Annotated in this window: 113 protein-coding genes, 1 tRNA gene, 1 pseudogene, 2 riboswitches and 2 other annotated features (1 of these 119 cut by a window edge); of the genes and pseudogenes, 25 read left to right on the top strand and 90 right to left on the bottom strand. The window is 36.1% G+C overall.

The features are described from left to right. Positions 1–163 precede the first annotated feature (163 nt). Positions 164–379 carry a DUF3912 family protein gene (locus tag BAU28_RS11505; RefSeq protein WP_071718625.1) on the bottom strand — a complete coding sequence of 72 codons (216 nt, stop codon included), beginning with the start codon at positions 377–379 and terminating at the stop codon, positions 164–166. Between the two features lie 252 nt (positions 380–631). On the opposite strand from BAU28_RS11505, the gene BAU28_RS11500 reads away from it, so the two are divergent. Then, positions 632–943 carry a hypothetical protein gene (locus BAU28_RS11500; protein WP_071718624.1) on the top strand — a complete coding sequence of 104 codons (312 nt, stop codon included), beginning with the start codon at positions 632–634 and terminating at the stop codon, positions 941–943. A gap of 35 nt (positions 944–978) precedes the next feature. Here BAU28_RS11500 and BAU28_RS11495 read toward each other — a convergent pair whose 3' ends face one another. The 6 genes from BAU28_RS11495 to BAU28_RS11470 form a co-directional block, all read right to left on the bottom strand. Further along, positions 979–1467: a hypothetical protein gene (locus BAU28_RS11495; RefSeq protein ID WP_071718623.1), complete on the bottom strand. Its 489-nt coding sequence runs from the start codon at positions 1465–1467 to the stop codon at positions 979–981. 79 nt (positions 1468–1546) lie between these two features. Then, positions 1547–1921: a nucleoside 2-deoxyribosyltransferase gene (locus tag BAU28_RS11490; protein ID WP_071718622.1), complete on the bottom strand. Its 375-nt coding sequence runs from the start codon at positions 1919–1921 to the stop codon at positions 1547–1549. A gap of 80 nt (positions 1922–2001) precedes the next feature. Continuing rightward, positions 2002–2262 (bottom strand): DUF3966 domain-containing protein, encoded by a 261-nt coding sequence (locus tag BAU28_RS11485; protein ID WP_025147442.1) that lies wholly within the window; start codon positions 2260–2262, stop codon positions 2002–2004. A gap of 95 nt (positions 2263–2357) precedes the next feature. Next, positions 2358–3416 (bottom strand): undecaprenyldiphospho-muramoylpentapeptide beta-N-acetylglucosaminyltransferase, encoded by a 1059-nt coding sequence (locus BAU28_RS11480; protein WP_071718621.1) that lies wholly within the window; start codon positions 3414–3416, stop codon positions 2358–2360. An 18-nt stretch (positions 3417–3434) separates the two neighbouring features. Continuing rightward, the gene (gene metH / locus BAU28_RS11475) at positions 3435–6833 is read right to left on the bottom strand and encodes a methionine synthase (protein WP_071718620.1); all 3399 of its coding nucleotides are present in this window, start codon (positions 6831–6833) and stop codon (positions 3435–3437) included. Next, the gene (locus BAU28_RS11470) at positions 6833–8683 is read right to left on the bottom strand and encodes a bifunctional homocysteine S-methyltransferase/methylenetetrahydrofolate reductase (protein WP_071718619.1); all 1851 of its coding nucleotides are present in this window, start codon (positions 8681–8683) and stop codon (positions 6833–6835) included. The genes metH and BAU28_RS11470 overlap by 1 nt, the downstream gene beginning before the upstream one ends. Positions 8684–8753: 70 nt before the next feature. Next, positions 8754–8863: riboswitch (SAM riboswitch) on the bottom strand. A gap of 204 nt (positions 8864–9067) precedes the next feature. Then, positions 9068–9181: riboswitch (SAM riboswitch) on the top strand. Positions 9182–9275: 94 nt separating this feature from the next. Between BAU28_RS11470 and metI the strand changes: the two genes are divergently transcribed. The 4 genes from metI (at position 9276) to BAU28_RS11450 (ending at position 13122) form a co-directional block, all read left to right on the top strand. Beyond that, complete coding sequence (gene metI, locus BAU28_RS11465; protein ID WP_071718618.1) at positions 9276–10388, top strand: cystathionine gamma-synthase/O-acetylhomoserine thiolyase; 1113 nt, start codon at positions 9276–9278, stop codon at positions 10386–10388. Continuing rightward, a complete protein-coding gene (gene metC / locus BAU28_RS11460) occupies positions 10385–11548 on the top strand; it encodes a cystathionine beta-lyase (RefSeq protein WP_002173464.1) in 1164 nt (387 codons plus the stop codon). Before metI ends, metC begins: the two co-directional genes overlap by 4 nt. Positions 11549–11885: 337 nt before the next feature. After that, positions 11886–12398, top strand: coding sequence for a cysteine hydrolase family protein (locus BAU28_RS11455; RefSeq protein WP_071718617.1), 513 nt, complete (start codon positions 11886–11888; stop codon positions 12396–12398). Positions 12399–12831: 433 nt separating this feature from the next. Then, on the top strand, positions 12832–13122 hold the full coding sequence (locus tag BAU28_RS11450; protein ID WP_000894375.1) for an ArsR/SmtB family transcription factor: 291 nt from the start codon (positions 12832–12834) through the stop codon (positions 13120–13122). 145 nt (positions 13123–13267) lie between these two features. On the opposite strand, the gene BAU28_RS11445 is transcribed toward BAU28_RS11450, so the two are convergent. After that, positions 13268–14380, bottom strand: a complete 1113-nt coding sequence (locus tag BAU28_RS11445) for a class I SAM-dependent methyltransferase (RefSeq protein WP_071718616.1) — start codon at positions 14378–14380, stop codon at positions 13268–13270. 9 nt (positions 14381–14389) lie between these two features. Continuing rightward, positions 14390–15019: an MBL fold metallo-hydrolase gene (locus tag BAU28_RS11440; protein WP_071718615.1), complete on the bottom strand. Its 630-nt coding sequence runs from the start codon at positions 15017–15019 to the stop codon at positions 14390–14392. Between the two features lie 169 nt (positions 15020–15188). Between BAU28_RS11440 and BAU28_RS11435 the strand changes: the two genes are divergently transcribed. Beyond that, positions 15189–15362: a DUF2759 domain-containing protein gene (locus BAU28_RS11435; RefSeq protein WP_025147434.1), complete on the top strand. Its 174-nt coding sequence runs from the start codon at positions 15189–15191 to the stop codon at positions 15360–15362. A gap of 81 nt (positions 15363–15443) precedes the next feature. On the opposite strand, the gene glcK is transcribed toward BAU28_RS11435, so the two are convergent. The 14 genes from glcK to BAU28_RS11365 form a co-directional block, all read right to left on the bottom strand. Next, positions 15444–16427, bottom strand: coding sequence for a glucokinase (gene glcK, locus BAU28_RS11430; RefSeq protein ID WP_002173469.1), 984 nt, complete (start codon positions 16425–16427; stop codon positions 15444–15446). A gap of 30 nt (positions 16428–16457) precedes the next feature. Next, positions 16458–16658: a YqgQ family protein gene (locus BAU28_RS11425; RefSeq protein WP_002173470.1), complete on the bottom strand. Its 201-nt coding sequence runs from the start codon at positions 16656–16658 to the stop codon at positions 16458–16460. 103 nt (positions 16659–16761) lie between these two features. After that, positions 16762–17340 carry a 5-formyltetrahydrofolate cyclo-ligase gene (locus BAU28_RS11420; protein ID WP_071718614.1) on the bottom strand — a complete coding sequence of 193 codons (579 nt, stop codon included), beginning with the start codon at positions 17338–17340 and terminating at the stop codon, positions 16762–16764. Positions 17341–17447: 107 nt separating this feature from the next. Beyond that, a complete protein-coding gene (rpmG, locus tag BAU28_RS11415) occupies positions 17448–17597 on the bottom strand; it encodes a 50S ribosomal protein L33 (RefSeq protein WP_001265616.1) in 150 nt (49 codons plus the stop codon). A gap of 70 nt (positions 17598–17667) precedes the next feature. Continuing rightward, positions 17668–20022: a sugar phosphate nucleotidyltransferase gene (locus tag BAU28_RS11410; RefSeq protein ID WP_071718613.1), complete on the bottom strand. Its 2355-nt coding sequence runs from the start codon at positions 20020–20022 to the stop codon at positions 17668–17670. 363 nt (positions 20023–20385) lie between these two features. Then, entirely contained in the window at positions 20386–21042 is a 657-nt protein-coding gene (gene phoU, locus BAU28_RS11405; protein ID WP_071718627.1) for a phosphate signaling complex protein PhoU, read from the bottom strand. Between the two features lie 170 nt (positions 21043–21212). Next, positions 21213–22028, bottom strand: a complete 816-nt coding sequence (gene pstB, locus BAU28_RS11400) for a phosphate ABC transporter ATP-binding protein (RefSeq protein WP_025147430.1) — start codon at positions 22026–22028, stop codon at positions 21213–21215. A 28-nt stretch (positions 22029–22056) separates the two neighbouring features. Then, positions 22057–22923, bottom strand: a complete 867-nt coding sequence (gene pstA / locus BAU28_RS11395; protein WP_048374197.1) for a phosphate ABC transporter permease PstA — start codon at positions 22921–22923, stop codon at positions 22057–22059. Between the two features lies 1 nt (position 22924). Next, complete coding sequence (pstC, locus tag BAU28_RS11390) at positions 22925–23872, bottom strand: phosphate ABC transporter permease subunit PstC (RefSeq protein ID WP_071718612.1); 948 nt, start codon at positions 23870–23872, stop codon at positions 22925–22927. 27 nt (positions 23873–23899) lie between these two features. Beyond that, positions 23900–24817 carry a PstS family phosphate ABC transporter substrate-binding protein gene (locus BAU28_RS11385; RefSeq protein ID WP_071718611.1) on the bottom strand — a complete coding sequence of 306 codons (918 nt, stop codon included), beginning with the start codon at positions 24815–24817 and terminating at the stop codon, positions 23900–23902. Positions 24818–25256: 439 nt separating this feature from the next. Further along, positions 25257–27377, bottom strand: a complete 2121-nt coding sequence (locus BAU28_RS11380) for a peptidoglycan D,D-transpeptidase FtsI family protein (RefSeq protein ID WP_071718610.1) — start codon at positions 27375–27377, stop codon at positions 25257–25259. Positions 27378–27486: 109 nt separating this feature from the next. Beyond that, complete coding sequence (locus BAU28_RS11375) at positions 27487–28764, bottom strand: MFS transporter (RefSeq protein ID WP_071718609.1); 1278 nt, start codon at positions 28762–28764, stop codon at positions 27487–27489. Positions 28765–28885: 121 nt separating this feature from the next. Continuing rightward, complete coding sequence (gene sodA / locus BAU28_RS11370) at positions 28886–29497, bottom strand: superoxide dismutase [Mn] (RefSeq protein WP_002173480.1); 612 nt, start codon at positions 29495–29497, stop codon at positions 28886–28888. Between the two features lie 224 nt (positions 29498–29721). Next, a tRNA-Ile gene (locus BAU28_RS11365) sits at positions 29722–29795 on the bottom strand. A gap of 240 nt (positions 29796–30035) precedes the next feature. Between BAU28_RS11365 and yqgB the strand changes: the two genes are divergently transcribed. From yqgB to ispG, 3 genes are all read left to right on the top strand, one after another. Further along, positions 30036–30803, top strand: coding sequence for a protein YqgB (gene yqgB / locus BAU28_RS11360; protein WP_002173481.1), 768 nt, complete (start codon positions 30036–30038; stop codon positions 30801–30803). 65 nt (positions 30804–30868) lie between these two features. Continuing rightward, positions 30869–31234 (top strand): hypothetical protein, encoded by a 366-nt coding sequence (locus BAU28_RS11355; RefSeq protein WP_002173482.1) that lies wholly within the window; start codon positions 30869–30871, stop codon positions 31232–31234. Positions 31235–31399: 165 nt separating this feature from the next. Beyond that, complete coding sequence (gene ispG, locus BAU28_RS11350) at positions 31400–32503, top strand: flavodoxin-dependent (E)-4-hydroxy-3-methylbut-2-enyl-diphosphate synthase (protein WP_162861751.1); 1104 nt, start codon at positions 31400–31402, stop codon at positions 32501–32503. An 86-nt stretch (positions 32504–32589) separates the two neighbouring features. Here the strand turns inward: ispG and BAU28_RS11345 are convergent, their stop codons facing one another. From BAU28_RS11345 to BAU28_RS11330, 4 genes are all read right to left on the bottom strand, one after another. Next, complete coding sequence (locus BAU28_RS11345) at positions 32590–33003, bottom strand: Fur family transcriptional regulator (protein ID WP_025147421.1); 414 nt, start codon at positions 33001–33003, stop codon at positions 32590–32592. A gap of 13 nt (positions 33004–33016) precedes the next feature. Continuing rightward, complete coding sequence (locus BAU28_RS11340) at positions 33017–33850, bottom strand: metal ABC transporter permease (RefSeq protein WP_071718608.1); 834 nt, start codon at positions 33848–33850, stop codon at positions 33017–33019. Then, positions 33850–34620, bottom strand: coding sequence for a metal ABC transporter ATP-binding protein (locus BAU28_RS11335; protein ID WP_002173486.1), 771 nt, complete (start codon positions 34618–34620; stop codon positions 33850–33852). Before BAU28_RS11335 ends, BAU28_RS11340 begins: the two co-directional genes overlap by 1 nt. A gap of 180 nt (positions 34621–34800) precedes the next feature. Further along, positions 34801–35679 carry a YitT family protein gene (locus BAU28_RS11330; protein WP_002173487.1) on the bottom strand — a complete coding sequence of 293 codons (879 nt, stop codon included), beginning with the start codon at positions 35677–35679 and terminating at the stop codon, positions 34801–34803. Positions 35680–35829: 150 nt separating this feature from the next. On the opposite strand from BAU28_RS11330, the gene BAU28_RS11325 reads away from it, so the two are divergent. Further along, positions 35830–36084 carry a DUF2624 domain-containing protein gene (locus tag BAU28_RS11325; protein ID WP_002173488.1) on the top strand — a complete coding sequence of 85 codons (255 nt, stop codon included), beginning with the start codon at positions 35830–35832 and terminating at the stop codon, positions 36082–36084. 19 nt (positions 36085–36103) lie between these two features. Here the strand turns inward: BAU28_RS11325 and BAU28_RS11320 are convergent, their stop codons facing one another. Beyond that, positions 36104–37000, bottom strand: coding sequence for a deoxyribonuclease IV (locus BAU28_RS11320; protein WP_025147420.1), 897 nt, complete (start codon positions 36998–37000; stop codon positions 36104–36106). 256 nt (positions 37001–37256) lie between these two features. After that, positions 37257–38567 (bottom strand): DEAD/DEAH box helicase, encoded by a 1311-nt coding sequence (locus BAU28_RS11315; RefSeq protein WP_071718607.1) that lies wholly within the window; start codon positions 38565–38567, stop codon positions 37257–37259. 186 nt (positions 38568–38753) lie between these two features. On the opposite strand from BAU28_RS11315, the gene vrrA reads away from it, so the two are divergent. Both vrrA and BAU28_RS11305 read left to right on the top strand, forming a co-directional pair. Continuing rightward, positions 38754–39446: a VrrA/YqfQ family protein gene (gene vrrA / locus BAU28_RS11310; RefSeq protein WP_071718606.1), complete on the top strand. Its 693-nt coding sequence runs from the start codon at positions 38754–38756 to the stop codon at positions 39444–39446. Positions 39447–39535: 89 nt separating this feature from the next. Then, positions 39536–40486, top strand: a complete 951-nt coding sequence (locus tag BAU28_RS11305; RefSeq protein WP_025147417.1) for a 4-hydroxy-3-methylbut-2-enyl diphosphate reductase — start codon at positions 39536–39538, stop codon at positions 40484–40486. Positions 40487–40526: 40 nt separating this feature from the next. Here BAU28_RS11305 and BAU28_RS11300 read toward each other — a convergent pair whose 3' ends face one another. From BAU28_RS11300 to gpr, 33 genes are all read right to left on the bottom strand, one after another. Then, on the bottom strand, positions 40527–41648 hold the full coding sequence (locus BAU28_RS11300) for a Nif3-like dinuclear metal center hexameric protein (RefSeq protein ID WP_071718605.1): 1122 nt from the start codon (positions 41646–41648) through the stop codon (positions 40527–40529). Beyond that, on the bottom strand, positions 41645–42352 hold the full coding sequence (locus BAU28_RS11295; RefSeq protein ID WP_071718604.1) for a tRNA (adenine(22)-N(1))-methyltransferase: 708 nt from the start codon (positions 42350–42352) through the stop codon (positions 41645–41647). The genes BAU28_RS11300 and BAU28_RS11295 overlap by 4 nt, the downstream gene beginning before the upstream one ends. A gap of 167 nt (positions 42353–42519) precedes the next feature. Continuing rightward, positions 42520–42876 (bottom strand): cytochrome c550, encoded by a 357-nt coding sequence (gene cccA, locus BAU28_RS11290; protein ID WP_002173495.1) that lies wholly within the window; start codon positions 42874–42876, stop codon positions 42520–42522. A gap of 385 nt (positions 42877–43261) precedes the next feature. Further along, a complete protein-coding gene (rpoD, locus tag BAU28_RS11285; RefSeq protein ID WP_000764062.1) occupies positions 43262–44389 on the bottom strand; it encodes an RNA polymerase sigma factor RpoD in 1128 nt (375 codons plus the stop codon). A 59-nt stretch (positions 44390–44448) separates the two neighbouring features. After that, positions 44449–46245, bottom strand: coding sequence for a DNA primase (gene dnaG, locus BAU28_RS11280; protein WP_071718603.1), 1797 nt, complete (start codon positions 46243–46245; stop codon positions 44449–44451). 140 nt (positions 46246–46385) lie between these two features. Then, positions 46386–46559, bottom strand: coding sequence for a DUF188 domain-containing protein (locus tag BAU28_RS30910; protein ID WP_244158098.1), 174 nt, complete (start codon positions 46557–46559; stop codon positions 46386–46388). 29 nt (positions 46560–46588) lie between these two features. Continuing rightward, complete coding sequence (locus tag BAU28_RS30905; RefSeq protein ID WP_165615161.1) at positions 46589–46741, bottom strand: hypothetical protein; 153 nt, start codon at positions 46739–46741, stop codon at positions 46589–46591. A gap of 392 nt (positions 46742–47133) precedes the next feature. Beyond that, the gene (locus BAU28_RS11270) at positions 47134–47946 is read right to left on the bottom strand and encodes a pyruvate, water dikinase regulatory protein (protein WP_071718602.1); all 813 of its coding nucleotides are present in this window, start codon (positions 47944–47946) and stop codon (positions 47134–47136) included. A 29-nt stretch (positions 47947–47975) separates the two neighbouring features. Beyond that, positions 47976–48608, bottom strand: a complete 633-nt coding sequence (gene ccpN / locus BAU28_RS11265) for a transcriptional regulator CcpN (RefSeq protein ID WP_083594685.1) — start codon at positions 48606–48608, stop codon at positions 47976–47978. A 106-nt stretch (positions 48609–48714) separates the two neighbouring features. Beyond that, complete coding sequence (gene recO / locus BAU28_RS11260; RefSeq protein ID WP_002173498.1) at positions 48715–49461, bottom strand: DNA repair protein RecO; 747 nt, start codon at positions 49459–49461, stop codon at positions 48715–48717. A 33-nt stretch (positions 49462–49494) separates the two neighbouring features. Further along, on the bottom strand, positions 49495–49638 hold the full coding sequence (locus BAU28_RS11255; RefSeq protein ID WP_000883924.1) for a YqzL family protein: 144 nt from the start codon (positions 49636–49638) through the stop codon (positions 49495–49497). Positions 49639–49814: 176 nt separating this feature from the next. Next, complete coding sequence (era, locus tag BAU28_RS11250; protein ID WP_001080234.1) at positions 49815–50720, bottom strand: GTPase Era; 906 nt, start codon at positions 50718–50720, stop codon at positions 49815–49817. Next, a complete protein-coding gene (locus tag BAU28_RS11245; protein ID WP_071718600.1) occupies positions 50713–51111 on the bottom strand; it encodes a cytidine deaminase in 399 nt (132 codons plus the stop codon). The genes era and BAU28_RS11245 overlap by 8 nt, the downstream gene beginning before the upstream one ends. A 100-nt stretch (positions 51112–51211) precedes the next feature. Further along, entirely contained in the window at positions 51212–51565 is a 354-nt protein-coding gene (locus BAU28_RS11240) for a diacylglycerol kinase family protein (RefSeq protein ID WP_071718599.1), read from the bottom strand. After that, on the bottom strand, positions 51562–52032 hold the full coding sequence (ybeY, locus tag BAU28_RS11235) for an rRNA maturation RNase YbeY (protein WP_071718598.1): 471 nt from the start codon (positions 52030–52032) through the stop codon (positions 51562–51564). Before ybeY ends, BAU28_RS11240 begins: the two co-directional genes overlap by 4 nt. Further along, a complete protein-coding gene (locus BAU28_RS11230) occupies positions 52029–54173 on the bottom strand; it encodes an HD family phosphohydrolase (protein WP_002173501.1) in 2145 nt (714 codons plus the stop codon). The genes ybeY and BAU28_RS11230 overlap by 4 nt, the downstream gene beginning before the upstream one ends. Positions 54174–54370: 197 nt before the next feature. Next, a complete protein-coding gene (locus tag BAU28_RS11225; protein ID WP_071718597.1) occupies positions 54371–55330 on the bottom strand; it encodes a PhoH family protein in 960 nt (319 codons plus the stop codon). Between the two features lie 3 nt (positions 55331–55333). Beyond that, a complete protein-coding gene (gene yqfD / locus BAU28_RS11220; RefSeq protein ID WP_071718596.1) occupies positions 55334–56533 on the bottom strand; it encodes a sporulation protein YqfD in 1200 nt (399 codons plus the stop codon). 231 nt (positions 56534–56764) lie between these two features. Continuing rightward, positions 56765–57058: a sporulation protein YqfC gene (gene yqfC, locus BAU28_RS11215; RefSeq protein ID WP_002088680.1), complete on the bottom strand. Its 294-nt coding sequence runs from the start codon at positions 57056–57058 to the stop codon at positions 56765–56767. A 109-nt stretch (positions 57059–57167) separates the two neighbouring features. Further along, positions 57168–57611: a GatB/YqeY domain-containing protein gene (locus BAU28_RS11210; protein WP_002173504.1), complete on the bottom strand. Its 444-nt coding sequence runs from the start codon at positions 57609–57611 to the stop codon at positions 57168–57170. Between the two features lie 15 nt (positions 57612–57626). Beyond that, the gene (gene rpsU, locus BAU28_RS11205; RefSeq protein WP_000048061.1) at positions 57627–57800 is read right to left on the bottom strand and encodes a 30S ribosomal protein S21; all 174 of its coding nucleotides are present in this window, start codon (positions 57798–57800) and stop codon (positions 57627–57629) included. A gap of 346 nt (positions 57801–58146) precedes the next feature. Continuing rightward, entirely contained in the window at positions 58147–59499 is a 1353-nt protein-coding gene (gene mtaB, locus BAU28_RS11200) for a tRNA (N(6)-L-threonylcarbamoyladenosine(37)-C(2))-methylthiotransferase MtaB (RefSeq protein WP_071718595.1), read from the bottom strand. 6 nt (positions 59500–59505) lie between these two features. After that, entirely contained in the window at positions 59506–60255 is a 750-nt protein-coding gene (locus BAU28_RS11195) for a 16S rRNA (uracil(1498)-N(3))-methyltransferase (RefSeq protein ID WP_071718594.1), read from the bottom strand. A gap of 145 nt (positions 60256–60400) precedes the next feature. Next, the gene (gene prmA / locus BAU28_RS11190) at positions 60401–61339 is read right to left on the bottom strand and encodes a 50S ribosomal protein L11 methyltransferase (RefSeq protein ID WP_071718593.1); all 939 of its coding nucleotides are present in this window, start codon (positions 61337–61339) and stop codon (positions 60401–60403) included. Positions 61340–61367: 28 nt separating this feature from the next. Next, positions 61368–62468 carry a chaperone protein DnaJ gene (dnaJ, locus tag BAU28_RS11185; RefSeq protein WP_002173508.1) on the bottom strand — a complete coding sequence of 367 codons (1101 nt, stop codon included), beginning with the start codon at positions 62466–62468 and terminating at the stop codon, positions 61368–61370. 216 nt (positions 62469–62684) lie between these two features. After that, the gene (gene dnaK / locus BAU28_RS11180) at positions 62685–64520 is read right to left on the bottom strand and encodes a chaperone protein DnaK (protein WP_002173509.1); all 1836 of its coding nucleotides are present in this window, start codon (positions 64518–64520) and stop codon (positions 62685–62687) included. A gap of 26 nt (positions 64521–64546) precedes the next feature. Then, the gene (gene grpE / locus BAU28_RS11175; protein WP_071718592.1) at positions 64547–65113 is read right to left on the bottom strand and encodes a nucleotide exchange factor GrpE; all 567 of its coding nucleotides are present in this window, start codon (positions 65111–65113) and stop codon (positions 64547–64549) included. A gap of 114 nt (positions 65114–65227) precedes the next feature. After that, positions 65228–66244, bottom strand: coding sequence for a heat-inducible transcriptional repressor HrcA (hrcA, locus tag BAU28_RS11170; RefSeq protein ID WP_002173511.1), 1017 nt, complete (start codon positions 66242–66244; stop codon positions 65228–65230). A 129-nt stretch (positions 66245–66373) separates the two neighbouring features. Continuing rightward, positions 66374–67513, bottom strand: a complete 1140-nt coding sequence (gene hemW / locus BAU28_RS11165) for a radical SAM family heme chaperone HemW (protein WP_071718591.1) — start codon at positions 67511–67513, stop codon at positions 66374–66376. Positions 67514–67564: 51 nt separating this feature from the next. After that, positions 67565–67939 (bottom strand): winged helix-turn-helix transcriptional regulator, encoded by a 375-nt coding sequence (locus BAU28_RS11160; protein WP_025147403.1) that lies wholly within the window; start codon positions 67937–67939, stop codon positions 67565–67567. 189 nt (positions 67940–68128) lie between these two features. After that, positions 68129–69952 carry an elongation factor 4 gene (lepA, locus tag BAU28_RS11155; RefSeq protein WP_071718590.1) on the bottom strand — a complete coding sequence of 608 codons (1824 nt, stop codon included), beginning with the start codon at positions 69950–69952 and terminating at the stop codon, positions 68129–68131. 203 nt (positions 69953–70155) lie between these two features. Further along, positions 70156–70524, bottom strand: a complete 369-nt coding sequence (locus tag BAU28_RS11150) for a DUF3679 domain-containing protein (protein ID WP_071718589.1) — start codon at positions 70522–70524, stop codon at positions 70156–70158. Next, the gene (gene gpr / locus BAU28_RS11145) at positions 70524–71627 is read right to left on the bottom strand and encodes a GPR endopeptidase (RefSeq protein WP_071718588.1); all 1104 of its coding nucleotides are present in this window, start codon (positions 71625–71627) and stop codon (positions 70524–70526) included. Before gpr ends, BAU28_RS11150 begins: the two co-directional genes overlap by 1 nt. A 180-nt stretch (positions 71628–71807) precedes the next feature. Here gpr and rpsT point away from each other — a divergent pair, with 180 nt between their 5' ends. Beyond that, positions 71808–72065 carry a 30S ribosomal protein S20 gene (gene rpsT, locus BAU28_RS11140; protein ID WP_001274011.1) on the top strand — a complete coding sequence of 86 codons (258 nt, stop codon included), beginning with the start codon at positions 71808–71810 and terminating at the stop codon, positions 72063–72065. Between the two features lie 81 nt (positions 72066–72146). Here the strand turns inward: rpsT and holA are convergent, their stop codons facing one another. After that, a complete protein-coding gene (gene holA, locus BAU28_RS11135) occupies positions 72147–73157 on the bottom strand; it encodes a DNA polymerase III subunit delta (RefSeq protein ID WP_048372250.1) in 1011 nt (336 codons plus the stop codon). A 350-nt stretch (positions 73158–73507) separates the two neighbouring features. Here holA and BAU28_RS11130 point away from each other — a divergent pair, with 350 nt between their 5' ends. Beyond that, positions 73508–73642, top strand: coding sequence for a YqzM family protein (locus BAU28_RS11130; RefSeq protein WP_000997609.1), 135 nt, complete (start codon positions 73508–73510; stop codon positions 73640–73642). Between the two features lie 31 nt (positions 73643–73673). Here BAU28_RS11130 and BAU28_RS11125 read toward each other — a convergent pair whose 3' ends face one another. From BAU28_RS11125 to BAU28_RS11115, 3 genes are all read right to left on the bottom strand, one after another. Beyond that, positions 73674–75995, bottom strand: a complete 2322-nt coding sequence (locus BAU28_RS11125; protein ID WP_071718587.1) for a DNA internalization-related competence protein ComEC/Rec2 — start codon at positions 75993–75995, stop codon at positions 73674–73676. A 14-nt stretch (positions 75996–76009) separates the two neighbouring features. Next, positions 76010–76567 carry a ComE operon protein 2 gene (locus tag BAU28_RS11120; RefSeq protein WP_002173519.1) on the bottom strand — a complete coding sequence of 186 codons (558 nt, stop codon included), beginning with the start codon at positions 76565–76567 and terminating at the stop codon, positions 76010–76012. 63 nt (positions 76568–76630) lie between these two features. Then, positions 76631–77230: a helix-hairpin-helix domain-containing protein gene (locus BAU28_RS11115; protein WP_071718586.1), complete on the bottom strand. Its 600-nt coding sequence runs from the start codon at positions 77228–77230 to the stop codon at positions 76631–76633. Positions 77231–77307: 77 nt separating this feature from the next. Here BAU28_RS11115 and comER point away from each other — a divergent pair, with 77 nt between their 5' ends. Then, positions 77308–78135 (top strand): late competence protein ComER, encoded by an 828-nt coding sequence (gene comER / locus BAU28_RS11110; protein WP_002173521.1) that lies wholly within the window; start codon positions 77308–77310, stop codon positions 78133–78135. A 172-nt stretch (positions 78136–78307) separates the two neighbouring features. Here comER and BAU28_RS11105 read toward each other — a convergent pair whose 3' ends face one another. From BAU28_RS11105 to BAU28_RS11070, 8 genes are all read right to left on the bottom strand, one after another. After that, on the bottom strand, positions 78308–79057 hold the full coding sequence (locus BAU28_RS11105; RefSeq protein WP_025147395.1) for a class I SAM-dependent DNA methyltransferase: 750 nt from the start codon (positions 79055–79057) through the stop codon (positions 78308–78310). Beyond that, positions 79054–79410 carry a ribosome silencing factor gene (gene rsfS / locus BAU28_RS11100; RefSeq protein ID WP_025147394.1) on the bottom strand — a complete coding sequence of 119 codons (357 nt, stop codon included), beginning with the start codon at positions 79408–79410 and terminating at the stop codon, positions 79054–79056. The genes BAU28_RS11105 and rsfS overlap by 4 nt, the downstream gene beginning before the upstream one ends. After that, entirely contained in the window at positions 79407–79976 is a 570-nt protein-coding gene (gene yqeK, locus BAU28_RS11095; protein ID WP_071718585.1) for a bis(5'-nucleosyl)-tetraphosphatase (symmetrical) YqeK, read from the bottom strand. Before yqeK ends, rsfS begins: the two co-directional genes overlap by 4 nt. After that, on the bottom strand, positions 79966–80535 hold the full coding sequence (locus tag BAU28_RS11090; protein WP_071718584.1) for a nicotinate-nucleotide adenylyltransferase: 570 nt from the start codon (positions 80533–80535) through the stop codon (positions 79966–79968). Before BAU28_RS11090 ends, yqeK begins: the two co-directional genes overlap by 11 nt. A gap of 135 nt (positions 80536–80670) precedes the next feature. After that, positions 80671–80964, bottom strand: a complete 294-nt coding sequence (yhbY, locus tag BAU28_RS11085; protein ID WP_048372262.1) for a ribosome assembly RNA-binding protein YhbY — start codon at positions 80962–80964, stop codon at positions 80671–80673. A 4-nt stretch (positions 80965–80968) separates the two neighbouring features. Further along, positions 80969–81802, bottom strand: a complete 834-nt coding sequence (gene aroE / locus BAU28_RS11080; RefSeq protein ID WP_048372264.1) for a shikimate dehydrogenase — start codon at positions 81800–81802, stop codon at positions 80969–80971. 15 nt (positions 81803–81817) lie between these two features. Continuing rightward, positions 81818–82924, bottom strand: coding sequence for a ribosome biogenesis GTPase YqeH (gene yqeH / locus BAU28_RS11075; RefSeq protein WP_002173528.1), 1107 nt, complete (start codon positions 82922–82924; stop codon positions 81818–81820). Positions 82925–82927: 3 nt separating this feature from the next. Further along, positions 82928–83440 carry a YqeG family HAD IIIA-type phosphatase gene (locus tag BAU28_RS11070; protein WP_071718583.1) on the bottom strand — a complete coding sequence of 171 codons (513 nt, stop codon included), beginning with the start codon at positions 83438–83440 and terminating at the stop codon, positions 82928–82930. 246 nt (positions 83441–83686) lie between these two features. Between BAU28_RS11070 and sda the strand changes: the two genes are divergently transcribed. Then, entirely contained in the window at positions 83687–83842 is a 156-nt protein-coding gene (sda, locus tag BAU28_RS11065) for a sporulation histidine kinase inhibitor Sda (protein WP_000850094.1), read from the top strand. A gap of 153 nt (positions 83843–83995) precedes the next feature. On the opposite strand, the gene BAU28_RS11060 is transcribed toward sda, so the two are convergent. After that, entirely contained in the window at positions 83996–84784 is a 789-nt protein-coding gene (locus BAU28_RS11060; protein WP_071718582.1) for a phosphatidylserine decarboxylase, read from the bottom strand. A 291-nt stretch (positions 84785–85075) separates the two neighbouring features. Continuing rightward, the gene (gene sigK / locus BAU28_RS11055) at positions 85076–85789 is read right to left on the bottom strand and encodes an RNA polymerase sporulation sigma factor SigK (protein WP_000051382.1); all 714 of its coding nucleotides are present in this window, start codon (positions 85787–85789) and stop codon (positions 85076–85078) included. A 259-nt stretch (positions 85790–86048) separates the two neighbouring features. On the opposite strand from sigK, the gene BAU28_RS11050 reads away from it, so the two are divergent. Next, the gene (locus tag BAU28_RS11050; protein WP_071718581.1) at positions 86049–86279 is read left to right on the top strand and encodes a hypothetical protein; all 231 of its coding nucleotides are present in this window, start codon (positions 86049–86051) and stop codon (positions 86277–86279) included. Positions 86280–86333: 54 nt separating this feature from the next. Here the strand turns inward: BAU28_RS11050 and BAU28_RS11045 are convergent, their stop codons facing one another. After that, the gene (locus BAU28_RS11045; RefSeq protein ID WP_071718580.1) at positions 86334–87827 is read right to left on the bottom strand and encodes a YcdB/YcdC domain-containing protein; all 1494 of its coding nucleotides are present in this window, start codon (positions 87825–87827) and stop codon (positions 86334–86336) included. 491 nt (positions 87828–88318) lie between these two features. Here BAU28_RS11045 and BAU28_RS11040 point away from each other — a divergent pair, with 491 nt between their 5' ends. Continuing rightward, positions 88319–88969 (top strand): GTP pyrophosphokinase, encoded by a 651-nt coding sequence (locus BAU28_RS11040; RefSeq protein ID WP_071718579.1) that lies wholly within the window; start codon positions 88319–88321, stop codon positions 88967–88969. Positions 88970–88995: 26 nt separating this feature from the next. Here the strand turns inward: BAU28_RS11040 and BAU28_RS11035 are convergent, their stop codons facing one another. Together BAU28_RS11035 and BAU28_RS11030 are read right to left on the bottom strand one after the other, a co-directional pair. Further along, on the bottom strand, positions 88996–89463 hold the full coding sequence (locus BAU28_RS11035) for a hypothetical protein (protein WP_071718578.1): 468 nt from the start codon (positions 89461–89463) through the stop codon (positions 88996–88998). A 58-nt stretch (positions 89464–89521) separates the two neighbouring features. Next, positions 89522–90907 carry an alkaline phosphatase gene (locus BAU28_RS11030; protein ID WP_071718577.1) on the bottom strand — a complete coding sequence of 462 codons (1386 nt, stop codon included), beginning with the start codon at positions 90905–90907 and terminating at the stop codon, positions 89522–89524. 271 nt (positions 90908–91178) lie between these two features. Here BAU28_RS11030 and BAU28_RS11025 point away from each other — a divergent pair, with 271 nt between their 5' ends. Both BAU28_RS11025 and BAU28_RS11020 read left to right on the top strand, forming a co-directional pair. Beyond that, positions 91179–92018 carry a GNAT family N-acetyltransferase gene (locus BAU28_RS11025; protein WP_071718576.1) on the top strand — a complete coding sequence of 280 codons (840 nt, stop codon included), beginning with the start codon at positions 91179–91181 and terminating at the stop codon, positions 92016–92018. 36 nt (positions 92019–92054) lie between these two features. Next, on the top strand, positions 92055–92918 hold the full coding sequence (locus BAU28_RS11020; RefSeq protein WP_376769445.1) for an alpha/beta fold hydrolase: 864 nt from the start codon (positions 92055–92057) through the stop codon (positions 92916–92918). Positions 92919–92955: 37 nt separating this feature from the next. On the opposite strand, the gene BAU28_RS11015 is transcribed toward BAU28_RS11020, so the two are convergent. The 3 genes from BAU28_RS11015 to BAU28_RS11005 form a co-directional block, all read right to left on the bottom strand. After that, entirely contained in the window at positions 92956–93456 is a 501-nt protein-coding gene (locus BAU28_RS11015) for a DoxX family protein (protein WP_002173538.1), read from the bottom strand. A gap of 263 nt (positions 93457–93719) precedes the next feature. Next, positions 93720–94253, bottom strand: coding sequence for a delta-aminolevulinic acid dehydratase (locus BAU28_RS11010; RefSeq protein ID WP_071718575.1), 534 nt, complete (start codon positions 94251–94253; stop codon positions 93720–93722). Positions 94254–94267: 14 nt separating this feature from the next. Further along, a complete protein-coding gene (locus BAU28_RS11005; protein ID WP_071718574.1) occupies positions 94268–94843 on the bottom strand; it encodes a phosphoglycerate mutase family protein in 576 nt (191 codons plus the stop codon). A 148-nt stretch (positions 94844–94991) separates the two neighbouring features. On the opposite strand from BAU28_RS11005, the pseudogene BAU28_RS11000 reads away from it, so the two are divergent. Both BAU28_RS11000 and BAU28_RS10995 read left to right on the top strand, forming a co-directional pair. Next, positions 94992–95285, top strand: a pseudogene (locus tag BAU28_RS11000) (phosphoglycerate mutase). Between the two features lie 72 nt (positions 95286–95357). Then, a complete protein-coding gene (locus BAU28_RS10995) occupies positions 95358–95480 on the top strand; it encodes a DUF4023 domain-containing protein (protein WP_002173541.1) in 123 nt (40 codons plus the stop codon). 43 nt (positions 95481–95523) lie between these two features. Here the strand turns inward: BAU28_RS10995 and BAU28_RS10990 are convergent, their stop codons facing one another. Beyond that, positions 95524–96762, bottom strand: coding sequence for a TolB family protein (locus tag BAU28_RS10990; protein ID WP_071718573.1), 1239 nt, complete (start codon positions 96760–96762; stop codon positions 95524–95526). A 358-nt stretch (positions 96763–97120) separates the two neighbouring features. After that, positions 97121–97349 (top strand) — a binding site (T-box leader). Positions 97350–97400: 51 nt separating this feature from the next. Further along, positions 97401–97628 (top strand) — a binding site (T-box leader). Between the two features lie 161 nt (positions 97629–97789). Here BAU28_RS10990 and BAU28_RS10985 point away from each other — a divergent pair. Next, the gene (locus BAU28_RS10985) at positions 97790–99544 is read left to right on the top strand and encodes an aromatic amino acid hydroxylase (protein ID WP_071718572.1); all 1755 of its coding nucleotides are present in this window, start codon (positions 97790–97792) and stop codon (positions 99542–99544) included. Further along, positions 99525–99839, top strand: coding sequence for a 4a-hydroxytetrahydrobiopterin dehydratase (locus BAU28_RS10980; protein ID WP_025147376.1), 315 nt, complete (start codon positions 99525–99527; stop codon positions 99837–99839). The genes BAU28_RS10985 and BAU28_RS10980 overlap by 20 nt, the downstream gene beginning before the upstream one ends. A 16-nt stretch (positions 99840–99855) precedes the next feature. On the opposite strand, the gene BAU28_RS10975 is transcribed toward BAU28_RS10980, so the two are convergent. Both BAU28_RS10975 and BAU28_RS10970 read right to left on the bottom strand, forming a co-directional pair. Beyond that, complete coding sequence (locus BAU28_RS10975; RefSeq protein WP_071718571.1) at positions 99856–100713, bottom strand: VOC family protein; 858 nt, start codon at positions 100711–100713, stop codon at positions 99856–99858. A 21-nt stretch (positions 100714–100734) separates the two neighbouring features. Further along, positions 100735–101139 carry a DoxX family protein gene (locus BAU28_RS10970; RefSeq protein WP_025147374.1) on the bottom strand — a complete coding sequence of 135 codons (405 nt, stop codon included), beginning with the start codon at positions 101137–101139 and terminating at the stop codon, positions 100735–100737. Between the two features lie 157 nt (positions 101140–101296). Here BAU28_RS10970 and BAU28_RS10965 point away from each other — a divergent pair, with 157 nt between their 5' ends. Beyond that, entirely contained in the window at positions 101297–101842 is a 546-nt protein-coding gene (locus BAU28_RS10965) for a helix-turn-helix domain-containing protein (RefSeq protein ID WP_025147373.1), read from the top strand. Positions 101843–101880: 38 nt separating this feature from the next. On the opposite strand, the gene BAU28_RS10960 is transcribed toward BAU28_RS10965, so the two are convergent. The 5 genes from BAU28_RS10960 to adhE all read right to left on the bottom strand — a co-directional run. After that, positions 101881–102258, bottom strand: coding sequence for a hotdog family protein (locus BAU28_RS10960; protein ID WP_002173548.1), 378 nt, complete (start codon positions 102256–102258; stop codon positions 101881–101883). Between the two features lie 123 nt (positions 102259–102381). After that, positions 102382–102840 (bottom strand): GNAT family N-acetyltransferase, encoded by a 459-nt coding sequence (locus BAU28_RS10955; RefSeq protein ID WP_002173549.1) that lies wholly within the window; start codon positions 102838–102840, stop codon positions 102382–102384. A gap of 71 nt (positions 102841–102911) precedes the next feature. Continuing rightward, complete coding sequence (locus BAU28_RS10950) at positions 102912–103439, bottom strand: GNAT family N-acetyltransferase (protein ID WP_048372291.1); 528 nt, start codon at positions 103437–103439, stop codon at positions 102912–102914. 548 nt (positions 103440–103987) lie between these two features. After that, on the bottom strand, positions 103988–104224 hold the full coding sequence (locus tag BAU28_RS10940; RefSeq protein ID WP_071718570.1) for a YrhC family protein: 237 nt from the start codon (positions 104222–104224) through the stop codon (positions 103988–103990). 124 nt (positions 104225–104348) lie between these two features. Beyond that, positions 104349–104844 carry the 3' portion of a bifunctional acetaldehyde-CoA/alcohol dehydrogenase gene (adhE, locus tag BAU28_RS10935; protein WP_071718569.1) on the bottom strand. It continues 2108 nt past the right edge of the window, so only the last 496 of its 2604 coding nucleotides appear in the window; its start codon lies off the right edge, out of view; the stop codon is at positions 104349–104351.

Genomic DNA, 104844 nt, shown 5'->3' with positions numbered 1-104844 from the left:
CGTAAACGCCCGATTGGTTCAACTAATAATCAGTGGGGGATGAACAAAACCCCCACTGATTAAAGTTTCACTTTATCTTTCAAACATAAGGCATAACATATCGTCTCAAATACTATCAATAAAGCTCTACCAACATCTTTTATTTTCTCACAGCCCGTCCCTTTTACAAATAACCATTTTGCTCGCACCATTCATGAAATTGCCGCACATCTACTCCAACTAAAACAATATCCTTTAGCTCTACATCAATACTTTGATCACCAATTACAATTACAAAATATGTCTCTAATTGTTTTTCCTTTTTCTTTACAATTCCAATTCGGTTCCGATGCGGGCCATCTTTTATATATGCTTTTTGTCCTACAATATCAAAGTTCAAGATTCTCACCTCTTTTATTGCGCTCAAATTGGAAATACGAACTCAAATTCAGAAAATTTCCTTTCATTGCACTATTTCTCTATATATATGACGAAACAATAAAAGAGTCCTTCCTTCTTTACAATTATTTTTTCTTTGTTTCATTTTTATGATTGAAACGTAAAGTTTATAATAAAACACACTTGGAAGCGCTTTCTATGTAATTTTTTATGTTATAATATATAAGTAGAACTTCGTAAAGAGGGTTAAAAAATGAATACAAACATGATTAAAAAAGTAATTGAAGCATTAAAAGTATATGGCTTTCAGGATGTATCATTCTGTGAAGAAACAAAGAAATTTTTATTTCATAACGAAACCGATATTATGAGCGGCTATGCAGAAATAACATATAGTAGTCAATTTGAAAAATTCAACGTACAAATTCACCCAATTGAGACACATCACCAAGCAGAGTTACAAGAGGTCGAAAGACATATACAAACTTGCATACGAAAAGTAGAGTATTTAAATGCTCTTCTTACTGGACAAACAAAGCTAGATGATAAAATTATTATTATGTAAAAAAAAGAACGTGATATCCTCACGTTCTTTTTTCATTATATGTTCATCTTTTCTTTTAGTTGTAATCCTGTAACGGATTGTAATACATCCATTGCTTCTCCAAACGTCATATCAAAAATCGTTTTATCTTCTATGTATGGGAACTGTCTAAAACGTTTTTCTAACATTTTCACAGCATCCGACGTAAAGTTTGCACTATCAATGCCAAATTCTGTTTCAAGAAGAACGATCCAATCTAACACATGAAAACCTAATCCATTGACGAATGAAATAAGTTTTTCTTCTGGCTTTGAAGATAAGAATACGTGTCGTTCCATCTCACTGAAAAGTTCTTCTCCTAAAATTTCAGCTAACTCATCATCATGTTCGCGTTCAATAATCTCTTCGTAGCCGTAATCGTCAACAAGCTCTTCTACTTCTTCGCTATCCTCACTAAGCAATTGACTAAGAAGTGCATCTTTCTTGAATTCACTTTTTTGTACAACTTCTAAAAAACTCGTTTCCCATCCATTTTCTAATTTCATATTTATAACTCCTTTATATACTTTACTTATCATCACTGTACCCAAAAGATTACCTTTATAATCTTTTAGGTAGTTACTATTATTTCACTTTATTTATAACATGAGATGCAAACAATTCTGCATCACCTTCAAAAATACTTACCTCTGGCAAATGGTAAAACGTTGTTTGCAGCGGGTTTCCTTCATGATAAATATATACCTTTTTCTCTAGCGCAATCGCCATTCCAAACTCTGTATGACTTCCATTTCCGCCATCTAATATAAGTAAAAAGACATCGGCTTCTTTTATAGCATTCTTCTCTGCCTGACCAATTTCTCTTAATTGTTCTTGATTAACTGCTCTTTCATTTTGGGTCCAATCATATGTATGGTGCCATCCTGAATTTTTCAGTTCATTCGCTATAGAGCGTACAAGATGTTTATTTTGAAATCCTGAGGCGATATAAAAATTCATTTATATACACTCCTTAATTATGTATGGGGAAACTCCTTCTTTAGCGTTAATGGGATTTTTTTCAAAAGAAAGCCCCATCTTTAGAACTTATTTGTGTTTAAATGATGGGGTGCCTCATGGTCTTCTTTTATTTTTTGTTTTTTATAACTTTCATCAGCTAACATTTCTAGTTCAGCTGTTATTTCTGATTTCTCAAGCTCTCGTTCTTGTGAAAATTTCCGTGAAATATAAACAATAACACTACCAACGTACAACACAAAGCATATAATAAGTGCAGTATTTTCATAGAGACTTAGCTCCAACACAGTCACTCCTAATCCATTCGTATTTTCACGCTTAATCAATTGGAATTTCCCTATTAACCATCTGTTATTGTAACATAAATATATCAATTCTTCGAACCTTTCATTCTATTGAAAAAGGCATGATTTAAAAATCATGCCTCCGAGATATGTTTAATAATGGTCTTTATCGCTTCTTTTCCATTATATTTTTTTAACGCTTCTTTATACGTTTCATTATTATGATATAACTCTTCTACATGCTTTATAAGCGAGTCCACCGTTACATCCTCTTCATATAATACCGATGCATACCCTTGTCTTTCAAAGGATTCTGCATTTAAAATTTGATCTCCGCGACTTGAAGATTTCGATAACGGAATTAAAAGCATCGGCTTTTGCAATGTTAAAAATTCAAAAATCGCATTGGATCCTGCACGTGAAATAACAAAATCTGTTGCTGCTAATATGTCTGGTAACTCTCCATGTACATATTCAAATTGTCTATATCCTTCTTTATTTTGTAATGATTCATCAAGATTTCCTTTTCCGCAAAGATGAACAATTTGATAATTTTTCAGAAGATCTGGAAGTGCCAATCGAACAGTTTCATTAATTTTCTTTGCTCCTAAACTTCCTCCCATAACAGTAATAACTGATTTCTTACGGGAAAACCCTAGAGACTCTAAACCTTTTTCACGATTTCCTCTTAGTACTTCTTCACGCACGGGCGATCCTGTATATATTACTTTCTCTTTCGGTAAGTGCTTCGCAGCTTCTTCAAATGTAACAAATATTTTTGAGGCAAAACGGAGCGCAATTTTATTTGCTAGTCCAGGTGTCATATCAGACTCATGTAACAAAACTGGCACCCTATTTAACCATCCGCCAATTACGACTGGTACAGATACGAAACCACCTTTTGAAAAAATAACATCCGGTTTTAGTTTACGAATCCTTATATACGCATCCATAACACCCTTCATCACAAGGAAAGGATCTTTTATGTTTTTCAAATCAAAATAACGACGTAGCTTCCCACTTGCAATACTATAGTACGGAATTCCTTCCTTTTCTATAATCGTTTTTTCAATTCCTTGATGAGAACCGATGTAAGAAATGTCCCAGTTTTTTTCCTGTAAATGTGGAATAATTGCTAAATTAGGTGTTACATGTCCTGCCGAACCGCCACCTGTAAAGACTATTTTTTTCATACGTCTCCCCCTTCTACACTATAGTACACTAAAATACCTTGCCTCAGGGTGAGAAAATACCATGGCCGTTACAGACGCTTCCGGCTCCATCATAAATCCTTCTGTTAATGAAATCCCTATTTCCTCTGGGTGAATTAAGCGAAATAATTTTTCTTGGTCAGCAAGTTCTGGGCATGCTGGATAACCAAATGAAACACGAATACCTCTATATTTTGTACGGAATCGTTCCTCCATCGTCAGTTCTGGTGAATCTGGAATTCCCCAGCGATCTCGAATTAACATATGTGTTTTCTCTGCGAGCCCCTCTGCTAATTCGAGTGCTAACGATTGAATCGCATGACTGCGTAGATAATCTCCCTTCGCCTTCCATTCCTCTGCAACATCGCGGACACCTTCTCCAACAGTGACAGATAAGAAAGCAACATAATCCATCTCATCTCCAATCGGGCGTAAGTAATCACCTAAAGTACGGTATGGAGCTTTTCCTTGTCTCGGAAATTCGAATCGCTCAATAATACGTGTATGATCTTCTGGATCGTATATAACGATATTTTGTCCATCACTTTGCGCCGGGAAAAATTGATATACCGCTTTCGGACGTAACCAAGATTGTCCTTCTTGTAATAATTCATCAATTAAGTCATTTAGCTCATGCGCTCTTTTATCTCCTTCTTGCAGGAGTTTTTTTACGTTTCCTTTTAATCCAAGGTGGTGCCCGAGTAACATTTGTCTATTTAAAAATGGGGAAAGATGTGAAACCGGAATATCGCGTAATACAATTCGTTTTGTTGAATCGGGCACTATAACCGTCGCTTTTGGTAAAGGTTCAATAACTGCCGGAATTTCTACTTTCTTCTCCTCTTGTTTCACAATATGAAGATGGCGTTCCTTTTTATCTTGCTTCATCTTCTCACGCTCTTCTTCTTTTTGTAACCGATTAATAATATCAAGGCCAGTCATCGCATCACTCGCATAACATACGAGCCCTTTATATGATGGAGAAATACGATTATCTGTAAACTTTCTCGTTAGCGCTGCACCACCGACAACAATTGGAATATCAATATTCGCTGCTGTTAAATCTTCGGCAGTCGTTACCATTTGTTGAGCTGATTTTACTAATAAACCGGAAAGACCAATGATATCAGGTTTCTTTTCTTGTACTTCTTGAACAATTCTATCCGAACGAACATTAATTCCTAAATTAATAATTTCATATCCATTATTTGATAAAATAATTTCAACAAGGTTTTTCCCAATATCATGTACGTCCCCTTTAACGGTCGCTAATAATACTTTCCCTTTTTTCGCACTATCGCTAGATTCCATATGTGGCTCTAAATAGCTTACGGCAGCTTTCATACTTTCAGCACTTTGCAATACTTCAGCAACTATAAGCTCATTATTATTAAATAATCGCCCCACCTCATCCATTCCTGTCATAAGTGGACCATTAATAATATCCAGCGGTTTTCGTCCTTCTGTAAGCGCGAGACTTAAATCTTCTTGTAGTCCTTGCTTCGTACCTTCTACAATATAGTTTGCTAATCGTTCATCAAGCGTTAGCGTTTCTTGTACAACGACATCTTTCGTTTTGGCAACACGATAAAAGTTTGTAAACTCTTCTAACGTCTCTTTCGTCGTTTCAAATAATAATGCATCTGCAAGACGTTTTTCTTCCTCCGGAATTGACGCATAGCGCTCTAATTTTTCCGTATTGACAATCGCATAATCTAATCCTGCTTTCGTTGCATGATATAGAAAGACCGAATTTAACACTTCTCGGCCGGCCGGCGGTAGACCAAATGATATGTTACTCACCCCTAAAATAGTCAAACATTCTGGTAACGCTTCTTTAATAAGACGAATCCCTTCTATAGTCGCTGCCGCTGAACCTATATATTCTTCATCACCTGTTCCTACAGGAAACACAAGCGCATCAAAAATAATATCAGATGGGCGTATACCATACTTCTTCGTTAGTAACTCATAACTTCTTTTAGCAATCTCTATCTTTCGCTCTGCACTAACCGCCATACCATCTTCATCAATTGTCCCTACAACTATAGCAGCACCGTATTTCCGAAGAAGAGGTGTCACTTTTTTAAAACGTTCTTCTCCATCTTCTAAATTAATAGAGTTAATAACGCCTTTTCCTTGAATATAAGTAAGAGCTTTCGCCATAACATTTTCATCTGTCGAATCAATCATAATCGGGACTTTTAGCACTTTCGTAACTTCTGCCAAAAATCTTTCCATATCTTCTATTTCGTCACGATCAGGGTCCGCCATACAAATATCAATAATATGAGCATTTTTCTTCACTTGTGCTCTTGCCACTTCAGCAGCCTCTTCAAATTTCCCTTCTGCTACTAATCTTTTAAACTTACGCGATCCAATTACGTTCGTCCTTTCTCCAACAAATAGTGGCCTCATAGAATCATCGTATTGTAGCGCTTCTAGCCCACTAACTCCATGTCCAACTCGTTCATGATGCTCACGAGGATTAATCGAGGCAAGCGCCGATTTCATTGCACTTATATGTGCGGGTGTTGTGCCACAACAACCACCAATAATATTAATCCAGCCTTCCTCAGCAAAACGTTTTACTTTTTCAGCAAGTGAAGCTGGCGATTCATGATAATGCCCATCTTCATCTGGAAGACCGGCATTTGGATAACAAGAAATATAACACTCCGATAAATCAGATAGCGAACGAATATGTTCCCTCATAAATTCCGGACCAGTCGCACAGTTTAATCCAACAGATAACGGCTTCATATGCTCTATTGATAAATAAAAAGCTTCGATTGTTTGCCCTGCTAAAGTCGTTCCCATCGGCTCAATTGTTCCCGAAATCATAATAGGTACTATTTTGTTTAGTTCTTCAAACGCCGATTGAATTCCAATATACGCAGCCTTTACATTACGCATATCTTGACTCGTCTCAACGAGCAATACATCAACTTCTCCTCTTAATAATCCTCTCGCTTGCCTTGTATATGCTTCGATTAACTCTTCAAAAGTCACACCGCCTGTAACACTAATCGCTTTCGTCGTTGGTCCCATCGCTCCCGCAACATATACTTCTTTCCCGCTTTCTTTAACCGCTTGCTTCGCCAAAAGCGCTGCCCTTTCGTTTAACTCTTCATCTAAATAAGACAATGCATAATCACTTAGTACAATATTAGTTGCACCAAACGTATTTGTTTCAATAATATCTGCACCAGCTTCAATATAGGCTTTATGAATCTTTAAAATAACATCGGGTCTTGTTTTTACTAAATATTCATTACAACCTTCGTATTCTTCTCCTCCAAAATCTTCCGCTGTTAAGTCTTCTTGTTGGATCATCGTTCCCATTGCACCATCTAATATTAAAATTTCATGTTGTAATCTCTCTTCTATTCGTTTCATCAATTAATACCTTCTTTCACTTCTTTCACTTCTTTCACTTCTTGCTTTTCTCTCACATATTTCACGAGATGTTCTGTAATTTCATATTTTAAAAACGGCGTAATAAGATAAATACCGTTAAAATATTTCATCGCCGCATCAATTAATTGTTGTGAAATACGAATTCCTTCTTCGATAGCTGTCTCTTTCGTTTCATGTCCATCCATTCTTTGCCTTATCTCTTCTGGAAGAGTAATACCCGGCACTTCAAAATGAAGAAAATCGGCATTCCGCTTACTTACTAACGGCATAATTCCAATAAAAATAGGTTGTTCCAAATGCTTTGTCGCTTCATATACTTCTTTAATTAAAGCTACATCATAAATCGGCTGAGTTAAGAAGTACTCTGCTCCAGCATCTATTTTTCTTTCCATTCGTTTTACCGCTGCTTTTAAATGTCTTACATGTGGATTGAATGCACCTCCGACAGAAAATCTTGTTGCCGGGCCGATTGATTTCCCTAAAATAGAACGACCATCGTTCATCTCTTTAATCATTTTAATTAGCTCGATAGATGACAAATCATATACAGAAGTTGCACCTGGGAAATCACCAACACGCGCTGGATCACCAGTTAAAGCTAACACTTCCTCCATACCTAATGCTGATAATCCAAGCAAATGAGACTGCAATCCAATGACGTTATGATCTCTACACGTTAAATGCGTCAATACTGGAATATCATGCTTCGTTAATAATGCACCCATAGCCATATTAGAAACGCGAGGAGATGCTAATGAATTATCTGCTAGAGTAATAGCATCCGCTCCAGCCCTTTTCAGTGCTCTTGCCCCTTCAAAGAATCGCTGCGTATCTAACGTTTTCGGTGGATCTAATTCCACTACAACTGTCGTTTGTTTCTTTGCCTTCTCCGCGAGAGTAACATGAGCTCTCGAACGCTTCTCGTGTGTATGGACCACTTTAGGCCTTGGAATCGTCTCCTTTGCTATTACGGGGGCAATATTTGCAATAGCACGTTTCATTCCTGCAATATGTTCCGGGGTAGTACCACAACAACCGCCTAATAAACGAATACCTTGTTCAATAAATTCTGGTGTCATCTCTTCAAAATATGCTGGACTCCCCTCATACACGTAACGCCCCTCCACATAATTTGGGAGACCTGCATTCGGATATGCTGATAAATAGCCATCTTGAGGGATCGATATCATTTTGAAAGCTTCCGTCATATGAAGTGGTCCTAGTTGACAGTTCAATCCAACGACATTTGCACCGTAATCTAAAAGCTGTTTTAATATTTCATTTACATCATTCCCATTTTGAGTCGTACCTGCCTCATGTAACGCTAACTGAGCTACAATCGGAATATTCGTTTGTTTACGCAATACTTTAACGGCATGCAATAATTCAAATTCATCATAAAAAGTTTCTAATAGTAATCCATCAACCTGTTCTTCTAGTAAAGCACCTGCCTGCTCAAGTAGCATAAATTCTCGCTCTATATCAGTCGTTGTAACAGCTCCAATATGTTTCATACCGCCAATTGTCCCTAAAATTGCATTCCGCTCTGTTACTGATGCTTTCGCAAGCTTCACCGCCGCTTTATTAATTTGGACAACTTGATTTTCCAAGCCATACATACGTAATTTCGCTTCATTTGCCCCATACGTATTCGTTTGAATAATATCCGCTCCAGCAGCTACATATTGTTTATGGATTGATATAATTAAGTCCGGATCAGACAAATTCAATTCTTCAAAACTACTTTGTAAACCATGCGAATGTAATAACGTTCCAACCGCACCGTCACCTATTACAATTCCTTTTGATAATAAATCTAGTAATTTCACGTATCTCCCTCATTTCTATCAATATAAAAACCCCCTCTTCACTTTGAAGAGGGGGACATAATCGTTCCTCCTCTTATTATGCAAAACATTCGTTTTGCAGGTATTAGCACCGTTTCAAACTTTTCGTTTGAAGGTTGCCGGGTTTCACAGGGCCTTTCCCTCCACCGCTCTCAATAAGAGTTTGTCTTTATTATTTTATTTATGTAGCTAAAAGGAAATGCGCTCCCCTTTTAACAATGTTTGTTAATTTTTTAATAAATTTAGCATGCACAAAAATAAAAGTCAATGATACTTGCGGGAAAATAAAAATTATTTAAAATAAAGTTTCAATTCAATCATCTTTTGTTGTAAAGTAAAAAACATAATAAAAATTTCATATGAACATTCTTATCTAGAGAGGTAGAGGGACTGGCCCTATGACGCCTCAGCAACCATTAACGTTCATTCGTTAATAAGGTGCTAATTCCAGCAAATTGTGAAAGATTTGACAGATGAGAAGAAGACTCTATTCAAACCGAAAGCCTTCTTCTTAGAAGGCTTTTTTTATTTTACATTCACATAGTCGTTCACTTTACAAAGGGGGAATTTTCACATGTCAACAATCGAAACAAAACTAGCACAAATCGGGAATCGTAGCGAAACTACAACAGGAACTGTTAATCCACCAGTTTATTTCTCAACTGCTTATCGGCATGAAGGGATTGGTAGATCCACAGGATTTGACTATTCAAGGACTGGAAATCCAACTCGAGGTCTTTTAGAACAAGCAATCGCAGACCTAGAAAATGGCGATCAAGGTTATGCCTGTAGCTCAGGAATGGCAGCTGTTCTCCTTGTCCTTTCGTTATTCCGTTCTGGAAACGAACTTATTGTATCTGAAGATTTATATGGGGGAACGTATCGATTATTTTCTGAGCATGAAAAAAAGTGGAATGTTCGATGTAGATACGTAAATACACAATCTATTAAACAAATTGAGCAAGCTATCACAACTGAAACAAAAGCTATTTTTATAGAAACCCCGACTAATCCACTAATGCAAGTTACTGATATCGCAGCTGTCGCAAGTGTAGCAAAAAGGCATGGACTACTTCTTATTGTAGACAATACATTCTATACACCTTATATACAGCAACCATTAACAGAAGGTGCCGATATCGTACTTCATAGTGCAACGAAATATTTAGGTGGGCATAACGATGTACTAAGCGGACTTGTCATTGCAAAAGGCAAGGAACTTTGTGAAGAAATCGCTCATTATCATAATGCCTCTGGTGCTGTCCTAAGTCCATTTGACTCATGGCTATTAATTCGTGGTATGAAAACTTTAGCGCTTCGCATGAGACAACATGAAGACAATGCGAAAGCAGTTGTTGCTTATTTAAACAATGAAGACGGTGTGACGGATGTATTTTATCCAGGAAGAGGCGGTATGATTTCATTTCGTCTTCAAGATGAAACATGGATTAATCCATTCTTACAATCTTTATCCTTAATTACATTCGCTGAAAGTCTTGGCGGTGTGGAAAGTTTAATGACTTATCCAGCTACACAAACGCATGCTGATATTCCTGAAGAAATCAGAACGGCAAACGGTGTATGCAATCGTCTTCTTCGATTCTCCGTTGGCATTGAAAATAGTAACGATTTAATTCAAGACTTAAAACAAGCCATTAAACTTGTAAAAGAAGGTGTAAGAATATGAGTTATTCCGTAGATACGCTTTTACTGCATAATCAATATAAGCATGACTCACAAACAGGAGCTGTTAACGTTCCCATCTATAACACATCAACATTTCACCAGTTTGATGTAGATACTTTCGGAAAGTATGACTATAGTCGATCTGGTAATCCAACACGTGAAGCTCTTGAAGATATCATTGCTTTATTAGAAGGTGGAACAAAAGGATTCGCCTTTGCATCAGGCATTGCAGCAATTTCTACTGCATTTCTCCTTCTTTCGCAAGGTGACCATGTTCTTATTTCAGAAGATGTATATGGCGGCACTTATCGAATTGTTACTGAAGTTCTCTCCCGTTATGGTGTTTCACACACATTTGTTGATATGACCAATTTAGAAGAAGTGAGACAAAATATTAAATCGAATACAAAACTCTTTTACATCGAAACGCCTTCTAATCCACTATTAAAAGTAACGAATATTCGTGCCGTTTGTGAATTAGCGAAATCAATCAATGCTCTTACATTTGTAGATAATACATTTTTGACACCACTATTTCAAAAGCCGCTTGATCTTGGGGCCGATGTCGTACTTCATAGTGCAACAAAATTTATTGCTGGTCATAGCGATGTCACCGCCGGATTAGCTGTCGTAAAAGATGAAGAGCTCGCTCAAAAGCTCGGCTTTCTACAAAATGCTTTTGGTGCTATTTTAGGACCTCAAGATTGTTCTCTCGTGCTTCGCGGTCTGAAAACATTGCATGTACGTCTCGAACATTCAGCTACCAATGCCAATAAAATTGCACATTTTTTACAAGAGCACTCTAAAGTTCAAAATGTCTATTATCCTGGATTACAATCACATCTTGGCTATAGTATTCAACAATCTCAAGCAACATCGGCTGGGGCTGTTTTATCTTTCACCTTACAATCCGAAGATGCACTGCGCCAATTTTTATCGAAAGTTAAATTACCCGTTTTTGCGGTTAGTCTAGGAGCTGTTGAATCTATTCTTTCATATCCAGCAAAAATGTCACATGCAGCTTTATCACAGGAAGCACGTGATGAAAGAGGGATTTCCAACTCATTACTTCGTTTATCGGTTGGTCTTGAAAATGTTAACGATTTAATATCTGATTTCGAGAATGCTCTTTCTTATGTAGAAGAACCTATAAATGCATAAATGAAAGAAACGAAGCTGTGTACGAATAATAAAATTCTTCAACAAATAAAGTGAAACTTTAATCAGTGGGGGTTTTGTTCATCCCCCACTGATTATTAGCCCTCACCAATTGGGCTTTTACGGGCAGCCCGACTCCCACAAATAGCGGGATAAAATAGTTATTTAAAAAGATGATATGAAATTTGGTTCTCATATCATCTTTTTATGTTGTCTAATATATCCAATTCTTTTTTGATTTCTTCGTATCTTTCTATAATTCATTACAAAACAAGAGTGCATAATACATCCTCAAATGATAGAATTATTAATATATTGTAAAGTGAAAGAGGTAAAAATAATGGAGACTTGTGCAGATGTTTTAATCGTTATCGATTTACAAAATGGCGTATGTTACAACGGAGACCATTTATTTGATTTACAAAATTTACTCACTAAAGTAAATAATAGAATCGCCTTATATCGAGAATTGCATAAACCAATCATTTTTGTTCAACACTGCGATGAAGAATTAGTACCTGCAGAAGAACTTTGGGCTATTCATGCCAATCTAGATGTTCAAGAACAAGATTTTTTTGTAAGAAAAACACATGCAAATTCATTTTATAAAACAAACTTAAAAGAGATTTTAGACAAATTATCTGTACATCGCATTGAATTTTGCGGTGCCCAAACAGAATACTGTATGGATGCTACAATTAAATTTTCTCATGGATTAGGATACGAAAACTTCATGGTACAGAAAGCAACCTCTACTCTGAATAATTCATTTATGTCTGCACAAGAGACGATTGATTTTTATGAGAATATATGGAACAACAGATTTTTAAAGTTGATAAGAAATGAACTCTAGAATAAATGATTAATGACTTGATCATGCTAAGATTTATCAGCTACACTCAAGTATTTCATTATCACCATAAAGAAGCTGATTACATTCGGCTTCTTTTATTTTAACCTGTTTTATATTCTATATATAACATTATAATTCCTTTTTTGCATTATTTTAAAAATTTTGTATATTCATTTGAAAGAATAAGAAAATCATGATAAAATTGTGTTACAAATATATCTATATCTTTCAATTTTTAAAACGCATCAAAATTTTCACCCAAAAATATCATTTTACAAAACTGTACAAATTTATCTATTTTATTTACATCAGGGTCTCTTTTCTTACAATTTCTTTACTTTAGGACTTTTTTTCTGCAACAACTGTTTTCTTTTCTCTAATTTTTTGGTATGTATAGTATGGTATAACAGCTCACACGGAGGTGGAAAAGAACATGTTAGAAACCTTTCAAAAAGAAATAGAACTATATGAAAGCAATGCAGAATTATTGAAAGTGCTTGCTCATCCTGTTCGCTTATGTATTGTAAAGGGATTAATTGAACGTGGCCCAAGCAACGTTTCTACAATGTACACAGGCTTAAACATGCCACAATCTACAATTTCACAGCATTTAGCAAAGTTAAAAAGTGCTAAAATCGTTTCTAGTGAAAGAAAAGGATTAGAAATTTACTACAAAGTAGAAAACGAAACAATTATTCAACTCGTTCGCGTATTATTAGGTTAGGGACCAATAGACAGAGAAAAAGAACGTATTCTATATTTTTCATCTCATATCTTTAATATAAATATATATCATGAGAGGAAATATATAATACTACATAAGTCGTATTAAAAAACAAGACACAGAAATAGGCTGTGTCTTGTTTTTTTCATATTGTTAAATACCGATTCAAATGTAATTTTTGCATATCTTTTGTATGTATAACAACATCAAAGGCACTCCCTAGCCCTCCGTTCAAAATCATAGAACGAACTGCTCGATTTTGTTTTTGAGTTTCAGAAAAAGGATTCGTATCTTGATGACTCGTAAGCTGCTCTAATATTCCTGCAGCTAACAAAAACTCAGATTGCTTCTTATGCCATACTACACTCATTCCTTGAAGGCTAAAAATCTCCTTCAGCTCATCCCAATGAATATGAGTAGTAAGATCCATTTCACCTGGATGTGCTAGAGGATTACGTATTAGTTTATGTTGGTAATACCCTCGTAAACTTCCTTCGTGATGTGCAGGATGCATCCATTCTTCTTTTGTGTATCCATAATCAACTGTAATACATATACCTTTTTGAAACCATTTCGCAATCTCTTCTATATACTCTTCCATTGCAATAGGCACTTCAAAACGCTGTCCTTCCGCAATATGAATGTTATATTTCAATAAGTAACGACCGATTTTTTTCTCTATCGGTCTAAATACTTCTGCAAGGTTCCCATCATCTGTATACGTGATACGTACTTCATACAAAATTCCATTTCTTTTCTCAACTACTTCAACAGGAAACGCATCAAATAATTCATTCGAAAAAATAATCCCTTCGAAAGACTCTCCTATTTCAATATAAGATGTATAATACGACACATTATTAAATGAGCAAAGACTCTCCTGCTGTAATTTTCTATGAAAAGGGCTCACTTCAATAATTGAATAGTTTACATTGATAAAAGTTTCCGGAGATAATTGTTTCCATTCTTGTAAAACATCATAGGCAAATTTTCCTGTTCCCCCACCAATCTCACAAATATTTGGAGAAACTTCACCATTTTCAACAAGACGAATAAAAAACTTAGCAAAAGTTTTTGCAAAAACAGAGGATACGTTGCTACTTGTAAAAAAATCCCCATGCCTTCCAATCTTGTCACGTTCCTTCATATAATAGCCATGTTCTTCTGTATACAATACGAGGTTCATATACGTACTATATGAAATTGAATAATCCTTCTCTTTCCCCATCCATTCTCTTAAAATGAGCTCCATCCCCATAATGACTCCTTATTGTAAAAATGGATTATTTTCTTTTTCAAAACCAATGCTTGTTTCTGGACCATGTCCACATAGCACCGCTGTTTCATCTGGTAATACAAATAATTTCTCTTCAATGCTTCCAATTAATTCGGCAAAGCTTCCGCCAGGTAAATCTGTTCTTCCGATGCTCATTTGGAATAATACATCACCAGAAAATACAGCATTTGCCTCTTTACAATAATAAGAAATGCTCCCTGGAGAATGTCCTGGCGTCTCAAAAATTTCAAAATTAAATGAACCAATTGTTAATGCACCCTCTGCATCAATAATATGATCTGCTGGTTTTGCTGTAATACTGCGGTTCATCATAAAAATTTGTGATCCATTCACAGTTGCATCCCCTAACCAATCCGCTTCTTCTTTATGTACGTATACAGGAATATGAAAAGCGTCTCTTACCGCATCAACAGCACCAATATGATCAAAATGAGCATGTGTTAATAAAACCGCCAGCGGTTTTATTTGTTCTTCTTGTAAATATGTAACAAGTTTCTCTCCTTCATGACCAGGATCAAAGATAATACACTCATTTTGATCGTTCATTAAAATATAAGCATTTGTTTGTAATGGGCCTAACGGCATTTGTGTCCATTTCATATAAAAATCTCCTCCAGTTATTAAACTTACTTTTAATGATACAACATTTCTTTCTCTTAGGAAAAGAAAGGATGCTATCTCGACAATCATTTTTAAAACATGTACAATATAAAAGAGTAAATATTCCAAAAACTCATTATAATAATGGGTAGACAGAGGAGGATATTGTATGGGCCTTGTTATTATTTTTGCGCTAGTCACTCTGTTAGCTGTATTTGCTACACTTAGAACACTTCGTGAAAAAAACTTATTCGCGAGCGGCTTTGCTATTGCAACTGTACTCGTTTTCGGATGGTTTACAATCATGACTGTTCTCTATAGTGGGTACCCACCAACAGCTTAATTCATTTGCAGTTTTATTCTTCATCAAGATTTTGCATAAAAAGAGGAAGGGCTGCCCCTTCCTCTTCTCATATTTCACTACTTATATCATCTTTGCCTCGTATTTGTGCTTTTTTACAAGCCACGCTCCTCCAATAACACCAGCATCATTGCCAAGTGTTGCAATGGCTAACTTCGTGCTCTTTACAGCGCGTGAGAAAGCATATTGCTCAAAGTAGCGTTGAATTGGCTCTAATAGTGCGTCACCAGCTTTAGATACGCCACCACCAATTACAATTTTCTCAGGGTTCAACGTACTAGAAAGGTTTGCTACAGCTAATCCTAAATAAGAAGCTACTTTTTCTACTACTTCGCCTGCTAGTTCATCACCTTGTCCATGTGCTTCAAATACATCTTTTGATGTAATACGCCCCTCTTCTGCTAACATAGAACGTAACATACTCTCTTTATCAGTCTCTTGTATTTTTTGCATAGCAACACGCACAATACCCGTTGCAGATGCTACTGTTTCTAAGCAACCAGACTTCCCGCAATTACATGGGAAAGCATTCTCTGTTACTACTGTAATATGTCCAATCTCACCGGCAGCACCACTTACACCGTGTACAATCTCACCATTGGCGATTACACCGCCACCAACACCAGTGCCAAGTGTCATACAAATTAAATCTTTTGCTCCTTCACCAGCACCTTTCCACATTTCACCAAGCGCCGCTAAGTTTGCATCATTATCAATTACAACAGGTAACCCTGTTTCTACTTCTAGTAAATCTTTTAACGGATAGTTTTTCCATCCTAAATTAACCGCTTCATAGATCATTCCAGATGCCACATGTACAGGACCAGGAGCTCCCATACCAATACCAATCAACTTGCTTTTTAATTCACCTAACTCTTCTAACTTTTTATCGATAGCTTTCGCTACATCAAGTGTAATATGTTTTCCTTGCTCATTTGTATTCGTAGGGATTTCCCACTTATGTAAAATTTCACCGTACACATTAATAAATGCTAATTTAATCGTTGTACCACCAAGGTCAACACCAACCAACCATTTCTCTTCCATGCTGCTTACCTACCTTTATCTAATTCTTATCTAATTTTTATTTATCTCTTTTTGAATTTCTTGCTTCAACAAAAATAAAGCTGTTTGATAGTCTTGTGGATCGATTAGCTGTGATTGATTTAATTCACGTAGCTCATCTTGCATTAATTGTAAATCAGCGATCCGATCACCCGTATAAATAATCGTGCCAAATTTCTTTAGCAATTGCTGAATATCATAAATGGATATCATTTTATCACCCTCTATGCTCACTTACTATAAAAAATTATAATAAGAAAACGTTCACATATTTTATTATAATCAAGAAGAAAAAGTCTCGTCAATTTTTATTTGTCTATACAAGCCCATTTATAACCATTGTTCCTTTTTCTGTAATAATTTTTTCTACATTTTTATCAAATGGCTCTACCGGAATATGTTTTACTATTTGAAAATCATAAGCTAATGATAGCGTTTTCCCTTTATAATGCACGAGGTAACGATCATAATAGCCCCCACCATATCCAATCCGTTCTCCTCGCTGCGTATAAGCTACGCCTGGCACGATTTGAAGATTAATTTTATCCGCATCCACTTCTTCTGTAAGCATAGGGATCGGTTCACGCAAATTCATATATACCGTTTCTAATTGTTCAAAATTACTAATTTGCCGGAAAGACATCGTCCTTGTCCCTCTATTACACTTCGGGACAACTACTTTCTTTCCTTCTTTCCACGCTTTTTCAATAATAGGATATGTATCTACTTCATGTTCCATTGAGAGAGTTATTCCGATTGTTTTAGCTTCAACCCACTCTTTTTGCACATACAACGAAACTGCAATTTGTTCCGATAAAGTTATATACTGTTCTTCTGATAAAGAATTCATGTGTTCTATTATTTGTTTACGCAAACGTATTTTCTCTTCCTTCACACACTTTTCCCCCTTGCAGTGACACTTTACTCTACGAAGATAGTGTATCACTTTTAACGTAGGAATCGCATAAAAAAAAAGAAACAGTAGGAAAATATTCCTACTGCTTACTTTGTTTCACGGTGTAACGTAGACTTCTTGTCACGCTTGCAATACTTTTTAAGCTCAATACGCTCAGCGTTGTTACGTTTATTTTTCTTTGAGATATAGTTACGATCTCCGCATTCTGTACATGCTAGAGTAATATTCACACGCATTCTTATTTCCCTCCAGTCACTAATAACTTAAATCAGACTATACTATAATACCACTTTTAAAATAAAAATTCTACACCTTTTGATATTGTCTAATTTTTTCTATAAGATTTTTCATGTTTTCCCTTGCTATTAATGGGTTTCTAGCATGTGAATACACCAAAAATTTTGGTTGTTTTGTATCAGAAACGATATAAGACCACTCTTTTTCTGTATATTTGAACTGTATTCCTTCTAATATCCCTTCTTCTTTTCTTTCCATATCGTCCAATAATTTCCTCATTACTTCCCCTTTTTCTTTCCACGAACATACAACTTCATCATAAAGTAGATAAAGTGGGGGTGATTTCTCTACTATGCTAACTAACGTTTTTCCTTGCAACGCTATTAATTCAAATAATTTTCCAATTCGATATAAAATATCTCTCTTCCATCTTATTTGAAAAGGTTTTTTTCCATCATGCATATAAAAGAGAAGATAACATTCTCCTAACTTCAAAGACATTGGGTAAATATTACCTGCAGATTCGAGTAATAAATCAGGAATACCTACTTCTTCAAAATCAGTCCCTTGGTAAATATTACTATGATTATCATATAATTCGAAGTGATTTCCGTGCTCAGAGAACATAAGCGCCATATTTGCTTTACTCGATTTCATCAAAGCTTTCACATGATCTTTTTGTTCACTCGCATAAATCCATGTAACTGTGCACCCAAGCCTTTGTAGAAAGAGCATAAGTAAATGTTGTAACATATCATTTCTCTTATTAACAAGAAGATGAAACCTCTGTTTTTGTATCGTTTCAATATCAATGCGCTCTAATACAGCTTCTACATAATTATCTAAAGAAACGTGAACCTGTTTATTTCGGCCCATTTCTTTCTCACAGACGTAATAAAACGACTCAGACATATATACTTGTTCTATCGCTTTTTGCTGCTTATACGTCAACAACGTGCCATCCTTACCATACAGCTGTATTACAATGCCTCTTTCATTTTCCACTTGAATGAAAACTCCACCTGCACATTGCAAATTATGAATGGCATACTGAAAAAGTGACTCATTCATTTCTTTACATTCCATCGTATGAATCCCGATGCCATGAATGGCATGGAGGAATAAATTTTTAAAGGAAGTTGTTTCTATATTTTCCTGACTTCCGATTAATATACTCTCCCCCTTTGTCAAAAGAGATCCATAAGCCATTGCAGCTTTCACAATAAATTGAGGAGTAATTTCAACATTACCTCTTCCTACAATCCGGCTTTTTTGTAGCCATCCTGCACTCTTTTCACTCTCTTGAACACCGGCAGAACCTACTACTGAATGACTATCTATCTCCTTATATGGCCATAGTTTTCCTTTTTGCTTAATTACTGTACTTTTCCCGATATGACAATGGTCCGCTACAATACTTTTTTGAAAGAGTGTAACGTCATCTTCGACCATTGTATGCTCTCCTATTGTTGTTTCTAATAACTCACAATTTTTTCCTATATGAGCATTCGCAAAAACAATACTTTTTTGAAGATGAGAATAACTTGAAACGATACTATTTTTTCCGATAATAGAGTACGGTTCAATTACAGCCCCCGCACCAATCATTGCTCCTTCTCCAATAAAAGAAGGACCATGAATTTTCGTCCCTTTCCCAATTGTTACACCTTCCCCCATCCACACCATCGGTAATACTTCTGTATATGGAATAGGTACTTTCAATTTTTTCGTCAACAAATCGAATTGCGCTTGCCGATATTGATCAAATGTACCAATATCTAGCCAATAATCTTCTGATAAATATGCAAATAACGCGTTTTTATTTGCCAATAACGGAAACACATCATGACTGAAATCAAAAAATTCCATGGATGGTATGTAAGAAAAAATTTCCGGCTCCATTATATAAATACCTGTATTCACAACATTAGAAACAACCTCATTCCAACTCGGTTTCTCTATATATCGTATAACTTCTTGTTCTTTATTCATTACAACTAACCCAAAGGAGAGTGGATTTTCTACTTCTTTCGCAAACATCGTTACCATTCTCTTCTTCTGTTCATGAAATGCAATTCCTTCTGACAATTGAAAGTCAGTTAGTGCATCCCCACTAATAACAACAAATGTTTCATCTAAAAAACTTTCCGCTTGCTTAATGCTTCCTGCTGTTCCAAGCGGAGGAGAGTCTTCAAAATAATACAAGTCAACTCCCCATTTACTACCATCACCAAAGTATTGCTTAATGGCAGTACTCATATATTGAACTGTAATTGCAATTTCACGAATACCATGCTGACGTAATAATTCAATATTGTATTCAAGAACTGGTTTTTCTAACAACGGTAACATCGGTTTTGGAGTATTACACGTTAATGGTCTAAGGCGTCTCCCTTTTCCTCCAGCTAAAATAACCCCCTTCATATACTTCAGCCTCCACTTATATAATGTTCAATAACTCCGTATACCATATGTATATCATTTCCCCCGCATTAACTGGCAGTTAATGCCCGATTGGTGCGGACTAATAATCAGTGTGAGATAAAAATAAAAACCACTCATTTAAGTTTCACTTTATACATGAATGTATCTTTTAAATTCCAGCCAAAAGAAAGCGCTTACTATTAACTTGGTAAAATTATTAATAAGACATTATTAACAATTATGTACTTATTTTTCCATTAATTATGATACATCTTATCATCATAAACTAAAGGAAACAACGAGCTTTTTTTGTCATGTTTTGACTAAAAAAAGCAGGTGATTTCTCATCACCTACTTTTTTCCCTACTCATTCAATAAATAATGCTTTCCTTTTACTAAATAAAATACATTCTCAGCAATATTTGTAATATGATCTGCTACACGCTCAATATATCTTGCAACAAAGGATAGTTGTGTAATTTGTGTAATCGCTTCTGGTTGCCCAGGGATAGAAGATATAAATTCACGAATCGCCTTTCCATATATTTCATCAACTGAGTCATCCATTTCAGCAATTTGTTTAGCCAAAGTTAAATTTTCTTGCTCGTATGCTTCTAATGCTAAATTTAACATTTTATGAGCAATCTCAAACATTTCCTCAAGATTATACAAGCTAACAACCACTTCTTTTTCTCCAAGACGAATTGTTGATTTCGCAATATTAACAGCATGGTCTGCAATACGCTCTAAGTCTGTCGCTGTTTTAATTGAAATGAAAATTCTTCTTAAATCACTTGCTACAGGCTGCTGTTTTGTAATAAGCATAAGCGCAAGGTCATTTATTTCCTCTTCTAAATTATCCATGCGATAATCCCCATCAATGACTTCTAACGCTTTCTCTACATCCCTGTTGTGAAGACCTTCCATAGCAATTAATAAAGCTTCTCTTGCTAACTCACCAAGTTCAATCACCTTTTGCTGTAACGTTTTTAAGTCACCTTGAAACTGTTCTCTTACCATTGTTTCTTCCCCCTCAATATTATGTGTCATTATATATTAATCCCCTATCTAGCCTCTAATATATTTATTAAGGCTTTGAGATAAAAGAAATATTACTTCCCTTTAAAATGAGGTAAAAATAAGAAACGCCCTCTGTTAAGAGGGCATTTACTCTTAGCCTTACAACGATATCAACCAAATCGTCCTGTAATGTAGTCTTCTGTACGCTTATCTGCAGGTGTTGTAAATAGTTTGTTTGTCTCTGTATATTCCACAACTTCCCCACTTAAGAAGAAAGCAGTTTTATCTGAAATACGTGCTGCTTGTTGCATGTTGTGCGTTACGATAACAATACTAAAATCTTTCTTTAACTCCTGAATTAGTTCTTCTACTTTTAATGTTGAAATTGGATCTAGCGCTGATGTTGGCTCATCCATTAAAATAACGTCTGGCTCAATCGCTAAGCAGCGTGCAATACATAGACGTTGTTGCTGTCCACCAGATAAACCGTAGGCGTTATCATGCAAACGGTCTTTTAACTCATCCCAAATCGCTGCCCCGCGCAAGCTTTTTTCAACGATTTCATCAAGTGTTTTTTTGTCACGAATACCATGAATTTTCGGACCATATGCTACATTTTCATAAATAGATTTTGGGAATGGATTTGGCTTTTGGAACACCATTCCCACATGCGTACGCAATTCTTCAACCGGATATGACTTATCAAATATATTTCGTTCCCTATATTCGATAACACCTGTAGTTCGAACTATAGGCACTAACTCTACCATTCGATTTAGCGTTTTTAAGTACGTTGATTTACCGCAACCACTTGGACCGATAATTGCTGTAACTTCATTCTCATGAATACTTAAATTGATATCTTTTAAAGCGTGATCTTCTCCGTACCATAAGTTTAAATTTTTCGTATCAAATACTACTTTCTTTGGTGCTGTCTCGATTTTCTCTTCATTTTTCACCTGTACATTTACTACTGTTGCTACCATTTGAATTCCCCTTTCATCCACTTCCAACTTATTTTCGATTTCGTAACCATAAGACAAATATATTTATAAAGAGCAGCAATCCTAGCAAAACAATCATCCCAGCTGCTGCTACATACTGAAATTCTTCTTGTGGTCTACTCATCCAATTAAAAATTTGAATTGGTAAAACCGTAAATCTATCAAGCATACTGAACGGAACATAATTTGCAAATGCAAGTGCCCCAATAACTAACAATGGTGCTGCTTCACCAATTGCTCTCGATACCGCTAAAGTACATCCCGTTACAATCCCTGGCAAAGCTGCCGGCAATACAATTTGATACATTGTTTGCCACTTCGTAGCACCTAATCCGTAAGAAGCCTCTAATAATGAACTCGGTACAGCTCGAATCGCTTCTTGACTCGCTACAACAACAGTTGGTAAGACGAGCAAGCTCATTGTCAGTGCCGCCGCGACTATGCTCTCTCCTAAGTGGAGAGCATATACAAAAATAGTTAATCCGAGTAAACCAAACACAACGGAAGGTACCCCTGCTAACGTTTGGTTATTTAGTTCTATTAACTTTTTAAAGACGGAGTCCTTCGCGTAATGCTCTAAATAAAGAGCTGTTCCGACTCCAAATATAAAAGAGACCGGTATAACAATGCTCATAAATAATACTGTCCCTGATAAAGAAGCAGCAATCCCTGCTTCTTTCGGATTACGTGACGCGAAGTTTGTAAAGAAATCTATTGAAAGATAACTTATACCCTTTTCAAAAATTTGAACCAGCAATATAAAAAGTATTGCTACAGAAAACAAAATTGCTATATAAAAAAACAACTTGTAAATTCGATCTTTCAAAAAACGTGATGCCATATTTTCTTGTATTTTTTTATGGTTTAACATCCGCATATTATGTCACCTTCCTAAAACGGCGCATAATATATTGCGAAATAATATTCATAAAAAAAGTAAACATAAATAGCGTCGCACCTACAGCATACATGCTGTAATAAGTAATTGTTCCGTGCGGAGCATCCCCTAAACTCACTTGTACAATATATGCTGTTAATGTTTGAATGGATTGGGTCGGATCTATCGATACATTAGGTGTTGATCCGGCTGCAATAACAACAATCATCGTTTCACCAATTGCTCTAGAAGCTGCTAATATAATCGCTGCCATTATACCCGTAAAAGCTGATGGAAACACCACTTGTTTGACCATCTCAAAACGAGTTGCTCCTAGTGCTAACGAGGCTTCTTTAATGCCTTTTGCCACAGCTCTCATCGCATCTTCAGAGAGAGACGCAATCGTAGGTATCATCATAAAACCTATAACGATACCTGGGCTAATAGCATTAAAGAACTGCAAATCTGGTATAATCCGTTGTAAAAGTGGTGTGACAACTGTTAATGCGAAAAAGCCATATACAATTGTCGGGATGCCTGCTAATAGTTCTAACAACGGTTTTAGTATTTTCCGGGCACCATTTGAAGCATATTCACTTAAAAATACGGCACAACCTAAACCAATAGGAATTGCTACAACCATAGCAATTGCTGTTACAAGAATTGTTCCACATATAAGTGGTAATATACCGAATTTCGGATCTTCAAAAAAAGGTAACCATTCTTTCTCAGTCAAAAAAGAATACAATGGTATCTTTTGAAAAAACATAATTGTTTCATTTGCCAACGTAATAATAATTCCAAGTGTCGTTACAATGGACACGCTAGCAATTGCTTTTAGTATTAACGGAACAATTCGATTGATTCGCTGCGTTTTTCTTCTATTTGTATTTCTCTCAATCAAATGTTGTACAGAAAATGTAATTTGACTTTTGTCATTATGAGCCAAAGATGAAAACCCCTTTCCACCCTGACATTACCTTTTTATTTCTGTTAACATTCGCAGCTGTTCATTATATTTTTCTTCTGGTAATTTTACATATCCGACCTCTTCAGCAAGCTTTCCAACATGTTTAATCATAAACTCAACATAATTTGCTACACTAATTTTATTTCGGATAGATGCATGATTCACATAAGTAAAGAGCGGCCTAGATAATGGCTTATACGTACCCGATTGAATGGTCTCTTTCGTTGGAAATACACCATTCACTTTTATTGCTTTCACCTTATCTCGATTGGCCATATAATAAGCATATCCTACAAAAGCAATGGCATTTTTATCATTCATTACCCCTTGCATAATAACTTGATCGTCTTCAGACAAAGAGACCGTTTTTACAAGGCGACTTTTTTGTAAGATGACATTTTGAAAATAATCATAAGTACCAGAGTCTACGCCTGGCGCATAAAATTTCACTTGTTCACGCGGCCATGATGAATGAATTTGTGACCACCGTTTTAAGCATCCATCTTCACTCCATAATAGACGTAACTCGTCTATCGTCATATTGTTTACCCACGTATTTTGACGATTTACAACAATCGTAAGACCATCGTAAGCAACCTCAAACGGTGTAAACTGAATAGCGTTTTTCTTCATCGCATTTTCTTCTACCTGTTTCATCACTCTCGAAGCATTGTTTATATCTACTTCTCCTTTACTGAAACGATTAAATCCTCCTCCTGTCCCAGAAATACTAATAGAAATTTTCACGTTTGGATGAACCTTCGTATATTCCTCTGCTACTGCCTCTATAATAGGAAAAACCGTTGAGGATCCATCAACTCTCACTTCTCCCATTTCATTTGAAGCAAATGCAGTAGACATGCTACAACAAAGGAAACATGTCGATAATGTCAAAACTTTAATCGAAACGCTCATCCATTTCACGTGTTCTTCCTCCTAGAAGTAACCGGAAATAACAGGATTACAGATATAAGAATACTGCTAAACTATTAATTCGGTTTTAATTGTTTGTAAAAGTTTTGTAAAGTTCCACAAAAATTACTATACATACAAATTTGATCTAAAGTTTTGTGATTTAGGTGCAGAAGCTTTTCTAATCATCCATAAAGTGAAACTTTAATCAGTGTGGGCCTTCCATCCCCTACTGATTATTAGCCCTCACCAATCGGGCTTTTGTAGGATAAAACTGTTATCTTCCTATCACGCAGGACAATACAAGAATGTACGCATTCATCTTGTTATTTTTGAAACTATGTGCTGTTTTTTAACACTTTATGCTTGTCCACATTTACTAAACCATATGCATAAAGCATAAAAAAAAGCACACTATCTTTTCAGATAGTGTGCTTTTTTTACAACTTTTTTATTCATCACCTTGCGTATTATTTTTTTTCTCTTTTTCATCTTTTGGAGCTTCACCAGTTAATGCTTGTTTTTTCAAATCAAAGTAAGCGTCCATTATTTCACGACCAATATATCCATTAATCCCTGTTTTATCATCATGTACCCACGGCACAACAACAGAAAATGCTACTTCTGGATCTTCAAGTGGCGCATAACCTACTAATGTTAAATTATATGTTTCAACACGCTCACCTTTTGCATTTTTACCAATCTCTTTATCTCCGCCATATACAGTTTGAGCGGTACCCGTTTTCCCAGCTGCTTTATATGGTGCACCTGTAAAGTATTTTGTAGCTGTACCACCTGAATCGTTAAACACTTGTCTAAATCCTTCTTGAACACGTTTAATTTGCGATTCAGGCATATCAACACGATTTAACACTTTCGGTTCCATAGATTGAACAACTTTTCCAACTTCATCTGGCTTCGCCGATGGCTGACGAATTTCCTTTACAACTTGCGGTTGCATACGATATCCACCATTGGCAATCGTCGAAATATATTGCGCTAATTGGAGCGGTGTATACGCATCATACTGTCCAATTGCTAAATCTAATAAGAAACCTGGTTGATTTCCTTTACCTATTTGACCAGCAGTTTCATTTGGTAAATCAATGCCTGTTTTTACACCAAGTCCAAATTGACCAAAATAATAACGCATAGTATCAAATGCTTTTTGTGGTATATCTAACGTACCACCTCTAACATATGGAACACCAGCGATATTCATCGCTGTTTTAAACATATAAACGTTAGAAGACATTTTTAACGCTGTAAGGTCATTAATATACCCCATCGTTTTCCAAGATGACTTCGTAGGTGTACCTTTTAATTTAATTGGTTCATCTAATTGTACTGCCCCTGGTTGAATCGCACCAGTTTGATATCCAGTAAGTAATGTTGCACCTTTTACAGTTGAACCCATCGGATAAGTACTTGTCATGGTACCTAACGCAAAGTCATTTACTTTCGTTTGACCGTCTTCGTTAACTAATTGTTTCCCCGCCATAGATAAAACTTCACCATTTTTTGGATTCATCATTACAACGAATGCGCGGTCTAAAAGGGGTTCGCTCCCTTTAAATCTCAATAAATTTTTCGTGATAATCTCTTCTACACGCTTCTGTAATTCCATATCAATTGTTAAATTGAGGTCATTACCTCGTTGTCCTTGTGACACATTAATAGTTTCTAAAATATTACCGTTTTTATCTGTAACATTTTTCACTTCAGCTTTTGTACCATGTAAACTATCTTCATACTGTTGCTCAAGATAACTTTTCCCTACGCGATCGTTACGATTATAATCGCGAACAAGATAGTAATCTAATCTCTCTCTCGGTAACCCCTCATCAGAAGAAGTTACACCACCAAGTACACTTCGGAACATATCATCATACTTATATTTTCGCTCCCAGTCAACATTTGTATCTACACCTGGTAACTTCGCTAAATTCTCACTAATAATCGCGTATTCTTCTTCTGTTGCACCTTTTTTAACGATTTGCGGCGTCATTGCATATCCGCTTTCCATCTTACTTTTAATTGCCAGTATTTCTAAATCTTTTGCTGACAATTGATTAATCTCTTCTTCTGTTACACGATTTCGTTGACGCTCATCTAGTTCTTTATCGTCAATTTTATTCGCTTTTAACTCTTCACGATCTTTTTTTGTGATTTTTCCCTCTGCTTCTTTTTTATGTAAAGAAAGCCAGTAATCTTTTTTATCGCGATCTGTTAACTTATCTGTTGGGACTTCAATTAAATCTGCTAACTTTTTCGCCGTTTCTAAGCGATCCGGTGCAGTTGATCCCTTCATTTTTGTAAATGTAATGGTACGAATAGGCTCATTATCTACGACAGGTTGTCCATTACGATCAAATATTTTCCCGCGCGGTACAGGATTACTAATCGTTGAATTTTCTTTTTTCTCAACTTCATTTTTATATTCCTCACCACGAACAATTTGTACGTATCCAAGCCTTACAATAACCGCGGAGAACATTAAAAACACGCAAAAAAACAACACGTTTAACCGAAAGGGAACGTGGGTCTTTTTCTTTTTCTGCTTCTTGCTCATACAAACCCCCTCTACCAACAGCTATGTAATGTGAAAGGGACACCCTCATACAGGTGCCCTCACTGCTGTCTTACATCTTTTTCTATTCTAGCATAAAATAAGCGAGAAGTTAACCTTCTGGTTCAGTTTGATTCTGCGTGGTTCCTTGCGCTACAACGCTTGTTTTGTTCACATTTCCCTCATCATATTTGACATTTTTAACCGCAAAATAAATAAGAAAATGTCCAGCTCCTAAAATACATAGTAAGAACGGTAAACTTTTTTCAGGAGGAAAGAATATTACAGCACATAAAAAACTTAAAATGGAACAAATTCTTCCGGCATTTAACCATAATTCCCTGACAACTACATATTCTACACGCCATTCTCTCGCCTGTTTTGCTCTACCAATTACATCGTATGTCATGGATCCGTACGGAACGAGTAAAATAGGATATGCAATCGCGATACATGCTGCATAAATAAGTAATTTCGTGTATGTAACATTGAAAATAACTAAAAATACAACCGCATATAAAATAATGCCCCCAATTAAAATTGCTTTTTTTCGCCATTCTTTCTTTAACATACGGGCGACTAAATAATAGCATACAAATGATACAGCTGAATTAACTAAGCTATATTTCCCTAATGCGAACTCACTACCAGATGCTAAATAGACGTATACCGAAATAACGAAAATAAACGTTCCTTCTCTCAAACCTTGGAAGAAGTGAGCGCGTGTAATTCCTCCCCAGTTTTTATCAACTTGCCGCTCTTTCAATACTTGCACAATTTCATAGCGCCCTTCACATTCCCTCTTTGATAAAAAAAAGCTTAGAACGACTGCAATCGCAAATAGCATTAACGAGAGGAAGAAAACGACAGTATAACCACTCCATTTTTCCATACGTGAAATTGTATATCCTGCTGCTATCGGCCCAATCATTCCAGAGAAAGATGTAAGAAGTCCGAGAAAACCGTTAAAAAAATCTCTTGTTTCTGGTTCTGTAATCTCAAATGTCAACAAGTTAAAAGCGAGCCAATAAAAACCGTAACCAACTCCTAAAAGGGCTCCCATTAGTAAAATATAGTGAGATGCACTTTTTCCCGCTACTAAAACAACGATAAAAAAAACAGCTAACGTGCCTACGCCTATTCGCAATAAAATCGAGCGATCAATACGCTTCGCTAATTTCCCGCCCACAAGAAATGTTAGAGGTTGCAATACAACGCTGGCCAAATTATACAAGCCCAGATTCACATAATTTTGTGTTTGCTTCCATAAATAAATGTTTACAAACGTATTCGATAAAGAAATTGCGAGCGTGTATAAACCTCCTATAACGAGCAATAATACTAAATCTCGATTCACTTCAACATCACCAATTACATGTTTCCACTTCATACACAACTCTCCTTTACTTCATGTTCTAGTCTTCCAAAGACAAGCCCAATTATGTAAAAAGAGAGCATAGAAAAAAGCTAGGAGAAAACTCCTAGCTTTTTTCTATCTGTATTAACTTTAATTATTTTGCTTCTTGGTAAAGTTTTTCAGCAGCGTTCCAATCTACAACGTTCCAGAATGCACCGATGTAGTCAGGACGACGGTTTTGGTAATTTAAGTAGTATGCATGCTCCCAAACATCTAAACCGATAACTGGAGTTTTACCTTCAGTTAGAGGAGAATCTTGGTTTGGAGTGCTTGTTACTTCTAGCTCACCATTGTTTACTACTAACCATGCCCAACCAGAACCGAAGCGAGTTGCGCCAGCTTTTGCGAATTCTTCTTTGAATGCATCGAAGCTACCGAATTTCGCTTCAATCGCAGTTGCAAGTTCGCCTACTGGTTGTCCGCCACCGTTTGGAGATAGGATTGTCCAGAAGAATGTGTGGTTAGCATGTCCTCCACCATTGTTACGTACTGCTGTACGGATTGCTTCTGGTACTTCGTTTAAGTTTGCAACTAATTCTTCAACGCTTTTGTCAGCTAATTCTGCATGACCTTCTAAAGCAGCGTTTAAGTTTGTAATATACGTGTTGTGATGTTTTGTATGATGGATGTTCATTGTTTCTTTATCAAAGTGAGGTTCTAAAGCATCATACGCATAAGGTAAATTTGGTAATTCGTGTTTTGCCATTGTTATATTCCTCCCGGTTTATGTATTGTCACTACATATGTGACATACAACTTCATTCTACCCTAATTGCCATAGGGTGCAAACAACTAAATCGCTTTGTCTTGCTATCATTAAAGTAGCAAAATTCCCACTTCTTTTCAATTAAAATGCTCATATATTCCGTAAAAAAAGCTCCCTTCTACAAGGAAGCTTCCTGCTGACATAATAAACATGTGAAATGGATATGGACCCTGTAGGACTCGAACCTACGACCGGACGGTTATGAGCCGTCTGCTCTAACCAGCTGAGCTAAGGGTCCACAATTATGTATATGACATTGAAAAACAACTAAATTCCTATCGGATATTTTGTTTGAGAAATGTAAGATAAATTTACCATATACAAAAGAAAAGTGTCAATTGCATTTTTCTTCTTCAAAAGTAGAAAATTAATAAGAAGAAATTTAGTCCTCTCTACTATATGTAAATATAATATATCTTGAGCTTCTCTAGATTCGTACGTTACAATGATTTTATACATACATAAAGGAAGTGAATCTATGTCCATATTTACCCAAATAGCAAAAAGCGTATATTCGCCTAAAGATATGGCGCTTTTCCGATTTCAAAAAATCGGTAAAACCATTTTGTATATTATGCTCCTTTGCCTAATCACTACTATTCCAAGAACTTTCTTGTACGGTAGCGTTATTCAAGATGGCGTTAACATGGTAAATCAAGTAATCGAAAAAGATTTACCTGATTTTAAAATTGAAAATGGTGAGCTCAAAGCTGATATCGATCAACCTATCGAAAAAGAAGATGGAAATGCACTTTTCGTATTTGATCCAAATTCAACAGACCTAGAAAAATATCAAAATAAAACAGGTTTATTTGTTTTAAAAGATAAAGTAGTCTCCATGGGAAATGGCCAAACACAAACATACTCCTATAATGACTTATTAGGTGCATCTCTTGAGAAGAAAGATTTACAAGATTTCATTTCGTTATTTGACAGTATTTATCCAATCTTATTATTCGTTATTGGGTTTTTACTGTATTTGTTCCAATTATTTATTACCTTTGTAGGAGTTACGTTACTTGCCTTCATCGGTTCTGCCATGAGTGGTCAGCGCAAATTATCTTATAAACAAGTTTGGACATTAACTGCTTACAGCTACACAATTCCAACAATCTTCTTTATGATTATGGATTTATTCAAAATAAACGTACCTGGTGCAACGTTTATTTACATTGCAGTTGTTTTAATCGTTCTATACTTAACGATTAAAGAAGTTCCAAAACCGAAAGAAAAACAAGAATTATAAAAAAATGCCTAAATAGGCATTTTTTTTTTGGACAAGCATATATTCCTAGCAAAGGAGTGAAGGATATGAAGAGATTAGGTATACTCTTATTCGTGCTTGTTCTCGGTTATATATTTTATTACGATATAAAAATCGGTACTTTACCGATGTTAAGTTCATACAAAAAAACAACTGCTGCCCAAACAATAAATAAAGAAAATACAGATACAAAACAAAATAAAGAGAAAGAAACAGAAAAAGAAGCAGATGCAGCGTATAAAGCAATTGAAGTAAAAACTGGTGATACGGTTCTTTCTATTACAGAAGCAATTAATAAGAAAAAAATTCCCTCTATTGAAAAGGTAATTGATGATTTTAAACAATTAAATAAAAATACATCTGCCACAAAAATTCAAGTTGGAAAGTCTTATAAATTCCCCTTATATCAATAAGTAATCACTTAATCCTTGTCAATTATATAAAGGCGCTGATACAATAGTAAAAGTGAAACCGAGTACTTTGGTTTCTATAGCCCTTTCTCACACATACTATCATTGATGTAAGGGACTAAAATAAGAAACTTCTTTTATAAGGAGAGCGATCTATTCGTGAATGAAATGACTCATCGTACAAAAACACGTCCAGTTAAAGTCGGTAATTTAACAATTGGCGGTAACAATGAATTAATTATACAAAGTATGACGACAACAAAAACACATGATGTTGAGGCTACAGTTGCTGAAATTAAACGTTTAGAAGAAGCTGGCTGTCAAGTCGTCCGTGTTGCTGTTCCAGACGAACGCGCAGCAAATGCTATTGCTGATATTAAAAAACAAATCAACATTCCACTTGTTGCTGATATTCATTTTGATTATCGCCTTGCTTTAAAAGCAATCGAAGGCGGCATTGATAAAGTACGTATCAATCCAGGTAACATTGGACGTCGCCATAAAGTAGAAGCTGTTGTAAACGCTGCGAAAGAGCGCGGTATTCCAATCCGTATCGGTGTAAATGCTGGTTCATTAGAACGTCACATTTTAGAGAAATATGGATACCCAACTGCTGACGGTATGGTTGAGAGTGCACTGCACCATATTAAAATTTTAGAGGACTTAGATTTCCACGATATTATCGTATCAATGAAAGCCTCTGATGTTAACTTAGCAATTGAAGCATACGAAAAAGCTGCTCGTGCTTTTGATTATCCATTACATTTAGGTATTACAGAATCAGGAACATTGTTTGCTGGAACTGTAAAAAGCGCCGCTGGTCTTGGAGCAATTTTAAGTAAAGGTATCGGAAATACACTTCGTATCTCATTAAGTGCTGATCCAGTGGAAGAGGTAAAAGTTGCTCGTGAACTATTAAAGTCATTCGGTCTTGCATCTAATGCCGCAACACTTATTTCTTGTCCAACTTGTGGTCGTATTGAGATTGATTTAATTAGCATCGCTAATGAAGTAGAAGAATACATCTCTACACTTCAAGTTCCAATTAAGGTTGCAGTACTTGGCTGCGCTGTAAACGGTCCTGGTGAAGCTCGTGAAGCTGATATTGGTATTGCAGGTGCACGCGGAGAAGGTTTATTATTCCGTAAAGGGCAAGTCGTTCGTAAAGTACCGGAAGAAACAATGGTAGAAGAACTGAAAAAAGAAATCGATGTAATCGCTGCTGAAATGGCTGCCGAACGAGATAAAGAAAAAGAAACACAAGAACAATAAAAAAGAAGGTTGTCCACAATTTTTGTGAGCAACCTTCTTTTTACATTTAAATCAAAAACTCGTCAGTTATATAACCGACGAGTCTCTCATTTTGCACATTTTGGACAACGACCATATATTTCAAACTTATGCCCTGTTACCTCATAACCTTTAAAATCTTTATTCATAAAATCCATTGGGCAGGAAGTAATTTCTTTCGTACCACCACAATCTAAACAAATGAAATGGTGATGATGTTCCATAATAGAGCATGTAAAACGAAAATGTTTTTCACCACTTAATTCCGTTTGCTCTAAAACACCAATTTCAGCAAAAACCGTTAAGTTACGATAAATCGTATCAAAACTAAGCCCTGGATAATCATCCTTCATATGTTCTAAAACATCTTTCGCAGTTAAATAACGATTATGCGCCGCGAATAATCTTAGCATCTCTTCCCTTTTCCCCGTATGTTTGTATCCTTTTTCCTTCATTAGGCGTAAAGCTTCTGTTAGATTCATACCTATCCCTACTTTATGCAGTTTTTTTCTTCTTCCATAAAATTGCACCGATTAAAATAAGAACCGCTATCATAACAATTGTACCACCTGGTGCTAGATTAAGTTGATACGAAGCAAACATCCCACCAATTACGGCAATTTCACCAAATAAAATGGAAAAGAAAATTGTTTGTTTAAATCCTTTTGCAATACGAATACTTGCTGCAACTGGTAACGTCATTAAAGATGATACGAGAAGAACACCTACAACACGCATTGATACGGCAATTACAAGAGCAACTAATATAATGAAGATAAAGTGAATCCACTTTGCACTCAAACCGGTTGATACAGCGTATTCCTCATCAAATGATAGTAAAAACAACTCTTTGTATAATAAAACAATCGTTGCAATAACAACAATTGCGACTATACCAATAATAATTAAATCCGTGCTTGTTACAGCACTTACACTACCAAATAAATAACTAAATAAATCCGTATTGAATCCATTAGCAAGTGAAATGAAGATAACTCCAATCCCCATCCCAGCTGAAAGTATAATTGGAATTGCTAACTCTTGATAATGTTTATATACAGTACGTAATTTTTCAATTAGCAATGCTCCACCGATTGAAAAAACCATTCCCATATATAGAGGGTTTAAAAACCCACCAGTAAAGATTGTCTTTTCAAGTAATAAACTTGCTGCAATTCCTGATAATGTCACATGACTTAATGCATCCGCAATAAGCGACATGCGGCGAATCACAACGAACACGCCGATAAGCGGTGCGACAAGCCCTATTAAAATACCCGCGTATAAAGAATTACGTAAAAAATCATATTGTAAAAAATCCTGTATCATTATATCCTCCCGTGATGCTCATGTTCATGTTCTAAGCGATGAACATGATGTCCATATAAAATCGACATTTCTGCATCTTCTAACTCTCGGAATTTCTCTACATTCCCATGGAAATGCAAATGTTGGTTTAAGCATGCAACATGTGTTACTTTTTCAGTAACAGCTCCCATATCATGAGTAACAAGAATTAACGTGATTCCTAATCTTTTGTTTAAGTCCTCTAGTATCTCATAGAAACTTTCCACATTTTTCACATCGATCCCAACAGTAGGCTCGTCCAAAATAAGCAATTCTGGATCACTTACAAGTGCACGAGCAATAAATACACGTTGTTGTTGTCCACCAGAAAGTTCTCCAATATTACGTCCTTGAAACTCGCTCATGCCTACATCAGCAATTGCTTTTTCTACTTTCTCCTTATCGTCTTTCGTAAAAAAGCGAAAAAGACCTTTTTTCGAAACAAGTCCCATTGAAACGACCTCAAAAACAGTTGCCGGGAAACCTGAGTTAAAGCTGTTTGCCTTTTGGGATACATAACCGACTTTATTCCACTCTTTGAATTTTTTACTATCAATGCCAAACAATCGAATATTTCCTTGCTTCGGCTTTAAAACACCCAATAAACATTTAAGTAAAGTCGATTTCCCTGAACCATTCGGTCCAACTAAACCTAAAAAAGCTCCCTTCGGAACTTGCAAATTAATATCTTCTAACACATTTCGATCTTCATATCGAAACGTTAGCCCTTCTATTTCCAATATATTATTCATAGCATCTCACCTATTTTAATTCAGAATGATTCCGATTTATCTCTATTTGAATTATAGTACAGCTTATTATAGTTGTAAACCAATCTGCCCAAAATATATTCTTTATTTCCAGAAACCTTATTATTATAACAAAAAGCAGAGAAATTTTCTCTGCTTTTAAAAGATATTACAAATCATTTTTTAATGAATTGCCGATTTAAACTTACCACCATTTGTCTCTTGCGTGCTCATAATGGTAACAAATGCATTTTCATCAATTTCGTGCACAATTGATTTTAACTTTGTCACTTCAAGACGCGTTACAACTGCATAAATAACTTCTTTTTCTTTATCTGTATAACCACCTTTAGCAACAAGTTTTGTTGTTCCACGACCAAGGCGGTGTAAAATTGCATTTGATACTTCCTCATATTGATCCGATACTATTAAAACTGCTTTCGTTTCGTCCAATCCTTGGATTACCGTATCAATTGTTTTGAATGCGATATAGTACGTCATAACAGAATACATTGCTTGTTCAACACCAAACACAAATGCTGCCCATGCAAAAATGAATAAGTTCACAAACATTACGAATTCACCAACAGAAAACGGTAATTTCTTCGTTAATAGAATCCCCATAATCTCTGTCCCATCTAACGATCCACCATGACGAATAACAAGTCCTACACCAAGACCTAAAATAAGACCGCCAAAAACTGTTGCTAAAATTGGCTCTGTTGTAAATGGCGGAACAGCATGCAACGTTGATTCAATAAATGCTAAAGCTACAATCCCAAATGCTGAGGATAACATGAATGTTTTTCCAATTTGCTTATATCCGGAGTACATAAACGGAATGTTGAGGATAACAACTAAAGTAGAAAAACTTAACCACCAAATATTAGGAGTAAGATAATCTAATATAAGAGAAATACCAATAATTCCACCATCAATAATTTTATTTGGCATTAAAAATAGTTCAATCGCTACCGCCGCACATGCTGCCCCAAAGACAATCATAACTAAACGATATACGAGATGAATAACACTTTCTTTCCGATGTTGCTTTTTTTCCATAAGTCCTCCTTATACTCTTTCTCTATAGTTTTGTTCTTATATTATAACATACGCTTCTTTTCCCCATGGAAAAAATGCACCTTTAGACGAATATATACAAGCTATGCGTACATATATTTCGATAGAAGAACGGTGAAGGAGGACAACACGATGAATCTCATTAAACAAATTGTGAACAAAAAATTAAATCATATTTCTACAAAAGAGTTATTGAAATATAGTAAAGAATACGAAGTTTCAATTACAACTGCACAAGCTGATAAAATCGTTTTACTTATGAAAGGGAAAAATATTAACATTTACGATAATACCGAGCGACTAGAGCTCTTAAAACAAATCGCAAAAGTAACCTCTCCCGCCACTGCCCAACAAGTAAATACTTTATTTCAGCAACTATTAAAATAAGGAGGGGAAAATCCCCTCCTTATTGCGCTTTAATTTTTTCAAGAAGTCCTTCATCAAAAGTACCATTTTTCAGCATTTCGATTTCTAATTTATATGGTGGCTTCTTATCTTTTTTATCTTCACCTACATACGGTGTTTCAAGAATTTTTGGTACGTGCTTTAGTTGCGGGTGATGCACAATGTGATGCAATGCCTTATAGCCAATATGACCAAAACCAATATTCTCATGACGGTCTTTTCCAGCTCCGCGGACATTTTTGCTATCGTTAATATGAAGTACTTGTAAACGATCTATCCCAACAATCTTATCAAAATCGTTTAACACACCGTCAAAATCATTGACAATATCATAACCTGCATCGTGCGTATGACACGTATCAAAACATACAGATAACTTTTCATTATATTTTACGCCATCAATAATTTTCGCAATTTCTTCAAAGCTACGACCGCATTCTGTTCCTTTTCCTGCCATCGTTTCTAGCGCAATATTAACCGTTTGTTCTGGCGTTATTACTTCATTAAGCCCTTTAATAATTTGCTGAATACCAGCATCTGCTCCTGCACCAACGTGAGCTCCTGGGTGAAGAACAATTTGTCTCGCCACACCTAATGCTGCCGTTCTTTCAATTTCCATACGAAGGAAGTCAACACCTAATTGAAACGTCTCAGGTTTCGTCGTATTCCCAACATTAATAATATACGGAGCGTGGACGATAATTTCTTCAATACCGTTCAGTTCCATATGTTTTCTTCCTGCTTCTATATTCAATTCTTCAATTGGTTTTCTTCGCGTATTTTGTGGTGCACCTGTATAAATCATGAACGTTGTTGCACCGTATGAAACAGCCTCTTCACTTGCTGCTAATAACATCTTCTTACCACTCATTGAAACATGAGATCCAATCTTTAACATACAATCACCTCTTCAATATACAATAGATATAATGATAGCATAATTTGTAGAAATATGTAGTGAATTGTTTGTTCATAAAAAAGGCACTACACAAATTAAAATGACTATTTAAACAGTCTGCACTCTTCACTGAAATTAACCAGATAAAGTGAAGCTTTAGTCAACATTTTTTCTACCCTCACTAATTATTAGTCCGCATCAATCGGTTTTCTTACAAGTAGCGAGATAAAAAATAAAAAAAGATAAGGGAAATCCCTTATCTTTTTTTATTGCTATATTTTTTCTTCACTTTTTCACGTTCTGTTGCAAGTTTTCGTTTATAGTTTGGTTTTACTTTTTTCGGCTTTTTAACAACTTTTGTTGCCATAACATCTAGTCCATCATTTGGCTTTTTACGACTCTTACGACGGCGACGGTCACCTAAATCCGCCCACTCATCTCCGCGTAAATCTACATGCTTAAACTCGATATGACGTTGTTTTTCCAAGCTATCTAACGCTTCTTCATTTGCTGGATCATAAATTGTCACTGCAATACCTGAATAACCTGCACGTGCTGTTCTTCCAACGCGGTGAACGAAGAAATCTAAATCTGATGGAAGTTCATAGTTAATAACATGGCTAATTCCTTCAATATCAATACCGCGTGCCGCTAAATCTGTTGCGACAATGTATTGGAACTCTAAATCACGAACTTGTTTCATCATTTTTTTACGATCACGTGGTGATAAATCACCGTGTATACGCCCTACTTTTAACCCACGTTCTGCTAATCCATCGGCTACTTCATCAGCCTTCTTCTTTGTGTTTGTAAAGACAATTGCTAAGTACGGTTTAAATTGAAGTAGCATATTTTTCACTAATTCAATTTTATTACGGTGTCTTGAAGGCACAAGGTAATGCTCAATATTTCCTGCTGCAACTTGTTTCGGATTAATATGAATATGTTCTGGATTCTCCATATATTTCTTCAAAAACGGTTTTAATTTTTGAGGAATTGTTGCAGAGAAAACTAGCATTTGCAAGTTTTTAGGCATACGTGCTGCAATTTTATCTACATCTTGAATGAATCCCATATCAAGCATTAAATCCGCTTCATCGACAATAATAGTATCCGCTTTATAAACAAATAGCGCCTTTTCTTCTACTAAGTCTTTAATACGTCCTGGTGTTCCGACTACAATATGAGGTTGTTTTTTCAACTTTTCAATTGATCGTTGCTTATCAGTTCCACCAATTAAGCAACGTGCTGTAATCATTTGATCTTCTGCACAGAACTTTGTTAATTTCACGATTTCTTCGTAAATTTGTTGTGCTAACTCACGAGTAGGCGCTGTAATAACAAGTTGTACTTCTTCACGACTTGCATCAATTCTGTTTAATGTAGGAAGTAAGTATGCATGTGTTTTCCCAGAACCCGTTTGGGATTGTCCAATTACACTCACACCTTTTTTCACGACTGGGAAAATTTTCTGTTGAATTCCTGTCGGCTCTGAAAAGCGTAGTTCACGAACTGCATCTATTAAAAATGGTTTAAAATCATACTGTGTAAAAGTTTGTAGTGTCATAAGTTACACCTTCTTTCTAAAATTTCTACTGCGCGCACAAATCAGTCAAGTCTACATTATATCGAAATCTACAGGTAAAATCCATCTTTTCTTTAGTTTAGGTTTTCATCATAAAAACTAACCTTCTTTCCTTCTACTGCATATTGTATGTGTATATACCTAATTGAAGAAAGGAGGATTTCCCATATGTACCCACAATCCCCAATAGGACAAATGTATCCTAATCAACGACAACAACCTTACACACCATACCCAATTCCACAGCTACCACCGATGGCACAAAAAAAGAAAGGTTTTCTTGCTAAACTCTTTAAAAAACACGATCCTACCGAGCCATTCATGCAAATGGTCCCTCCCTATCGGCAAATGGAAGGGCCACCGATGATGCACCAGCAACCGCCGCCACAATATCAACAGCAATATCCACCATATATACAGCAACACCCTCAGCAAATGATCCCACCTCAAATGCATGAATCAAATGATACGCGCGGTGCCGCAACAACTACAGCTGTAGCGACATCTAGTAGCGGCATCGGAAGCTTTTTTTCGAATCTTATTTCGAATCCAACTAATATGATAAATAATATTGAAAAGGTATCCCAAGTTGTTCAATCGGTAGGACCTGTCGTCGAGCAATATGGTCCAATTATGCGTAGTCTACCAAGCATTGTTAAAATCCTCACCTCTGGAAAAGGAACGGAAGAAAAACAAGCTGAAGACCAACCTGGAGAAGTTGGAGAAGTTGAAGTAGCCACTTCCCCTCCTCCACCAAAAAAGAGAAAAAGAAAAAAAATAGTGATTGAGCCAATAATAGAAAAAGAATTACCAGAAGAGCCTGTTCAACAAATAGCAACAAAACCAAAACTATATGTGTAACAATACTTTGTTTTCTATCCACTCCTCCTTTATAATGTAATGGACTATGCACAAAAGTATCCCTTGTTTAGAAGGAGAGGATCACTCACATGAAGATTGTTAAAATTTCCCCTCGTGGTTATTGCTACGGCGTTGTTGACGCGATGGTTATTGCACGTAACGCCGCATTAGATAAATCATTACCGAGACCCATTTATATTTTAGGTATGATTGTTCACAATAAGCATGTAACAGATGCTTTCGAAGAGGATGGCATCATTACATTAGACGGCCCAAGTCGATTAGAGATTTTAGATAAAATCGATTCTGGTACTGTTATTTTTACTGCACACGGTGTTTCTCCAGAAGTTAAACAACGTGCAAAAGAAAAAGGTTTAACGACAATCGACGCAACTTGTCCAGACGTTACAAAAACACATGACCTTATTGAGGCAAAGAAAGCTGAAGGATATCATGTCATTTATATCGGCAAAAAAAACCATCCAGAACCAGAAGGCGCAGTTGGTATTGCACCTGATATCGTTCATCTTATCGAAAGAGCTGATGATTTAAGAACATTAGAAATCCCAACGGATAAAATTTTAGTTACGAATCAAACAACAATGAGTCAATGGGATGTTCAACATTTAATGGAGGACATTCAAAAAAAATTCCCAACAGCAGAATTCCATAAGGAAATTTGTTTAGCAACTCAAGTTCGCCAAGAAGCTGTCGCTAAACAAGCTGATGTTGCGGATTTAACAATTGTTGTCGGTGATCCGAAAAGTAACAACTCCAACCGTTTAGCGCAAGTATCACAAGAAATTGCTGGTACGAAAGCATACCGTGTTGCAGATGTAAGTGAAATTCAATTAGAATGGCTACAAGGTATCGAAAACGTCGCAGTTACAGCAGGCGCTTCTACTCCAACGCCAATTACGAAAGAGGTTATAGCTTTCTTAGAGCAATATGACCCAATGAATCCAGCTACATGGGACAGAACTCGAAATGTACCACTTCAAAAGATTTTGCCACGTGTAAAAGTAAAAAAACAGCAATAATAAAAACCGTTGCCTACATGAGCAACGGTTTTCGTTATTTTTATACAAATGTGAACGGATCCGTATGTAACTGCGAAGCATGAATTTGCACATTAAGTTTCTTTTCATCTACTTTGTTTTGCAATTGTTTTTGTACGCCTTGCTTCATTACTTTTTCAACATTATGTCCTGGGTCAACTATATTTAAACCGAGCATCATCGCATCATGAGCAACATGATAATACATATCACCCGTTACATATACATCTGCCCCTTTAAATTTCGCTTGGTTTATGTATTTATTACCGTCACCACCAAGCACAGCAACTTTATGCACTTTATCTTCTAACTTCCCAACAACTCTTGTACCCTTCACATGTAATGATTGTTTCACGTGTTCAGCAAACTGCCCAAGTGTCATTTCTTCTTGTAAATATCCTATTTTACCAAGACCTAATGTTTCACCTTTATTATCCAGCGGATATATATCATATGCCACTTCTTCATATGGATGAGCTACCAACATCGCTTTAATAATTTTTCTTTGTAGTGAAGCTGGAATAATCGTTTCGATACGCACCTCGTCCACACGCTCTAACTGCCCAGTTTCCCCGATATAAGGATTTGTCCCTTCTCGAGGGATAAACGTACCTACCCCTTCACTACCGAACGTACAGTGGCTATAATTACCGATATGACCAGCACCCGCATCTCCAAGAGCTTTGCGCACCTCTTCTGCATGAGTTACTGGAACAAATACAGCAATTTTTTTCATTTCTTCTGCGTATGTCGGAACTAATACTTCTGTATTTTGTAACCCTAATGCATCAGCAAGTAAATCATTTACCCCGCCTGTAGCAATGTCTACATTTGTATGGGCCGCATAAACTGCAATATCATTTTTAATACACGTTTCAATAATTCTTCCGTACGCCTTATCTGTATGAATCACTTTTAACGGATTAAAAATTAGAGGGTGATGCGCAATAATGACATTCGCTCCTAATTGAATCGCCTCGTCCACAACTTCCTCCGTTACATCTAACGCTATTAATACGTGCTGAACAGGTTTATTAAGCGCTCCAATCTGTAAGCCAATCTTATCCCCTTCCATCGCTAAATGCTTCGGATACATACCTTCAAATAAAGAAATAATTTCATGGCCATTCGGAATTTTACTCATGATAAAACCTCCCCTATCATTTTCATTTTCGCTTCTACTTCTGCACGCTTCACTTTTGTCTCTTCAGACTCTGCTGCACGCTCTAACTGCTTTAAAATATTTTGGAAGTTTTTCAATTCTCCTTCCCACTTTTCAACAAAAGCCTCACTTTTTTCTTTTATTAAAAATGGGCCCATAAATAATTCAGCTTGTTTATGTTCAGAGTAAGGTACTGCGATATCTCCACGCTCTCCGACTAAAATCTCATAAATTTTCCCGTCTTCTTTTACGATTTTTTCATGGATAAGCTCCCAGCCATTCTCAATAAACCATTCACGAATATGATGTGCAGCAATATTAGGCTGTAAGATTAAACGCGTTACACCTTTTAATTTTTCTTTACCACTTTCTAAAATGTCACGAATTAACGCTCCACCCATACCAGCAATCGTAATAACATCTACTTCTCCTGGGGTAATAACAGCTAACCCATTACCTTTACGAACATCTACTTTATCTTGCAAGCCATTTTCAGCTACAGTTGCTTGTGCAGAGCGAAATGGTCCATCTACAACTTCTCCTGCAACTGCTTTTGTAGCAATATTATTTATAATTGTATAACACGGTAAATACGCATGATCCGACCCAATATCAGCTACTGTAGATCCTACCGGAATCTCCCGCACAACTTCTTCTAATCGTTTTGAAAGCTTTACTTCATTCATGTATTTCCATTACTCCTTCTCTTGTCAGTCTGTCTCCATGATAATGAATTTATAGTAGTTGTTGCAAGTCCATAACAACACTTCAATTCTCTATTACTAATCGTATTTTAGAAAGTATAGAAAAACAAGCCTTTTGCACAAAAGCAAAAGGCTTGTAATACGAAACTTTATTTTTTCTTCGATAACCAATCAGCTACTTTAGCTGCTTGATCAGCTGGAACTACATTTGGTGGCATATTCCCTTTTCCTTTTGAAAGAATTTCTTTAATTTCATCTTTCGAAAGTTTCCCACCAATTTTTTGTAAATTAGGTCCTACTGCTCCTTGTAACTGATCACCATGACAGCTCGTACAGCTTTGCTTCACAATATCCTCTGGCTTTGATACTGTTTGTGCTGGTTTCCCGCCATTTTTTGCATCAGCTAACTCTTTAGATTTATGTAGCCCTTGAAATGAAAATACAAACATAACGATAATACCTAATGCTGCAATAAGAGCGAACGGAATCAGCGGATTACGTTTCATATCTCTTCTCCCCCCTCTATACCCCTAAATAGTTAGATGATTCAGTCATTTCCATTGTACTTGAAAACGCTCTATCAGAAAAGAGTAAACTATTACTTGTTGAAAATATTCCATAAATTCAGTTTATTGATTTTCACTTTTATATCGCATATTATTTCGATAAATATTAACGTTTCTCATCATATTTTTCACTTTTCTACATATTTTTTTGTATAGAATAAACAAAATTAATCGAAAAATCGAAAAATGAGCATTTGCAAATCAAAAGACAATTCTGTAAAATAAATTACAAGAAATTGTAATCGTTGCTGACAGCTAAATTTTAACAAAAATTAACAAAATAAAAAAGTTTACTTCACAATCGTGAAGTAAACTTAAAAATAACCTATTCTAAGAAATCCTTAAGACGTTTACTACGGCTCGGATGTCTTAATTTGCGAAGTGCTTTTGCTTCAATTTGACGAATACGTTCTCTCGTTACGCCGAATACTTTCCCAACTTCTTCAAGCGTACGAGTTCGTCCATCGTCTAAACCAAAACGAAGACGCAGAACATTTTCTTCACGATCTGTTAGTGTATCTAACACATCTTCTAATTGTTCTTTTAGCAATTCATACGCTGCATGGTCCGCAGGCGATGTTGCTTCTTGGTCTTCAATAAAGTCACCTAAATGGGAGTCGTCTTCTTCACCAATCGGTGTTTCAAGAGAAACTGGCTCCTGTGCAATTTTTAAGATTTCGCGTACTTTTTCTGGAGCAAGATCCATTTCTTCACCAATCTCTTCAGGAGATGGTTCGCGTCCTAAATCTTGTAATAATTGACGTTGTACACGAATTAACTTATTAATTGTTTCAACCATATGAACTGGAATACGAATTGTTCGCGCTTGGTCTGCAATCGCACGTGTAATAGCTTGGCGAATCCACCAAGTCGCATACGTACTAAATTTAAAACCTTTGCGATAATCGAACTTTTCAACCGCTTTAATTAGACCCATATTACCTTCTTGGATTAAGTCTAAGAAAAGCATACCGCGGCCCACATAGCGCTTTGCAATACTTACTACAAGACGTAAGTTTGCTTCCGCAAGACGGCGTTTTGCTTCTTCATCGCCTTCTTCAATACGTGTCGCAAGTCGAATTTCTTCTTCAGCGGATAGTAAGTCAACGCGACCAATTTCTTTTAAGTACATACGAACAGGATCATTGATTTTCACACCTGGTGGCACACTTAAATCATTGAGGTCGAATTCTTCTTCCGTTTTTGTAATTTGGCGATTATTAGGACCTTCGTCGTTGTCATTGTCACCGACTAAGTCAATTCCTTGTTCACCTAAATATTCATAATATTCATCCATTTGGTCGGATTCAATTTCAAATCCATTCATGCGTTCTGCAATCTCTTCATATGTAAGAACGCCACGTTTTTTTCCGAGCTCAGTGAGTTGTTCTTTCACTTGCTCAAGGGTCATTTCAGTTTCAATTTGTTTAGAACGAGCTGGTTTGTCAGCCATCTGTTCCCCTCCTTACGCGAGATACAAACATTCATTATACTAAAATTTTATCGAAAAAGCTATTTTCTTGTTTTTTGATTTTGTAAATACGCTACATAATATTTAGCAGCCTCTACAGGATCTGTTTTTTCCATTTGTTTTACTTTAAAGATAATTTCCATCTTTTCAAGTTTTTCCTTGTGACGTCTGAGCGCCTCCAAATGGCCTTGTAACGCTTCTTCTGTGTATTCTGGATTAATAAATTCATCCGTCGAAATATCAGTGATAATATTTTTCAATTTTTCATCAGAGAGCCAACTTAAAAATGTTCCGACTGAGGGTTCATTTCCCTTTTCATAATATGCGTATAGTTCATATAAAATCCCTTTATGTTCTTCTGTATAAAAATCTTCTATATGAGGTTCCATACGCACTGCCACTTCTGCACTTTGCAACATATGATAAATGATTTCTCTTTCTGCCCTTTCAAAACCTGTCAACTTCGGTTTCGTTTGAACAATTTGAGATGGCTTAGAAACCTGCTTTATTTGTTTTTGCTGTACCTTTTGTTCTTTGCGATATTGGTGCAATTGATTCAAAAGTGTTTCCATTGAATACGAAAATTCTTGCGATAATGACTTTAAATATGACTCGGCCTGCATCGCATCCTGTAACAATGATAACTCTTTTAAAACACTTTTCACATATTCTTCTTTGCCAGACTCATCTTGCAAATTTTTCCCTAAACGCAAATAATTTATTTTGAAACCAACAAAACTTATACTTGATTTCACAAGATTTTCAAAAGCCGTTGTTCCATATTGTTGCACATATTCATCAGGGTCAAGCTTATCTGGCAAGGGTGTAACTTTCACTTGGCAACCAACTTGCAATAATAATTGCCCTGCTTTCATCGTCGCTTCTCGCCCTGCTTTATCACCATCATAGCAAAGAACAACAGTTTCAACGTTACGTCGCAGAAGTTTCGCTTGTTCTTCAGTTAAAGCCGTCCCCATTGTCGCAACAGCTTCTTCCACGCCACTTTTTACCGCGGCTAGCACATCGGCATAACCTTCAAATAGGACAACCTGTCCACGTTTTCTAATAAATGGCCTTGCTTGGTGGAAATTATACAACAGCTTACTTTTGTGAAAAATCGGTGTTTCAGGGCTATTTAAATATTTCGGAGTATCATCTCCTAGCGCCCTTCCACTAAACGCTATCACCTTACCTTGTAAAGTATAGATTGGAAACATAACCCTTCCGCGGAAGCGGTCATAATGACTGCCATCCTTCTCACTTCTTACAAGAAGGCCAGCTTGTTCCATACTAGATAGCGATAAACCTCTTTTTTGTAAAATTTTCGTTGCTGCATCCCAAGCTGGTGATGCATAACCAATTTCAAATTTCTCAATCATCTCTTTTGTAATACCACGTTTTAATAAATACGAAAGTGCTTCATTTCCCTCTTCTGTATTTACTAATAAATGATGATAATACTTTTTCAAAAGCTCATGAGCCTGTTGCATGATGACAGTGTCATCAGATATGTCTTCTTGTTGTCCTTGCCCTGATGTATACTCTGCAATTGTAATCCCATTTCTTTCACCAAGCTTTTGAACAGCCTCAGTGAAAGCAAGTCCTTCCATTTTCATAAGAAAGGAAAATACATTTCCACCTTCTCCACATCCGAAGCAATGAAAGATTTGCTTATCAGATGAAACAGAGAATGAAGGTGAGTTCTCACCATGAAATGGACAAAGGCCGAAATAGTTACGCCCCTGCTTTCTAAGTTGAACATACTCACCAATAACTTCTACAATATCGGATGATGTCCGAATCTGTTCAACAACTTCTTCGGGAATTCTGTTCCCCATAAATCCATCTCCGTGTCGTATTTTGTATTCGATATAAATTAAAAGATTCCTTTATAATTCGACAATATTTTTTCTAAATTTATTAGAAAGTGCTGTCGATCACGTTGTACAAATGATTTTAGGCCTTTCGTATAAGCCCCCTACCTGCGTAACTTCGCAGATACATACCTACTATATAAAATTGTATCCATTTGCTCATCTGTTACAAATGTACCTCTTGGAGACAATACCAATACTCCATTTTTTACAAGAAGGCTAGCAAGACCCACATTCTGTGTGATCACGAGATCTGTAACTTTTGCATGTTGATAAATATAAAAATCAACTTCATCTTGTTCAGAATCTACATAACCCCAATACCTTGCTGTTTTCTTGAACGATGAGCATAAGATGCGACAAACAAAATTTCGACATAAAATTTTGTTTCAACTTGCACAATTTCATTCTTCACGGGACACGCATCTGCATCAACTAATATGTTATTGATGTTTTGCATATTTCTGTATTCTACATCCCTTCTGTGAATCCTTCCATAATGTGCGTTTTCTTGTTTAGATTTTGTCGATTTAACGTAATTACATGTCTTTTTCGCAAATCCTATCCCTAGTTTATTCTGAAAAATTAAAGTCTAAACGTAAAATATAGGTTTTTATCACAATTTTTTATTATAATATATTTTCTTCAACTACGCTACATATCCCTTTAATTTTCATCTTACATTTAAAGATAACAAACTCGTTCCGTTAGCATAATAAAAAAAACAGAAGAATATAAGTATAACCATTCCGCTATATTCTATTACTAAGACTAAAGTTCATGCTCTACTTCACATCTTCCTCTACCTACTTCTCACGAGCGAAAAAAGCACATTCACCTTTGGTAAATGTGCTAAAACATTTTTTGGTTTTGCACTGCATTCACAATAATATTTGCTGTTTCTTCAATCGCCTTATTCGATACATCAATCACTTGACAATTTATTTTACTAATTACTTCCTCAAAATGATCAATTTCTTCTTTAATACGATTAATATTTGCATATGTTGCTCCATCACTTAATCCAAGTGATTTCAAACGTTCTTTTCGAATATGATTTAACTTATCGGGTGTAATTTTCAAACCGAAACATTTCTCTTTTGCCACTTGATATAATTCCTCAGGCGGATCCACTTCCGGTACAAGTGGTACATTGGCAACTTTCAAACGTTTGTTATGCGCTAAATATTGTGAAAGTGGTGTTTTTGATGTACGCGAAATTCCAATCAACACGATATCAGCTTTTAAAATACCACGTGCATCTCTGCCATCATCATACTTAACTGCAAATTCAATCGCTTCGATTTTTTTAAAGTACTCTTCATCTAATCTTCGAACGACACCTGGCTCATACCTTGGTACTTGCCCTGTAATTTCTTCAATTTGATCAATAAGAGGTCCGATAATATCGTATGCCTCTACTCCTTCTTTTGCCGCTTCTGTCACTAAGTATTGACGCATATCAGGCTTTACTAACGTAAAACAAATAAGCGCTTGATTGCTCTTGGCAATCGAGATCACTTCTTTTAATGTCCCTGTATCTTCTACATACGGTACACGTCTAATATCAGGAGCGAATGGGAACTGCCCCATTGCCGCTCTAACAACCAAATCAGCTGTTTCTCCTACAGAGTCAGATACGACATATACGATTTTATTATCCATTACATTACCTCACTTTAAACAAATTACACTTATTCGTTATTTACTAAATTGACAAACGCACGCGTAATATTTGTTTTTGTAATTCGTCCAATCACTTCTATACCTTGTTTCGTATCCTTTACAACTGGCATCGCATCAATCTGTCTTTCTATTAATTCCATCGCAATATCATATAAAGAATCCTCCCTGCGACACATCGCAATGTTTGGCATCCTTGTCATGATAATATTAACCGGAAGAGAGGTTAAATCCTGCTTTCCTAAGCTAGCTCGCAATAAATCTTTACGAGATACAACGCCAACTAATAAAGTAGATTGATCTACAACAAATAATGTACCAACGTCCTCTAGAAACATAGTACAGATTGCATCGTATACTGATACATTTTTATCAATTACAGCCGGCCTAGATTGATAATCTTGCACTTTAATTTTCTTAACAGCTTCAGATAATAGCTGTCCCCCAGTTTTACCCGTATAAAAATAACCTACGCGTGGACGCGCTTCTAAATAACCAGCCATCGTTAAAATTGCTAAGTCTGGTCTTAGCGTTGCACGTGTTAAACCCAATTGCGCAGCAATTGACTCCCCTGTAATAGGACCGTGATCTTTTACAATCTGAATGATATGTTCTTGCCGTTTATTCAGCTCTATGATAATCACCACCTTTAATGCACAACGAAAAAAGTTATACTATCTCTTAAATATTATATACTAAATATGCTATTCGAAAAAGAAAGTATGTAAAAAGGACCGTATACGGCCCTAATTATATTTGAAACTTATCAAGTTGTTCTAGGAAACGCCTTGATTTCAAATAAATCCCACAATATTCATCATAATATGTATTCAATACTGTGCGCATTTGTTTTTTTGTACTATCCTTCACCGATACATTACCGAGCCGGTGTAGATCGAAGTGAAAAAAGAGACGTAATAATTTATGAACAGCCTCTCCCACCGGGATACGATACGGATCTTGCTCCGCATGACGCGAGCACAGAAAACCACCTTCTCGGACAGAGAAGGCGACAAAATCTGTTGCTTGATGACAAATAGCACATGTATCAAAATACGGGCGCATCCCTAATACCGGAAGCATTTTCGTTTGATAAATTAACGATAATACTTCTGGGTCAACACCCTCACACATATAATGCAACGTTTGATATAACATTTCAAATAAATACGGATTATGCTTCTTATCTTCTGTTGCTTTATCAGTTAATTCAATAATAAATGATGCATAAGCAGTTAAAAATATATCCTCGCGAATTTCTTTCATAGATGAAATAATCTCGCCTTGTTGCAAAGTTCCAAGTCCAGATCCCATTTGAATAAGAAAATGACCATGTGTCATAAGTTGCGAAATAGCTGCTAACCGACTTTTCGGTTTTTTCGCCCCTCTTGCCATTGCACTTACCTTACCAAATTCCCGTGAGAATATTGTAACAATCTTGTTCGTTTCTCCGTAATCTGTCGTACGGATAACAATGCCCTCAACTTTTTGAAACATGTTCGTCACCATCCAAGGTTTGAACAAAACGGGTCAAGAAATTGGAGAATCTAAATGCGCTAACTCCTCTTCATGTTGATCCATCTCATCGTTTACGTCTTTTTCCATTTCTTTCAAAAGCAAATACGTTTCAATGCTTCCTGTTTTGGAGAAAAACTTCCAGGTAAAATCTAGCATAAGAATCCACCTTTCTCAATAAGCGTAGCCTATAAACCAATTTCTTTTGTTGTTATTAAATTGACCCATTTTGTTCATTTTCATGTGAGAAAAATTTTTCCTAATTTATCAAGGTTTATGAAAACCAATAATCAGTGGATGAACAAAACATCCACTGATCACAACTTTACTTCATATTAATATTCGTCTTCACGGAAACCAAGGTCACGCAGCTGTGACATTTTATTGCGCCAATCTTTTTGCACTTTCACCCATACTTCTAAAAATACTTTAGAACCGAGAAGTGCTTCAATGTCAAAGCGAGCTCGCTTACCGACTTCTTTTAACATCTTCCCTTGCTTACCGATAATAATTCCTTTTTGTGATGCACGTTCAACAACAATCGTTGCATTTATATAAACTGCCCCGCCTTCACGTTTTTGAATTGCATCAATAACAACAGCTACAGAATGCGGCACTTCTTCACGTGTTAAATGTAGTACTTTTTCACGAATAAGCTCTGCAATAATAAATCGCTCTGGATGATCCGTTACTTGATTATCTGGGTAGTATTGTGGTCCTTCTGGTAAATACTTTTTAATTGCTCCAATTAACGCTTCCACATTATTACCGTCTAATGCAGAAATTGGTACAATCTCTGCAAACTCATGTAGCTTACGGTATTGATCAATTAACTCTAATAATTGCTCTGGATGAACTTGGTCAATTTTATTAATTACCAAAAATACCGGTTGTTTCGTTTCTTGTAATTTCTCAATAATGAATTCCTCACCACGACCAAATCCTTCAGTTGCATTGACCATAAACAGAACAATATCAACTTCTTTCAATGTCGTTTGAGCCATCTTCACCATGAAGTCACCTAGTTTATGTTTAGGTTTATGTATTCCTGGTGTATCAATGAAAATCACTTGTGAATCATTTTCTGTATATACACCTTGAATTTTATTACGAGTTGTTTGTGGCTTGTCGCTCATAATAGCAATCTTCTGGCCGATAATACGATTTAAAAATGTAGATTTCCCAACATTCGGTCTGCCAATAATAGAGACAAAACCTGATTTATAACCTTTTCTATTCATGTAAATCCTCCGCTAAAAATGCTCCTGGTAACAATTCTCCGACTGTTGTCTCTTGAACGTCACCATGTAAGTTTGATAAGTATACTTTCGTATCCTGTTTACATAATTCTACCATAACTTGTCGACATGCTCCACAAGGAGGTACTGGGCGCTTTGTATCCGCTACGACTGCAATAGCTACAAACTCTTTATCCCCTTCAGAAATCCCCTTAAATAAAGCTGTTCTTTCTGCACAGTTACATAAACCATATGATGCATTTTCAACATTACATCCACGATATATTTTTCCATCTTTAGTTAGTAAAGCTGCACCTACTTGAAATTTAGAATATGGTACGTACGCTTGTTTACGCGCTTCGATTGCTTCTTGAATTAATTGTTTGCTATTCATATTCCCGCATCCTTTCCCTTCACAGATGTGAATAGATACATTCTTTCATTAAAGGCCTTCACGGCGCTCCCAAAGCTTAATAAAAGCTTTGGAATGCCAACTATACCATATACGGTAAAAAGATAATAGCACCAATTACAACAGCTATAATTGCAAACAATAAAACCGCTCCCGCTGCAACATCCTTTGCAATTTTTGCAAACGGATGAATATCAGCGGTTGCTAAGTCTACTGTTTTTTCAATAGCCGTATTCACCATCTCTAAACTTATTACAATCCCAATCACAATAAGTAATATGATCCATTCTGTTTTTGTAATATGGAAATAAAAGCCGCAGCATATAACAATGACTGCGGCCAAATAGTGAATTTTCATATTTCGTTCATGACGAAGACAAAAGTACATGCCAGCTATAGCATATCCAAAACTATTTATAAGTTTTCCTTTTTTCATCGTCCTAATCCAAATGCCTCTAAAATTTCTTTTTGTCTTCCAAACATTTCTTTTTCATCCTCTTCTGTCATGTGATCATAACCAAGCAAATGTAAAAAGCCATGTAACGCTAAAAACCCGAGTTCACGATCAAAAGAATGTCCATATTCCTCAGCTTGTTCTTTTGCTCTTGGAATAGAAATAATAAGATCCCCTAACATACGTGGCATCTCTGCACCGACGATTTCCATTTCGCCTTCTCCCATTTCTTCCATTGCAAAAGAAATAACGTCTGTAGGCTGATCCTTATCTCGGTAGTCACGGTTAATTTCGCGAATACGTTCATTATCTACAAACGTAACCGATAATTCCGTTCCTTCTTCTATATTTTCCATTTGGGCTGCTTTCTCTACCAATCCTCGAATCAAACTTATATATTCGTCTTTCACTTCTTCTGTTTCATCAATAAAATCAATTAATAAACTCATTCTTTCTCCTTTTCTTCCGGCAGTTCCGGATATGTAATACGAGAATGGAAAATACCATTTAGTGTTTCACATAACGTTTTACCAACAATTTGTAATTCTTTAAATGTCAAATCACATTCACTAAATTGCCCATCTTGCAAACGATCTCTAATAATACTTTGCACTAAATTATTAATTTGATCTGGCGTTGGATGATTCATCGAACGTACCGCCGCTTCTACACTATCAGCAATACCAACAATTGCCGACTCTTTAGATGTCGCTTTTGATCCTGGATAGCGGAACATCTCTTCCTTATATTTCTCTTTATCCTCTTTAATCGCTTTATAGTAAAAATATTTAAGCAACGTTGTACCGTGATGCTGTCCGGCAATATCAACAATTTCTTGAGGAATATGATACTCTTCCAACATCCTCACCCCATCAGTTACATGAGCAATGATAATATCTTTACTCGTTACAGGATCTAATTTATCATGCGGGTTTTTAATTCCCATCTGGTTTTCAATAAAAAACTGCGGTTGTACTGTCTTTCCTACATCATGATAATATGCCCCTACACGCGCTAACACTCCATTTGCTCCAACCGCTTCACAAGCAGCTTCAGACAGATTCGCTACCATTACACTATGGTGATACGTACCCGGTGCTTCTAATAAAATTTTACGCAGGAGCGGGTGATTCGGACTTGAAAGTTCCATTAATTTCATACTTGATACAATTCCGAGTCCACTTTCTAAATACGGTAAAATCCCCATAGCTAGAACAGAAGAGATAATCCCTGAAACTGCAGCCATTAATAATTGCATACCAATTTCAAGAGGCGAAAAGTTCCCATTTCGCAATAGTAGCAAAGCCGCCAATACGACTACATTTAATACAGAAACGAGTATACCAGCTTGTAAAATCATCGTACGACGATTTTTTTCTCTCAAGAAGATGCTAACCGATAATGAACTTAATAAAACATAAATACCTACACTATAATTCAGCGTACTCGTTACACCTTCATTAAACATAATACTTCCACACACAGAAAAAATCATACTTGTTAAAAATACAAATCGATCACCAATCATTAATTTTACAAGTATCGTCCCCATCGCGACCGGAACCACATACGCAATCCCCGCATATTCAAGCTTTTGAAATAAACTAATGATTTTCATTAAAACAATCGTGATAGACAGAATTGTGATGTATGCTAAGACATACGGCCTATCTTCTCTTTTTCGCTGTAAAAATACTTCAAACTGCTTATGCATAAAGTATAGCAACACACAAATGAGCACCGCCAAACCAACATAAGGTTGGAAGGTATTACCTTTCTCTAGCAACCCAACTAATTTCAACTGATTATACATATCACTTGAAATCGTTTCTCCTTCCCTAACAAGAACTTGTCCTTGAAGGATATAAACAGGTGCAACTAAATCTTCCTCTGCTTTTCTCTTCTCTTTTGTTAAAGTCGGATCATAAAAATAATTCGCTGAAATTGCATATTTCCCTAGTGCCTTAACAGCCTCTTTTAGACCACTATCGACATTAACACTATTCATCTCACTTACATACCGCTCTTTTGCGTCCTTCAATTCGTCCATTTTAATATGCATAGTCATTATACTATTAATGGCTGTGACTGCTGCATCTTTCGCTAATACCAATTGGCTTGAATCTGCGTTAATCAAGTTCAGTAAGTTTGAATCAGATAAATCTTTTGTTAAATCGACGGGTAATTTCTTTTTCAACTTGTCCACTTTATCAGCATCAGTAATCTTTTTTTGCTCATCTGGCCCAATGGCTTTAATCTCTTGCACCACTTCATCTACCTTAGCAAAAACATCATTAACAATATCCACTTTATTTTGTTTAAGCTCACTTCTATATGTATACTGATCTTCAACTTTTGTAGCGGCATCTTTTTTCTTTTTTTCCGTTGTAACTTTATCTTCAATTTTAATAGGAGAGTGGATTGTTTTTTTTGCAATAGAGTATATTTCAACATCTAATTGCTCTGGTTTCACATTATTCATAAGTGCAAAAAACAGTACTGCTCCTAATAAAACGTAAGAAATCCAACTTAGTTTCTTCGAATGTTGTAAATTACGAAACCACTTAGAAATTTCTTGAGATCTTGACATGATTTCAATACCTTCTCCTCTCCAGAAATAAAGTGAAACTACTTATAGCTTTCATTTCTTCCAGCCAACAATGCTTTATAGGTCCATATTTTCATACACCATCACCTATAGTTTATTTCCCTCGTCTTTAATGATAGTAAAAAATATGCCGTTCGCCAACCTTATCATACAAAAAGAAATGATCCTGACAAATAGGATCATTCCATTTTATCATATGCCTCAATAATACGTTGCACTAACGGGTGTCTCACAACGTCTGTTTGTTCCAGTGTAATGAACGAAAGACCTGATACACCAGACAAAACATTAGCAGCAATAGAAAGACCTGATTTTACCCCTTTTGGCAAGTCTACCTGCGAAGGGTCTCCAGTCACAACCATTTTAGAACTAAAACCTAATCGTGTTAAAAACATTTTTATTTGAGCACCAGTTGTATTCTGTGCTTCATCTAATATAACAAATGAATCATCAAGAGTACGCCCCCTCATGTAAGCAAGGGGTGCAATTTCAATTACACCTCGCTCCATCATACGCTGTGTATATTCTTGTCCAAGAATATCGTGCAATGCATCATACAACGGGCGTAAATACGGATCTACTTTTTCTTTCAAATCACCTGGTAAAAACCCTAGACTCTCCCCAGCTTCTACAGCAGGTCTTGTTAAAACAATTTTCTTTACATACCCTTGCTTTAAAGCTCTCACAGCCATTACTACAGCCAAGTATGTTTTTCCTGTCCCAGCAGGTCCTATTCCAAATACAATATCATTCTTTTTCATTGCATGAATATATCGTCTTTGTCCCATCGTTTTCACACGAATGGATTTACCTTTTGCTGTTTTAAAAATTTCCTCTTCATATAGTTCTTCGAATTGAGCGATTTTCCCTTGTTGCCCAAGCTGAATTGCATACGCAACATCTCTTTCCGAAATTGACACACCTTTACGGATAACAACAAGTAACTGTTGTAAGATTTTTTCTACGAGCGCCACAGTTTCATCTGCGCCAGATACACGAACAGACTCTCCTCTAGTCACAATCGATACACTAAGTTCTCGTTCAATTACTTTTAAATGAGCATCATTTACCCCAAAAAGAGCGATTGCCTCATTGGGATTTTCCAATTGTTGGTTCATTTCTACTAATTGTTCTGCCATTACTCAGTCTCCTTGAATATCGGATTCAGATATTGGTTGTGGCTCTGCAATATTTTCAATCACTGTATAATGTAATGTGACCTTTAGGTGATCCGCCTCAACCTCTTTACTCAAAATGTTATCACTTACAATCATAGCATGTTCATCCAATTTTTTCTTCAGTTCTTTTTCTGCCATCTCTTTCGCTACTTTCATTGCTTGTTTTTCGGTATATTCTCGATTCGCTTCTTCCTCTTCTCGTACAATATCTTTTTCGTATGCAACTGGTAATGTGAAGCCAAATAATTTCACATCATGTTTTACACTTTCAGTACGAGAGCGTTTATACTTATCATGTTGAAATCCCCATATTTTTATTTTAGCACTCCCAAATTTAAGAAAATATTCATTATACGAATTACCCGTATACACATGAAATTGTGTCTTTAACGGCACATCCACCTCAGATTTGTACCACGTTTCCCCATATACAATCCCTTTAGCCGAAACAACTGTCGGATTCTCCTCATTACCATACATCCCAGATACAAGAAGTTGCCCCTTTTCTACATGATCATTTTTCATGACGACTGGTTTTCCAACTTCTACAAACGTTTTCGTAATAGTCGCTTCTTTTTTTGCCACTAAGTTTTGTGGCTGTTGTTCCTTTTCTTTTTTCGGTTCATTTTTTTCAACAATTTTAAAATGATATGTTGTCCCTCTTATTTCCAATCCTGCCCAAGTAATCGCATTAATATTGTCCGTTAAATGACGTTGAACATCTTCTACATTAGGCATTTGGAACTGTAATTTCCCTTTTTTAATACCCATTTTGTCCAATTCTTTTATCAATATATATTCTGTTTCAGGTTTTGCTCCTGTAATTTCAATTTTCCACACCATATTCGATAATGCAATCATTCCGAAAAAAAATATTAAAAAACCAATTAAAAATCCACTATTTTTAATTAAACGCTTATTCCAAAAAGGAAAACCGTAACGTCCAATAAAATATAATTTGCACTCATTTTTTCTATAGATTGGTTTTATTTTTTTCACATCTCGTAATAACATGCAAAAAACTAACGTTTCATCTGCAATCTTCTTTACATCCCAAACTAATAATTTTCTACGAACACACTCGTTAACAAAGCGTTCCGCCCCTCTACCTTCAATCCGTACCTTTACATACCCAAGCCACTTTATAAACCATTTATTTTTCATCGACTATCTCCACTACCTTTCTAAAAGTAGATACAATACCTTTCACTCTAAGTATCAAAATAGCTCGTACTAAAATGAAATAAAGCGGAACTTTAATCAGCGAGGGTTTCATCCCCACTAATTATCCCCTCACTAATCGGGCATTTTCTTTGTATGAACTGAATATTAAGATTGGATTACTACCTGTTAATGGGGATAAGGAAGAAAAACTTCACAAACGGAAGTTTCCCCTCACTCCTCTTTCTTTTCATTTTCTAAAAATGTCACTTGTTCAATTATCCCTTCAAGTAAAAGTTCTTCTGGAAGGATTGTTTTAATAACAAAGGATTGACCTTTAATTAATAATTGACCATGTTTTAATAGCAATCTTACCTCTTTATCTGAAAACACTAATAATCCTCGATGATTTTCTATATAGATATGCACTTGCCCAACAAGCGTGATCCGAGGTAGATCCATTAACACATCCACTGGCAGGTCTATTTGCTTCGTTAACCAATTCTTCATTTGTTCTAATTTCTTCATCTCCAAAAGACCCCCTCTCATCCCATATGTATGAAAAAAGAGCTTGTAATATCACGTCCAAACTGAAAAAAAGCATAAAAAAACGTCTCATACGAAATGAGACGTTTTTTTATGCTAATAGCTGTATAACCAGCTTATTCACTAGTGATCCGTCTGTTTTACCTTTTACTTTCGGCATAATAGCAGTCATCACTTTACCCATATCTGCTTTAGAAGTAGCACCAACTTCAGAAATAACTTGCTTAATTAAATCAGCTAATTCTTCTTCTGTTAATTGCTCCGGCAAATATGCGCTTAAAATCTGAATTTCACTTTGCAGTTTATCAACAAGGTCTTCACGACCAGCTTTTTTAAATTCAAGGAGGGAGTCCTTATACTGTTTTACTTCACGAGCTAAAACTGTTAATTCCTCTTCTTCAGTAAGAGTATGTTGCAGTTTAATACCTTCATTTTGTAAAGCAGCCTTAACCATACGAATGACGGTTAATTTTTCTTTTTGTTTATTCTTCATCGCTTGTTTCATATCATCGTTTAAACGACCGAGAAGACTCATAACTTACACCCTCTCTTAGAATTTACGCTTTCTTGCCGCTTCAGATTTCTTCTTACGTTTTACACTTGGTTTTTCATAAAACTCGCGCTTTCTTGCTTCAGCAAGTGTACCAGTTTTAGAAACCGATCTTTTAAAACGGCGAAGTGCATCCTCCAAAGACTCGTTTTTACGAACGACTGTTTTTGACATTCTCTTTCCCTCCCTCCGAAACATCACACTTACATACTAACTTCAGCATGCAAAAAGAAACACTTCTTCAGCATGTCTTTTACGATTATAATACATTTTATCACTTCAGGTCAACTATTTGGCAGAATAAAAGAAGAAGAGATGCTCTTCCTTTTTCAAAAACTATGTAGATAGCTGTTATCTCTTTCCCTTAAAAATAAATATATTTTTATCACTAAATTATTTTTATATAGAGAACTGCTAAAAAATACTCAGTTAACGAGCAATCCATTACATCCTCTTTCAATACTTAACTTCTCCACAAACGAAAAAAGCATGCAAACCCTTTTTGTTTGCATGCTTTTTATTATGCGCTTGCTGATTCTTTTTTCACATCATCTTCAAGAACACGAACAAACTGCGCTTCGTTATATGGATAACCAGCTTTTGTAATTTTCACTTTTACTAGCTTACCAATTAATTCTTCAGATCCTTCAAACACAATTTTCAAATAGTTATCTGTATAACCTACATATAACCCTTCACGGTCGCCATCTTTAAATTGCTCTTCCGGGATAATTTCAAGCACTTCACCTTCAAACTGTGAAGCATACTCTTTCGCTAATTGATTAGATAGTTCAATTAAGCGGTGAACACGATCGTTCTTCACATCTTCAGGAACTTGATCTTCCATACGCGCTGCAGGTGTTCCCGTACGTTTTGAGTAAGGGAATACGTGTAACTCAGAGAAGCGATTCTCTTTAATGAAATTGTACGTTTCCATGAATTCTTCTTCTGTTTCACCTGGGAATCCAACGATTACATCTGATGTGATCGCAAGACCTGGTAGCGCCTCTTTCAAACGATCTAAACGCTCTTGGAAAAATTCCATCGTATACTTACGGCGCATACGTTTTAATACAGTATTAGATCCTGATTGCAGTGGAATATGCAAGTGACGTACAACTACTTCAGATTTATCTAGCACTTCAATTACTTCATCTGAAATTTGACTCGCTTCGATAGAAGAAATACGAAGACGTTTCAATCCGCCTACTTCTGCTTCCATATCACGAAGTAATCCAGCTAAGTTATAATCTTTTATATCTTCACCGTATCCACCTGTATGAATACCTGTTAATACGATTTCTTTATAACCTGCATCTACTAGTTGCTGTGCTTGTTTAATAACTTCTTTTCCATCACGAGAACGCATTAAACCACGCGCCCAAGGAATGATGCAAAATGTACAGAAGTTATTGCAACCTTCTTGTATTTTTAAAGATGCACGTGTACGGTCCGTGAAATATGGTACATCAAGCTCTTCGTATACACGTGTTTTCATAATATTGCGGACAGCATTAATTGGTTGACGCTCTTTACGGAACTCTTCGATGTATCCTAACATTTTCTCACGATCTTGCGTACCAACAACAATATCTACACCTGGAATTGCCATGATTTCAGCTGGAGATGTTTGTGCATAACATCCAGTTACACAAATTACCGCATCTGGATTTTGACGTACAGCACGTCTAATTACTTGACGGCTTTTTTTATCTCCAGTATTTGTTACTGTACATGTATTAATAACATATACATCAGATTTCTTTTCATATTCAGTTCTTTCATAACCACCTTGTTTAAACAATTGCCAAATCGCTTCTGTTTCATAGTGGTTTACTTTACAACCTAACGTGTGGAACGCAACAGTTGCCATTGATTATCACCCCATCAATTCAAAATGATAAGAAGCGGCACTTAACGCATAAAGCGGAGCCGTTTCTGTTCTTAAAATTCTTGGTCCTAAACTACATGGTACAAATTTATGTTCACGAAGTGCAGTAATCTCTTCCTCCGCTAAACCGCCTTCTGGTCCAAATACAATTAACAGCTTTTGACCCGGTTTAATCGTCGCTAAAGCTTTCGCAAAATTAGATTTCTCACCTTGTTTTGCTTCCTCTTCATAAGCAACAAGACAGCTATCATACTCACTACTCATTGCAAGTAATTGCTTAAATGATGCAGGAGCATGCACTTCTGGAATTTCACTTCTATGTGATTGTTCCGCAGCTTCTTTCACAATCTTTTTCAAACGCTCAACTTTTTTATCTGCTTTTTTCGCATCCCATTTTACAATAGAGCGAGATGCTTGAAAGGGTAAAAATGCAGCTGCCCCAAGCTCAGTTCCTTTTTGAAAAATTAACTCTAGCTTGTCTCCTTTCGGCAGTCCACTTGCAATCGTCACGAACACAGGAAGTTCGCTTGACGCCCCTATCCATTCTACAATAGCGGTATCCACAAATTCACTGGTAATTTCAGCAATTGAACATTCTGCTGTTTTACCATTTACACAGCAATAAATGTGGTCACCAGCTGACATACGCATCACTCTTGCGATGTGATGGACATCATCACCCATTATGCGAATACTTGTCTCATTTACATATTTCTCTTCTACAAAATAACGTTGCATATAATCACCTTAGTAGAGTTTCGTTCCTTTCGTAAGTCAACACTTACGAAAAGAACGAAACGTTATCATTTTCATATAACAAACGGCAAGTCCCTCACCTTATATAGTGAGAGACTCCCCTGTTCTTTATAGACTAAAATCTATATTACGCATTTCGTGCAATAATTGCTACCCAATCTTCCATTCGAAGCACGTCTTCAATTGTAAATCCAGCTTTTTCTAACGCCTCAGAAATTACTTTTTCTTTCGCCGCAATAATACCAGATGTAATAAATAATCCACCTGGCTTCACAACTCTCGCTGCATCTTCAGGGAATAGAAGAATAATTTCTGCTAATAAATTTGCTACGATTAAATCAACCGGACCTTCAATACCTTCTAATAGACTATTCTGTCCAACATTGACAATGTCATCTGTTTTATTTAAGCGCACATTCATCTCTGCACTTTCAACTGCAACTGGGTCTAAATCATACGCTTGAACAGAAGCCGCACCTAATTTTGCTGCTGCAATACTAAGTACCCCCGAACCTGTCCCCACATCAATCACAGTATCACCTGGCTGAACCGTTTTTTCTAAAGCACGAATACACATCGTTGTTGTTGGATGTGTCCCTGTACCAAACGCCATACCTGGATCTAATTCAATAATTTTTTCATCTGGAGAAGACGGTGTATATTCTTCCCACGTCGGCACAATTGTGAATGTATCAGAAATTTGAACTGGATGATAATATTTCTTCCAAGCAGTAGCCCAATCTTCCTCATCGACTTCATTAATTGTAATGTTTCCTGTACCAATTTCGATGTCAAAAGATGGTAGCGCATCAATAGATGATTTTACACTTGCAACCGTTTCGTGTAAAGAATCCGTTTGTGGGAAATATGCTTTCACCAAAACACCCTCACTTGGGTATTCATCTGGGTTAAGTGCATAAATCTCACCGTATTGTTGCTCACGCTCTTTCGTTAACTCCGCCGGATCCTCAATTGCAACCCCGCTAGCGCCTGCTTCGTGCAAAATATGAGAGACAGCTTCTACTGCTTCTTCTGTTGTATGAATACTAATTTCTGACCATTTCACAATTTACCAACTCCATTTTTTATTTCCATTATTCCCCTTTGAAAGCACGTTTAAGCTTTCCGAATAAGCTATCATCTTGATTTTCCTGACCTGCGAACTCACGCAATAATTCTTTTTGATGCGAAGTTAATTTCGTCGGTACAACGACACGAACCACTACGTATTGATCTCCTTGACCATATCCACGTACATTCGGAGCTCCTTTTCCTTTTAGACGGAATTCCGTTCCTGTTTGTGTTCCTGCTGGAATTTTCAACTTCACTTTCCCGTGAACTGTAGGTACTTCTACTTCAGCACCAAGCGCTACTTGTGCGAATGTCAATGGCATTTCACAAATAATATGATCGCCATCACGTTCGAAGAATTCATGATTTCTCACATGAACAACAACATATAAGTCACCTGCCGGCCCACCATTCACACCCGCTTCGCCTTTACCAGACACGCGAATTTGTTGACCATTATCAATACCAGCTGGAATTTTCACATTAATTTTTTTGCGTTTACGTACTTTACCAGAACCATGGCATGTCGTACATTTCTCTTTAATCATTTGACCTGTTCCTGAGCAATGGTTACACGCTTGACGGTTTACAATACGGCCAAATGGTGTATTTTGTTCTACACTTATTTGACCTGTTCCTGAACAATGTTTACATGTTTCTTTTGAAGTTCCCGGCTTCGCTCCACTACCGTGGCAAGTATCACATGGATCTTCTACTGGAATCTCAACGTTTAATTCTTTACCAAAAATTGCTTCTTCAAACTCTAAAGTAACTTGATATTGTAAATCAGCACCTTGACGCGGAGCATTCGGATCACGACGTCTGCCGCCGCCACCAAAGAATGAACTAAAGATATCTTCAAAGCCGAAACCTCCACCAAAGTCTCCACCACCGAAACCTTGATTTGGGCCAGCGTGACCAAATTGATCGTACTGTGCGCGTTTTTGATCATCACTTAATACTTCATATGCTTCTTGTACTTCTTTAAACTTGTCAATTGCATTTTCTTCTTTACTTACGTCTGGATGGTACTTTTTAGCCAAACGACGATACGCTTTTTTAATTTCATCTTTAGAAGCGCCCTTGCTAAGTCCAAGCACCTCATAATAGTCTCGTTTATTCATAAATTTGTAACCCCCGAATCTTTCACATAAACGTAATTTTAACACCGAAAGAAAGTGCTTTGCAACAAAGTTTCCTCACTTACAATATGCAAAGCTCAAAACTTAAGACCTTCTCAAGAATGTCTTAGCTCAAATAACCACTTTTTTCTTATTCGTGAAAAAAGCCAAAGCCAAGGCACGCTTGACTTTGACTTTTTGTCATCTTACTTATTTATATTACTTGTCTTCTTTTACTTCTTCAAACTCAGCGTCAACTACATTGTCTTTTTTCGCGCCAGCGTCTTGTGCTCCTTGCGCACCTTCTGCTTGCCCTGCAGCCGCTTGAGCTTGCTCATATAATTTAACAGTTAATTGTTGTACGATTTCTTGAAGAGCATCTTTTTTCGCACGGATTTCATCAAGTTCGTTTTTCTCGATTGCCGCTTGTAATGCTTCTTTCGCTTCTGTTGCTTTCGCTACTTCAGCTGCATCTACTTTACCTTCTAAATCTTTTACAACTTTATCTGTTTGGAATACAAGTTGGTCAGCTTCGTTGCGAAGTTCAACTTCTTCCTTACGTTTTTGGTCAGCGTCAGCATTTGCTTCAGCTTCTTGTACCATACGATTTACTTCGTCATCAGAAAGACCTGAAGAAGATTGGATTGTAATAGCTTGCTCTTTACTTGTTCCTAAGTCTTTCGCACGTACGTTAACAATACCGTTCGCATCAATATCGAATGTTACTTCGATTTGTGGAATACCACGTGGTGCTGGCGGAAGGTCTGTTAATTGGAAACGACCTAGTGTTTTGTTATCAGCTGACATTGGACGCTCACCTTGTAGCACGTGAATGTCTACCGCTGGTTGATTATCAGCAGCTGTTGAGAATACTTGTGATTTACTTGTTGGAATTGTAGTGTTACGCTCGATTAGTTTCGTAAATACACCACCCATAGTTTCAATACCTAAAGAAAGTGGAGTTACGTCTAATAATAGAACGCCTTCTACATCACCAGTAAGTACGCCACCTTGAACTGCAGCACCTAATGCTACAACTTCATCTGGGTTTACACCTTTATATGGCTCTTTACCCGTTTCACGTTTAATTGCTTCTTGTACAGCTGGGATACGAGTAGAACCACCAACAAGGATAACTTTATCTAATTCGCTTGGAGCAAAACCAGCGTCTTTTAATGCACGACGAGTTGGCTCTAATGTTCTTTCAACAAGACCTGCTGAAAGCTCTTCGAATTTTGCTCTTGTTAACGTTAATTCTAAGTGTAATGGACCAGCAGCTCCAGCACTAATGAATGGTAATGAAATTTGTGTTTGCGTTACACCAGAAAGATCTTTTTTCGCTTTTTCAGCTGCATCTTTCAGACGTTGAAGTGCCATTTTATCTTGACTTAAGTCAATGTTGTTTTCTTTCTTGAATTCAGCTACTAAATGATCGATGATAACTTGGTCAAAGTCATCTCCACCAAGACGGTTGTCACCAGCAGTTGAAATAACTTCAAATGTTCCATCTGCTAACTCAAGGATAGATACGTCAAAAGTACCGCCACCTAAGTCATATACTAGAATTTTTTGTTCTTCGTCTTGCTTCTCTAAGCCATAAGCAAGTGCTGCTGCTGTTGGTTCGTTAATAATACGTTCTACTTCTAAACCAGCAATACGACCAGCGTCTTTTGTCGCTTGGCGTTCTGCATCGTTGAAGTATGCTGGTACTGTAATAACAGCTTTCGTCACTGTTTCACCTAAGTACGCTTCAGCAGAAGCTTTTAAGTTTTGTAAAATGATTGCAGAAATTTCTTGAGGTGTATAATCTTTACCTTCAACTTCTACTTTATAGTCTGTACCCATATGACGTTTAACAGACATAATTGTATTTGGGTTTGTAATTGCTTGACGTTTCGCAACTTCCCCAACTTGACGCTCTTCATTTTTGAAAGCTACAACAGAAGGTGTTGTACGGTTTCCTTCTGGATTTGGGATAACCTTTGGTTCTCCACCTTCCATAACAGCTACACAAGAGTTTGTTGTACCTAAGTCAATACCGATAATTTTACTCATAGCGAATCCTCCTACATTTATGTAAATTATTGATTTACTTTTACCATTGATGGGCGAATCACACGGTCTTTTAGTTTATAACCTTTTTGGAATTCTTCCACAACCGCGTTTGATTCAAACTCACTGTCCTCTACTTGCATAACAGCTTGGTGCTCATGAGGATCAAACTGTTTACCAACAGCTTCAATCGCTTCAACACCTTCTTTAGTCAGTGCTTCTAACAATTGACGATGCACCATTTCCATACCTTGTAATAAGGACTTCATTTGCTCATCAGTTGCTTCCACTTGCATTGCTCTTTCAAAATTATCAAGAGCTGGCAGAATATCTGACACAAGACTTTGTGCTCTATATTTTTCAGCAGCCTGTTTATCCATTTGGACGCGGCGCTTATGATTTTCAAAATCAGCTTGTAGACGTAGTGTGCGACCTTCCGTTTCCGATAGTTTCGCTTGTAACTCATCTACTTTCTCTTGTAAAAGAGCAGCTTCACTTTTTTCTTCTACAGCTTCTTCACCGTTTTCTGTCGTGACAGCTTCTTCAACTTGCGCTTCTTTCACTTCTTCTACCACTTGTTCGTTACGCTCTTCCACAATTTTCACCTCCTTAAAAGGTATTAGGTATCATGTATAGCATGATTACCTAAGCATTATATATTACACACAGCAATGAAAATTTCATCACTTGAGCGAATGTATTACTCTCATTTACTTTTTAAGTCCGTCTGTAAATTGTCTTGTAAACAACTGCAACAAACTAATTACACGAGAGTATTGCATTCTCGTCGGACCTAAAATCGCAATTGTTCCTAGTTGCTCTTCTCCAATCGAATACGTTGCAGAAATTAAACTACAATCTTCCATAGCTATCGAAGAATTTTCCCTGCCAATTTTCACTTGAATACCTACTTGTTTATGACGCAAAATATCATAAAACTCAGCTTCGTTATCAATCATCGTCAGCAAGGACCTTACTTTTTGAATGTCATGGAACTCTGGCTGCGAAAGCATATTTGCTTTTCCTCCAAAGTATATCTTTTCCGATAAAGGAACTTGAAATGTACCATCTAACATTTTTATTGCACTATCGTAATTATGAACATACCCACGCAAGACTGTAACAATCTCTTTAAAGATTTTATTATGAAGTTCCGACATAGGTACACCCGATAGCTTTTCATTTAAAATATTAACCATTTTTTCTAAATCTGATAAATCAACAGATTCCGGAACGGTAATCGTTTTACTTTGTACATGCCCTGTATCCGTAACAATAATAGCGACTGCTGTTTGACGATCAAGCGGTACAATTTGTACATTTTTAAGTTTATTTGTGCTTAACTTCGGACCAAGAACAATAGCCGTATAATTCGTAAGCTCTGACAAAATCTGAGCAGATTGTTGTGCAATCTTTTCCGCTTCAAAAATTCTTTCAGCAAATAAATCTTTAATTTGTACAATTTCATCGTTAGGTAAGTTTTGTGGCGCTAAAAGATGGTCTACATAAAAACGATACCCTTTTTCAGAAGGAACACGCCCAGAAGAACTATGCGTTTTTTCAATAAATCCTAGTTCCTCTAGATCAGCCATTTCATTGCGAATAGTAGCTGAACTAAACGTAATTTCATCTTTCTTAGCCAACGTCCTCGACCCAACAGGTTGCGCTGATCCAATAAAGTCATCAATAATTGTTTGTAAAATTAAGAGCTGACGTTCCGTAAGCATCTCATCATCACCTCTGTTAGCACTCTTTGTCTTCGAGTGCTAAATCTATTAATAACTTACCAAAATTGACATTCAATTGTCAACGGAAACGTCACGAAATCACGAAACTTTTTCACGCTTATGGAACAATTAATCAATCAAAAATGACTGGAATACTTCATTCCCTAATAGTTTCCCTTTCCTCGTTAAACAAACATGTCCATCTCTGTTTTCAAGTAACCCCTGTTCTTGGTTGCTTTGTAACTGCTTTGCAAAAACGTGATCCATTTCCACATTAAATTTCTTTTGGAATTCTACCTTAGAAACACCTTTTGTTTTTCGGAGCCCTAAAAACAACTCTTCTTCCATTTTTTCTTTCTCCGTCACTATGTGAACATCTAAATATGGAAATCCTGTTTCATCAATTTTAGTGAAATATTGCTTGAGCGGCCCTACATTTTGAATTCGTTCTCCATTCACATAACTGTGCGCTCCAGCTCCAAAACCATAATACTCTTCATTATTCCAGTATGTGAGATTATGTCTACTTTCATTATCACCTTTTGAGAAGTTGCTAATTTCATACTGGCTATAACCATGTTTCTCCATTTCATCCATTACCATTTCATACATTTTCGCTTCATGGTCTTCACCCGGAAGTCTCAACTTCCCTTTATTCATTAAGTTATAAAATACAGTCTTCGGTTCCACAATTAATGAATATGCTGAGAAATGTTGTACACCAAGCGTGAAGGCAATGTCTAATGTTTCTTTTACATCTTCTATCGTCTGTCCTGGCAAAGCATAAATTATATCTACATTAATATTTGTAAAGCCAACTTCCTGCGCTTCTCGAATTGCTACAAATGCATCTTCCCTCGTATGTTTACGCCCAATCTTCTCAAGTAGCTCATCACGAAACGTTTGCACACCAAAACTAATTCGGTTTACTCCACCTTCTAGTAATAAGTTCAACTTCTCTTTCGGTAAATCACCTGGGTTCGCTTCAAACGTTAACTCACAATTCGGAGCAAATGGACGCAAACGACGGTTTATAATGTCGAGTAGTTTTTTTGTTTGCTCCATATTTAAGGCTGTCGGAGTTCCTCCGCCAACAAAAATCGTTTTCATGCTTTCAAACGGTACTTTTCGAACCGTATTTACTATTTCTTTCTCTAAATATTGCAAGTATTGATCAACCGGTTGGCGTTCAATAAATACTTTATTAAAATCACAATAGTGACAAATATGCTGACAAAATGGAATATGAATATATGCAGCTTGTACCAAATATAACTCCTACCTTTCTACAAAGAAAACCTCCGCACTCGGGAGGCTCTTTTACTTCTCTAACGTATTACGAATTTGTTCCATTCGCATTTTTCCCCAATCATACATCATTTCAACGATTGGTAAAAGCGACATGCCTAGTTCCGTCATATAATACTCAACACGCGGAGGAATTTCTGGATATACCGTTCGTTCAACAATCCCATCCTCCATTAATTCTTTTAGTTGATTCGACAACACTTTATGAGAAATGCTCGGGAATAGTCGTTGCAATTCACTAAAACGATGGGGCCCTTCTACACCGAGGTGCCACAATATCACAACTTTCCACTTCCCACTAATAATAGAAAGCGTCAATTCCTTTTCACAATTAAAATTACCATTTTGTATTTTATCTTGAATATCTTTTCGAATATTTTCGGACATTAATAGTCTCCTAACTCTAGATCAATCACTAAAAAGCTCTCTCATCATTGTAAATGAGAGAGGCTCAGATGTCTAAAAAGTACTTAGCAATAAAAAAGAAGCCGAACGAACGGCTTCTACTTTTAATCCAATTAGCGCGGACTAATAATCAATAAGGATTGAAAAACCACTGATTATAGTTTCACTTTATTAGTTATCATCCATTTTCAATACAGCCATGAATGCTTCTTGTGGTACTTCTACAGAACCAACAGACTTCATACGTTTTTTACCTTCTTTTTGCTTATCAAGAAGTTTACGCTTACGAGAAATGTCACCACCGTAACATTTTGCAAGTACGTTTTTACGCATCGCCTTAATTGTAGAACGGGCTACAACTTTGTTTCCGATAGTTGCCTGAATCGGCACTTCGAACTGTTGTCTTGGAATTAATTCTTTTAGTTTCTCTACAATTACTTTACCACGGTCATACGCTGAATCACGGTGCACAATAAATGATAAAGCATCCACTTGTTCATTATTTAAAAGAATATCCATTTTCACAAGTTTAGATGGTTTATAACCAATTAACTCGTAGTCAAATGATGCATATCCTTTCGTATTTGATTTCAATTGATCGAAGAAATCATATACGATTTCTGATAACGGGATTTCATATGTCAATGTAACACGCGTTTCATCTAAATATTGCATATCAATAAACGTTCCACGTTTACCTTGGCAAATTTCCATTACAGCTCCAACATAGTCATTCGGAACCATAATTGAAGCCTTCACAAACGGCTCTTCTACACGATCGATGGACTGTGGATCTGGCATATTTGATGGATTATCAACAATAACATCTTCACCGTTTGTTAAATAAACTTTATAAATAACGCTTGGCGCTGTTGTAATTAAGTCAATCTTAAATTCACGTTCAATACGTTCTTGAATGATTTCCATGTGAAGAAGTCCTAAGAAACCACAACGGAAACCAAATCCTAGCGCCTGAGATGTTTCTGGCTCAAACTCAAGAGCAGAATCATTCAATTCTAGTTTTTCTAATGCATCACGTAAGTCGTTATAACGTGCAGAATCAATCGGATATAAACCACAGAATACCATTGGGTTTAATTTACGATATCCTGCTAACGGCTCTGCAGCAGGACGTTTCGCGTGTGTAATTGTATCACCAACGCGTGTATCACCAACGTTTTTAATCGATGCTGCTAAGAAACCTACATCACCTACTGTTAACTCGTCACGTTGCGTTGTTTTCGGTGTAAACACACCTACTTCTGTTACTTCAAATTCTTTTCCAGTTGCCATCATACGTACTTTATCGCCAACTTTTACCGTTCCATTTACAACACGGATATAAGCAATTACACCGCGGTACGGATCATATAAAGAGTCGAAAATCATACATTGTAACGGCTCTTCCGAATCACCTGTCGGAGCTGGTACTTTTCCAACGATTTGTTCCAAAATTTCTTCAATACCAATCCCAGCTTTTGCTGAAGCAAGTACTGCTTCTGATGCATCTAAACCAATTACATCTTCTACCTCTTGACGCACACGTTCTGGGTCCGCACTTGGTAAGTCGATTTTATTAATTACTGGTAAAATCTCTAAATTGTTATCAAGCGCTAAATATACGTTTGCTAACGTTTGCGCTTCAATACCTTGCGCTGCATCTACTACAAGAATTGCGCCTTCACAAGCCGCTAAACTACGAGATACTTCGTACGTAAAGTCGACGTGTCCTGGTGTATCGATTAAATGAAGAATATACTCTTCACCGTCTTTTGCTTTATACGTTAATTGTACTGCGTTTAATTTAATTGTAATACCACGCTCACGCTCTAAATCCATAGAGTCAAGCAATTGAGCTTTCATTTCACGTTGTGTTAACGCGTTTGTTTTCTCTAAAATACGGTCTGCTAACGTTGACTTTCCGTGGTCAATATGAGCAATAATAGAGAAATTACGAATGTTCGACTGTCTTTTTGCTCTTTCTTCTTTATTCATCTATGTTCTCAACTCCTAATAGTCTCGCCAATATACACTAGCACTGATTATATCAATAGAGCAGCAAAGATTCAATGAAAACTCGTGCTGCTTACAATACAAATCATTCTATCTATATCTTATGCGAACAAACCATAAGAGACAAACCTTTTTCAAATTAAAGGACGGCTTTCTTACAAAACAATAGACAACCGTCCTTCCCGCTATCCTTCACTAAAAATTCCTTTTATTTTCCCAACAACTATATCCGTTCCAAACTTAGTTATATCGTAAGCAGCACTTGCTATTGCCATACCAATACCTTCTACGACATTAAAACTCCTTAAGTTTTCCAGCTGTTTTTGTTTTTCGGCGGCTGAAAATACATTTCCCAAAATCTCCGATTCAGCCCCGGTACCTTCTGTTCCTGTCATTTGAGCAATTTGTTCATATGACAACTGACGATACCCCTTCATACTTTTTAAACCTTGATTAGCGAGTCCCACTCCAGCTATCATCATAAGTAAACATACGACTGTACCGCATATACACAAGAGCGCAAATCGACTCAAAAAACTTCTGTTTCTTTCCATTAATGTGTATATGCCCCTGTATTATCTTGATCGATTTGATGATGTAGTGCTGCATTTAAACCACTTGCTATTACATTTGCCATATCTTCAATAAACGCATCTACTTCTTTTGGGGTCACCATTAAATTATGACCAAGAGGTGATAACACTTCATAAATCAACTTTCTCTTTTCTTCGTCTTCTAACGTACCAACAGCTCCTAAAAACATATTCCTGCTCTTCTCATCCGGCATATCTTCTTCTGTTAATTTTTTCTTTTCTCCAAATGTAAAACCTGCTGGCAATAAAGAGCGTGACGGTTTGTTTCCTTCTTTCAGTTCACGTCCAAAATGTTTCAAAATAAAATCAATTGTATCGCTTGTAATCGAGACGGCATCGACCACTGTCGGAACACCAATTGCGATAACAGGAATACCTAATGTTTCTTTACTTAGTTCCTTACGCTTATTTCCAACACCAGATCCAGGATGAATTCCTGTATCAGAAATTTGTATCGTGCTATTTACTCGTTCAATAGAACGTGCAGCTAATGCATCAATTGCGATGACAAAATCTGGTTTTATTTTCTCAATAATTCCATAAATGACGTCGCTCGTTTCAATTCCTGTAATCCCCATTACCCCCGGACGAATTGCACTTACAGGCCTGAAACCTTCTTCCACACTTTCAGGCTGCAATTTAAACAAATGTCTTGTCACCAATACATTTTCTACAACTATCGGTCCGAGTGCATCCGGTGTTACATTCCAATTCCCAAGGCCGACGATTAAACAACTCGCTTCTTTTGTAACTCCAACATCTTCTAAGAAATAAGAAAATTCTTTTGCAAAAATACGCTCTACCTTTTGCTGAAGTTCCGTATCTTGCTGCCGTATACCTTGCACCTCAAGAGTTAAATAATTCCCAGGTTTTTTCCCCATCGATTCAGATGCAATTTCATCAATAGTTACTTTCGTAATTGTAACACCCTCTTCTTCCCTCTCTTTTACAATTACTCCTTGTATCCCTTTTTGTTCTTCTTGGCGTTCTTGCAGCATTTGGTGCGCCTCTACAGCAAGGTCAGTTCTAACATTATATTTACTTAAATCTAATGGTTCTTTCATCGTATCTCCTCCGTAATTCATAGTAAATATCGTTAGATTTCCCAAAGTTATATAAGGCCATTCTTTCCTTTACGTGAAATTTCATTGATATACTATTGCAATTCTCTTCACCGTTTGATAGAATATCACTTGTTCTATGTAAGAATCGAGTCATTCGATTGCACCAGGGAGGTGAAAAGTATGGCAAACATCAAATCTGCTATCAAACGCGCTAAACTTAGCGAAGAGCGTCGTGCACATAACGCTTCTATCAAGTCTGACATGCGTTCTGCTGTTAAAACTGTAGAAGCTTTAGTTACTAATAACGATCTTGAAAATGCTAAAGAAGCTTTCAAAACTGCTTCTAAAAAACTTGACAAAGCAGCTCGTAAAGGTCTTATCCACCAAAACGCTGCAGCTCGTCAAAAATCTCGCTTAGCGAAACAAGTAAACGCGTAAGGCGTTTAAAAAACGATCCATTTGGGTCGTTTTTTTACATACAAAAAGTTCATGTACTTAGTACATGAACTTTTTGTATCATTACATATGATTTAAACGCATTAAGAAAAACTCGAGCACAAGCTTCTTATCCATCTTTCCCGTCTTCATACTGTAATCCGCTTCCGCCAATTCTATAATAACTTTTTTTAATTCTTCAAAAGAGAAAAACTTCGTTTGATTCATCGCCAACTTTACACGATACGGATGTACACCAATATGAGACGCAATTTGATTTTGTCCATAACCACGCTGTTGCAACTCTTTCACTTGATGTAGCAAGCGGAATTGACTTACTAATAACGCGAGCAGCTTAATTGGTTCTTCCTGCTGCGTAAATAATCCATCCAAAATTTGCATCGCACCCGCGATATCTTTTTTTACCACTTTCTCCGTCAAAGCAAACACATTTTGCTCAACAGATTTCGGCACAAGCTCTGCAACAAGTTTCGGTGTAACCTCTCCTCCCATACCAACGTATAACGTTAACTTGTCCATTTCCTTCGCCAACATCGTTACATTACTTCCTACAAGCTCTAACAACAAACTAACAGCTGCATTATCAATATGCACATGCACCTCATCTGCACGAGACACAATCCACTTCTGTACATCCTGCACTTGCATAGCATTCGCTTCTACTACATCCGCTGTTTTCTTTAATAGTTTTGTAATTTTTTTTCGTTCGTCTAATTTTTCATACGGCGCAACAAAAACAAGAATAGAAAAAGGAGATGGCTCCCCAATATATTCTTCCAAAATTTTTATATTTTGCTCTAATTTCTCTTTTTGTGACGTTAAAAATAACGGTGATTTTATTAATATAACTTTACGATCCCCAAAAAAGGGAAGCGTACGTGCATCCTCAACTACATCTTCTAAATATGCCTCTTCCAAATCGTATGTCACAACATTAAACTCTCGATCTTCCTCTTCAAGCGCTTCCGTTGTAATAAGTTTTATCGTTTCATTTATAAAATAGGCTTCCGTTCCATACAGTACATACAACGAAGCAAACTGTTTCTTTTTTATTTTCTTATGTATATCACTCATACTTTTTCCTACTCCCTAACTTGGCAATATATATATTTATACTAATGCCCTAGCTTTTGTTTTACAAGTACAAAGGAACAGGCTTTATAACCCGTCCCTTTATTTATATAAAACGCCACGCAATAAGCCCCGGGTTTCTTATTGGTGTGCGTTAATCACCTTCCCTTTATTATTTACAATAATAATTCTAGTATAAGTGCCAACTGTTAACATGCTTGGAAATGAAAAACTCACACTTCTTAGCTAACTAGAAATAGTATACAAATGCTCTATTTCTCTTCATATGGAAATTGTAGATTTTTTTCTGACAATATTTTATACTAAAATGGAATGTTGGGGAGGGATTCTAAATGAATGATTTTGAACAAAACGTTCAAAGTAAACGCAATGACGCTATTGATTCAGGGGTAGGATTTATCGTCTCATTTGGTTTTTTCGCAACACTTTTCATTATTGCAACTGTTATTAAATTCATCGGTTCTTAAAGGCTGCTGCTTAATGGCAGTCTTCTTTTTTTCATCTATTATGTGTTTCATCATATGTGATTTTACTTTGAAAGGTTCCTTTTTCTCCATTAAAAACATAGGAAATAGCACCTTGCTTATCCGTGCGCCATATTTCAGTACCTATCTTCTTAAAACGCTCTATAACTTCCTTATGCGGGTGCCCATACCTATTACGTTCTCCCACAGAAATAATCGCCACACTAGGCCGTACAAGGCTTAAAAAGGGATCTGCAGACGATGTTTTACTCCCATGATGGGCGACTTTTAAAATATTAGCCCGCAACTCAGGATATGTCGATACTATAAACTTTTCTCCTGCTTCTTCTAAATCACCCGTAAATAGCCACGTTAGTCCTCCTAATTTCGCCCATATTACAATCGAGGAGTCATTTTCGCCTTTTTCTTTCCCCTTTGGAGATAATACGAAAAATTCCGCTTCATTTATCCTCCAACTCTCACCTTCTCCTACTACACTTATCTTCACTCTCTTTTCTAATGCCTGTTTCTTCAACACTTTTTCTAATACAGCATCTTGCTCCTTTCTCCCAAATACAACTTCTTTTACAGTAATAGAAGATAATAAATCCAGTGCATCACCTATATGATCCGCATCTCCATGCGTTACAATTAATTTATCAATTGTTTTTATACCTTCCTTTTGTAAAAAAGGAACAAGAATATCATGCCCAACAGAAAATTCATGCTTTTTTTCTTGCCATGCTTCCTTCTTGACATGAAGCGCTCCACCTGTATCAATAAGGTAGACCCCTTTATCGTATGGGAGACGAATTAATATTGCATCTCCCTGACCAACATCAAGAAATGTAACACTCCCACTTGCGCGAAAATATGGGGATACATAATGACAAATACTAATAAGAAGAAATACACCCACAACTATGACCAAATTTTTTTTCATTATTACTCTTTCCCAGATCACAAATATACTAACAACACTAAAACAATATATAGCTACAAGAAATAAAGGAGTTTGACCAAAAGTAAGTCGGATAAAAGGGAAACTTTCACAGTAACTTAGAAAATCATTAGAAATGGTTAAACATATTGAAAGTGCATATGCAATTCCTTTTGCGAAAAATGGAATGATTGGCATACATATAAAAATAAAAATGCTACACGGTAATACAATGATGGATAGAAAAGGAACATATATAAGATTGAGGAAAATACTATAAGGAGAAAAATAACCAAAATGATATAACAAGATCGGGGTACTAGCGAGCTGTGAAATTATAGAAATATAAATAGAATTCCGAACTACCCCATTACTACGCCCTAATAATATCGGCGCAGATAGTAATAAAGCAAAACTACCTACAAATGAGAATTGGAATCCAATATTAAAAACAAGATACGGGTTGTATATAAGCATGCATATGGCTGTTATACTTAGGGCATCTAGGCTAGATAAGCGAACAGAACACATGAAAGCTACCAATAATAAAACTCCTGTTATAGAAGCCCTCACAACAGATGGCGACGCCCCCGCTATGATCATATACAGAGGAATACAAACTATAAGGCATACTGTTGCTACCTCCTTCGTCACACCACCTCTTAGTAAAACAAAATACATCATAACCATTAATAATACGATATGTGATCCTGAAATTGCCAACAAATGTATAAGACCAAATTGTTGATATTGCTCTTCTACTTCAAACGTCATTTGTTGTCGATCTCCAAATAATAATGCATTCATAAACGCACCTGATTGTTCTGGAAACATTTCTGTAACTTTTGAGATTGCTTGCTGCCTGAGAAGGAAAATCCATTGCACGAGTGACAACGATGTTTTTTGACATTCAGAAATGTATGTCACATCGAATATAAAATGTATCTTTTGCTGATATAAATAATTACGATAATCAAAAGCATGAAAATTCCGAGCAGTTTGTGGTTCTTTCACCTTCCCTTTAAATTCACATGATATTCCTGCATATAAGCGTTGCAATTGCTTCTTTTCCGAAGCAGATTGAATTTTATAGTTTAACTGCACTATATTTTTATTTTGATCTTCAATTTGAAAAGAAAGGCGATCCCCATTAATAAGAGGTGTATTTTGTATAACCCCTCGTGTAACTTCGTAGGGCTCTCCTAGCGGCTTGTTTTGACTCTGAACATACGTGGTGTACATAGCGCCACTAAAACACGCTAACATACAAAAAATGAAGGTTTTACACGAAGTACGATATAAACAAAATAAAACATAACAAACGAAACAACAAGCATTCAACAAATACGACGAGGAAAAGGCAATTGCAATCCCCATTATAAACGAGATTGCAACATAGCCCCATTGTCCCTGCAACTCATATCCACCCCTTATAGCATCATTTTTGCTTCAGTGAATACACGCTGTAATTCTTCCATTGACAAGTTATCTTTTTCTAAAGATGCAAACAGTTCTTTTAGCTGCAAATGACGTTCTTGTTCCTCTAGCGATGCAATGTCATACTCTAGCGGAACGTGCTTCACTGTCACATTTGCTTGTTCAAATAACTCTATAGCATACGGATGATTTTTATAATCCTGTGCATAATAAACTGCTGTAATACCACTTTGAATAATCGCCTTGCAACATTGTAGACAAGGGAAATGCGTAACGTATATTTCCGCTTCCTCTGTTTTTACACCAAACTTCGCACATTGCAATAAAGCATTCATTTCAGCATGAATTGTACGAACACAATGATTATCAATGACGTAACAACCATCGTCTATACAATGTACACCACCTTTAATTGAACCGTTATATCCACCAGCAATAATTCGTTTATCACGAACGATCGTCGCTCCTACCGCAAGTCTTGTACACGTACTACGCAAAGATAACAGATGGCTTTGCGTCATAAAATATTGATCCCATGAAATTCGTTCCATATTTTTCACCTACTTTTTTGTCTACTTGTAGTGTAGCGAAAGAGGAAAAACTTCGTCAATCTTTTATGGAATAATTATTTGATCTTTTATTTTTTCAAGGGACTTCGTTCCAATCCCATCAATCTCCAATAAATCTTCTATTTTCCGAAACGGGCCGTGTTCTTCTCGATATTTCAAAATACTTTCCGCCTTCCGAGAACCAATACCCGTTATTTTTTCCAGTTGCTCTTTAGAAGCTGTATTTATTTGCACTTTACCCTCGCTTTTTGAAAAAGCAGCTCCTTCTTGCACTAGCTCATTTTTGTTAGGAACATAAAGAATCATTTGGTCTTGGACCATTTGCGCCAAATTCACTTTCTTCATATCTGCATCTGGCAACAAACCACCAGCTTTTTCAACCGCGTCCTTCACCCGGTCCCCTTCCTTCATTTCATACACACCCTCTTTAAAAACCGCTCCTTTTACATCAATTATAATTATTTTCTTCTGTTCCTTTGTATCCGATACTTTCGGTTTGCTTTTTTTCTCCACATCTTTCGCTTGAACATCCATTGTAATGAGTGATTGTTCTGTATGCTGGTTCGTTTTCCAGAAAAAAAGGAATATCACAATACCAATAATAACTACTAATCCCAACCATTTTTTCGGAAAATCCCACATCATTTTACACCTCTAATCATAAATTTATAACATCATTCATATTGTTTAGGAGAACGCTGTTACGAAGGAGGGATGAAACATTGAATATAGGAATTATAGGGACAGGGAACATGGGGAATATACTAATCGATGCATTTTTAGAAACCCGTGCTGTCAAACCTTCGTGCCTTACTATTATTAATCGGACGCCTGCCAAAGCATATCATATAAAAGAAAAATACCCTTCTGTTCATATAGCCAAAACAATCCAAGAGGTAATCGAACAATCGCAGCTTATTTTCATTTGCGTAAAACCGATAGATATATATCCTATCCTACAAAAATACGCTGAACATTTCTCTGATGAAAAGTGCTTAGTTTCTATCACAAGTCCAATATCTCCAGCACAATTAGAAACTCTTGTACCTTGCCATGTCGCGCGTATCATTCCAAGCATCACAAACCGCGCCTTATCCGGCGCATCACTTTTTACCTTTGGAAATAACTGCTCTGAAGAATGGCAGCAAAAACTACTTCGTCTATTCAAAAACATTTCTACTCCCCTTGTTATAGAAGAAAATATAACGCGCGTTTCATCTGATATAGCAAGCTGTGGCCCTGCTTTTTTTAGTTATTTATTACAATGTTTCATTAACGCTGCTGTAGATAAAACAAATATTACACATGAAGAAGCCACTACTTTAGTAAGTGAAATGGTCATTGGAATGGGGAAATTACTTGAAAAAGAGATTTTCACATTACCCACATTACAAGAAAAGGTATGTGTCAAAGGCGGTGTTACAGGAGAAGGTATTCGTATTTTAGAAGAGCACGTCGGGGATATGTTCCATAAATTAATTGAACGGACACATGAGAAATTTGATGAAGATTTAAAGTGCGTTGAGCAGCAATTCAATAAACACACATAATAAATACGCCATCGTAATTCCAAATCCTTTTTATTAATACGTATCTTTTTCATACTACATTTTCACTAAAACTAGCATTTTTACACTTTACACATTTCATCTTTTTATTTTTCTAGAACTAAAACTACATCTTTTCTATAAAACAAAAGCAACCTTATCGGTTGCTTTTGTTTTATCCATTCTTCTTCGCCATAAAAAAGATGCGCTCTGTTTGTTCCGTCACTTCAATTCGTTCAAAATCACCTGTGACACGAAGCACCGTAAACCCAGATTCTTCAAGCCATTTCGTTAACACTTCAACCGAATATGCACGCTGCACGTGACATTCGTCAAAACGATGATACACATCTTCTTCTGAATCTTGTACAAAGAATGTCAAATCATGTTCCACACTATCTGATTCTTCTCCAGGGAAGCAGTTCCAAATAAGTGATATTTCTTCGCCATTCACTGTATATGTTTCATTTTGAAATACGTGATGTATTTTATATAAAGAGTGTACATCGAATAAAAACAAGCCATCCTGACGTAAATGGTGGAAAACTCTTCTAAATGTTTCTTGCACTCCATCTTCTTGCAATACATAGTTTAATGAGTCACAAAAGATTGTCACACAATCGAATTCACCAGGAACATCGAGCTCTCTCATGTCCTGTTGGTAAAAAGGAATAAAGTAACCTTCTCCCCCCAATTTCTGCTGCGCGACAGTTAACATTTCTTCCGAAAGATCTACACCAATTAAATCATAACCTTTTCGCACAAGCGGAAGTGTTACGTTACCAGTTCCACATGCTACGTCAAGAATTTTTGCCTCTTTCATAGATGCCTGTTGCAAACTTTCTTCTGTGAATTCCACCCATTTATCATAAGGGACATCATTCATCAGTTCGTCATACAGCAATGCAAATTGTTCGTATTTCATTGATCTAACTCATCTGCGATATCTTCACGCGGCACATCGCCCCATAGACGCTCTAAATTGTAGTGATCACGCTCATCTTTATGGAATACATGTGCAACTACATCACCAAGGTCTACTAAAACCCAACGTGCTTCATCAAAACCTTCCATACGTTGAACATCAATTTTCAACTCATGTGCCTTCGACTTAATTTCACGTGCAATTGCTTGCACTTGCTTGTCTGAATTCCCGTGACAAATAATAAAATAGTCAGCAATTGGTGAAATTCCTTGCATATTTAGTACAACCATATCTTCTGCTCTCTTATCATCAGCTGCTTTTGCCGCTAATACTAATAACTCTTTATCTTTCATTTAGTAATTTCCTCCTTGATAACTGCGTTGTATGTTTGGAATGTTAATGGATAAATCGTTTGATCTTTTTCCATTAAAAATTGAATTGTTCGCTTTAAAGCAAACAATAAAGCTTGATTTATATCTTTATATGCGAGTTTTCTCGCTTCTTCCACACCAGGAAATTTACGACCTGGTTCAATGTAATCTGCCACATAAATAACTTTATCTAACATTGTCATTTTTTCATGACCACTTGTATGATATGTAATAGCTTGTAGAATTTCAGGATCAGTAATGCCCACTTCTTTTTCTACTAAGTATGCCCCAACAGGTGCATGCCATAACTCTTTGTTATAGTGAAGTAGATCCTTCGGCAAAGCTTCTCTCTTAATAATCCCTTCCATTTCTGGAATCGCTCTACATTTTGCATAATCGTGAAATATAGCAGCTATCTCTGCCTTTTTCTCATCTACACCATATAACCGAGCAAGTTCAATCGCTGTTTCCATTACACCAATCGTGTGTATATAACGTTTTTCATGCATTTGTTGTTTGACAATTTTAAGTGCTTTTTCACGATTCATACAACCCATTCCTCTCGATATATACCTGTACTTTTTCAGGAAGTAAATATTTGCACGTTTTCTTCTCCATGTATCTCTCACGCAACAAAGAGGAAGAAACTGCAAACTCTGGAATTTCCACTTTTACGATATCATAAGGCGTATGCAATGTATAACCTGGTCTTGCAACTCCAACAAAAGTTACAAGCTTGAGTAACTCCTCAATGTTATACCATTTCGGTAAATACTCAACCATGTCTCCGCCAATAATAAAGTGAAACTGTACATCCGGATACTTCCTTGTTAATTGTAACATCGTGTCATACGTATAAGATGGGCCTTCTCTGTTTAGCTCTTCTAAACAAATTGAAAAGTATGCTTCTTCTTCAGTCGCCATTTGCAGCATGTTTAATCGGTTGTTCACACTCGTAATGTTACGGCCTTGTTTGTGCGGCGGAATTTGGTTTGGCAAAAACCATACCTCTTCCAAATTTAGCGCATGATACACTTCATTCGCAATTAACAAATGCCCATTATGAGGTGGATCAAATGTGCCGCCAATAATGCCAATTTTTCTCAAAAGAAACGCTCCTTCCTTTTACATACAGCAACTCTCCCCATAAACATTCGAAGAGAGTCTACTGTTAATAAAAGTTCAATTGGTTTCGCTCTCTACATATCAAGCGTCAATTACGAAACAACTCACTTATACCTTTTATCGTGGAAGCTTAATTTGCTTATTTTCTCTTGATTCTTTGTATAAAACAATTGTGCTTCCAATTACTTGAACGATTTCAGCACGTGCACCTTGTGCAAGCTCTTCTGCAACTTCACGGCGATCAAATTCACAGTTTTGTAACACGCTCACTTTGAATAATTCACGTGCTTCTAAAGTGTCTGCAATTTGTTTAATCATATTTTCATTTACGCCGCCTTTTCCAACTTGAAAAATCGGTGTTAAATGATGTGCCTGCGCACGTAAAAATCTTTTTTGTTTTCCTGTTAACATATAATTAGCCTCCAAGCTTTCTCATTACTAATTGTTTCATTCTATCAATATTCGGCACACGACCTGTCCACATTTCAAATGCAAGTGCACCTTGATAAACGAACATATCGATTCCATTTTGAATTGTTGCACCTTGTGCTTTCGCATCGCCTAAAATTTTCGTCTCAAATGGATTATAAATAATATCAGAAACAATCGTTCCTTGTTTCAACGAACGAATTTCTAGCGGTGCATACTCAACATGCGGATGCATGCCTATCGTTGTTGTTTGAATGATAATATCATATTCCCCTTGAACTTCCGCTGCGCGTTCTAGCGATAGAGCATGTGAATTAACATTTCCCATGCATCCAGCGATAAGATTTTCCGCCTTATCTACAGTACGATTAGCAATATCAATTGCTTTCACACCTACATCTGCAAGTGAAAAGTAAATAGCTCGACTAGCACCGCCTGCACCGATTAATAAAATACGTTTCTCTTGAAGCGGATCTTTACTAATTGACTGTAAGGCACGAACAAAACCAATTCCATCCGTATTATACCCAATCAATTTTCCCTCTCGATGAACGACCGTATTTACTGCACCGATTTGCTCTGCTAGCGGGGCAACTTCATCTAGATACTCCATAATTGCAACTTTGTGCGGAGTTGTTACATTAAACCCTGAAATTCCTAATGCTTTTAAACCTTTTACTGCTTCCCCTAACGTTTCTTCTTCTACAAGAAACGCGTGATAGTGGGCATCCATATTCAAGTGTTCAAATGCATCGTTATGCATAACGGGTGATAATGAATGTCCAATTGGATTTCCGATTACACCATATAATTGTTTCATAAATCCCTCTCCATATTAAATTAAAGATTTACGTAATGAAACACTTACTCCTTTTGGTACATGAGCAACAATTTTCGCTCCTGATTCATTTACAGTAACCCAGCCCAATCCAGAGAATACAACATCCGTTTTCGGTTCACGAATATTAAATTCATATTTCACAAACTCAGGCATATTTTCTAATTCTTCTGGTGTCGGTGGATTCAATAATTCCCCAGCATGTCTTTCGTACAATTCATCAGCCTTTTCGAGCTTTGTGCGATGGATTGTTAAACGGTTTGAGAAATGACAAGTGAATGCACGACGGCCTCCACTTACATAATCAAATCGTGCTAATCCGCCAAAGAATAATGTTTGTTCCTCATTTAATTGAAATACCATTGGCTTAATCTCTGTAGTCGGTGTAATAAGCTTTAAGCTTTGTTTCCCAACATAATGGGCCATTTGATGATGATTAATAATACCCGGTGTATCATATAGAGATGATGCTTCATCTAATGGAATATCAATTAAATCAAGTGTTGTTCCTGGGAAATGAGATGTTGTAATTACATTCTCAGTTTCATCACTAAACTCTTTAATCATACGATTAATAAATGTTGATTTACCAACATTCGTACATCCGACAACATAAACGTCTTTGCCTCCGCGGTAATATTCAATTGCCTCAGCAAGTTCAGCGATTCCTTGCCCTTTAGCTGCACTAATTAAAAAGACATCTTCTGGTTTTAAACCAAGTTGCTTTGCACTATAGCGCATCCAATGTTTTACTTTATCATGCTTAACTGACTTTGGAATTAAGTCAGCCTTATTCCCTACAAGTAATACTTTATTATTCCCTACAAAACGATGTAAGCCTGGTAACCAGCTACCATTGAAATCGAAAATATCTACGATTTTGACCACTAGTGCGTCTGATTGTCCAATTCCATTCAAAATGCGAAGGAAATCATCATCTGTTAAAGATACATCTTGAATTTCGTTATAATGTTTCAAACGAAAACAGCGTTGGCAAATTACTTGTTCCTTCTCTAAAGATGATGCAGGAGCATATCCTACTTCATTTTTATTTTCTGTTTGAATTTCTACACCGCAACCAATACATTTAATTGTTTCAGTCAAACTTTATTCCTCCCAGTTAATTAAGCCTTTTTTCTTCATATTTCTCATAATTCTTCGCTCGATTTTTCGATTAAAGCGCGTCACCAATCCGTCCGTTTGCGCTACTGGCACAACTAAAATTGTATGAAGTCCTACTCGATTTCCACCGAGCACATCCGTTAGTAGCTGATCTCCAATTACTACGACTTCATCTGGCTGTAATTGCATCTCTTGTATCGCACGCTTAAATGCGCGAACAAGCGGTTTACGCGCACTATGAATAAATGGAATACCTAATGGATCAGCAAAGTCTTTAACGCGTTGCTCGTTATTATTTGAAACGACCGTTACTTGAATGTCATTTTCTTTCATTTTCAAAAACCACTCTTCAAGCTGTGGTGTTGCGTTTGGACGATCCCATTCAATTAAAGTGTTATCTAAATCAGTAATAACCCCTTTAATTCCTCGTTTTTTCAAATCTTCTGGTTGAACATGATATACATTTTTCACATATTCATTTGGTAAAAATAACTTCAATTTCTTTCACCTCTTTGAGGATTTTTCATAAAATTTTTCGACAACATTTTTCGATAGATAACCTGTGGATAAACTTGTACACACTTTCCACATTAATTTTTCAGTCAATTTGGAATTTACTAACAATCTATGCACATTTTATCCACTGAGGTATGTGGATAACCCCTTGTTTGTGACTGTCATATTTTTTTGGTACATTAAATGCAACAACGAATCAATCCTTATATTATTAGGAGGTGACTCACCTTGAAAACAAAACATATGGAACAGTTATCTACTGAGTTACTCACTGAGTCTTATTATAAAGCAAAAGAGCTAAAATTAAATCCCGACTTCATTTTACTTATAAAACAAGAAATTATTAGACGCTCATTAGAGGACAAGCTTGTCAAATCTTCTTGAGTACATATAGATTACTGATTGACCTGTAAAAAGAGCCATCCTACGATGGCTCTCGAATAAACAAGTACTCCTATCTAGGGGATTTCTTCATTAAGCACCTTTGTCCATATTTCTTAATTAGAGCCTTCACAAGTTTATAATAAAATCTTTTCTTTACTTACGAGATAATCGAGTTGCAATTTTTTCACCAAGACGAAGCTCTTGTCCACTTGTCAATTCCTTCATTACTTCAATCATATCTTTTTCAAACAATAAAACAACTGTTGAACCAAATGTAAAGTATGCCATCTCTTCGCCTTTTTGAACAGTACTTCTTTCATGAAGAAGCTCAATACTATTTACAAACATTGCCCCTACTTTTACAAGCGCCATATGTTCGCCTTCACTATTTACTTCTGTAACAGAGCGATAATTTTTCGACAACGGTTCTTTCCCATATTCCATACCGGCTGCATTTACTGGATATGATTTTCTACCGAGTACAAATCTTTCAGTCACAGAGCCTGAAAGTGGACTATGAATGCGATGATAATGACTTGGACTCAAATAAATTACCATATATGTACCGCCTGCATATCGTTTTGCACGCTCTTCATTACCTAGCATATCCACTATTGAATATCGTTTGCCTTTAATATCGAATGTTTTTGTATCCTCAATAGGACCTTGATCAGCAAAAACACCATCAACAGGACTAATGATACTCGATGCGTCTGTATCAATACTACGTTTTCCTTCTTTTAGCCTACGTGTAAATAAATCATGCAATGTTCGATATTCCTTCAAACCCTTTTCCATCTCATCTTGATTGATTTGAAAAACTTTCGCATACGATGGAATAATGATAGAGCTTAAACGAGATTGTGCAAATTTACGTAATATATAAGAAGTAAAACGACCATTTGTAAGTTCGATCATAAGTCGATATAATGTACGTCGCAAATTGCGAAACCTCCTAATCAGTCTGTAACTTTAGTTTCCCCTTCTTTTCTCTCTATATCATATGTAAAATTGGTTCTTATTCCCACATATAGAATGGAGCCGCTTCGTTATACACGAAGAAAAACTAAGTATAATTTTTATTCTTAAATTGGTTAGCACCTTCTAATATTACAGATAGAACCCGTCATTTTCAACAGTGAACATGTATTTCTTCTTAGAGCGGCTCGTTTTCTTTCCTTTTTTCCGAAAGAAAAGCAGCCACTTTTAAAGTGTAGCTGCCTACAATGTACATTATTCTTTTGCTTTCTTCTCTTTCTCAGCTCGCACAAATTCATGGAACATTTTCATTAAAGCACGCTTTTCAATTCGTGATACATAGCTCCTTGAAATACCAAGCGCCTTCGCAATCTCCCTTTGTGTTTTCTCCTTATCAAGCCCAAGCCCAAAACGCTTCACAATCACTTCTTTCTCTCGTTCATCTAAAATATCGATATACTCTTTAATCTTCTCTAACTCCATACTTAACTGAATCATATCAATTACATCTTCAGATTCTGATTTTAATATATCAATAAGTGATATTTCATTCCCCTCTTTATCTTGCCCGATTGGATCATGAAGTGAGACATCTTTTTTCGTTTTCTTCAGTACACGTAAATGCATCAAAATTTCATTTTCAATACAGCGTGCTGCATAAGTTGCAAGCTTTGTTCCTTTCCCTGCTGAATAGCTTTCGATCGCTTTAATAAGCCCAATTGTACCAATTGAAATTAAATCTTCTGCATCTTCACCGGTGTTTTCAAATTTTTTAACAATATGAGCTACAAGCCGTAAATTATGTTCAATTAAAAGATTTCTCGCTTGAGCATCACCTTGCTCCATTAACTCTAAGTACTTTCTCTCATCATCTGATGATAACGGCTGCGGGAACGCATTGTTCTTCACATAAGAAACAAATACAAACACTTCTCGAACCATATATCCAATTGCGGCGAATAGACTCAAACCCTTCACCTCCGCCAAAATAGTGGTCTTTACTATGTGTATGTGGGCGTGAGGTTGTTTGTGTCTGTACGATATCATTCCAATATGTTTTTTAAGCATACTATTTGTCTCACAAAGCTTCGCTACGTATACTTAAACAAAAGATTGGAGAGTGGAATATGAAACATTTCATTACCCTCTTGTTCATAAGTAGCTTGTAAGAGATGAACTCCTTGTACACTCTTACAAGCTACTTGTACTACAAGGAGGGATTACAAATATGAAATTTGAAAGAACACGTGCTTATACAAGACCTCAACGCCAACGCATTATAAATAGGAAAATGAATATTGTGAAGCATGCTTGGGGCCATATTCCTGAAATTACCGGTATTTTTGCAAAAGGAAAAGTTCACTGTTCCTGCGGAATGTGTACTATAAAGTGGAGAATAGATGGACCACCTGCTAGTGCACAGCGGTGGTTATACAAAATTAATACATGTGAAGAGTAAATTTTCTTTCTAAAAAAGGTCTTCTCTCGAAGACCTTTTTCCCTATTTAAAGACTTATTTACTCCAAATCTTCTCCCCAGTATGTGCATCAATATAACGAATTTCTCGGCTAAAATCGAAGAACTCTTTACGATTTTCATCCGTCGTTTGTTTATACAGTAATTGATATATCGTTTCCTCTGCATCATTATCTATATACCATTCTAATTTAACTCGGATGGCCTTTTTATATATTTCTAACGCTTTTTCTTTTGTTACTTTTGGTGTTGTTTCATATGTGAGCAATTCTTTTATAATGTTGCTAGATTCTCCTGAGTAGTGCATCACAGCACCATTTTCTGTATTGATGTTGATCATAAATTGCATATACTCTACTGGAATCCCATTCACATATACGGAAAAGAAAAATCTTTCAACTCCATATTTTTCCTCATCACGTTCATCCCAAAGATGAAGATATTGTGTAACATCTGGAATAACTCGTTCTAAAAATTGAAGTGCTTTCTGTAAGCATTCCTCTCTTGACAGTATTTGTTTTGCTTCTTTAGCTTCTGTCAGTTTTATAAAGCCAATTAACTCATTGGTTGATTTATTAATAGTAATGCCAACTAAATTATTATACTTTAACATCGGCAAATGTTTTTTAAAAAATTCATTCATTAAATATGGATTCTTCTCTTCTCTTTCTTTTTGCAATTCCTCTTTCGGTACAAATTTCATCCTTATTTCAAATTCATTTTCCGTCTCATCTACTTTTGTAAAACTTTCTTTATCCCAATCAAACAAAGCAAATATATCATCTTGTTGACTACCTTTTGTCGGTTTGATAACCTCTACTGTTGGAGGTAATTTATAGTGATCTGGTCCAAACAAATCCTTACCTGTACTTGCATGAATAGACGCATGGACAGGTTCTGGCTCATACAAAAGGTGATATCCTTTTATTTCTTGTCCATTTTCATATGCACATGAGGAGAATGTTAAATCAGCAAACACCAGCCTCATATCTTGTCTAGCTTTCAGATTTTCTAAAACGATGTTCTCATTAACAATTTCAATTGGCCATAACGGCTTTTCTTGTATACTTTTTCGTCCGTTATAGGAGAAATTCACAACATTCCCTGAAGGATGCACTCGCACAACACACCCTGTATTCGGCAATGGATATCCATTCACCTCTTGCATATAATTTACTTCCTTTAAATCTCGCCAATCCTCCACATACACATATGTATAAAATTCAAATCCTTCTCGCAAATGTTTTTTTATAAATTCATTCGCAATCTCCTTCGCCTTGTTCTCGTCCATCTTTTCATTATTACTTGGAAAATAATTATCATCATCTATCCTTAATTCAAATAGGTCATCTGTATGTCTATTCAATGAAATTTGTATCGTTTTCTCCACATCCTCTTTATGTTCCCACCATAATAGATGATGTGGGTCATCCACCCCTTCTTTATCATCTACAACAAGCCTATAATCATCTGTAATTTCAATAATATGTGCTACTTGTTTTTTTCTTTCTTTATCTTTTTGATTCATCATTTCCTCCCCTTATATATAAGTTAAATTAATCATAACACCTTTCCAAAAAAAGGATGATAACAAATGATAAGGAGAGGCTACTATTGTCAGTTTTTATCGGTAAATTGATATATTTTAAAAATCGCTCATATAATTGGAGTTGCGGTCGATATATTTTAAAAAATCGCTGATATAATTTTATTCTTTATAACCATAAATCAAAATTGCATTAATGCATCAAGATCATAATCCCTATACATAAAGAAAAAAGACAAAAAACTGAAACAATTAGTTCATACGAATTTCACATGAATCTATTACTATAAGAATTGTACATAGCGAACTTACTAACAATCGCGTTTATTCATATATAAAATTTCATTTGAAAGGAGTTGAAAATATGAAAACTAAATATCGCTTTATGATTTCATCATTTGCTGCTTGCGCCTACATGATTTGGTGTTTAGTATAATAGCAACTTCACTTGTAAATAGGAAAAGGTGTGTATATAAATGGAATATAACCAATCAACAGTTAACTACTGGAAAGCCTTTGTATTACCTTATACATTCGCTTTAGAAGAGTTAAAAACTAAATTTGAAATTATGAACCGGGAAGCTCAATTTTTAGAAGACTACAACCCGTTTGAACATATAAAAACAAGACTTAAACAACCCGAAAGTATCATTAGGAAGCTTGAGCGTAAAAACTTATCACCAACAGTTGAAAATGCTCAAACACAATTACAAGATATTATCGGCATCCGTATTACATGTTGCTTTGTAGAAGATATTTATCATTTAAAAGAGGTTATTGAGAAGCGCGAAGATATGGAGATTGTAGAAGTAAAAGATTATATTGCTAATCCAAAACAAAATGGCTATAAAAGTTTACACATGATAATAAAATATCCATTAGCACTAAATTCTGGTACGAAAGATGTCTTTGCAGAAATTCAATTACGTACACTTGCGATGGACTTTTGGGCAAGTTTAGAACATAAACTTTACTACAAATATGAAGGAAACATACCTGATTATTTGAAGGATGAACTGCACGATGCTGCTATGAAAGCTGAAGATCTCGATAATAAAATGGCGACAATCCGTCAAGATATTGATGACATTGAAGCATGTTCAAATCAAATTTTATTACCACTTTAAAAAGGTTCTCTCCTATGAGAACCTTTTTATTTCTTTTCTATCGTACGAACCTCTTCAATTTTCCATCCTTCATCTTCTTTTCCAAGCCCATATTGTACTTTCTTCTGAAGAGTAATTCCCCCGTCTATTTCCTTTTCCTCTGTTTCAACAATAACAAGCCCACCTTTAAGAGCTTTCATATTCATATGTTCCAATTCGATTTTCTTATTTCCCTTTTGAAATGCCGCTTCCTTTTGTGTTTTTAAGTCTTCCGCACCGAGCATTTTGTTTGAAAATAACGTCATATGCTCAGTGAAGTTTTTTTCATTCGTCGTTCGTACATATGCTTCAATAACCCCTTGAATAGCCCCCTCTTCTTCTTTCGTTATATGTACTTGTTCTTCCGTCTTCTTAGCGACTGTTTTCTTTTCTATATGCTCCTCTTTAGATTGACAACCAACTAACAATAGTCCGACTAGAATAGCGACTCCTAATTTCCCCGTAAAACCTCTCATCTTTTCACCCTTCCTAAAAAGAAAAAATGAGGCAAAAATGCCTCACTTTCTTTTATAATTAGCGTCTTCCTTTATTTGGGTCGCCGCCGCCAACAATATCAAAGACACGTTTAGCTATATTTGTATTCTCTTGAACGCCAGAGAATAAGTATTTACCTGGTCCGAATGCATATACGTTCACATCTTCACCTGTATGTCCACCCGTTGTCCAGCCTGTAACCGAACGCTTATTGAAGATATCCTCAATCGCATTATCAATCTTTGTTACATCTTTTGATGGAGCTATATCATTTACAGCTTTAATTTCTTCTGGTGTTAATTGTAGATCAATATACTTTTTCAATGTTTCTTCTACATTTGCACCTTTTGCAATCTCATTTGCCATAAAGTCTGGTGTACGTTTCGCAACTTTAATCGGCTCTACTTTAAAGTTATACTCACCATTCGCACCTAAAGACAATCCTCCAGTAGAATGGTCTGCAGTTGCAACAACTAATGTATTTTTATCTTTTTTCGCAAACTCAATCGCTGCTTTAAATGCTCTTTCAAAGTCTTCCATTTCACTCATTGCTGCAACGATATCATTATCATGTCCAGCCCAGTCGATTTGACTTCCTTCAACCATTAAGAAGAAACCATTTTTATTTTTGTTCAAACGATCAATCGCTGCATTTGTCATCTCTTCTAATGACGGTGTTTTATCATTACGATCAATCATTTTATCTAAACCGCCTGGTGCAAATAAGCCAAGAACTTGATCGTTTTTATCATTTAATAATTGATTACGATCTGTTACATAACTATAACCAGACTTCTTAAACTCTTCGGTAAGATTACGGTCTTTTCTAACAAAGTTATTTACGCCACCGCCAAGCATAACGTCTATCTTATGCTTATCTTTTATTTTCTCATCAAAGTAATCATTTGCGATTTCATCCATATTTTTACGACTAATGTTATGTGCACCGAAAGCAGCCGGTGTTGCATGTGTAATTTCAGAAGTTGCAACAAGTCCTGTTGACTTTCCTCTTTCTTTCGCTTGCTCAAGCACTGTTTTTACTTTTGTTTTATCATTATCAACTGCAATAGCTGCATTATATGTTTTTATACCTGCTGACATCGCAGTTGCTGCTGATGCAGAGTCTGTAATATTTTCATGTTCATCTTCTGGATATGTTTTTTGTGTTCCTACAAGATGTTTATCAAATTCTGTAGATTCCATTTCAAATGTTTTTGGATTGTCTTTCATGTAGCGATGAGCTGTCATATATGAAGGCCCCATACCATCCCCAATTAATACAATGACATTTTTAATCTTTTGATCGCTATCTTTCCCATCTGCTTTAACACTGTCTGTGCGTGTGAAATTCCACGTCGCTACAGAAGTAATTGCCAATGACGCCACAACGGCAAATGGCCATGCTTTTTTTACGAACTTTTTCACTTTTTTGTCCCCCTAATTAGGTTATTCATTTCCCACTATCAAATTTAATAGAAGACTGTTAAGAGAAAATTAGTTATATGTAAATTTTTTGTTAACTTATGTAAATATAAGTTATAATTTGTATAACTGTGTCCTTTCATATCAATCATAGCGCCCTTTACAAACTAAATATAAAAAAATTAGATTTCTTTTAACGTAAACCTCTTACTTTACATTTCGTAACAATATCAACTCTATTTTTAAAAATAAAATAGAAACTTGGTGAACCTTTATGAAAACAATAAAACTAAACGAATCTTCCATTCCAGATTTACTCTCTCTTTGTGAATCAGTCGGGTGGCTACAGCACGAAAGTTTTATGAAAGAACAATTCCATATGTACCTTTCAATTGGCACAATTTTTGGCTATGTACATGAGAATAAACTTATTGCATCTGGAGGGGTATTTTCATTCGACCCTGGATTTTCTTCTATCGGCATGTTAATCGTACATCCTGATTTTCAAAGACAAGGCATTGGCCGTATCTTGCTAAATAACAGCTTAAAACTAGCTCATTCACCGCTTCCTATTATGCTCATTGCAACAAAAGCTGGTGAACCTTTATATCAATCATATGGATTTCAATCAATAACAACAATTCATCGTTTCGAAAAACAAGCAACTTACATAAATACAAATTCCGTACCCATAAAACAAATTCAGCAAACTGATCTTCAATCTCTAATTTCTCTTGATCAAACTGCGACTGGTGCACATCGTTCTAAGATTTATTCATCGCTACTATCAAGAGCAACTTACTCATTTAAAATTGAACGGAATAATCAAATAGATGCTTTTGCTTTATGCATACAAAAAGGAAATGTACTATGTATTACTCCACTTATTTCAAAAAAAGAAGCAGACTCTATTCAATTATTAGAAATGATTTGTAAATCGTGGAATGGGACAATACGCATTGATGTTCCGCATTCACAATCCATATTCCGCCAATTTCTGCAAACAGCAAATTTCCATGAAACACTTCTTTCACCTCTTATGATAAAGAATAGTAATCAACTTCCTGGAAACCGTAATATGCTATTTGCTATGATAGATGCAGCGTTATGCTAGAAAGGGGACAACTAATTGAAGCAACTTACCTATCTTATGGCGGGCTGTCTGACTCTTGCATTATTAGTAGGATGTAGTGCCGCAGAAAAGCCCGTGGAACAAGTAAAACAAGTGAAAAATACAATTACTGCGAAATTAACTACAGAAGAAAAAATGATTGAAATAGATGGACAAACGATTTACTTTAAGCAAATTGGCAGCAAGAAACCACCTTTACTTATGATTCATGGATTTGGTGGATCATCAGATGGATTCCAAAAGATTTATTCTGATTTAGCAAAAGATCATACAATTATTTCTGTGGATGCTTTAGGGTTTGGGCGTTCATCTAAACCGATGGACTTTTATTATTCCTTTCCAACTCATGCGAACTTATATTATAAGTTAATGAAAAAACTAGGTTATGAGACATTCGCAATACTCGGTCATTCCATGGGCGGAGAAATTTCTCTTAATTTAACATATTTATATCCTGATGCAGTTACCCATCTTATTTTAACCGACGCTACAGGTGGCCCTCACTCATTAGTAAATAAACAAGGCTCTCCTAAACCACAATTGTCGACGGATTTAAGTACAGTTTCTTCTGTTGCAGACTATGATGAAAGCAAAGTAAAATTTAAACGTAATGATGAAGAACATTATAACAAAATGAAATTGTGGCCTAGGCGTCTTCAAATCAATGCAAATGAAATAAAACAACCAACTTTAATTATATGGGGAAGAAATGATAGTAGTGTTTCTTGGAAAGAAGGAGAAACTTATCATCAATTCTTAAAAAATAGCACTTTTCATATTATAGAAAAAGGTTACCACGCACCATTTCGTCAAGAACCACAAGAATTTGTAGGGTATGTACAAGATTTCTTTGAGAAAAATCCTATAAGTGCTGAAAAATAAATGGGTATCTCATTTTTGAGATACCCGTTTTCATATATTAAGCAGCTTGCTTTTGGCGTTTTTGAGTTTTTGATCCTAATACTTTCGGTATAACGAAACCATCGATTCCAAGTTTTCCAGCATTCATACCAGAAACAAGAACGAACATTGATAAGATAACCATTTCAGGGTTTACACCAATTGACCCACTAAACAGATAGGAAAAGTTCATTACAAGACCGAAAAAGACCGCTGTTTTTGTTAAACAGCCTACAATTAAACCAATTCCGACTAAAATTTCTCCCCACGTTACAAGTGTATTAAACAGATCTACATTTGGAATTGCAAATTCTTGTAAGAATGATGCCCACCAAGATTGAACCGCCGGTTGTGCTCCTTTAGATTTTTCAATTGCACCTTGTAGATAACCAGTTGCATCGAATCCTTTTCCTTGTAGTTTACCGATTCCAGCCATTAGCCATGTGTACCCAAGATATACTCGGATTATCGCTAATACAAAAGAAACTGCTTTGTTTTCTCTTAAAAATTGAATAACCATATCTTCCTCCTAAAGTTGTAATTAAGTTAGTTACAGATAATATAATATCATTAGTTACTTATTTTTATAATGTTAATTATGAATAATTTGTGACATCTGAATAAAACATCCAAAACTAACGTTTATATAGTAACTTTTATTACCTGTAAAAACTTGAACATATCATACCATAGTTGATAATCATTTTCACTGAAAAAATGTAAAAAAACTGTGTGCTAAATGCGAAACGTATTCATTCTATATTCGAATAAACATGTTTCAGGCTATTCATATAATCGAAATGTACGGGTCTTCTCATCAATTAATCTTGCTTCTTGAAAAGCATCTTCTACTGTTTTTTTATGATTAATAAGCCCGTAAAATAAGCGAATTGTAAACATAAGTGCTGCATTTCCATCCACATAATCTATCGATCCAATATACGATTTTGCACCCTTTTGTAAAAATACTTCTGCTAGTTTTTGTTCTCCTAACGTACAACCACTATTTACAATATGGATATTATGCAATTTTGCATATCTCTTAATTTTTGCTGCACCAAAGTATCCTCTCGGTTCATTTTCGTCATACACATCTTCTCCTAACTCTTCCATTACAAATTCCCCTTCATCACCATGAAAGCAAAAAATAACATAATTGATATCTTTATATAAAGTCTTTCCGGAAAGAACATCGATGAAATCTTTCGGTCTACCGATCCAATATGTCACAACTCTCGCCCCAAAATATTCAAGTGTTGCTCGAATTGATTGCGCTTCCAAATCAGAGTTATAGCCAACTACTAGTGCAATGTTCATTTGACATCCCCTCCCTATAAATCTATTTGATATATCCCCGTTTCTTCTAAAAAATCATCTCTCGTTAAAACTACTTTTTGTAAATATTGTCTATAAGCTGTAATTGTTCCATCATGCGAAACGATACAAACTTTTTCTGCTTTTAACTGATAGCACCAATGCAGAAACTCACCTACTATTTGTTGAAATTCCTTCTCTCGGATTATATTGATTCCCTCATTCCATAACAGTTCATTTGTACTTTCTTCTAACGAAAAATGTGGAAATAAATTTCTAATTATCTTTCGATCTAACAATTGATCACACGGCAATGTTTTAGCTAATTCACGATAAGGGAAAATGCGTGGGGATATATATGGATGAACGATTTTTTGACAAACAACATTCGAACTCCACATTGTCGCAGTTTGTAGTGTTCGAAGTGTAGGACTAGCGATTAATATATCCCTGTCTTGTAATGGTACATGGCACTGAAGCAATTCAGCCTGCTTCTTTCCTACTCCCGTCAACGGCGGATTCACCACTTGCAAACTTAATGGTAAATCCTTTGTATGTTCACCTTCACCATGACGAACAAAGACAAGTTTCATACTCCTCTTCCTCTCAATATAAAATAGTCTCACATATTCCTTCCCTATTTTATTCTTCATTCCTGCTATATGAATTTTTTACAAGAAGAGAAGGACCACAAATATGAAATGGATTATCGTCTTTATCGGAATGATCATATAGGGATACATAAATAGCTTTTTTAATAGTGATAAAACTGCTAATCCTTGGATTACAGATGATGAACGTGAAGCAAAAATTAAGCAACAAGCAATTATCGCAAGCTGGTCCGGTGTTTTCATTTTTTGCATCATTAATCTCTTAAACAAATAGTTAGATTTAGGAGCGAGCGAAAAATCCCCTTACTTGCCAGACCCTTTCGAGGCTATTTCAAAAGAAAATATAGAGTTACTAGTTTTACTTATGCTATTTATTACGTATAGAATATTTTACTTATATTACCGAAGAAAACTAAGTGCTTAACTTTTATCTCATGATTTTCCTCCTAAATGGTTATAGTAATTAGGACGAAATGAAAAAAGGAGAGATATAAAAATGAGTAACTCAAATGACTTTTTAGATACATTGCATGAAAAGCAAGCAAAAGATGAACAAAATAGAAAACATCAAGGGAATGGAAACCCTGCGAAAAAAAAGCCAAATAAGACGCATAAATAACATTGAAAATCCTGCCTAAAAATTATATTTCAGGCAGGATTTTTTACTCGTCTTTCACCGAAATGACATCTTCCCAATTCCATTTCTCATAATACCACTCTGGTACATCTATATTTTCAATCCACTTCTTTTCATATTTCCCATCGCTATGAGCAAGCCATACATCAGCTTTCTTACGATTTGAACGTATCCACATTAATTGATTGCTCTTCTTTATAAAGATAGGATTATAATCACCTTGATTATAAGGTGGCTTTGTGATTTGATGTTGTTCATCGCTTGTACTATTTATCTCATATAAAGTTGGTAGTGGCCTTTTTTCCGGATGTATCGATAGTTCTGCTTCCTTTGCCCTTGAAACGATAATTACTTTATCGTTCTTCCATGTGAAGTCCCAATCAACATATCCTTTTGGAGTAAATGTATTTTGCTGTAGGGCTGGTAATTCTTTTACTTTTAAATGTTTATTCTCTAATGCAACTCTTCCGCTACCTTCAATATACGCCAATATATTTTTTGATGGCGACCATTGAAACCATTGTGTATTTAACAACATTTGATCTATTTTTTCAAAACGACTGCCGTCCGCTCGAATTAAACAAAGTGTATTACTATCCGCTGACAAAGAAGCTGTTGGTACTGCTAAAAACGAAATCCACTTTTGATCTGGTGACCACTTAAATCCACTTGCAACTAATGCTAAAAAGTCATCATGCTCATTCGGTAGTGCATATAAATGTTTCATCTTATGAGGATTCATATTTGCATCCTTTTCCATTTCATATAGCTGAGCTCCTGTCCATCCTGTTGGAAGTAAATACGCTTCAGATGATACAAGAAACCTCTTACCATCAGGATACCATGCATAGTCACCTACACCAGCTGATACATTTTCAAAATCTGCTTTCTTTTTTTCAGCATCAAACGTATTTAATGTACGTGCAAATACAAATGCAATTACATTCTCTATTGGTGACCATTGATAATTCGATGCTTCTGATTGAAACGGTGTAACTTTCTTTCCATCTTTCAGCCGATACAGTTCAAGATGATTTCGCTTCTTTCCTTTTGCATATGCAAGCCATCCTCCATCATATGACCATTTCGGCCCTGTTATGTACTCTCCTTTTGTAATCTGCTTTTCTTTTTCATCGACTTTAATCCAAAGATCATGATTACGAATAAAAGCAACTTTTACTCTATTATTTTCTGCGCTAATAATAGAAATTGTACAGAAAAAAAGAAACAAACTCACGCTGCCACTTACTATAAACTTTTTCATATAACACCCCTATTTTTCCCTATAGCATCCCTCACATTCCGCTTGCTATATGCATGTTGTAGCCATTCGACATAATCCCAAAAAATTTCCCAAGAAATTTTTAATTCAAAGAGGATCGGTATGAATTATGTCAAATGTATAGTTTAGCCAACATCGGTCTTTATAATTAACGATAGAAATGTAATTTTTTTCTGAAAATTAGTTTTTTTTATTAGAGAGAGTTTCATTGTTGCAACTGATGCAACTGAAAATACATCTAATTTAAACGTTGATTTAGAAGTAAAATAATAAAATTATTGTTGACAAGCTTTTCAATATAGTTTTATAATACAAAACATAGTTTAGTTGAACGAATTATATATCGGCTTTGAAGGAATACTAGTAGCGACTTATATCCCTGTCTCAGAGAACTGATGGTTGGTGCAAATCAGTACATATACAAGCGTGAATTACAATTCTGGAGCTTCTTTCCCGTAATGCTTTTTATGCATGAAGAGAAAGACGGATCTTTCCGTTATCTTAAAGTAAGTGGTAAACAATTAGTTGTTTACAAATAGGGTGGTACCGCGATTTTTATCGTCCCTATCGGATATTCCGATAGGGACTTTTTTGCGTCCTTCCCTTTTAAATAACTTCATATATACGCGTTGAAAGAATCGCAGTAGTATCTTGTATCCCTGTTTCAGAGAGCTAATGGTCGGTGGAAATTAGCACATATATAAGTACGAATTACAATTCTGGAGCTTCTTTTTCGTAGTGCTTTTATGCATGAAGGAAAAGACGGAGTTTTTCCGTTATCATTAGTTGAGATGTAAGTATATTTTCACTTACAAATAGGGTGGTACCGCGATTCTTTCGCCCCTATCGGATGTTCCGATAGGGGCTTTTTCTATTTCTCACGCAAACAGTTGTTAAATAATTCCGAATCTTATGATAAAATTCTATAAGCGCTTACAATTTTGAAGGGAGGTGGTACAAGCTATACGAACCGGTATTCATTTTTATAGAAAAAAAGGAGGATGTCTAAATGACAAAGAAAACAAAAATTCCATCACATTTAAAACCATTCGTATCCACACAGCATTATGATCAATACACGCCGGTGAATCACGCTGTTTGGCGTTACATTATGAAACAAAACCATAACTTCTTAAAAGATGTTGCTCATCCAGCATACGTTAATGGACTACAATCATCTGGTATTAATATAGATGCGATTCCAAAAGTAGAAGAAATGAATGACTGTTTAGCACCAAGCGGCTGGGGCGCCGTAACGATTGACGGACTTATTCCCGGCGTCGCATTCTTTGATTTTCAGGGGCACGGATTACTACCAATCGCAACAGATATTCGTAAAGTAGAAAATATCGAGTATACACCAGCTCCTGATATCGTTCATGAAGCAGCAGGACACGCACCGATTTTACTCGATCCTACATATGCAAAATATGTGAAACGATTTGGACAAATTGGAGCGAAAGCTTTCTCCACCAAAGAAGAACATGAAGCTTTCGAAGCTGTTCGTACATTAACGATTGTAAAAGAAAGCCCGACTTCTACACCTGAAGAAGTTGCAGCTGCTGAAAATGCTGTAATCGAAAAACAAAACTTAGTTTCTGGTTTATCAGAAGCAGAACAAATTTCACGTCTATTCTGGTGGACAGTGGAATATGGCCTAATCGGTAATATAGATGACCCGAAAATTTACGGTGCTGGTCTCCTTTCCTCTGTCGGTGAAAGTAAGCATTGTTTAACAGATGCTGTAAAGAAAGTCCCATTCTCAATTGAAGCTTGTACAGGTACAACTTATGACGTAACAAAAATGCAGCCACAGCTATTTGTTTGCGAATCATTTGAAGAGTTGACTGAGGCACTTGAGAAGTTCTCTGAAACGATGGCATTTAAAACAGGTGGCACAGAAGGATTAGAAAAAGCAATCCGCTCCGAAAACCATGCTACAACTGAGCTAAGTAGCGGATTACAAATTACAGGTACATTTACAGAGACAATTAAAAATGATACTGGTGAAGTCATTTATATGAGAACAAATACACCAACTGCATTAGCAATTCATAATAAACAGTTAGCAAATCATTCTACATCTGTGCATAGCGATGGATTCGGGACACCAATCGGATTACTAGATGGAGATATTGCATTAGAAAATTGTACAGAAGAACAATTACAATCATTATGCATTACAATTGGAAATAGTGCAGAGTTTACTTTTGCAAGTGGCATTCATGTAAAAGGAACAGTAACAGACATTGTAAAGAATGATAAAAAGATTGCTCTTATCTCCTTTATAGATTGTACAGTTACTCATAAAGATCGCTTATTATTTGATCCTTCATGGGGAGCATTTGATATGGCTGTCGGCTCACAAATCACTTCTGTATTCCCAGGAGCGGCAGATGCAGCTGCATTTTTCCCAATGGATGAAGAAGTACAAGAAACTCCTGATCCGCTTGTACTGACTGAGCTTGAACGTATGTATCAAACGGTTCGTGATATTCGAGGTGAAGGTACTTTACACGGCGCGCATGTCGAGCAATTAGTAGCAATCCAAGAAGTATTAAATAAATTTTATCCGAAAGAATGGTTGCTTCGTCTTGAAATTTTAGAATTGCTTTTAGAACATAACAAAGGTCATGAAGCATCAGCAGCATTATTACAACAACTTTCTACCTTCACAACTGACGAAGCTGTAACGCGTCTTATTAACAATGGTCTTGCACTACTACAGATAAAGGATGTGAAAAATGATGCTACGATTAAATAATGAAGAAGTACAAGAGGAATTAGCAAAGCTGGATAAATGGACAGTGAAAGATGAAAAATGGATCGAAAGAAAATATATGTTTTCCGACTACTTAAAAGGAGTCGAATTTGTCTCTGAAGCCGCCAAACTATCAGAAGAACATAATCACCATCCATTTATCCTTATCCAGTATAAAGCAGTCATTATTACTTTGTCATCATGGAATGCAAAAGGTTTAACGAAACTAGATTTTGAGCTTGCGAAGCAATTTGATGAACTATTTTTACAAAACGAAAAAGCAATTATAAGAAAGTAAAAAAGAGAAGCCATTTTTAGGCTTCTCCTTTTATTTTGAAATGTATACAATGTCCAAATGGGTCCTCAACTTGTAATATTCCATCTTTGTACGTAGCAATCTTGCCAATATTTTTTAAGCTTTCACATACTTGTTCTTTTTGTTTTTCATCCGCTAGTACAATTGTGAAATATTTCAAGCCGACGGAATTTGGCATTTGCGGTGGTATCCCTTCACCTTGCCATGTATTTAAACCAATATGGTGATGATAACCACCTGCGGATACGAACAACGCTCCATTACGAGCTGGGATGGTTACTTCAAAACCAAGACCATCAACATAGAAACGTTTCGCTTCTTCCAAATCAGCTACATGGAAATGAATATGCCCCATCACAGTACCAGCTGGAAAGCCATTCCATGTACTTCCTTGCTGTAATAATTCTTCACCGGCTAACGGGTTACTAACAAATGGTAGCTCTCCATTTTCATCACGCCAAATTTCTTTTTGGCGATCATGATAAATTTCAATCCCGTTTCCATCTGGATCAGCTAAATAAAGGGCTTCACTAAAGTAATGATCGGCTCCGCCGTGCAGTGGATATACCATCTCTACAAGATGACGAAGAACATTCGCTAAATCCTGTCTGCTTGGTAATAAAATTGCGTAATGATATAACCCTGTTCTCCCTCTTTGTTTCGGAAAAGCTTCTTTCTTTTCTTCAATGATAAGGAGTGGCTCGTCATTTTCATTCCCAAATGTAACGACTGTTTCATCTTCTTTTAACACTTTCATGCTTAGTACTTCCGTATAAAACTCTAGTGATTTCTTTATATTTGATACGTATAAATGAACAACATCAAGTGTTGTATCGGAATGAAGTTGAAAACTCATCTTGTTAGCCCCCCATGTAAATTAAGCTTTTTTAAACACTTTTTCTTTTAAGAAATTATCTATAAAACCGTCTGCTTTTGCAACAAATAAGTACGCACCCATCGCTAACAATGCAAGTTCTAATTCGAAGCCAGGATTTTTTCCATCTCCTAATAAACCAGCTGACCATTTCACTTTTACAATTGCTCCAACCATAACAAGTGCAAATAATAATCCAATATATCTTACACCTAAACCTAGAATTAACAATAGACCACCAACTAATTCCACTGTTGCTACACCGTATGCAAGTCCTCCTGGTAAACCAATGCTTGTGAACCACCCTGCAATATTGTCAATTCCTGATTGGAATTTTGTTAAACCGTGCATAAAGAACGTTACCCCTAACACGATACGAATAATTAAGTTACCGATATGTTGATTCATTTCTTTCTCTCCTTTATAGTTTTCTCATACAGAACTTTTATTTACATTACAAAACATACACTAATTATTTTTATTCGTCAATTCATTTTCAGTGGGAAAAAATATATTTTTTTTGCTATGATACAAATAGTTGTTTACAAAAAGGAGCTTGATTTTTATGAACATTGGTTCTGCAATACGTGAAATTCGTCAACGTAGAGGGATAACAATCGCACAAATTTGTGAAGGAACAGGCCTTTCTAAAGGCTTTATGAGTCAGGTTGAAAATAATAAAACATCACCATCTATCTCAACTTTAGAAACGATCTCCAATTTTTTAAACGTTCCCCTTCCCTATTTATTATTAGAACAAAAAGATCGGTTGAAAGTTGTAAAAAAAGAAGAACGTAAATACAGTGTATACGGAAAAGATGAACAAAGAATTGAACATGTTGCGGAGCAAGGTGGTCTTCGCCTATCTCTAGTAGAAATTCCTACCGGGTTTCCGAAAGAAAACTCACCAAATGCTCATGAAGGGGAAGAATGTCACCTTGTATTACGTGGAAAACTAGAAGTTCAACATGGGGAAGATATTGCAATTGTAGAAGAAGGTGATTCTTTCTCCTGGAATGCATGTGTTCCTCATATTGTTCGTAATGTAGGTGAAGAAACTGCATTATTACTTATCTCTAGTCATGCGGAAAATCGAAAACGTGTTTACTAAATAATAAAAAAGAAGCCTGTTTCAAACAGGCTTCTTTTTTATTCCCGTATAATTCCATAACTTGTCCCGACTAGTACAGTCTTTTCATGTTGGTTACGATAAACTGACTCTATTGAAACTTTTTTATACCCCTCCATTTGTTCAATATTTGTTAAAGTTAGTTCACAAGTAATCGTATCCCCTGTAAAAACTGGTCTAATAAACTCACTTACTAATTCCCTTGCGATGTAATGTAACTCTTCGCCTACTTTCGTCCCAATGCTAGCAGTCAATAAGCCATGAACCATTAATCGTCCATTCTCATCATATTCCATATGATGTCTACCTTTATCGCCTGTAATATTTGCAAATTCAAAAACTTCTTCCTCGGTAAACTTTCTTTCGTATTTAAATACATCCCCAACTTTTATACTCATTTTTATCCCCCTAATAATGACTGAATTTTCTTTCATTTTACCATAAAATGAGCCTTAATTCATTTTCTATTATGAAAAGAATCAGAATTACTTAACTATGATTTTTCTTTACTTTCCGCTCATTTATCGATGGCCATCCCTTTTTGCCACTTGATACCCATAGTACGCACATGTTCCATTTCTTGATAACTCTCTTACTTCAAAACCACAGCTTCTATAAAAATCAAAATTGTTAGCAGATGTATGCGCAAACCAATCGCCATGTGGAAGCTTTTGCAAACAAAGAGCCACAAGTTTCTTACCTAATCCTTTTCCTCTATACTCACACTTCACAACTAAATTTACTATGTTAGCAACCATGATTTGATCAGAAATCACTCTAACCATCGCGACCATCTCTTCTTCATCCCAAATTGTGAAAGCCCATGTTGAATTTTCAAATGCTATCGTAAATTTTTCAATTTGCCAAGAAGGGATATTATCATTACTCCAGCCAGCATCTTCAAATAATGTTTTAATTGCATATGCTGGCACTCCATTCGTTCCTTCACGAATAATTAGTCCATTATGATAAATATACATTTAATCCCTCCTTTTATTTTTATATACCATTCTTCAAAAAGGACATTTCACCTTTAAAAAAGTGAATTTTTTCATCCAACTCTCTTAATAGAATAAACTAGGACATCAATTCCATGAAATGCAGTTGTTTTTTCATAGCTAAGCCCTGTTTTTCTAGCGACAAATATTGAAGCTGGGTGGTTCGGATTAATAAGTGAAATTAATTTATTCATTTGTAACGCTTGAAAACCATAGTCTCGAAATGCTGCCGCGGCCTCTTTCGCATATCCTTTCCCCCAATACTTAGGAAGTAGCCAATAACCAATCTCAATTTCCTCTTTTCCATCTACTTTCTGCTTGACAAGCCCTGCATGACCAATTCGTATGCCCGTTTCCTTTTCAATCATTACAAATAAACCGAGACCATTTTTATAATTCGGAAGTACCCACTCCTCCAAACTTTTTTTGCATTGCATATATGTTTTTAACGTTCCATTTCCAATATAACGCATTACCTTCTCATTCCCCCATAACGAAGCGTAGAACTGTAAATCATCCATTGTATATTTGCGAAATTGTAGGCGATCTGTATGGAACACTCTTTTATTCACTCCCATCATTTTGAACCTCATTACATAACAACATATTTCAAATTACGTAAGTGTTGAATGCTTTGTATTAAGAAAACCGCTAAAAAGAAAGAAGATTCAGTCTTAACAAGTTGTATTATATCAAAAAAAAAGCAGTAGACAAAAGAGTGTCTACTGCATCCATATCATCACTAGTATAAAGAAAACTACAACTGAGGGGGGTGTAGGATTTCGAAATATACTAGATACTTATCCCGTTCTAACGGGCGGTAAACTTTCCAATTTTTCAAGTGGAAAGTTTACCGCACATAAGAACTCTTGCGGTCAATTAGGACCGATTAAACTAGCAATTTCTCCAGCTTTAATATGTACATTTTAATAAGAAAAAAATAGATAAGATCGCTGTGAAAAGCGTAATGGATTTTTTCATTCTTTCACCTCTAATCGATAAGGATAATCATCGATTACTATTCCACTTTAATCGATAAGGATTATCATTGTCAATGTGAAACGCATACATTTTCTACAAAAAACGAAAAAACGCTACAAAAAGAGTTCTTCTTTTCGTAGCGCCTCATTTAACAATTCTCTTCATATTCGCTCTCCTCTAATTGATCACGCATCGCTTTAACACGCCTAAAGAAGAGGAATGACAAACTTAAAAATAATATGATACTCCCCATCATAACAAAAGTTTGTACCGTCTCTTTTGCTCCATTCGGAATTAATAAACCAACCATCAAAAATGTACTTACTGCAAGAAGCACTTGTCCGAATCGGATATAATCTGCGATTTTTTGTTGTAATTCTTTCATTTATTTATCACTCCCCTCCTCACTGTATCATATTCTATGAAGCTTAAAGACAAGTAAATAGAGCCAATCTGGGAGATGTTTTCCAAAGAAAAAGAGCCGCTTAAATGCGACTCTTTCATATCTATTACAGGCCTTTATATGCTTCCATATAAATTTCTTTCAGTTCTGAAATAAGCGGTAATTTTGGATTAGCTGTTGTACATTGGTCTTCAAAAGCTCTTTCTGCTAACACTCCGACAACCTCTTCAAATTGTTCTTTAGCAACTCCTTGCCCTGCAATGCTCATATTAATATTCAAGCTTTTTCCAAGCGCAATAATTGCTTGAACGAGTGATTCCACACCTTCTGCTGTTGAACTCGCTGGAAGTCCGAGCATTCTCGCAATATGTGCATAGCGTTCATCCGCTACAAAGTGCTCATATTTTGGGAACAATGCGTGTTTTCTTGGCTTAATAGCATTATAGCGGACTACGTGCGGCATAAGAATTGCATTTGCACGTCCGTGTGGAATATGGAATTCTGGTCCAAGTTTATGTGCTAAACTGTGATTAATACCTAGGAATGCATTTGCAAATGCCATACCTGCGATTGCGGAAGCATTATGCATTTTTTCTCGAGCT

The sequence above is a fragment of the Bacillus paramycoides genome, from assembly GCF_001884235.1.
In the GTDB taxonomy this organism is placed as follows: domain Bacteria; phylum Bacillota; class Bacilli; order Bacillales; family Bacillaceae_G; genus Bacillus_A; species Bacillus_A paramycoides.
Note: the sequence above shows the minus strand (reverse complement) of the source record. Positions and strands in the feature narration are given on the sequence as shown.

Coding starts and splice junctions, on each gene's coding strand:
- gpr (WP_071718588.1), bottom strand. CDS start 71,627: ATGAAAGAACCATTAGATTTAAGTAAATATAATGTTAGAACTGACCTT.
- BAU28_RS11150 (WP_071718589.1), bottom strand. CDS start 70,524: ATGGAAAGAAACAGAAGTTTTTTGAGTCGATTTGCGCTCTTGTGTATA.
- BAU28_RS10955 (WP_002173549.1), bottom strand. CDS start 102,840: ATGTATATTTATCATAATGGACTAATTATTCGTGAAGGAACGAATGGA.
- BAU28_RS10970 (WP_025147374.1), bottom strand. CDS start 101,139: ATGAATCAACATATCGGTAACTTAATTATTCGTATCGTGTTAGGGGTA.
- BAU28_RS11320 (WP_025147420.1), bottom strand. CDS start 37,000: ATGTTAAAGATTGGATCTCATGTTTCAATGAGTGGTAAGAAGATGTTA.
- rpsU (WP_000048061.1), bottom strand. CDS start 57,800: ATGTCAAAAACAGTCGTTCGTAAAAACGAGTCTTTGGAGGATGCACTT.
- sodA (WP_002173480.1), bottom strand. CDS start 29,497: ATGGCAAAACACGAATTACCAAATTTACCTTATGCGTATGATGCTTTA.
- BAU28_RS11005 (WP_071718574.1), bottom strand. CDS start 94,843: ATGAAACTTGTCTTTGTTCGTCATGGTGAAGGTGAACATACAAAGGAT.
- BAU28_RS11435 (WP_025147434.1), top strand. CDS start 15,189: ATGGGCCTTGTTATTATTTTTGCGCTAGTCACTCTGTTAGCTGTATTT.
- ispG (WP_162861751.1), top strand. CDS start 31,400: ATGACTCATCGTACAAAAACACGTCCAGTTAAAGTCGGTAATTTAACA.
- BAU28_RS11010 (WP_071718575.1), bottom strand. CDS start 94,253: ATGAACATTGCACTAGTAGTTGGCTATAACTCTGATTTGGAAGCGCAA.
- yqeK (WP_071718585.1), bottom strand. CDS start 79,976: ATGAATCGTGAAAAAGCACTTAAAATTGTCAAACAACAAATGCATGAA.
- BAU28_RS11425 (WP_002173470.1), bottom strand. CDS start 16,658: ATGATATCCATTTATGATATTCAGCAATTGCTAAAGAAATTTGGCACG.
- yqfC (WP_002088680.1), bottom strand. CDS start 57,058: ATGAAGAAATTAGAACAAATGAAGAATTGGTTAACGAAGCAAATAGAC.
- BAU28_RS11410 (WP_071718613.1), bottom strand. CDS start 20,022: ATGAAGGGGGTTATTTTAGCTGGAGGAAAAGGGAGACGCCTTAGACCA.
- recO (WP_002173498.1), bottom strand. CDS start 49,461: ATGTTTCAAAAAGTTGAGGGCATTGTTATCCGTACGACAGATTACGGA.
- BAU28_RS10985 (WP_071718572.1), top strand. CDS start 97,790: ATGACAAAGAAAACAAAAATTCCATCACATTTAAAACCATTCGTATCC.
- rpmG (WP_001265616.1), bottom strand. CDS start 17,597: ATGCGTGTGAATATTACTCTAGCATGTACAGAATGCGGAGATCGTAAC.
- pstA (WP_048374197.1), bottom strand. CDS start 22,923: ATGCGGATGTTAAACCATAAAAAAATACAAGAAAATATGGCATCACGT.
- BAU28_RS11480 (WP_071718621.1), bottom strand. CDS start 3,416: ATGAAAAAAATAGTCTTTACAGGTGGCGGTTCGGCAGGACATGTAACA.
- BAU28_RS10990 (WP_071718573.1), bottom strand. CDS start 96,762: ATGAAAAAGTTTATAGTAAGTGGCAGCGTGAGTTTGTTTCTTTTTTTC.
- dnaJ (WP_002173508.1), bottom strand. CDS start 62,468: ATGAATAAACGAGACTATTATGAGGTGCTTGGACTTAGCAAGGGCGCT.
- yhbY (WP_048372262.1), bottom strand. CDS start 80,964: ATGTTAACAGGAAAACAAAAAAGATTTTTACGTGCGCAGGCACATCAT.
- BAU28_RS11495 (WP_071718623.1), bottom strand. CDS start 1,467: ATGAAATTAGAAAATGGATGGGAAACGAGTTTTTTAGAAGTTGTACAA.
- era (WP_001080234.1), bottom strand. CDS start 50,720: ATGAATAGAAAAGGTTATAAATCAGGTTTTGTCTCTATTATTGGCAGA.
- BAU28_RS11490 (WP_071718622.1), bottom strand. CDS start 1,921: ATGAATTTTTATATCGCCTCAGGATTTCAAAATAAACATCTTGTACGC.
- BAU28_RS11240 (WP_071718599.1), bottom strand. CDS start 51,565: ATGAAAAAAGGAAAACTTATAAATAGTTTTGGATATGCTATAGCTGGC.
- BAU28_RS11380 (WP_071718610.1), bottom strand. CDS start 27,377: ATGAGCAAGAAGCAGAAAAAGAAAAAGACCCACGTTCCCTTTCGGTTA.
- BAU28_RS10995 (WP_002173541.1), top strand. CDS start 95,358: ATGAGTAACTCAAATGACTTTTTAGATACATTGCATGAAAAGCAAGCA.
- hrcA (WP_002173511.1), bottom strand. CDS start 66,244: ATGCTTACGGAACGTCAGCTCTTAATTTTACAAACAATTATTGATGAC.
- BAU28_RS10950 (WP_048372291.1), bottom strand. CDS start 103,439: ATGATGGGAGTGAATAAAAGAGTGTTCCATACAGATCGCCTACAATTT.
- rpsT (WP_001274011.1), top strand. CDS start 71,808: ATGGCAAACATCAAATCTGCTATCAAACGCGCTAAACTTAGCGAAGAG.
- glcK (WP_002173469.1), bottom strand. CDS start 16,427: ATGGAAGAGAAATGGTTGGTTGGTGTTGACCTTGGTGGTACAACGATT.
- metC (WP_002173464.1), top strand. CDS start 10,385: ATGAGTTATTCCGTAGATACGCTTTTACTGCATAATCAATATAAGCAT.
- yqfD (WP_071718596.1), bottom strand. CDS start 56,533: ATGAAAAATAAATGGTTTATAAAGTGGCTTGGGTATGTAAAGGTACGG.
- BAU28_RS11355 (WP_002173482.1), top strand. CDS start 30,869: ATGAAGAGATTAGGTATACTCTTATTCGTGCTTGTTCTCGGTTATATA.
- holA (WP_048372250.1), bottom strand. CDS start 73,157: ATGAGTGATATACATAAGAAAATAAAAAAGAAACAGTTTGCTTCGTTG.
- BAU28_RS10960 (WP_002173548.1), bottom strand. CDS start 102,258: ATGAGTATAAAAGTTGGGGATGTATTTAAATACGAAAGAAAGTTTACC.
- rpoD (WP_000764062.1), bottom strand. CDS start 44,389: ATGGCTGACAAACCAGCTCGTTCTAAACAAATTGAAACTGAAATGACC.
- pstB (WP_025147430.1), bottom strand. CDS start 22,028: ATGGTAGCAACAGTAGTAAATGTACAGGTGAAAAATGAAGAGAAAATC.
- BAU28_RS11035 (WP_071718578.1), bottom strand. CDS start 89,463: ATGAGAGGTTTTACGGGGAAATTAGGAGTCGCTATTCTAGTCGGACTA.
- BAU28_RS11210 (WP_002173504.1), bottom strand. CDS start 57,611: ATGAGTCTTCTCGGTCGTTTAAACGATGATATGAAACAAGCGATGAAG.
- mtaB (WP_071718595.1), bottom strand. CDS start 59,499: ATGGCAACTGTTGCGTTCCACACGTTAGGTTGTAAAGTAAACCACTAT.
- BAU28_RS11500 (WP_071718624.1), top strand. CDS start 632: ATGAATACAAACATGATTAAAAAAGTAATTGAAGCATTAAAAGTATAT.
- BAU28_RS11255 (WP_000883924.1), bottom strand. CDS start 49,638: ATGCTAGATTTTACCTGGAAGTTTTTCTCCAAAACAGGAAGCATTGAA.
- BAU28_RS11305 (WP_025147417.1), top strand. CDS start 39,536: ATGAAGATTGTTAAAATTTCCCCTCGTGGTTATTGCTACGGCGTTGTT.
- BAU28_RS11015 (WP_002173538.1), bottom strand. CDS start 93,456: ATGGTTATTCAATTTTTAAGAGAAAACAAAGCAGTTTCTTTTGTATTA.
- BAU28_RS11330 (WP_002173487.1), bottom strand. CDS start 35,679: ATGGAAAAAAAGCAACATCGGAAAGAAAGTGTTATTCATCTCGTATAT.
- metH (WP_071718620.1), bottom strand. CDS start 6,833: ATGAAACGAATAGAAGAGAGATTACAACATGAAATTTTAATATTAGAT.
- dnaG (WP_071718603.1), bottom strand. CDS start 46,245: ATGGGGAACAGAATTCCCGAAGAAGTTGTTGAACAGATTCGGACATCA.
- BAU28_RS11040 (WP_071718579.1), top strand. CDS start 88,319: ATGGAATATAACCAATCAACAGTTAACTACTGGAAAGCCTTTGTATTA.
- BAU28_RS11345 (WP_025147421.1), bottom strand. CDS start 33,003: ATGAATCTAACAGAAGCTTTACGCCTAATGAAGGAAAAAGGATACAAA.
- BAU28_RS11130 (WP_000997609.1), top strand. CDS start 73,508: ATGAATGATTTTGAACAAAACGTTCAAAGTAAACGCAATGACGCTATT.
- BAU28_RS11020 (WP_376769445.1), top strand. CDS start 92,055: ATGGCGGGCTGTCTGACTCTTGCATTATTAGTAGGATGTAGTGCCGCA.
- ybeY (WP_071718598.1), bottom strand. CDS start 52,032: ATGAGTTTATTAATTGATTTTATTGATGAAACAGAAGAAGTGAAAGAC.
- BAU28_RS10980 (WP_025147376.1), top strand. CDS start 99,525: ATGATGCTACGATTAAATAATGAAGAAGTACAAGAGGAATTAGCAAAG.
- vrrA (WP_071718606.1), top strand. CDS start 38,754: ATGTACCCACAATCCCCAATAGGACAAATGTATCCTAATCAACGACAA.
- BAU28_RS11050 (WP_071718581.1), top strand. CDS start 86,049: ATGAAATTTGAAAGAACACGTGCTTATACAAGACCTCAACGCCAACGC.
- BAU28_RS11295 (WP_071718604.1), bottom strand. CDS start 42,352: ATGAATGAAGTAAAGCTTTCAAAACGATTAGAAGAAGTTGTGCGGGAG.
- BAU28_RS11375 (WP_071718609.1), bottom strand. CDS start 28,764: ATGAAGTGGAAACATGTAATTGGTGATGTTGAAGTGAATCGAGATTTA.
- BAU28_RS11245 (WP_071718600.1), bottom strand. CDS start 51,111: ATGAATAGCAAACAATTAATTCAAGAAGCAATCGAAGCGCGTAAACAA.
- cccA (WP_002173495.1), bottom strand. CDS start 42,876: ATGAAACGTAATCCGCTGATTCCGTTCGCTCTTATTGCAGCATTAGGT.
- BAU28_RS11335 (WP_002173486.1), bottom strand. CDS start 34,620: ATGAATAATATATTGGAAATAGAAGGGCTAACGTTTCGATATGAAGAT.
- BAU28_RS10975 (WP_071718571.1), bottom strand. CDS start 100,713: ATGAGTTTTCAACTTCATTCCGATACAACACTTGATGTTGTTCATTTA.
- BAU28_RS11225 (WP_071718597.1), bottom strand. CDS start 55,330: ATGGCAGAACAATTAGTAGAAATGAACCAACAATTGGAAAATCCCAAT.
- BAU28_RS11270 (WP_071718602.1), bottom strand. CDS start 47,946: ATGGATAATAAAATCGTATATGTCGTATCTGACTCTGTAGGAGAAACA.
- BAU28_RS11105 (WP_025147395.1), bottom strand. CDS start 79,057: ATGAAATACGAACAATTTGCATTGCTGTATGACGAACTGATGAATGAT.
- BAU28_RS10965 (WP_025147373.1), top strand. CDS start 101,297: ATGAACATTGGTTCTGCAATACGTGAAATTCGTCAACGTAGAGGGATA.
- phoU (WP_071718627.1), bottom strand. CDS start 21,042: ATGGTAAGAGAACAGTTTCAAGGTGACTTAAAAACGTTACAGCAAAAG.
- BAU28_RS11450 (WP_000894375.1), top strand. CDS start 12,832: ATGTTAGAAACCTTTCAAAAAGAAATAGAACTATATGAAAGCAATGCA.
- BAU28_RS11325 (WP_002173488.1), top strand. CDS start 35,830: ATGAATCTCATTAAACAAATTGTGAACAAAAAATTAAATCATATTTCT.
- rsfS (WP_025147394.1), bottom strand. CDS start 79,410: ATGAAAGATAAAGAGTTATTAGTATTAGCGGCAAAAGCAGCTGATGAT.
- BAU28_RS11120 (WP_002173519.1), bottom strand. CDS start 76,567: ATGGAACGAATTTCATGGGATCAATATTTTATGACGCAAAGCCATCTG.
- BAU28_RS11445 (WP_071718616.1), bottom strand. CDS start 14,380: ATGGGGATGGAGCTCATTTTAAGAGAATGGATGGGGAAAGAGAAGGAT.
- BAU28_RS10940 (WP_071718570.1), bottom strand. CDS start 104,224: ATGAAAGAATTACAACAAAAAATCGCAGATTATATCCGATTCGGACAA.
- BAU28_RS11025 (WP_071718576.1), top strand. CDS start 91,179: ATGAAAACAATAAAACTAAACGAATCTTCCATTCCAGATTTACTCTCT.
- BAU28_RS11045 (WP_071718580.1), bottom strand. CDS start 87,827: ATGATGAATCAAAAAGATAAAGAAAGAAAAAAACAAGTAGCACATATT.
- aroE (WP_048372264.1), bottom strand. CDS start 81,802: ATGAAACAATTATATGGTGTAATCGGAAATCCAATTGGACATTCATTA.
- BAU28_RS30905 (WP_165615161.1), bottom strand. CDS start 46,741: ATGCAAAACATCAATAACATATTAGTTGATGCAGATGCGTGTCCCGTG.
- BAU28_RS11440 (WP_071718615.1), bottom strand. CDS start 15,019: ATGAAATGGACACAAATGCCGTTAGGCCCATTACAAACAAATGCTTAT.
- lepA (WP_071718590.1), bottom strand. CDS start 69,952: ATGAATAAAGAAGAAAGAGCAAAAAGACAGTCGAACATTCGTAATTTC.
- BAU28_RS11115 (WP_071718586.1), bottom strand. CDS start 77,230: ATGATGTGGGATTTTCCGAAAAAATGGTTGGGATTAGTAGTTATTATT.
- BAU28_RS11455 (WP_071718617.1), top strand. CDS start 11,886: ATGGAGACTTGTGCAGATGTTTTAATCGTTATCGATTTACAAAATGGC.
- BAU28_RS11195 (WP_071718594.1), bottom strand. CDS start 60,255: ATGCAACGTTATTTTGTAGAAGAGAAATATGTAAATGAGACAAGTATT.
- BAU28_RS11300 (WP_071718605.1), bottom strand. CDS start 41,648: ATGAGTAAAATTCCGAATGGCCATGAAATTATTTCTTTATTTGAAGGT.
- BAU28_RS11315 (WP_071718607.1), bottom strand. CDS start 38,567: ATGACACTACAAACTTTTACACAGTATGATTTTAAACCATTTTTAATA.
- yqgB (WP_002173481.1), top strand. CDS start 30,036: ATGTCCATATTTACCCAAATAGCAAAAAGCGTATATTCGCCTAAAGAT.
- BAU28_RS11160 (WP_025147403.1), bottom strand. CDS start 67,939: ATGTCCGAAAATATTCGAAAAGATATTCAAGATAAAATACAAAATGGT.
- BAU28_RS11230 (WP_002173501.1), bottom strand. CDS start 54,173: ATGTCAAGATCTCAAGAAATTTCTAAGTGGTTTCGTAATTTACAACAT.
- BAU28_RS11340 (WP_071718608.1), bottom strand. CDS start 33,850: ATGATACAGGATTTTTTACAATATGATTTTTTACGTAATTCTTTATAC.
- dnaK (WP_002173509.1), bottom strand. CDS start 64,520: ATGAGTAAAATTATCGGTATTGACTTAGGTACAACAAACTCTTGTGTA.
- metI (WP_071718618.1), top strand. CDS start 9,276: ATGTCAACAATCGAAACAAAACTAGCACAAATCGGGAATCGTAGCGAA.